Raw genomic sequence first — 114,198 nt, forward strand, 5'->3', positions numbered from 1 at the left:
GGAACTCGACGCGTACGGAGCGCGTAGCCAGCAGCGTGCCTCCGCGGCCTGGCAGGCGGGCCGGTTCGCCGCCGACGTGCGGGCGGTGATCGGCCCGGACGGCGAGCCGTTCGCCGCGGACGAGGCCGTCCGGGCGGGCACGACCGCCGAGGCGCTGGCACAGCTGCCGCCGGCCTTCGCCAAGCTCGGCGCGAACGGCCAGGACGACCTCGTACGGCGCCACCACCCCGAGGTCGGCGAGGTCCGGCATCTGCACACGGTCGGCACCTCGCCGACCCTGGTGGACGCGGCGGCAGTCACCCTGATCGGCACGGCCGAGGCGGGCCGGGCACACGGTCTGCGGCCGCGCGCCCGTGTCGTGTCCGTGGCCAGTGCCGCGGTGGACCCGGTGGTGATGCTGACGGGCGGCCAGACAGCGGTGGAACACGCCCTGGGGCGGGCCGGACTGCGGCCGGAGGACATCGCGGTCTTCGAGATCGCCGAGGCCTTCGCCGCGACCTGCCTGAAGTTCCAGCGCGACCTGAAGATCGACGACGCCAGGCTCAACCCCAACGGAGGCACTCTGGCCATGGGCCACGCCTTCGCCGCCACCGGCCCGATCCTCGCCGCCAACTGCCTCGGCGAACTGGAACGCCGCGGTGAACGCTTCGGGGTGATCGCCGTGAGCGGCGCCGCCGGGCTCGGCAGCGCGACCGTCCTGGAGCGGATCGCATGACGGACGCGGATCTCACGACGGACGCGGATCGCACGACAGAATCGGTTCTCATGACAGACCGGGAATCCCCCACCCCCTCACTGGCCGTCTCGCTCGGTTACTGGCAGGACCGCCCCCCGGCCGAGGCCCTGCTGACCGCACAGCTCGCGGACGAGCTGGGCTACGACCGCCTGTGGATCGGGGAGATGGCGACCTACGACGCCTTCGCCCTCGCCACCCGGATCGCCGACCGCGCGGGCCGCCTGCACCTGACGGTGGGCCCCCTCGCGGTCGCGGTGCGGGATCCGATGCTCATCGCCCGCGGTGTCGCCTCGGTGGCCGACCTGTCCGGCCGGGGCGTGGACGTCGCGCTCGGCACGTCCAGCCCGTTGGTCGTGGGCGAGTGGCACGGGCGCAGCCGCGAACGCTCGACCGTCCGGCTGCGGGAGACCGCCCAGGCGCTCAGGTCGCTCCTCGACGGCGAGAAGACGAGGTTCAACGGCGAGACGGTCACCACCAACGACTACCGGCTGCGACTCGCCCCGCCGGACTCCGCCATCGCGATCGCCGCCTTCGGCCGCAGCGCCGTCCGCACCGCCGCGCGGTACGCCCAACGCATGGTCCTCAACCTCATCACGCCCCGCTCGGCCGCCGCTCTCGTCGACCAGATGCGCGAGGACGCCACCGAGGCGGGACGCACCCCGCCCGCCGTGACCGCGTGGGTGATCGGCGCGGTGGACGCGGACCCCTCGGCCGTCGACCAGCTGCGCCGGGGCGTCGTGGGCTACCTCGCGGCACCGGGATACGCCGAGATGTTCACGGAGGCCGGCTTCGGAGACCTGGTCGCCTTCGCCCGCAGCCGCCCGCATCCCAAGGAGCTGCTCGCGGCGGTCCCCGAAGAGCTCGTGAGTGCGGTGGGACTGGTGGGCGACGAGGCGACCGTCCGCGACCGGCTCGCCGAGTACGCGGCGGCCGGTGTTGACGAGATCGCCGTGGTGCCCGCCAGTGTGGACGCCGATCGCGGAGGGCGGCGCACTCTCGCCCTGCTGAGAGAGATCGCGGGCCGGAAAGAAGCCGGCTGACCACCCCGGTCGCACCAACGAGGCGCAGCCCGTGGTGGCAGGGCAGCGACGCCGCTACGTCACTGCCCTCGCCGACATCGGCCGCCGCCCGTTCTGCGCGGCTCAGCCCGTCCGCCCGCCGGCCACGGCGCGGGTCGCCGGCACAGCCGTCTGATGCTCGGGCCTGGCGGGCCGGACGAACGCGAGGACGAACGCCGGGACGAGCATCGGCAGAATCCACACCCAGAAGTTCCAGCGCGGCCCGAGCTCTGCCGCGGCGAGCCGGCCACCGAGAGACGTCGCGACGATCGAGCCCACGCGTCCGACGGCGAACGCCAGCCCGACCATAGTGCTCCGCGCCTGCACCGGATAGCTGTTCACCACCAACCCGTTCATGATGAAGAGCATGCTGGAGAATCCGAGGACGAAGGAGACCACGTAGATCACCGCCGTTGTGTGGAGGGCGAAGCCCAGCAGGAGCAGCCCGGCCGAGCCGAGCAGGCTGTACCCGATGACAACGGGTTTGGCGCCCACGCGGTCCTGTAGCAGGCCGCCCATGATGCCGCCGATCACCAGGCCGCCATTGGTGACCGTGCTGAACACGAGCGCATTGCTGATCTGGAAGCCGCTGAGGACCAGGTACTGCGGAAGCCACGTGGTCAACAACCCGAACGTGATGCTGAAGACGAAGAACTGGGCGATCAGGATCGGGTCCCCACCCAGGACAGGTCCGTGACCGCGCCCCGGGGCGTCGCCTTCGTCCGTGACGACACCTCCGGCGGTGCCGCCTACAAGGTCTACCGGGCCCGGGCGGGTTCGTACCACTTCAACGCCGGATGACCTGAACACGCAGACAGCCGCACCGTGCCGAGTCGTCGCCCTCGGCACGGTGCGGCTTCGGTCGGCCAGGCCCTCGAATTCCCGTCGTCCGCCCGAAGGGCGGGCCCGGCGGCGTCTGGTGCGTGCGATCGCAAGGCGCCGGAGCCGCCCCCGATGGGAGAGGAGCCACGTGGGCGGTTCGGCAACGCGGCATGGGGGTGCCCCCGCTCGAGCGAAGACGAGAGTGAGGGAGTGCGTGCCAGGCGTCGCCGGGCAGGCGGGAATGTGACGACAGGGCCTAATGACCTCGTGCACGGTTGGCCGTGGCACGCAAGGTGTGCGGCGTTGCCGCCGAGGGTGGTGGTCTGCTGGTGTGAGAGCAGACCGGCGACCGCTCGGACGATGTCGCTCATGTGCTCGCGTCGCCCAAGGTGGCGGGTGAGAGCCCGCCAGTTTTTCAGGTGCGCGATGCCGTGCTCGACGCGAATGCGTCGTGAGGAGTGGGCCTTGCGCTGCTGCTCGTGTCGTTCCTCGTACCAGGCGGGAGCGTTCTTCTTGAACTTGCGATGGGGCGGCGTCACCACCCGTCCGCCGGTCTGCGCGCCGATGCCCTGGTAGCCGGCATCCGCGAGGATCTCCATGAACGGGCCGCCGTCCAGGAGCTGGACCAGGCTCAGCTGTCGCGCCTGGGTGATGTCGGCACAACTGCCCGGCCGGACCGGGCTGCAGAACAGCAGGCACCCTTCGGCGTCCGTGAGGACCATGGACTTCACCGCGTTCTGCTTGGTCTTGCCGGAGACGAATCTGTCCCGGTCCTTGCGGCCTGCGGTGGGGCGTCGCACGCGGATCTCCGTGCCGTCGATGATCCCGGTCCGACCACCGACGCCCAGGTACTCGACGACTTCGGCGAGGGTACGGAGCCGCACGTCCGGCGCGACGGTGCATCCCCGCTGCGCGAGCAGGGGCCGCACCTCGCCGATGGCGCGCGTGATGGTGGAGCGGTCCACGCCGAACCAGCAGGCCAGCACGTCATGAGTGATGCCATGGCGCAGACTCACCAGTGTGGCCAGCAGGCGGTCGACGAAGACGAACTTGCGCTTCGCCCCGGCTCCTACAGCCCGTCGCCGCGGCCGAGCCGCCAGGCGTGCCTGATGCCGTCCGGCAGATCACGATCGCTGGTTCGGCTTCGCTCACAGCCGTCAGGTAGCAAGCGTCAAGCGTCCTGGCCCGTGGCCAGTGCCCGGGCAGGGGTCAGCAGGGGTCTGCGCCATCAGTTCCAGGCGCAGCCGGTGGCGTCCTTCAGACCCCATCGCCGAGGTTCGAAGGGTAAGGCGAACTAGTAGACAATCCCGCGCCGACTCGGCCATGGCTGACATGCGCTCTTCCAGGCTTGTCCTGCATTGCGCAGACTCTCGGTTCAGGAGGTGCGGGGGGAGGCCGAGATGGCTGTTCGACGTGGACAGGGCTCCGCAGGTAGTCGCTGGCAGGGGACGGGAGCGAAGCCGATCGTGCTCGGCGGTGGCGGGCTGCTGATCGTGCTGATGGTGTTCTGGTCGCAGGTGTGGCCGTACGTCGTTGGGAGTGTGCTCCTGGGCGGTGTGGGAGCGGCGGGCTGGTGGCTGTGGCGTACCGACCGGAGGGTACGTGCTCGGGACCGCCACTGGCGGCAGGACGAGGCAGTGAAAGCCGGTCGGCGGACCCTGGCCGAGGTGGATGCGATGACGGGCACCGAGTTCGAGGAGCTGGTCGCCGACCTGTGCCGTAGGGACGGGTGTACGGAAGTCCGGCGGGTGGGCGGTTCGCATGACAACGGTGCCGACGTCGTCGGTCGTCTGCCGGACGGCCGGACGATGGTGATCCAGAAACCGGCGCAGTCCATTTCGGTCTGGCACGTGCCGACCAGCAGGCGCCGCGCCTGCCGGTCGGGAGACAGAGGCGTCACCCCGTGGTGGTGATGAGCTCGTCGAGTACCTGCTCCAACAGGCTGTTGTCGCCGAGGAAGCTCTTCACCGAGGCGTCCTCGTTGCGCTGGGGGTCCATGCCCGACCAGTTCAGGTCGTATCCCGCATCGGTGCTGAGTTGGGCCAGGAACGCCCGCTGGGCACGGCCGTTGCCCTCGCGGAACGGGTGGAGGACGTTCATGTCGCCGTATAGCTCGGCCAGTCGGATGACGAATTCCTGCCGGGGGAGATCCCGCAGATGACCGGAGGGGGCGAGACGGCCGAAGACCTCTCCGGCGTAGGACACCAGGTTTCTCGCCGGGCAGAACGGTGTGCGCTTGGCGATGTTCACGGTGCGTAACTCGCCTGCCCACGGATAGATGTCGCCGAAGATTGCGGCATGGAACGCCTGGAGATGGCCGAGGTCATACGCGCCGGGCAGGGGGCGTTCGGTGAGCATGAGGAGGCGCGCCCGGGTGATGTCGGCCTCCGCTGCGTCGAGCAGCTGATGGTCGGTGATGCCGAGCTTGTTGCGCAGTACGCCGCTGGGCATGGCGTACGGATCATTCACCCTGCCCGCCGCTCCGAAGTCTGTCCGTGGCGGGCGATCGCGCGGGCGACAAGGGTGTCCACGTCGAGGTCGCCCTTTACGTACGCCTCGGTGTCGCGGTCGGATGCCTCGGAGGCGTGGAGCCCCTCGGCCTCGATGGAGCCGGTGGCCGAGGCGACGGCCGCACGCCGTGCGGCTCGGCCGCTCAGTGCCTCGAAGGCCTCGACGGACAGGAGGACGCCCTGGGGCTTGCGGTGGGCGCCGATCAGGACCGGGTGGGCATCCGCGCCGGACTCCGACAGGTCAGTCAGGATCCGCGACAGTCGTGCGCGCGCGTCGCTGACGGTCACGACCTCGGGAATCTCCATGCTGTCACCGTACCCATATAGAGGCCTGATTCTGTACAGATTCTAGTACGGATTCCGGTGAGTGTTCCGCCTCGGTCGGCCCTGGAGGTATCCCCGACCCCGGCCCGGAGGCTGAGCCGCGGCTCAGCTAGTCCGTGTAGTGGTAACGAGCCTTGAGGATCTTGACCTGTTTGTCGTCGGCTCGGTAGACGAGGCGGTGTTCGTCGTCGATGCGTCGCGACCAGTAGCCGGACAGGTCTCCCTTGAGCGGTTCGGGTTTCCCGATGCCGTTGAACGGATCGCGCTGGATCTCGCCGATGAGGCGAACGATGCGGCGCACCATCTTGCGGTCGGTCTCGAGCCAGTGCTGGAAGTCGTCCCAGGCGGCTGGGTCGAAGTTGACGTCCCTCACTCCTCACCGGCCAGTTCTTGGAGCTCCTCCAGGGTCTTGGTGACCCCTGTCCGGCCCGCACGGTCGCGGGCGACGGCTTCCATGAGACGGCGGGCATTGGCCGGCGAACGCAGGAGGTAGACGGTCTCCTGCCAGGCGTCGTAGTCCTCTGCCGACATGAGGATGGCGTCGCCGTTCTTGGAGTGAATGCGTACCGGCGCGTGGTCGTCGTTGACCTTCTTGATCAGGGGGAAAAGTTCCTTGCGCGCCTCGCTGGCGGTGAGGGCCATAGCACCCGTCCTCTCTTGAAGTGGTACCTAACATCGTACCGGACTGGTACGGAAATACGTACCAGTTGCCCGGGTGGCTGTCGGCTGTGAAGGAGCCGGGGGAGTCGGTCGACGTCCGGTGGGCGACGAGTTCGGTGTGGCCGCGAGGGGGAGTAGGGCTCCTGCGGTACCTGCCCGCAGTCCTCCCGCGGGACGGTCCGGACCGTCGTCGGTCCGGACCGTCCCGCCCACAAGCGTCAGAGCCGTCAGGACGTGGGGGTGCTGTCCTGCGTCGTCTTGTTCCTGCCCGTCAGCCGTTCGCGGAGCACCGCGAACACCACCACGGCCGCGGCCACCGCCGTGGACAGCACCACCTGGTCGCGGCCGCCGCCGTCTGCCGTGTCGGTCAGCATGTAGCCCAGGACGAAGGTGATGAGGGCGATGGTCGCCCAGGTCAGGTAGGGGTAGAGCCACATCCGGACGATCAGCTTCTCCGGCGACTCCCGCTGGATGATCTTGCGCATCCGCAGCTGGGAGAAGCAGATCACCAGCCAGACGAACAGGGCGATCGCGCCGGAGGCGTTGAGCAGGAACTGGAAGACCGTGTCGGGCCAGAGGTAGTTGAAGGCGACGGCGACGAAGCCGAAGACGACCGAGGCGAGGATGGCCGCGCGGGGGACGCCGCGGTTCGTGGTCTGGCCGAAGGCGGCGGGGGCGTCGCTGCGGCGGCCGAGGGAGAAGGCCATGCGCGAGGCGGTGTAGAGGCCGGAGTTGAGACAGGAGAGCACCGAGGTCAGCACGATGGTGTTCATGATCTGCGCGGCGTGCGGGATGCCGATGGAGCTCAGGGCGGCGACGTACGAGCCGTCCTTGAGGATCGCGGGGTCGTCCCAGCGCAGCAGCGAGACCACGACCAGGATCGAGCCCAGGTAGAACACCGCGATGCGCCAGATGACGCTGTTGGTGGCCTTGGTGACGGCGGCCCGCGGGTCGGCGGTCTCGCCCGCCGCCAGGGTGACGATCTCGCTGCCCATGAAGGAGAAGACGACCATCAGGACGCCGGTGAGGATCGCGCCGGGCCCGTTCGGCAGGAAGCCGCCGTGCGCGGTGAGGTTGGAGAAGCCGCTCGCCGGATGGTCGGAGCCGGGCAGCAGCCCGAAGAGCGCGAGGCCGCCGATCACGATGAACGCGGCGATGGCGACGACCTTGATGCCGGCGAACCAGAACTCGAACTCGCCGTAGGAGCTGACCGAGGCAAGGTTGGTGGCGGTGAGGACGGTCATGACGATCAGGGCCCAGCCCCACTGGGGGACGGCCGGGATCCAGCCCGCGAGGATCTTGGCGCCGGCGGTCGCCTCGACGGCGAGCACCACGACCCAGAAGAACCAGTACAGCCAGCCGATGGTGAAGCCGGCCCAGCGGCCGAGCGCGCGGTCCGCGTAGGCGGAGAACGAACCGGAGGTGGGGTTGGCCGCGGCCATCTCGCCGAGCATGCGCATCACGAGGACGACGAGGACGCCGACGAGCGCGTACGAGACGAGGATGCCGGGGCCGGCGGCGGCGATGCCGGAGCCGGAGCCGACGAACAGGCCGGCGCCGATGACACCACCGATGGCGATCATCGACAGATGGCGGTTCTTGAGTCCGGCCTGCAGGCCGCCGGACTCGGTGGGATCGGTTTTGGGGAGGGTTGTGGTCATCTCGACATCCAGGAGGGAGAGCGGACAGGGAGGACGGACCTGGGGTGCCTGGAAATTAGTTCAGTACGATCGAAAAGAACAAGACTTGTTTAACTGTTCACCTTGCTCTATTTTTCAGGCACCCGTCAGCACCCGGTTAAGGTGGCGCCGTGGTGAATGCAGCGGGCAAGTTCGGCCCCTACAGCGGTTGGGACACCCGCGTCCTGGCCGGTCGGGGCCCCACGGGAGCGGAGCTCGTCCGGTCCCGGATCGCCCTGCGGGTGCGTCTGAGGTCCGTGTCGCCGGGAGACCGGCTGCCGGACGCGGGCGTCCTCGCCGAGGAGCTCGGGATCAGCGAGATCACCGTGCGCCGCGCGCTGGAGGCCATGTGCCAGGACGGCCTGCTCGACCGCCGCCGGGGCCGGGCCGGCGGGACCTTCGTCGCGGCGGACTGGGACACGGTCGTCGCCGTGATGCACGACGACGACGAGGCGGCCTCACTGGACGCCTTCCATCTGCTGCTCGAGTGCGGGCTCGTGGCGCACACCGCGGGCGAGGTCCCGGACGGCCGGCTGGAGGGGCTGCGCGCGCTGGTCGAGGAGATGGACCTGGCCGACGACCCGGCACGACTGCTCGAACTGGAGACCCGCTTCCACCTCGACCTCGCGGAGACGCTCGGCGGCGCCGGGATCCGCGAGTTCGCCGCCGACCTGCTCGGCCGGCAGTGCCTGCTGCGGCCCGCCCCGGACTCCGCGGTCGTACACGCCCGCAATCGCTGCCACGCCGACCTGCTCGACGAACTCACCCGTGGCGCCATGGACCCGGCGGTACGAGCGGTGAAGGCCCACCGGTACGCCGGCCCGAGCTGACCCGCTCTGAGAAGGAGATGTCGCCATGCCTGACCCCCGACCTGTCGGACCGTCGTCGACGTCGGGCCCCGCCGGCGGCACGCCCCAGCGGCTGCGTGGCGGCGTCCTCGGCATGGCGGACATCGCCGCCGCCACGATGGCCAACGTCGGCCCGGCCATGAGCTTCTTCTTCGGCTTCGCCTTCCTGGCCACCACCGCGGGCGTCGCGTCCCCGCTGACCATCGTGGCGGCGGGGGTGGCGGTCGCGCTGTTCGGCAACACGCTGGCCGAGTTCTCCCGGGCGCACCCCTCGGCGGGCAGCTTCACCACCTTCGTGGGCAAGACCTTCGGGCCGGTCAGCGCGGTGACGACGGCTCTGCTCGCCGGACTCGGCTACATCATCGCGATGGCCTCCGTCATCGCGATCTCCGGCGGGTTCATGCAGATCACCCTGCACCACTACACCGGCGTCGACCTGCCGTGGATCACCTGGACGCTACTGCTGACCGGCCTGTCGGTGGTGCTGATGCTGCGCGGGATCGTGGTGTCCACCAAGTGGGCCGGCTACTTCTTCGGCGTGGAGATGCTCGTACTGGTCGTGGTCTCGGTCGCGGCGATCGTCGAGCACCGGGGCAACCTCTCCGCGGCGCCGTTCCTGCCCTCCCACCTCACCCACGGCGTCAAGGGTCTCGCGGCGGGCTTCCCGCTGGCGGTGTACCTGTTCATCGGCTGGGAGAACTCGGCGGCACTGGCCGAGGAGACCGAGAACCCGCGGCGCAACGTCGGCCGCGCCGTCTTCTCCTCCGTCGCGATCATGACGGTGAGCTACATCCTCTTCTCCTATGCCACCGTGACCGGCTTCGGCTACGACGTCCAGCGGCTCGGCGACTCCCGGATCCCCTTCATCGACGTCGCCCAGCACACCCTCGGGGCGCTGGCGCTGCTCGCCTACGTCGGCGGCCTGACCTCCACCCTCGGCGTGCTGATCGCGGGCATCAACTCCCAGGCGAGGCTGGTGTTCAACGCCGGGCGCGAGGGCCTGCTCCCATCCTTCTTCGGGTACGTCCACCCCACCCGCCGTACGCCGAACAACGCGATCGTCACCTTCGCGGCCACCGCGCTGCTGATCATCGCGGGCTGGGGGCTGGGGCATCTGCTCGGGGACGGCGGTGAGATGAACCCGGTGGTCTTCTTCGCCGAGTCCTCGAGTCTGGGGGCCATCCTGATCCTGCTGGTCTACCTCGCGTCCAACATCGCGCTGCCGCTGTACTACCGCAGATACCGTCCGCAGGAGTTCCGGATCGTGCGGCACGTGGTGCTGCCCGCGGTCGGCGCCCTCGCCGTTCTGGTCCCCCTCTACTACCTCGCCAAGCCCGGTCAGCCCGCCCCGTACAGCTGGTTCCCGTACGCGGCACTGGCCACCCTCCTCGCCGCCGTCTGCTACGCGACCCTCCTGGTCAGACGCGACCCGGGCCTGGCCGAACGCGTCGGGTCGGTCGTCGCCGACGCGGAGTGAACACAGCGGCCCGGTGCGCCGCTCCGGGGTCTGCTCGTCGATCTGCCGTGCGCGGCCGTACCGGGCCGGACACCCCGACGACGGACCTCGCCCTTCACGAGAGGGCAGCCTCCTGATACTGCCCGAGGTAACGGAACCTGCCGTCGGCGACCTGGTAGACGAACATCGCGTCGTCGTTGAAGCCGTGGCTCTGCCGGTACTTGACGGTGCGGGTGATTCCGGTGTGCGCGACCTCGCGGAGTCTGCGGGCGATCGCGCCCCGTTCTCGCACCGCCGTGCCGTTGTTCGTGCAGACCTTGGCCAGGAACATCACGGCGTCGTAGGCCTCCGCCGCGTACCAGCCGGGGGCAGCGCCGAACCGGGCCCGGTAGGCGGCGGTGAAGGCGCGGGCGGAGGGGCGGACCGTGGGGTCGACGAAGGAGGTGACCAAGACCCATCCCGTCGCGGCGGCGCCGGCGGCGGCGAGGAACGCGGGACCGAAGGCCCGCTCCGTCGCCATACGGGTTCCGGTGAATCCGGCTGCCTTCAGGGCGACTGCCAGTCCGGCGGTCCGCGCCGCGTCGCCCGTGCACACGACCGAGTCCGCGCCCGCGGACAGCACCGCGGCGGCCAGCGACGCGTAGTCGATCTTTCCGGCGGCGACGCTGGTCAGCGTGGCGTCCCGGTTGGCCCGCCGCAGTGCGCGCTGGGTCTGGTCGCACAGGGTCCAGGCGACGTCGCCCTGCGCCCGGTCGTCCACCAGGAACGCCTTGCGTGCGTCGACGTGGTTGCTGAGGTAGCGGACGCAGGGCGCGGCGAGGAGGGACTCCGTGACATGCAGCGCCGCGTGGGAGCGGAACTGGTTGTAGCCGAACGACCTGCCCTCGAGATCGACGTCCACCGAGACGGACACCACCGGCATCGTCGCCTTGGTGTACGCGGCCTCGGCGCTGAGGAAACACGCGTCGGTGGTGGGCCCCAGCACCGCGAGGACGTCGACGTCCTTCGGCAGCCGCTCGGCCAGGCTTCTGGCCCGGGCCGGGTCGCCGCCGTCGTCGTACGGGAGCAGCTTCAGGCGGAAGGGGTGGCCGCTCTCGGCGTTGACCTGCTCGACTGCCAGCCGGGCGCCGTTGAGCTGGGCGTTGCCGCTCTCCTTCCGGGCCCCGGTCAGATCACCCTGGAACGCCACGACGAGTTCGGGACGCGGGCTCGTTTCCGACGGAGGCGTCGTCGCCGTCCCGGGGCGGGTGCTCCACCACCAGGCCCCGCCGCAACCGGCCGCCAGGACCCCGGCCGTGGAGCCGAGACGCAGGAAGCTGCGGCGGCGGACGCCGGGCACGGCAGGCGGGGCAGCCGTGACGGCCGTCAGCGTCGCGGCGTCCGGCGACACCGGGTTCGCCGGTGCGGACACCTGGGTCGACTCGATGGCGCCGAGGGTGAGCACAGCGGCGGACCGGTCGTTGATCAGCCGGGTGACCGGCTCGGGCAGCAGCCAGCCCGACTGCTCGGCCGGGTCTGCTTCCGGCCTCTCCGGTCCCTCCGCCCCCTCCCCTCTTTCCCCTCTCTCCGCTCGCTCCCCGAGCGTCTCGCGGAGTCTCGCGAGGCTCGGGCGGCCGGGCGGATCCTTGTGCAGGCAGGCTCTCAGCAGGGGCGTCAGGCCGTCCGGGATCGCCGCCGGATCTGGTTCCTCGTAGATTGTGCGCAGCAGCATGCCGGCCGCCCCACCGCCGCCGAACGGCCGTACCCCGGTCGCGGCGAACGCCAGCACGCACCCCAGCGAGAACACATCGCTGGGCGGGCCGATCTCCCCGCCCCGCGCCCGCGCCTGCTCGGGCGAGAGGAAGCCCGGCGAGCCGACGATCACGCCGCTGGAGGTGAGCGCCGTGGCGTCCGGCGCGCGGGCGATGCCGAAGTCGATGAGCCGCGGCCCGTCCGGGGCCAGCAGGACGTTCCCCGGCTTCACGTCGCGGTGCACGAGACCGGCCCCGTGCACCGCGTCGAGCGCCTCCGCGAGCCGCAGGCCCAGCACCCGCACGGAAGCGAGCGACAGCGGACCGAAGGTGTCCACCGTCTCGGCGAGCGAGGGCCCCGGCACGTACGAGGTCGCCAGCCACGGAGTCTCCGCGTCGGCGTCCGCGTCCAGCAGCGGCACCACCCAGCGGCTCTCCACCTGCCGGGCGGCCTCGATCTCCCGGCGGAAGCGGGCGCGGAAACCGCTCTCGTCGGCGTACGAGGACCGGACCGTCTTCACCGCGGCGATCGCTCCGCCCGGCGCACGGGCCAGGAAGACCACGCCCATGCCGCCGGCGCCCAGTCGCCGCAGCAGACGGTAGCGGCCGATCCGGGACGGGTCGCCGGTCCGCAGGGGTTCCATCAGACGGTGAGCGGCGCGGGGCCGCCGTACACGAAGTCGCCCTGCTCGACCCGCCAGAGGAAGCCACCGGTGCCGTCGATGACCATCAGGCCGGTGGCCTGGAAGGCGAACGGCTTGGTGATGCCCTCGTACTTCCCCGCCCGCACGGCCGTGAGCAGTTTCTCCCGGGTACGGTCCTTCGACGGCAGCGCCGCCAGGGCCTTCAGTAGCATCCCGGTCACGTCGTACGCCTCCGCCGCGTAACGAGGCGGCGCCTCCTTGAAGCGCTCGCGGTAGGCGGCGGCGAACTTCCGCGCCTCGGGCTTCTGGGTCGCGTCGATGACCGGAGCCACCATCGCCCAGCCCTCGGCCGCCTCCTGAGCCTCCGTCAGAAACGTCCCGTCCAGCAGGGCCGGGCCGGACACGCGCGCTCCCTGGAAGGCGCGCTTGCGCAACGTCTGGGCGATCAACGCCCCCCGGTCGGGCAGACCGGCGAAGAACACCGAGTCGGCGCCGGCGGAGAGCATCGCGTCCACCGCGCTGCCGAAGTCGCGGCGCATCGCGCTGACCACTTCCGGTACCAACGGCTGCTGCACGCCGTTGAGTGCGTTGCTGAGGGAACTGGCCAGTTCCGAACCGTAGTTGCCGGCCGGGCGGTCGAGGACGATGCCGACCTTGCGCGAACGCGCCGTCCCGCGCAGGTAGTTGCTGACATAGACGGGAAGCACCGAGTCGGGCAGCCGCCCGAGCAGGAATGAGCGGAACCCCTGGAGAACGAGGTTGATCCCGCCGGGGGACACGGCGACGACCGGCAGCAGCCCGGCGTCGTACTTCGCGAGCGCCGTCTGCGCCGTGGCGTCGGTGGTCGGGCCGACCACCGCGAGGACCGCCGGATCGTCCGCGAGTTCCGTGGCGAGCCGGGCCGAGGTCGCCGGATCGCCCGCGTCGTCGACGGCCCTCACCTTCACGGTGAACGGGGCGTCGCCGCGCGCGTTGAACTCCGCGACGGCCAGCCGCAGTCCGCGCTCCTGAGCCCTCCCCGTATCCCGCTGCGGGCCGCTGAGGTCACCGTGCATCGCGACGGTGTGCACCGGGCGCCGCGAGGACGCGGCGGCGGCAGGGCTGTCGTCTCCCGGGTCGTCGTCCCGCGCGACCGCCCACCAGGTCCCGCCCGCGCCCGCCGTCAGCGCCACGGCGCCACCGGCGAGCAGGAGGAATCGGCGCCGGCCGGCCGGGCGGGCGTCGCGCGGCTCCGGCGACTCGGACGTCTCGCGCGTGTCGGGTTCCGCCGGCCCGGAATCAGGCGGCGCGTCGGACGGCGCCAGCGTGTGCTCGATGTCCGGCAGCGCGAGCGCGGCGGACGACCGCTCGGCGATCAGCCGGGTGACCGGCTCGGGCAGCCACTCGGACGCCTCCGCGTCCTGCGCGGCGCCGTCGACCGCCAGCTCCCGCACCAGTTCCTCGGCACCCGGCCGCCGGTCCGGATCCTTCTCCAGACAGCGGGCCAGCACCTCCAGCAGCCCCGCCGGCACTCCGTCGAGGTCCGCCGGATCGTGCACGGCCCGATACAGCAGGGCGTCGACCGCTCCGCTGCCGAACGGCGCCCGGCCGGTCGCCGCGAACGCCAGGACACACCCGAGGGAGAACACGTCGCTCGCCGGCCCGATGCCGCCGTCTGCACCGCGCCCCTCGGCCTGCTCGGGCGACAGATAGCCGGGCGTACCGACCACCATCCCGGTCGCCGTGAGCGTCGTGTCCTCCGGCGCCCGGGCGATGCCGAAGTCGATGAGCCGCGGCCCGTCGTGGGCGATCAGCACGTTGCCCGGTTTCAGATCCCGGTGGACCAGCCCGGCCCGATGCACCTCGCTCAGCGCCTCGGCCAGCCGGGCGCCGAGCAGCCGCAGCCCGCGCTCCGTCAGGGGCCCGTACGCGGACACCGCCTCGCCCAGGGACGGGCCGGGTACGAACGCGGTGGCCAGCCACGGTGCCTCGGCGTCCGCGTCGGCGTCCACCAGCGGCACCGCCCAGGGGCTGTCGACCTGCCGGGCTACCTCGACCTCACGGCGGAACCGCTCCTTGAAGCCCGGCTCCTCGGCGTACTCGGCGAGCAGCACCTTCAGCGCCACCAGGGCGCCGCCCGGCGTGCGCGCCAGGTACACCACGCCCATGCCTCCGGCGCCGAGCCGCCCGAGCAGGCGATGGTCCGCGATACGCGCGGGATCGGACGAACGCAGCGGTTCCATCAGTTCTCCACTCCGAGCTCGGACTTCACGCTGCCGAGCATCGTGGTGAGGGCGAGCGACGCTTGCCGGGTCAGCTCGTCGTCCGAGTAACCCCTGGCGCCCTTCACCGACGTGGTCACGACCACCGTGCCGATCCTGGCGACCGTCCAGCGGTATGTCTGCTTGCTGTTTCCGGTGAGGTATTTGCCGATCTCGACGACCTCGTCGTCGGCGTAGTTGTTGCCGCCCTGGCCGTAGGGACTGCCGACCGACATGAGTTCGGAGATCCGCTCATCGGTACGGACCTGTTGTTCCCGGCAGCGCAACGGCTCCTCCAGCGTGGTGGACAGCTGGTCGTCGGCGTCGAGCACCGTGGCGTGCACGGTGACCGCCGCGGTCACCTTGATCTCGCCCTTGCCGCCGACGGCGGGAATCTCGCTGTAGCGGGACAGGGAGGCCAGGACACCCCGGGGGAGCGCCCGCCGTTCCCATCGGCACTGCTCGTCGAGCACGGCGACGGTGCCGGGCGTGCTCGCGGCCGGCTGCTGGGCCCGGAAGTCCGCGCCCCACGCCTCCGGCTTCAGCGCGACCGCCGCTGCCAGCGCCTCGGCCTGCCGCTTCGTCCTGGGCACCTGGGCGGGGTCGGCCTGGAACGGCGTGAGCGACGACGCGTCACCACCCGTGGAGGAGGAGGCCGACGGAGAGGAGGCCGACGGAGAGCCGGACGCGGTCGGAGCCGCGGACCGGGACGATGCCGAAGGGCCCGGCTCGGCCGCTTTGTCGTCGCCACCGGAGCCGCAGCCGCCCAGCAATACGGCTGCCCCGGCCACCGACGCAGCGACCCGCCACGGCCAAGTCGCCATGCGTCTACCAGCGTTGTCGTTCAACCTCGCCCCCTCCGCCTACCTGCCCCCGCTCGCGTGCGGTGATCGTACAGAGGTATGTGAGAAGCGGGCGGGCGGTTCGGTGAAACCTGGGACAGAGCAGGGGGAAAGGTGAACAAGGGGAAAGGCGAACAGGGTGCGGACGGATCAGCGCGCGTCGGCCCCGCCCTCGCCGGTGCTGCCCAACGACCGCTCCGCCACCCGTCCCAGATGCCGTGCGAACACCGCCTCCGCCTCCGGCGTGAGCGTCCGTAGGGCCACCAGCGCCGTGATGACGACATCGCACAGTTCGGCCTGGACGTCCTCCCAGGTGTGGGTGGTGCCCTTGCGGGGGTTCTGGCCGGTCGCGCCGATGACCGCCTGGGCCACCTCACCGACCTCCTCCGACAGCTTCAGCATGCGCAGCAGCAGACCCTCGCGGCCGTCGTGTGCACGGTTGGCCTCCAGCCAGGTCCACAGGGCGTCGACGGTGGGCCAGAGGTCGGCCGGGGTGGCGGGGATGGCCGGGGTGGCGGGTGTGGGCTGCTGGTTCTCGATGCTCATGCGTCGCAGCCTGTCAGCTCACCCCGGCAGCCGGTGGCTACTCCTCGAACAGGGCCTCCTGCTCGCCCTGCTCGCGCCGCCGCAGCCGTTGGCTGCGCAGGCCGATGATCATCGCCGTGGCCGCCGCCGTCGCGCCCAGGGCGGCCGGGACCATCCAGCCGCGGTCGACCAGATGGCCGAGGGCGTGGTCGAGGGAGAGGCGGCCGGGGCCCGCGACGGCGAGGCCCGCGGCGGCCAGGCCGAGGGAGGCCGCGTGCTCGTAGCCGCCGCTCGCCGCGAAGAATCCGTTGGGGGCGTGCACCGCGGACGCGCCCGCCATCGCGCCGACCGCAGCCGCGCCCGCCGCCGGGGTGGCCAGGCCCAGGGCGAGGAGCGTGCCGCCGCCCGCCTCCGCCAGGCCCGCCGCCGTCGCGCTCGCCTTGCCCGGCTCGTAGCCGACGGACTCCATGAACTGGCCGGTGCCTTCCAGGCCGTGGCCGCCGAACCAGCCGAACAGTTTCTGTGTGCCGTGGGCCGCCAGCACTCCGCCGGTGCCCAGCCGGAGCAGCAGCAGTCCCAGATCACGACGGTCGTAACAGGTCACGGTGACTCCCTGAGGCAAAGGCGCGGGCGACAAAGGCGTGGGCAGCGGTCGACAGCGGGCAACGAAAGAAAACAGTCCCCTCCGCGTTTCCACCGTCGCACCCTTCACACCCGTCCGGCCCGTCCTGGACGCCGTTCGAGTGGCGCCGTTCGAGTGGCGGCGGTCGGGTGGCGGCGGTCGGGTGGCGGTGTGAGTGTGGCTGGCATGACGATTCAGACCGCCAAACTCAGCGACCCGGCCGTCCGCGCCTTCGTCAGCGCCGTCAACGCCCATGACGAGGAGGCCTTCCGTAGCCTTCTCACTCCCGGCGCGACCATGTCGGACGACGGCTCCGACCGTGATCTCGTCCAGTGGATCGACCAGGAGATCTTCTCCTCGCACGGCCACATGGACGTCACGAAGGAGATGGCCGGCGGCCGGGCGCTGATCGCCGACTACCGCAACGACACCTGGGGCGAGATGCGCACCAGGTGGAGCTTCACGGTCGAGGACGACGGCCGGATCTCCCGCTTCGAGACCGGGCAGGCCTAGCCCCGCCGCCCGAGCCCCCCACCGGCCACCCCTCACCGGGAACGTGCCGCGTGTCTGGCGGTCGCCGGCGGTCGCCGGCGGTCTACCAGGGCGGAACCTTTGCGCGGGACTGAGTAAAAGCCCAGGTGGCGGGGGTTGAGTGGCGATTTCCAGTTTTACACAATTTCCTTGTACGGTCCCGCAGTGCACGCATTCTCGCGCTCGTCCCCGCGTCTGTCCCGGCGTTCTCTGCTGGCGTTCGCGGCCGCCGCGCCGCTGGGCGCACCGTCGGTCTCGCCGACGAGCCGTCCGCCGCTCGCCGACGGTGTCCAGGTCGACGGGGGCAGTCCCCTGCCGGAGAAGCTGACCGCTCGGGCCTGGCTGCTCGCCGACCACGACAGCGGTGAGGTGCTCGCCTCCTACCGCGCTCATCTGCGGCTCGCGCCCGCCTCCACGCTGAAGATGCTGTTCGCGGACACCCTGCTCGGCAGGTTCGAGCGCACCGAGCGGTACACGGTGACCGACGCGGACCTGGCCGGCGTCCCGTCCGGGTCCAGCCTCGTCGGCGTCGAGGCCGGGGTCACGTACACCGTCGAGGAGTTGTGGCAGGGCGTGTTCCTGCGCTCGGGGAACGACGCCGTGCAGGTGCTGGCGCGGATGAACGGCGGGGTCGCGAAGACGGTCGCCGAGATGCGGGCGAAAGCGGCCGACCTCCAGGCGCTGGACACCCATGTCGTCAGCCCTGACGGCTACGACCACGAGGGCCAGCTGTCCTCCGCGCACGATCTCGCCCTGTTCGCCCGGCACGGGCTGAAGAACGCCGACTTCCGCGCCTACTGCGGCACGCGGAGCGTCCGCTTCCCGGCCGGCGGCGGTAAGACGATTCCCATCGAGAACACCGACCGGCTGCTGTCGGGCACGAACGGGGTGACGCCGTATCCGGGGATGATCGGCGTCAAGAACGGTTACACAAGTAACGCCGGTAACACCTTCGCCGGCGCCGCGACCCGCGCCGGGCGCACCCTCGTCGTCACCGTGCTGCATCCCCGCAGCGGCCACAACGCCGTCTACGAGGAGACGGCTGCGCTGCTCGACTGGGGCTTCGCGCAAGGGAGTTCGGCACGTGCCGTGGGGACGCTGGCCGAGGCGCTGAGCGAGGGCGGGGCGCGGGTGTCGTCCTCCGGCGAGGTCCCGCATGCCGGGGCGCGGGCCTCCACGGCGGACGGCGGCGGATCGGGCGGGCCGGGTGGCTGGGGCGTGCTCGGCGGCGCCGGGGGAGTGGTGGCCCTGGCGGCGGGCGGGGCGTACGCGCTGCGCAGGCGCCGCACCCGTCGCGCCCGTGAGGCACCGTCTGTGGAGACTTCCGCGCAGACTTCCGAGAAGTGATGGTGCGGCAGCCGTCCCACGGCCCCGGTGCGTACCTCGCGGTCCCAGCGAGGTCCACCCCCACGCGGGGCCGTGGGACGGCTGCCCTTCCCCCCTCGGTATGGCTTACGGTCGCTCCTTGCGGAACTTTCGTGCCCCAAGTGTGAAGTTCTTGTGCAGGAGAGTTGAGCATATCTCCGTAACCGGCCGCAATGGGGCGGACATCCAAATTCCGCTTGTGAGTCGTCAGCCGCGGCCCACATACGGCATCGCCGTCGCCAGTACGGTCGCGAACTGCACGTTCGCCTCCAGTGGCAGCTCCGCCATGTGCCGCACGGTGCGGGCCACGTCGGAGACGTCCATCACCGGTTCCGGTGCGACCTCGCCGTTGGCCTGCAACGCGCCCGTCTGCATCCGCGCCGTCATGTCGGTCGCGGCGTTGCCGATGTCGATCTGGCCGACCGCGATGTCGTACGCCCGCCCGTCCAGGGAGAGGGACTTCGTCAGGCCGGTGAGGGCGTGCTTGGTGGCCGTGTAGGGCGCCGAGTGCGGGCGGGGCGTGTGCGCGGAGATGGAACCGTTGTTGATGATGCGTCCGCCTCGCGGCTCCTGCTCCTTCATCTGCCGGTAGGCGCCCTGCGCGCACAGGAACGCACCGTTGAGGTTGGTGTCGACGACGTGCCGCCAGGCGTCGTAGGGAAGGTCCTCGAAGGGCACGCCGCCCGGCCCGAACGTGCCCGCGTTGTTGAACAGCAGGTCCAGTCGCCCGAACCGCTCGCGCACGGCGGCGAAGAGGGCCGTCACCTCGTCGGGGCGTGAGACGTCCGTCCGTACGACGAGACTCGTGCCCTCGGGCGCCAGCGCGGCCGTCGCCTCCAGGGTCTCGGTGCGCCGACCCGCCAGCGCCACCGACCAGCCCGCGCGCAGCAGTTCCACGGCGACCGCGCGCCCGATGCCGGAACCGGCGCCCGTGACGACCGCGATCTTCCCCTCGAGAGCTGTTCGTCCAGCAGTTTCCATGGCGTTCATGGGGCCGCAGCGTACGACAGCCCGCACCCGCGCCCTCGGATCCGGCATGCGGAACTCATACGTCCGCCGCCGCCGCGCTCGCCTTCACGGTGAACCTGCCCGCCGCCGGCGTCGCAGCCGCCGCCGAACGCGACCCCGCGCAGCTCACCGCCCACCCCTTCACCCTCGGCGTCGCCTCCAACAGCCTTACGGGGCCGGCGGCCAGGCGTCGCCCCAGTCCGTGTCACGGGCCGCCCGGTACAGCTCGCCGTGTTTCTTCGTCACCGTCGTACGGCTCAGCTGCTCCTCGGTCTCGCACAGGTCGAGGAGCACCTGGCCCTTGCGGATCTGCGGCCGCCGGACCACCCGGGCGGGGGCGGGCGACACGGGGAAGCGGGCGGCCGCGACGTAGCTGAACTTCTCGTCCTCGTAGGGCAGCGAGCCGCCCTTGACCTGCCGATGCAGGGAGGAGCGGCTGACCCGCGCCGAGAAGTGGCACCAGTCCGTGCCCGGCACGATCGGGCAGGCCGCGCTGTGCGGGCAGGGCGCGGCGACGCGGAAACCGGCGGCGATCAGCCGGTCACGGGCCTCGATCATCCGGGCGTAGCCGTCCGGCGTGCCCGGCTCGACGATCACCACGGCCTGCGCGGCCGACGCGGCGGCGTCCACGAGGGCGGCACGGTCGGGCGCGGCCAGTTCGTTGAGGACGTAGGAGACGGTGACGAGGTCCGTGGGGTCCAGCGTGAGCGCCGAGCCGATGCGGGCGCGCTGCCAGCGGACGTCGCGCAGAGCCGGGTTCGCGGCGGCCACCTCGCGGCCGAGGGCCAGGGCGGGCTCGGCCCAGTCCAGGACGGTCACCGGGCGCTCGCCCTCCCAGGTCGCGTTCACCGCCCAGGTCGCCGCGCCCGTCCCGCCGCCGACGTCGACATGGCTGCCCGGCGTCCACTCCGGGGCCGCCCGCGCGAACGCCTCCAGCGCCGAGCACACCGCCTCGAAGGTCGCCGGCATCCGGTACGCGGCGTAGGCGGCCACGTCCGCGCGGTCGCGCAGGATGGGCGCGTCCGTAGGGGTGGCGCCCCGGTAGTTGGCGATGAGCCGCTCGACGGCCTGCGCGGCCTGCTTGGGCGGCAGCTCGTCGAGGAGGTCTCCGAGGGCGGTACGGAGGGTCTCGGCGGCGGATACGGAGACGTTCACCTGGCGATTATGAGGCACCAGGCGTCGGTGTCGCCCGCACCGGGGGCCGCGCCCCCAGGCCCCCTGCCGACTATCGCACCGCCATCGCCATTCGCGTCCCCACCAGTGCCCGCGGTCCGCTGTCCGGCGTCCTGCGTACCGGGTGGACCGTGTTCGCCAGCAGGACCACGAACGTGTCCGTCGCCGGGTCCAGGACCAGCGATGTGCCCGTGAAGCCCGTGTGGCCGGCCGCGCCCTCGCCGGCGAGTTCGCCCATGAACCACGGCTGGTCCACCGCGAAGCCCAGCCCCGGCGGGCTCAGCAGGAGTTCCACGAAGTCGGGGCCGAGGATGCGGGCGGGGCCGTACGAGCCGCCCGCCAGCAGGGTCCGGCAGAACACGGCCAGGTCGCGGCCGGTCGAGAACAGGCCCGCGTGACCGGCCACTCCGCCCAGCGCCCACGCGTTCTCGTCGTGCACCACGCCCCGCAGCATCCCCCGGTCCACCCTGGCCCACGGCCGCCGCTGGTCCTCGGTCGCCGCCGCGCCGGGGCAGGGGCCGAAGCCGGTCGACGTCATCCCCAGGGGGCGGGTGATCCCCTCGTGCACGAGGACGTCGAGCGGGCGGCCGGTCAGACGTTCCAGGAGCTGCTGGAGCAGCAGCATGTTCAGGTCGGAGTACAGGTACGCGCCCGGTTCGCCGATCGGCGCCTCCGCCCGCAGCCGTCGCAGCCGCTCCGTGTCGTCCGCGCAGTCGTACAGCGGCAGCTCGGGGCGCAGGCCGGAGGTGTGGGTGAGGAGCTGACGGACGGTGATGTCGTGGACGGCGGCCGCGTGGAAGTCGGGCAGATAGGCGCCGATCCGCGCGTCGATGCCGAGGGTGCCGCGCTCGATCTGCTGCACCGCGGCGACCGACGTGCACAGCTTGGTGAGGGAGGCCAGGTCGAACGGCGTGTCCACGGTCATCGGGACCTGAGCCCGCGGCGGGAGCTCCACGCCCGCGTCCGTCGCCGGGTCGTACGCCGAGTAACGCACGGCCCACCCCGCCGCCTCCTCGACGGCGATCACCGGTCCGCGCCCGGCGACCACCACGGCGCCCGCGGCCCAGGGCCGGTCGCCGGTGGTGAGGTCCACGACGTCGCGGACGAGGAGCCGCGTCTCCTCGGGGTCGAGCCCCGCCCGCTCCGGTGTGTCGACACGCAGTCTCGGTGCGCTCAGCTCCCCGCTCCTTCCGCCCCCGTGTTCGTCCAGGGACGGCACATAACCACGAAGCAGGCCAGGGCCACCACCGCCGCGGCCAACTGGACGACGGCCATCGGGACGGCCGTGTGCTCGCCGGCGATCCCGACGAGCGGCGAGGCGACCGCGCCGATGAGGAAGGACGACGTACCGAGCAGCGCGGAGGCGGAACCGGCGGAGTGCCGCACACGCAGCAGTGCGAGGGTCTGGGCGTTGGGCAGGGTCACACCCATCGCGGACATCAGCACGAACAGCGCGGCGGCCACCGGCGCCAGGCCGACCTCGCCGAACACGCCCGTCGTCATCAGCAGCAGCGCGGCGGCGGCCAGCGCGACCACCGTCAGCCCGGCGGCCAGCACCCGGTCCAGCCGGACCCGGCCCACCAGCACCTTGCCGTTGATCTGCCCGACCACCACCAGCCCGACCGAGTTCACGGCGAACAGCAGACCGAACGTCTGCGTGGAGGCGCCGTAGATCTCCTGGACCACGAACGGGGACGCCGAGATGTACGCGAACAGCGCGGCGAAGGCGAAGCCGCCCGTGAGCATGTAGCCGGTGAAGGGCAGGTCGGACAGGAGCCGGCGCATCGAGCGCAGGGCCTCGCCGACACCGCCCGCATGCCGGTCGGCGCTGTCCAGCGTCTCCGGGAGCCTCATCCACACCACCCCGGCCAGCAGCAGCCCCACCGCCGTCAGGAGCGCGAACACGCCCCGCCAGTCCGTCGCCCGCAGGATCTGCGCGCCGATCAGCGGCGCCACCACCGGGGCGACCCCGGAGATCAGCATCAGGGTGGAGAAGAACCGGGCCATCGCTACGCCGTCGTACAGGTCGCGTACGACGGCCCGCGCGATCACGATGCCCGCCGCGCCCGCGAGTCCCTGCAACAGCCGGAACGCGACCAGCACCTCGACGGTCGGCGCCACGGCGCACAGCGCGGTCGCCACCACGTAGACGGCGAGGCCGGCGAGCAGCGGGCGTCTGCGCCCCCACCGGTCGCTCATCGGACCGACCACGAGCTGCCCCAGCGCCATCCCGGCCAGGCACGCGGTCAGCGTGAGCTGCACGGTCGCCGCGGGCGCGTGCAGGGAACGGGTGACCTCCGGCAGGGCCGGAAGGTACATGTCCATCGACAGCGGGGGAGTGGCGGTCAGACCGCCCAGGACGAGCGTGACGAGCAGCCCGGCCCGACGCCGCGCACGCAGCGGTGCCTTGTCCGTGCCGGTGTTCTTCTCGGTGTTCCCGCGCGCGACGGCCGCTCGCGACGCCTCCGGTATCGCCCCACCCTCCGGCATACGGCCGCCCCTCCCTCTGCGATGTCTTCGCCACCTATGCTCTCAGCTCGAACGGACAGCTGGGACGGCACGAGGGCGGGCAGGGTATGACGACGGACACGGTGCGGTGGGGAATCCTGGCGACCGGTGGGATAGCCGGCGCCTTCACGGCGGACCTGATCGACCTGCCCGACGCGGAGGTCGTCGCGGTCGCCTCGCGCACCGAGCCTGCCGCGAAGGCGTTCGCCGAACGGTTCGGCATACCCCGCGCCTACGGCGACTGGTCCCTGCTCGCCGCCGACGAGGACATCGACGTCGTCTACGTCGCCACCCCGCACGCCGCCCACCGCACCGCCGCGGGCCTCTGCCTGGAGGCCGGGCGCAACGTGCTGTGCGAGAAGGCGTTCACGCTGAACGTCCGCGAGGCCGAGGAACTCGTCGCGCTGGCCCGCGACAACGATCGCTTCCTGATGGAAGCCATGTGGATGTACTGCAACCCGGTCATCCGCCGGCTCAAGGCCCTCGTCGACGACGGCGCGATCGGCGAAGTGCGCACCGTACAGGCCGACTTCGGCCTCGAAGGCCCCTTCCCGCCCTCGCACCGGCTGCGCGACCCCGCCCAGGGTGGCGGCGCCCTCCTCGACCTCGGCGTCTACCCGGTCTCCTTCGCCCACCTCCTGCTCGGCGAGCCGTCGGGCATCGCCGCCCAGGCCGTGCTGTCCGCCGAGGGCGTCGACCTGCAGACGGCACTGGCGCTGTCCTGGGACTCCGGCGCGCTCGCCGCCCTGCACTGCTCCGTTACCGGCGGCACGGGCACCACCGCCTCCGTCACCGGTTCCCGCGGCCGCATCGACATCCCGGCCGGCTTCTTCCACCCCGACCGCCTCGTCCTGCACCGCGCCGGCCGCGACCCCGAGGAGTTCACCGCCGACCCGGCCGACGGCCCCCGCACGACGTTCCGTCACGAGGCCCGCGAGGTCATGCGCGCCCTGGGGGCCGGCGAGACGGAGTCCCCCCTCGTCCCCCTCGACGGCAGCCTCGCCGTCATGCGCACCCTGGACGCCGTCCGGAAACGGATCGGCGTGCGCTACCCGGGAGAGAACGCCTAGGACCGACCGGCGGTACCGTCGGTTCATGGTCACCCAGTCCGGAAAGCCGGCCCCCGACACCACCCGCCGCAACGAGCGGTCCCGGCGTGCCATCTACGACGCGGCCCTCGCCCTCGTCGTGGAGGTCGGCTACCCGAAGACCACGATCGAGGGCATCGCCGCCCGCGCGGGCGTCGGCAAGCAGACCATCTACCGCTGGTGGGGGTCGAAGGCCGACGTCCTGCTGGAGGCGTTCCTCGACCTCAGCGAACAGGCGGCGCGGGACGCGGGCACCGCGGAGCACGAGCCGTACGTCATCCCCGACACCGGCGACCTCGCCGCGGACATCAAGGGCGTCCTGCGGGCCACCGTCGACCAGTTGACGGACCCCAGGTTCGAGGCGCCCTCCCGGGCCCTGGCCGCCGAGGGCGTGGTCAACGCGACTGTCGGCCGCGAGTTCACGGCCAGACTCATGGAGCCGTCCATCCAGTTGTACGTCGACCGGCTGCGCTCCGCGCAGGAGGCCGGGCAGATCCGCGCCGACCTCGACCCGCGCATCGCCCTGGAGTTCTTCATCTCCCCGCTCGCCCAGCGCTGGCTGCAGTACACCGGCCCGATCACGTACGAGTACACCGACACCCTCGTCGACTACGCCCTCCACGGCCTCGCACCCCGCTGACCTGAGGCACATCGGTAGCTCTGGACCCACCCGTCCCACCCCGTCCCACCTGCCCCGATTCACGACTTCGCACCCCCGATGCGCAGGATGGCGGGACCATGAGGCATGCTGTCCGCACCAGCGAGGCGAGGGGACAGATGAGCGCGGAGTTCGACGGCCGGACCGGTTTGTGGGGCAAACTCTCTCGTCGGCTGCGCGCAAGCGGCCCGACCGAGGCCGCCGACGAAGGCGGCCGTGAGACCCTGCTGCTCGCCGCCGCCGAAGCGGGACTCCCGCTCGCGCCCGCCGCCCACCCGGCCCCCGGCTACGGATGCTCCTGCGACCGGGTCGGCTGTCCGACCCCCGCCCGGCACCCGGTGTCCTTCGCCTGGCAGACGCAGTCCACCACCGACCGCGCCCAGATCGAGCGCTGGGCCCGCCACCAGCCGCAGGCCAACTTCATCACCGCCACCGGCATGACGCACGACGTCCTCGACGTGCCCCTGGAGGCGGGCGCGCAGGCCCTGGAGCGGCTGCTCGGCTCCGGCACGGAGGTCGGCCCGGTCGCCGAGAGCGACGACGGCCGCATGCTCTTCTTCACCCTCACCCGCGGCACCCCCGAGGACGAGGACGAGTGGTGGCCCTGCGAGTTGGACTGCCGGCCCGAGACCATGGACGAACACCCCGGCCTGCGCTGGCACTGCCGGGGCTCCTACGTCCTCGTACCGCCCGCCCGCCTCCCCGGCGACGACGCCCGCTCGGTCCACTGGCTGCGCGGCCCCGAGCACCCCCTGCCCGACCCCCTGACCCTCCTGGAAGCCCTGACGGACGCCTGCGCACGGCACGCGGGCCAGAACGATCCGACGGCGGCTTGGCCCACTCGCCTTTAGGGGCGTCTCACTCACCCTTCGCTGCGGTCAGTCCCTCCAACCGGCTGAGCACGGACACCTTCCCCTTCGCCGGGTCCAGAGCGACCCCGCTGGCGACGAACTCCATGGTCAGCGACTGCTTGACCTCGCCGGTCGTCAACGCCTGCACGTTCCTGTTCGAGGTGGGCACCGTCGCGCCCGCCGCGGCCGTCTGCTTCATGTAGTGGTGCGTGGTGAAGAACACCAACGCGCCGCCGTCCGCGGTGCGCACCGCCAGCGGCGCGTAGTCGCCCTCGGTCAGCTGCTGGTCGATGTACTGCGTGACGAGCCCCGGCTTGATGGCGTTCTTCGCGCGGGTGTCGCGCATCGCGTTCGTGTACGCGCCGTCCGCGAAGGAACCCTTGCCGCTCTGCAAATAGGCCGCGTAGTCCTTGCTCAGGTCCTCGGGCGGCAGCGCCAGCCCGGCGGTGTCCGCCGGCACGGCCTCCGCGACCCCGTCCGCGTCCGTCTCGAACTTCGGTACCGAGCCCGGCTCCACCAGCGTCAGATACGTCGCCTGCCAGGGCTCCGCCGTCTCGCCCCGGGTGAACACCATCAGCCAGCGCGCGGTGTCGCCCTTGTTGCCCTTCGCGTCGGCGATGAACCAGCGCGGCCAGCCCGCCTTCTCCACGATCGTGTACTTCACGTCCGACAACACCAGCGGCGTGTGCTGCGGGTTGCCGTCCGGGCTGTTGACGTGCCCCGCCCTCAGCCGCGCCGCGTCGATGATCCCGAGGGCGCCGGTGGTGTACTCCGCGTCCAGGGAACTGTCGTACGCCTTGTCCGCCTTGTTGTACGCGGTCGTGAACTGCTCGATCGCCTTGGCGGCCTCCGCCTTCGTGGCCGCGGGGAGCACCTCGCGTTCCCCGTGGACCACCACACAGCCGCTCGCGGTGAGTGAGACGGCCGTGAGCGACGCCGCTATGAGTGCGTACCGGTCACGCCTGCGGAGCCTTCGAGTCCCTCGAACCCCGCTTGTCAGGCTGCGTTCCCTGGTCATCAGGTGACTTCACCTTCCCCTTCCCGGAGGCGAACCCTACCGGGGCGAGGAACAGCGCGAGCGTCGGGATCAGGTACAGCAGCCACACCGTGACCTGGAGGACCGTCGGGTCGGGCTGGAAGTTGAACACGCCCTTCAGCAGCGTGCCGTACCAGCTGTCCGGCGGGATCGTGTCGCTGATGTCGAACGCCTTGTCCGTCAACCCCGGTACCCAGTCGGCCTCCTGGAGGTCGTGGAGCCCGTACGCCAGCACGCCCGCGGCCACGACGACGAGCATGCCGCCCGTCCAGGTGAAGAACTTCGCGAGGTTGATCCTGAGCGCCCCGCGGTAGAACAGCCAGCCCAGCAGCACGGCCGTCGCCAGGCCGAGCGCCGCGCCGATGAGGGGGCGCGGGGTGCCGTCGCCGGCCGCGTGCACGGACGTCCACACGAACAGGGCCGTCTCCAGGCCCTCCCGGCCGACCGCGAGGAACGCGGTGGCGACCAGCGCGCCGGTGCCCATTGCGAGGGCCGCGTCCAGCTTGCCGTGCAGCTCCGACTTCAGGTGCCTGGCGGTGCGCCGCATCCAGAACACCATCCACGTCACCAGCGCGACCGCGATGATCGACAGGGAGCCGCCGAGCGCCTCCTGCGCCTTGAACGTCAGCTCCTGCGAGCCGAATTCGAGGACGCTGCCGAAGGCCATCGCGATGGCGACCGCGATGGCGATGCCGGTCCACACGGGCTTCAGCGCGTCCCGGCGGTCGGTCTTCACCAGGTAGGCGATGAGGATGCAGACGACGAGGCTGGCCTCCAAGCCCTCGCGCAGTCCGATCAGGTAGTTGGAGAACACGGGCTACGCCTCCTTGGAGAACAGCGTCCGGCCCCACCAGTCGTCCTTGTCGCGGACGCCCGGCGGGACGGCGAAGACCGCCGAACCCACATGCTGGATGTACTCGTTGAGCGCGTCGGTGGCGAGGTTGCGCTGGACGCGGATGAACCCCTCGCGCACGTCACGCTGGTAGGCGAGGAAGAACAGGCCGGCCTCCAGGCGCCCCAGACCGTCGGTGCCGTCGGTGAAGGAGTAGCCGCGGCGCAGGATCGTCGTCCCGTGGTTGGAGTCCGGGTGCGCGAGCCGCACGTGCGCGTCCGGCTTCATCGCCTTCAGGAACGGCTCGTCGCGTTCCTTCGCCTTGCCGACGGGAGCGCCCTCGCCCTTGTCCCGGCCGAAGATGTCCTCCTGCTCCTGCAGCGAGGTGCGGTCCCAGGTCTCGATGTGCATGCGGATGCGCCGGGCGACGAGGTACGAGCCGCCGACCATCCACTGCGGGCCGTCCTTGTCGCCGACCCACACGAACTTCTTCAGCCGGTCCGTCTCCGTGCCCGCGATGTTGCGGGTGCCGTCCTTGAAGCCCATCAGGTTGCGCGGGGTCTGCGCGTCGGGCGTCGTGGACGACGTCTTGCCGAAGCCGAGCTGCGACCAGCGGATGACGACCTTGCCCATGCCGATGCGGGCCAGGTTGCGGATCGCGTGCACGGCGACCTGCGGGTCGTCCGCGCAGGCCTGCACGCACAGGTCGCCGTTGCTGCGGGCTGCGTCGAGCGCGTCCCCGGCGAACTGGGGCAGGTCGACGAGGGCGTCGGGACGCTCGTGAGCGAGGTCGAACTTCTTGAACAGCGACGGCCCGAAGCCCACCGTCAATGTCAGCCGGGACGGCTTGAGGCCCAGGGCCTCGCCGGTGTCGTCCGGGGGCGCCTCGGGGAGCCCGCCGAACGCGCCCTCCCCGACCGCCTTCCCGGCCGTCATCCGGCGGGCCGCCTCGGTCCACTCCTTCAGTAGCTGGACGAACTCGGCGCGGTCCGCGGTCGTCACGTCGAACGCGGCGAAGTGCAGCCGGTCCTGGACGGGCGTGGCGATGCCCGCCTGGTACGTGCCGTGGAAGTCGACGGCGGCGCCGGTGTCGGCGGCCGTGGGGTCGACGTCGTTGCCGGTGCGGGTCATCGCGACCGCGCCGCCGGCCGTGGCGGCGCCGAGCGCGAGCCCGGCCCCGCCCCAGCCGATCAGCGACCGCCGGGACGGACTGCTGCTCTGGTTCTCCGACATGTCCGTGGTCCCCCCGGTCACTTCGCCACGGCGGCGGCGAGCTTGGACAGCGGCTCGGCGAGCGCGTTCACCGCGTCCGAGAGCCCCTTGCGGTCGGCGGCGCCGACCTTGTCGTACGAGGTGAACTCGTACGACGTCGTGTTCGGCCGGTACTTGTCCAACAGTGTGTTCAGCGCGGCGAACTGCTTGTCCAGCTCGGTGACCAGGGCGGCGTCGTTGTCCTTGGCGACCGGCTTCAGCAGCTCGTACGCCTGCTGCGCACCCTCGACGTTGGCCTTGAAGTCGACCAGGTCGGTGTGCGAGTAGGTCTCCTCCTCGCCGGTGACCTTGCCGGTGGCGACCTCGTCGAGGAGTTCCTTGGCGCCGTTGGCCATGGAGGTCGGGGTGATCACGGCCTTGCCGACCCGCTGCTTCCAGTCCGTCAGGTCGGCGACGAGCCGGTCGGCGAGGGTCTTGTCCTCGGCGGTGAGCTTCTTGTCCTGCCAGAGGGACTTCTCCAGGCGGTGCCAGCCGGTCCACTTCTGGCCGGCTTCCAGGCCGTCCGCGCGGGTGTCGACCAGCGGGTCGATGTCACCGAAGGACTCCGCGACCGGCTCGGTGCGCTCCCAGCCGATGCGGGAGGGGGCGTAGGCCTTCTTCGCGGCCTCGATGTTCCCGGCCTTGATCGCCGCGACGAAGGTGGCGACCTTGGGCAGCGTCTCGTCGGCCTGGGTCTGCGCGTAGGAGCGGTAGGCGGCGACGGCCTTGTCCAGGCGGGGGTCGCGCTGGGCTGCGGAGCCGCCGGTGACCTTGAGGTCCTGGCGGATGCCGTCGCCCTTCATGCCGGGCTTGCAGGCGATCCGGTAGGCGCCGGCCTTCACCTCGGCGGTGACCCGCTGCTTGGTGCCGGGGCCGATGTTCTCGCGCTCGCTGACCACCCGGTCGTCGGGGAAGAGGATGTAGACCTCGGTGACCTTGGAACCCTTGTTCTCGATGGCGAGTTCGACGTGCCCGGCGGAGATCTCCTTCTTGGAGGTCTCGCACTTGGAGTCGGTGGCGGTCACGCTGATGACACGGTCGCCGTCTTTCGTGTCGCTCTTCGAGGTGCACCCGGTGACGGCGGTCAGTGCGGTCACGGCGGTGACGGCGGTGACAACGGACAGTCTGGCGGCTCGCATTCGGGCTCCCAGCGATGGCTGAATCTTCACGTGACACGACTCACAGGATTGGTGAGCCTCGCCTAACTTATCCAAGGCTTACCTGCGTAATACCCGCCCGTGCCGTGATTCACCTCTCATAGACGCCGCAAGGGAACGACTCGATCACGGTGGCTCAAAGTGGACCCCAAGAGAAGGTCAAAGGAGATTCAAAGATTCCGCTTGGGGTGACGAGTGCTTCAATTCCCCGGTGACTGATTACGACGTGCTCCGCGTCTTCTGTGCGCCGAACGGCGGCTATGGCAACGAACTGGCTGTGGTCCGCGAAGGCTCGGTGCTGCCGGACCGCGAGGACCGACAGGACCTCGCGGCCAAACTCGGCTTCAGCGAGACGGTGTTCGTCGATGACCCCGAGCGCGGGGTCATCGACATCTACACGCCCACCGTGCGCCTGCCCTTCGCCGGCTACCCGTGCGTGGGCGTGGCCTGGCTGCTCGACGTGCCCGAGCTCGTCACCCCGGCCGGCGTCGTCGGAACCCGCCTGGACGGGGAGTTCACCTGGATCGAGGCGCGCGCGGAGTGGGCCCCGCCGCGCACACTCCGTCAGTACGCCACCGCCGCCGAGGTCGAGGACCTGTCCGTACCGCCGCCGGGCGAGTGGGTATACGCCTGGGCCTGGGAGGACGAGCCCGCCGGTCGCATCCGCGCCCGCGGCTTCCCCGGCCGCGACGACGGCATCGACGAGGACGAGGCGACGGGCGCGGCGGCGCTCCTGCTCACCGAGCGCCTCGGCCGTGCCCTGAACATCACCCAGGGTGCGGGCTCGCAGATCCTGACGGCTCCACAGCCCTACGGATGGGTGGAGATCGGCGGCCGGGTGTTCCTGGAACGCTGAACCCTACGACCGATTACTGGCTTTTGTGGTGTTTTGGGCGGCCGTACGGGTGGTCTGGGCGTGTGCGGGCGGGGATCGGCGGGGGTGATCGGGGACCTTTGGGCGTGACCACTCAGTCCCGTGAGAGGAACGCCATGCGTATCCGTTCAGTTCTGGCCGCAACCGTCCTGGGCATCGCCCTCGCCGCCGCCGGTGCGACGACCGCCACCGCCGACGAGGACGCCGGCTACCGCCACTCCGGCGAGGGCCGCGGTTACCACCAGTCCGAGGAGGGCCGCGGGTACAAGGAGTCCGAGGAGGGCCGCGGGTACAAGGAGTCCGAGGAGGGCCGCGGGTACAAGGAGTCCGAGGAGGGCCGCGGGTACAAGGAGTCCGACGAGGGTTCCGGTCACCGGCACTACTTCGACGAGGACAAGGGCAGCTGCAGCCCGTACATCGGCGCGGTCAAGACGTCCTCGGCCGACATCTTCTGGGCCGGCAAGCACTGCCACATCATCTGACCCGGCACCGGGCCCCCTCGCCGCGGAGCGACGGGGCCCGGCCCGCCCGCCCGCGAAGCCCGCTCACGCCGAGAGCGGGAACTCCTCGCCCAGGGCCCTGAAGACCGCCGTGTTCAGCGCGAAGGCCCGCTTGCACTCGCTCACGATCCGCTGCTTCTCCAGGTCGTCCGCGCGCACCCCGTCCAGCAGCCTGCGGTAACCCCGCTTGAACGCCGCCGGGTTGCCGATCCGCTCGAAGACGTAGAAGCGGACACCGTCGCCCCTGCGCTCGAAGCCCCAGGCGCGCTCCGCCCTGTCGCGGATGATCTGCCCGCCGGAGAGGTCGCCCAGGTAGCGCGTGTAGTGGTGGGCGATGTAGCCGCCAGGCCACCGCTCGGCGCACTCCCGCACCCGCGCCGCGTACGCCTCGGTCGCCGACAGGGCCGAAAGGCCCGTCCGCCACCCGGTGCCCCGCAGATGCGCCAGGTCCCGCGCCAGCGAGCCGAGCCGGAACAGCTCCGGCCGGATGAAGGGCCCGGCCACCGGATCCGACGCCAGCCCCTCGGCCCCGGCCTCCAGCGCCTCGTACACGAACCACAGCTGTTCGGTGTAGCGCGTGTAGGCGTCGACGCCGAGCCTGCCGCCGAGGAGGTCGCTCATGAACGGCGAGGTCTCCGCCGCCACGTGCTGCTCGTGGGACGCCGCGCGGATGGCCGTCGAGAAGGAGTCCATAGCGCCTCCCGGCCGACGCTCGCCGACCCGCTGTCGGCGATTGCCGGAACTTGCCGACACTCTGTCGGTAAAAGTCTACAAGAGAAAGCCCGCCCCGGCAGGGCGGGCGCTCTCCGGCCGACGGTCACGGCAGGGTCAGAATCTCCGCCCCCGTCTCCGTCACCACCAGCGTGTGCTCGAACTGGGCCGTCCGCTTGCGGTCCTTGGTCACCACGGTCCAGCCGTCGTCCCACATGTCGTAGTCGTGGGTGCCGAGGGTCAGCATCGGCTCGATCGTGAAGGTCATCCCGGGCTGGATGACGGTCGTCGCGTGCGGGCTGTCGTAGTGCGGGATGATCAGCCCGGAGTGGAACGACGAGTTGATGCCGTGACCCGTGAAGTCACGGACCACGCCGTAGCCGAAGCGCTTGGCGTACGACTCGATGACCCGGCCGATGATGTTGATCTGCCGGCCGGGCCGGACCGCCTTGATCGCCCGCTCCAGGGACTCCCGGGTCCGCTCCACCAGCAGCCGCGACTCCTCGTCCACGTCCCCCACCAGGTACGTGGCGTTGTTGTCGCCGTGCACGCCGCCGATGTACGCGGTCACGTCCAGGTTGACGATGTCGCCGTCGCGCAGCACCGTCGAGTCCGGGATGCCGTGGCAGATGACCTCGTTGACGCTGGTGCACAGGGACTTGGGGAAGCCGCGATAGCCCAGGGTCGACGGGTAGGCGCCGTGGTCGCACATGTACTCGTGCGCGACCTTGTCGAGCTCGTCGGTGGTGACCCCCGGCGAGATCAGCTTCGCGGCCTCCGCCATCGCCTGCGCGGCGATCCGGCCGGCCCGGCGCATCGCCTCGATCGTCTCGGGCGTCTGCACCTCCGGCCCGGTGTACGGCGTCGGCGCGGGCTTGCCGACGTACTCGGGGCGACGGATGTTTCCCGGCACGGAACGGGTGGGGGACAGCACCCCTGGAACGAGCAGCGACTGGCCAGACATGGAGTTGAGTCTAACGAGCGGCCATGGGGGAACATGTCGGTGGCGAGAGGAGCCGTCATGCCCCTGTTCAAGAAGCGGACCGTCGGCAAGCCGGGTGAGTGGTACTACTGCCTGGAGCACAAGAAGGTCGAGGAGGGGCCGGACTGCCCGGGCAAGGACCGTTTCGGCCCGTACCCCACCCGCGCGGAGGCCGAACACGCGATGGAGACCGCCCGCGAGCGCAACCTCCAGTGGGAGAACGACCCCAAGTGGCACGACACCCCGACGGGCGGCGCCGCCACGGACGACGACTGATCACCCGTCCACGACCCACCCGTCCACGACCCACCCGTCGACGATCTACACGCCCACGACAGGCGCGGCCGCCGTCCGTTTCTCACGCAGCCGCGCCGCGTGCTCGTTCGTGCGGGCGTCGTACGTCATCAGCCCCGGCAGGCAGAGCGCGAGCAGGCCCACCGCGCCGGCGCACAGCACCCCGCCCGACCAGACGGACGTCCGCACCCCCAGCCAGGCCGCGAAGCCGCCGCTGCGCACCTGGCCGACGGTCGGGCCCACCGAGTAGGACAGCAACTCGATCCCGGCCAGCCGCCCGCGCAGCTCGTCCGGGATCGTCTGGTTCCACATGACCCCGCGGAAGATCCCGCTGACCATGTCGAAGCCGCCGGCCAAAGTCAGGAACAGCAGCACGAGCCATACGTCGCCCACGAGCCCCGCGCCCGCGATCGCCAGGCCCCACAGCGCGGCCGACAGCACGACCATCCGCCCGTGCCGGTGCACCCGCGAGGTCCAGCCGCTGGTGAGGCTCACCAGCAGCGCCCCCGCCGGAACCGACGCGTACATCAGCCCCAGAGACCACTCGGCGTCCAGCTCGTCCGCGAGGAACGGCAGGACGGCGAGCGGCATGGCGAGGAACATCGCGGCGAGGTCCACGGCGTACGTGCCGAGGAGCTCCTTGCGGCCCCACGCGTACCGGGCGCCCTCGGCGATGGCCCTGAGGGAGGGCTTGGCGGCTTCGTGCGCTGCCGGTGAGGCGGCGATGCCGACGACGAGGGCCACGGAGACGACGAAGGTGAGCAGGTCGGCGGCGTAGGCCCAGCCGAGGCCCGCGTACGCCACGACGACGCCGGCGAGAGCCGGTCCCGCGACCCCGCCCACGGTCCACCGCAGGGAGTTCAGCGAGGCCGCCGCCGGCAGGTGCTCATGGGCGACGATCCGCGGCCACAGGGAGTCCAGCGCGGGCCGCTGGACGGAGACCAGGGCGGAGGACAGTGCGGCGACGAGGTACAGCGGCCAGACGGCGGGCCCCGGCAGCAGCGCGTTCACCAGCAGCACCGCGCTGAGCAGCCCCTGCCCGACCTCCGTCCACACGATCAGCTTCCGCTTGTCCCACGCGTCCGCGAGTGCCCCGCCGTACAGCCCGAACACCAGGAGCGGCAGCAGCTCCACGGCCCCGATCGCCCGGACGGCCGTGGCCGACCCGGTCAGCTCCTTCAACTGCACCGGCAGCGCGACGAAGGTGAGGAAGCTCCCGAAGTTGGACACCGTCCCCGACACCCACAGCCGCCGGAAATCCCGCGAGGCCCGCCACGGCGCGAGATCGGGAAGCAGCGCGCGGAACCCGGAGGGAGGCGGAGCGGAAGCGGCGGGGGAGTCGTCGTCGGTCACGAAAGGCCATGGTCGAGGGCCGCCGAAGAGGGCGGCAACTCCTTTTCGACCCCACCGAAGGAACCAGCCACCCGGTGTCACGACCCCAGGTGGGGACGAACGTCACCAAGACGAACGTCACCAAGACGAACGTCACCAAGGGGGCGGCGGTGGCGCCGTCAGACGCTCGGCCAGGTGGGTGAGGCGGTCGGCGAGGCGGCGGCGCCTTCTCGTCGGCGGCAACGTTTGGCCGGCGGCCGCGCTCACCAGGTGCTGCACGGTGTCGAGGTCCAGCTCGGAGCCGTCCGGCACGGGCAGCGTCTCGTGGGCCAGGGTCGTCAGGTCCCCCTCGCCGGGGCCGAGCGCGAGGACCGTGACACCGGCCCGGCGGGCCTCCGACACGCGTTCGAGCAGCGGTGCGTCCCCCGCCGGCGACGCCACCAGCAGCGTCTCTCCCCGTCGGGCCGCCTCGATCCGGCCCAGGCCCACCGCGAGGTGCGCTGGATCCGAGGGGCGCGCGTCATGCCGTACGAGCGTCGGCGTGAGCTCCGGCGTACCGGACCAGGCGGCCTCGTCCACCAGGTGCGCCGCTAGATGCCAGGGCTCGTACTCCGCCGTCCCCACCAGCAGCAGCCCGCCCCCGTGCGACACCACCGACCCTCGCAGCACCGCCCCGAACCTCCGGGTGGCCCCCAGCCACTCGGTCCCGGCGAGCACCTCACGCAACAGCGCGACCCGTACGGCGTCCATGCGGCCGCATCCTGCCCCAATCGGCCACCGGGGGCGGACGGTTCGCCGCACCTTCACCCGGCATGGCGAAAGGGCACCCGACACGCCCACGTAAAGTCGGCCCATGACCTCTACCGACAGTGCACACAACACGCCCGCGGCCGCCCCGGCGAAGGCCCCCGCCAAGGACCCCTGGGACCTTCCCGACGTCTCCGGACTGGTCGTCGGCGTGCTCGGCGGGACCGGCCCGCAGGGCAAGGGCCTCGCCTACCGGCTCGCCAAGGCCGGCCAGAAGGTGATCATCGGCTCCCGTGCCGCCGACCGCGCCCAGGCCGCCGCCGACGAGCTCGGGCACGGCGTCGAGGGCGCCGACAACGCCGAGACCGCGCGCCGCAGCGACATCGTGATCGTCGCCGTGCCCTGGGACGGCCACGGCAAGACCCTGGAGTCCCTGCGCGAGGAGCTGGCCGGAAAGCTCGTCGTGGACTGCGTCAACCCGCTCGGCTTCGACAAGAAGGGCGCCTACGCGCTGAAGCCGGAGGAGGGCAGCGCCGCCGAGCAGGCCGCCGCCCTGCTGCCGGACTCCCGGGTCGCCGCCGCCTTCCACCACCTCTCGGCGGTCCTCCTCCAGGACCCGGAGATCGACGAGATCGACACCGACGTGATGGTGCTCGGCGAGGAGCGCGCCGACGTCGAGATCGTGCAGGCGCTGGCCGGCCGGATCCCCGGCATGCGCGGCGTGTTCGCCGGGCGGCTGCGCAACGCCCACCAGGTGGAGTCCCTGGTCGCCAACCTGATCTCGGTCAACCGCCGCTACAAGGCCCACGCGGGGCTGCGCGTCACCGACGTATGAGCGCATGGGGGACACTGGTCGCAGCAGCCTCGCAGTGTCCCCCGACAGGAGCCGACCGACATGCCCCGCCTCGCCCTCTACACCCTCGTCGTCTGCGTCCTCGCCGTGGCCGCGGCGGTCGTCTCCTTCGTCCAGAGCAGCTTCCTGGGCATCGTGTGGGTGCTGCTCGCCGGCCTGTCGTCCAACATGACCTGGTACTACGTGAAGCGGGACAAGGCGCGCAAGGCCGTCGGGGCCGACGTCACCGGCTGACCGCGCAGAAGTCGTCCGTGCCCTCCCAGAAGCGGTACAGCGACTGACCGCAGTACGAGTCCAGGTCGCTGATTCCCAGGCCGCGCAGCATCGCGTCGATCATGTCGAAGAACTCCCGGTTCACCGCCGGCACCCACAGCAGCACGAACACGAACAGCAGGCCGAACGGCGCGAACGGCTCCACCTGCCGCTTGACGTTGTACGACAGCCACGGCTCGATGATCCCGTAGCCGTCCAGACCCGGTACCGGCAGGAAGTTCAGGAGCGCGGCCGTCACCTGGAGCATCGCGAGGAAGGCGAGCGCGAACCGGAATTCGTCCGGCACACCGTCCATCGCGTCCAGCCAGAACGGTGCCGTGCACACCACCGCGAACAGCACGTTCGTCAGCGGACCGGCCGCCGAGATCAGACTGTGCCGCCACCGCCCCCGGATCCGCCCCCGCTCGATGAAGACCGCGCCGCCCGGCAGACCGATCCCACCCATGATCACGAACACCACCGGCAGCACGATGCTGAGCAGCGCGTGGGTGTACTTCAGCGGGTTGAGCGTCAGATATCCCTTCGCGCCGACCGAGATGTCCCCGCTGTGCAGGGCGGTACGCGCGTGTGCGTACTCGTGCAGGCACAGCGACACGATCCAGGCCGCCGTCACGAACAGGAACACCGCCACGCCCGGCTGCTCGGCGAACCCCGTCCAGGTCGCCCAGCCGGTCACCGCCGTCACAGCGACGATCCCGAGGAAGACGGGACTGATCCGCCGCTCGCTGCTGCGGCTGGTGGCGGTGGTCATGGGGCCCCCTGAACTCGTACGCACGTGTGGAACTGCCCGACCGTACCCGGCCGGGGCGCACAGGGAAAACGTCTCGCGGGCGGCAACCGGTTCCTAGGAGGGTGGACCGAGTCGCCACGCCACCCGGCCGAACCCCGTGACCGTCCCCGAACCCAGCGGAGAGAATGACCCCGTGCGCTATCGCATCCTCGGCACCACCCAGGCCCTTCGTCCGGACGGCACCTCCGTCGCCGTCGGCGGGGCGCGGCTGCGTGCTCTGCTCACTGTGCTGGCGCTGCGGGCCGGGCGCAGCGTTCCCGCCGGGCTGCTGACCGAGGAGGTGTGGGCCCAGGATCCGCCCGCCGACGCGGCGGGCGCACTCCAGGCGCTGGTCGGGCGGCTGCGCCGGACTCTCGGGGCGGGCGCGATCGACTCAGCCGAGGGCGGCTACCGGCTGGCCGCCGCCCCCGACGACGTCGACCTGCACCGGTTCGAGCGGCTGACCGTCGACGGCGCCCGCTCCCTCGCCGACGGCGACCCCGCCAAGGCGGCCGCCCTCCTCGACGACGCCCTCGCCCTGTGGCACGGCCCGGCCCTCGCCGACCTGCCCGACCGCGCCGCCGAGGCGGCCCGCTGGGAGGCCCGCCGCCTCGACGCGGTGCGGGCCCGGCACACCGCCGCGATCGCCCTCGGCCACGGCGAGCAGTCACTGCCCGAACTCACCGCCCTGTGCGACACCCACCCCCTGGACGAGCCCCTTCAGGCCCTGCGGCTGCGCGCGTTGCGCGAGGCGGGCCGCACCGCCCAGGCGCTGGCCGCCTACGACGACGTCCGCCGACTGCTCGCCGACCGCCTCGGCGCCGACCCGGGCCCCGAACTGCGCACCCTGCACGGAGAGTTGCTCAACCCGGACGAGCCGAGCCCGGTCGGCCCGGCGGAGCCCTCCCGGCCGGCGGAGCCCTCCCGGCCGGCGGGTCCCGTGACCCCCGAGGTGCCGGCCACGACCCCGGGCAACCTCCGTGCCCGGCTCACCTCCTTCGTCGGCCGGGAGGACGACATCGCGGCCATCCGCGGGGACCTCGCGAGCGCGCGCCTCGTCACGTTGCTCGGGCCCGGCGGGGCCGGCAAGACGCGGCTGTCGCAGGAGGCCGCCGAAGCCGTACGGGACGCGGAACGGCCCGGGGCGCGCGACGGCGTCTGGCTCGCGGAGCTCGCGCCCGTCGCCGACCCGGACGCCGTGCCGCAGGCCGTCCTCACCGCCGTGGGCGCCCGCGAGACCGTGCTGTACGGCGCCGGCGCCGAGGAGATGCGGGCCGTCGCGGAGCGCCACGACGACCCCATGGACCGCCTGGTCGAGCACTGCGCCCGACGGCGGATGCTGATCGTCCTCGACAACTGCGAGCACGTCGTCGAGGCCGCCGCCCGGCTCGTCGAGGAGCTGCTGGCGCGCTGCCCGCGGGTGACGGTGCTGGCCACCAGTCGCGAGCCGCTCGGCGTGCCGGGTGAGGTGCTGCGCCCGCTGGATCCGCTGCCGGAGCCGGTCGCGCTGCGGCTGCTCGCCGACCGGGGCGCGGCGGCCCGCCCCGGATTCCGCACCGAGGACGACCCCGAAGCCTGCGCCGAGATCTGCCGGCGCCTCGACGGGCTGCCCCTCGCCATCGAGCTCGCCGCCGCCCGGCTACGGATGTTGACGCCCCGTCAGATAGCCGACCGGCTAGACGACCGCTTCCGGCTGCTCACCTCCGGCAGCCGGACCGTCCTGCCCCGCCAGCAGACCCTGCGGGCCGTCGTCGACTGGTCCTGGGACCTGCTCGACGACGGTGAACGTGACGTCCTGGCCCGGCTGTCGGTCTTCGCCCGCGGCTGCGACCTCGCCGCCGTCGAGGCGGTGTGCGGCCCCGCCGCGCGCGACCCGCTCGACCTGCTCGCCTCCCTCGTCGACAAGTCGCTCGTCGTCGCCGCCCCCGCCCCCGGCGGCGACATGCGCTACCGGCTGCTGGAGACCGTCGCCGAGTACGCGGCCGAGCGGCTGGACGAGTCGGGCGGGCGGGCCGCCGCCGAACGTGCGCATCTGACGTACTACCGCGAACTCGCCCGCACCACCGAGCCGTTGCTGCGCGGACCCGGTCAGCGCGCCGCCGTCGACCGCCTCCAGCTGGAGTACGAGAACCTGCGCACCGCGCTGCGCCGCGCCGTCGACGCAACTGACGAGCAGGAGGCCCTCAGCCTCACCCTGTCCCTCACCTGGTACTGGCAGATGCGCGACCTGCGCATCGAGGCCCGCACCTGGTGCGGCGAGGTCATGGCCCTGGGCCCCGACCCGTTCGCCGAACCCCTGCGCCGGGCCGCCCCGGTGTGGAAGCCCTGCACGGACACTCCGCCCCCGCTGACCGGCGAGATCCTCATGGAGGCCCGGCGCGGTGTCCACCTGGCCCATCTCGCCTGCATGGACACCGAGATGGAGGCCTGGCAGGCCCCGGCCGCACAGGCCAAGCTGCGGCTGATCGCCGCCGCCTACGAGCCCGGCCTCCCGCAGACCTGCCGGGTGCCCGGCATGCTCTGGTTCTTCGCCGTGCTGATGACCAGCGACCTGGAACGCATCCACACCATCGTCGACGCCAACGTCGACACCTGCCGCCGCACGCCCGGCTACGAGTGGGAGCTCGCCTCCTGTCTGCAGATGCGCGCCAACATCCTCGCCAACCGCTCCGAGTCGGCCGACGACGCCTTCCGGGACGCCGACGAGGCGCTGGAGATCTTCCGGCGCCTGCGCGACGCCTGGGGCACCGCCGAGGCGCTCTCCGCCCGCGCCGAGGCCCATGAACGGCTGGGCGCCTACCACCGGGCCGCCGCCGACTACGAGGACGCCATGGAACACGCCGAACGGATCGGCGCCCGTGCCCAGTTGGCGGTCCTGCGCGCCCGGCTGGGCAGTGTGCTGCTGGAGGCGGGGGACGAGGAGCAGGGCGAGCGCCTGCTGCGCGAGGTGATCGACGGCCCCGAGCAGGTCGGCAGCGAGGCCATCCCCGCCGCCCGTCTCTTCTTCGCCGGCTGGCTCGCCGCCGCCGGCCGCCGCCCCGAGGCCCGCGAACAACTCCAGCGGCTGCGCGCGGGGTTCGACTTCGGGCACTTCGCCGTCTTCGACGCCTTCCTGCTGGGCGCGGAGGCCTGGCTGAACGCCGTCGACGGCCGGCCCGAACAGGCCCTGACCGACATCCGCACCGCCCTGCGGCGGGCCACGGAACCGCTGTCCGCGGCCATCGCCCCGCAGATGCGCTCCGTCTACCTCTGCGTCGCGGCGATCGCGCTCAGCAGCGTCGACGGCGGCAGCCGAGCCGCCGCCGGCGCCCGCTGTCTGGGCGCCGCCGACGCCCTGCTGCCGTCGCGCCACGTGCCCCCGCGCTGGGAGCGCGAGGCACGCGCCCTGGCCATGACCCGCACCCGCGCCGCCCTCGGCGACACGGCCTTCGAGGCCGCGTACGCCGAGGGCGGTGGCCTCTCCTACGAGGAGGCCACCGCCCTGGTGTGACGAGCCACAGCCGCCCCGACCGGTGAGGGCCTGCCCGGCGGATCAAGCTAGTTCTTGGTGCGGAACTTGTGGATGGCGACCGGCGCCATCAGCGCCGTCAGGCCCACCGACCAGGCCAGGGTCACCCACAGGCCGTGCGCGACCGGGCCGCCCACCATCATTCCGCGCGCGGCGTCCGCGAGCGCGGACAGCGGGTTGTAGTCGGTGAAGTTCTGCAGCCAGCCCGGCATGGACCGGGTCGGCGCGAAGATCGACGAGCCGAACTGCAGCGGCATCAGCACCAGGAAGCCCATCGCCTGCACGGACTGCGCGCTCTTCATCATCACGCCGAGGGTGATGAACACCCACATCAGCGCCGAGCCGAACACGGTGGCCAGCCCCACGGCGCCGAACAGCCCCGGCCAGCTGGTGATGTCGAAGCCCACCAGCACGCCCACGATCAGCAGGATCGCGCATGCGAGGAGCATCCGCATCAGCTCCACCACGATCTTGGCGACCAGCACCGAGCCGCGCCCGATCGGCAGGGACCGGAAGCGGTCCATGACCCCGGAGTTGAAGTCGGTGTTGAAGCCGGTGCCCACGCCCTGGGACATGTTCATCCCCATCATGGCCAGCAGCCCGGGGACGACGTACTGCACATACGCTTCCTGCCCGCCGCCCAGCGACTGGCCGATGGAGCCGCCGAAGACGTACACGAACAGCAGGGTGAAGATCACCGGGAACAGGACGGCGTCGAACATCGACTCCGGGTCCTGCCGGATCCACAGCAGGTTGCGCCGGATCAGCGCCCCCGTGTGCCGGGCATGGCTGCGCAACGAGATCCGCGTGTCGGCGGCCGTGCTGATGTCAAGGGTGGCGGCACTCATACCGCGACCTCCTCGCGGGTGTCGGTGGGCTGGGCGTCCTGCGGGGCACTGGCGCGGTGGCCGGTGAGGGACAGGAACACCTCGTCCAGGCTGGGCAGTTCGGTGGTGAGGGAGGAGAGGGTGATGCCGCGCGCGGTGACCGCGCCGATCACCGCGGTCAGCTGTTCGTCGCTCAGCACCGGAACCAGCAGTGACCCGCGCTCGGCGTCCACGACGGTGGTGGCGAGGCCGGTGATGCCGAGTTCGTCGAGCCAGCCGGCCAACGGCCGCAGCTGGAGCGGGTCGGCGGGCCGTATCCGCAGCGTCCGGCCGCCGACCCGGGCCTTCAGCTCCTCGATGCCACCGCCCGCGATGACCTTGCCCCGGTCGACGACGGTCAGCTCGGAGGCGAGTTGCTCGGCCTCCTCCATGTACTGGGTGGTCAGCAGGACGGTGACGCCCTCTCCGACCATCGCCTTGACCTCGTCCCACACCTCGTTGCGGGTGCGCGGGTCGAGGCCGGTGGTCGGCTCGTCGAGGAACAGCACCTGCGGTCGCCCGATCATCGAGGCGGCGAGGTCGAGCCGGCGCCGCATGCCGCCGGAGTACGTGCTCGCCGGCCGCCTGGCGGCCTCCGTCAGCGAGAACCGCTCCAGCAGTTCGTCGGCACGGGCCCTGGCCTCCTTGCGGGACAGGTCGAGCAGCCGACCGATCATGTAGAGGTTCTCCCAACCGGGGAGCTTCTCGTCCACCGAGGCGTACTGCCCGGTGAGCCCGATCACCCGGCGCAGTTGCCGGGGCTGGCGTACCACGTCGTAGCCGACGACGGTGGCGTGCCCGCTGTCGGGAGCGAGCAGCGTGGACAGGATCCGTACGAGGGTGGTCTTCCCGGCGCCGTTCGGCCCGAGCACCCCCATGACGGTCCCCTCCCGCACCTCGAGGTCGACGCCGTCCAGTGCCTTGGTCTCGCCGTAGTGCTTGACCAACCCCCGAACGGTCACAGCGCTTCCCGCGCCACTGGGGTTCTTGTCGATTCGCGTCATGCAGGAAACAGTGCCAAGCCCCACCGACAAACCGCCGACAGACCACCTACACCCCCGACAGACCACCGACACCACCGATGAATCCCGACGAACACAGCAACCAAAGGGGAGCAGCCCGCCGATGGGGGAAGATCGGCGGGCTGCCATGGTGCGGAGTTGGTTCTGGGAGCCGGCTCAGGAGTCGGCTCAGGAGTCGGCTCAGGAGCCGGCTCAGGAGTCGGCTCTAGTGGACGGAGTGCTCCTCCTGCGGGAACGTTCCGCCGACGACGTCCTCGGCGAACGCCTTCGCCGCGTCGCCCATGACCTGACGCAGGTTGGCGTACTGCTTCACGAACTTCGGGACCCGGCCGCCGGTCAGCCCCAGCATGTCGGTCCACACCAGCACCTGCGCGTCCGTCTCGGGACCGGCGCCGATGCCGACCGTCGGGATGTGCAGCACGCGCGTCACCTCGGCCGCCAGCTCCGCCGGAACCAGCTCGAGAACCACCGCGAACGCGCCCGCGTCCTGCACGGCCTTCGCGTCCCGCAGCAGCTGCTGGGCGGCCTCCTCGCCGCGCCCCTGCACGCGGTAGCCCATCGCGTTCACGGACTGCGGGGTCAGGCCGATGTGCGCCATGACCGGGATGCCGGACTCCACCAGAAGCTCGATCTGGCGGTGCGAGCGCTCGCCGCCCTCCAGCTTCACGGCGCCGATCCCGGCCTCCTTCACCAGCCGGGTCGCCGAGCGCAGCGCCTGCACCGGACCCTCCTGGTAGGAGCCGAAGGGCAGGTCGCCGACGATCAGCGCGCGCTGTGTGCCGCGCACGACCGCCGCCGACAGCATGGTCATCTCGTCGAGGGTGACAGGCACGGTCGTCTCGTACCCGAGGTGGCAGTTGCCCGCCGAGTCGCCCACCAGCATCACCGGGATGCCGGCCTCGTCGAAGACGGACGCGGTCATCGCGTCGTAGGCGGTGAGCATGGGCCACTTCTCGCCGCGCTCCTTGGCGAGGCCGATGTCGCGGACGGTGATACGGCGTGTGCCCTTGCCCCCGTACAGCGCCTTGCTGCCGTCGGAGGTGGTCTGCTGCGCAGTCTGGGCAGCCGAAAGCTGCGTCATTGCAACGGCTCCTAACGTCATCTCGAGGCGCCCTCACGGCGTCCCCGGACCACCTCCCATGGTGGCACCTCGTGCCAGGGAGGGCCAGAGCGCCCCCTGTGGGTAAGGCCTCAGTAAGAAACACGGTAAGAAAATCGATACGAGACGGTCTCGTATCGGAACTGTCCTAGGCTCGACGGCATGACTACTCCTGCCGTCCCCACCGCGCCGCGGATACCGGAAGCGGTGCACCGCCGTCGCTGGGCGATCCTCGGCGTGCTGATGCTGAGCCTGTTGATCGTGGTGCTCGACAACTCGATCCTGAACGTGGCGATCAAGACGATCTCGACACCCGCCCCGACCGGGCTCGGCGCCACCCAGAGCGAGCTGGAGTGGGCGATCAACGCCTACACGCTCGTCTTCGCGGGACTGCTGTTCTCCGCCGGCCTGCTCGGCGACCGCATCGGCCGCAAGAAGGTCCTGCTCGGCGGGCTCGCCGTCTTCGGCGTCGGCTCCGCGCTCGCCGCCGAGTCCGGCTCGCCGGCCCAGCTCATCGCCTTCCGCGCGCTGATGGCCCTCGGCGCCGCCTTCGTGATGCCCGCCACCCTCGCCGTTCTGATGAACGTCTTCGAGCGCGAGGAGCAGCCCAAGGCCATCGGCATCTGGGCCGGCGGGGTCGGTCTGGCCATCGCGATAGGGCCGATCACCGGCGGTCTCCTCCTGGACCACTTCTGGTGGGGCTCGGTCTTCCTCATCAACGTGCCGATCGTGCTCCTCGCGTTCGGCCTCATGCTGTGGCTGGTGCCCGACTCGCGCGACCCGAACCCCGGCCGGATCGACCCCGTGGGCGTGGTCCTGTCCGTGGTGGGCCTCGTCCTGCTCGTGTACGGCATCATCAAGGGCGGCGAACTCGCCGACTTCACCGATGCGACCGTGCTGTCGACCATAGGCGCGGGCCTCGCCGTCCTCGCCGCGTTCATCGTGTTCGAGCAGCGCAGCGACCATCCGTCGATCGACGTCAGCTACTTCAAGAACAAGGTCTTCTCGGCCGCGATGACCGTCATCATGCTGGTCTTCTTCGCGCTGATGGGCGTGACCTTCTTCTCCGTCTTCTACACCCAGAGCGTGCGCGGCTACTCGCCGCTGCAGTCGGGTCTGCTGCTGCTTCCGCTGGCCGCCGCCCAGCTGGTCTTCGCGCCGCGCGCCCGGCTGGTCGTGGACCGCATAGGGATCAGGGCCACGACCACGGCGGCGATGTTGGTCCTCACGGCGACCCTGGGCGCGTTCGCCACGCTGGACGCCGACACGCCGATCTGGCTGCTGGAGGTCGTCTTCTTCTGCATGGGCGCCGGAATGGCCCATGTGATGACCCCCACCAGTGTCGTCATCATGCAGTCCCTGCCCCGCGAGAAGGCCGGCTCCGCCTCCGCGCTCAGCAACACCTTCCGTCAGATCGGCGGCGCGCTCGGCATCGCCGTCCTCGGCTCGGTGCTCTCCACGTCGTACCGGGGCGGCATCCAGGACAGCCTCGGGTCGCTGCCGGCGGGGCTGCGCGAGACGGCGGGCGAGTCCATCGAGGCCACGCTGGGGGTCGCCGCCAAGCTCGGCGGACGTGGCCAGGGCCTGATCGCCCCCGCCAACGACGCGTTCCTGCACGCCATGCACATCACCGCGCTGTGCGGCGCGGGGGTGGCCTTCCTCGGCGCGGTCGTGGTGGCCCTGTTCCTGCCGGGCCGGGCGAAGCCGGCACAGGAGGAGACGGAGGAGGGGGAGTTGGTCCAGTCGAAGTCGTAGCCCGGGCGACAATTCCCCGGTACGACGAAGGGATCAGAGGAAGGAATCAGTGGACGTGAGCCTCGCCGAGAGCGGAACCGACAACGGAACCGCGGAGCAGCCGGTTCGGGGGCGGCCCCGGAGCGAGGCCGTGGAACGCGCCATCATCGAGGGGACGATGAGGCTGCTGGAGGAGGGCGTCCCGCTCGCCGAGATCTCCATCGAGCGCATCGCCCGCACCGCCGGCGTCGGCAAGGCCACCATCTACCGCCGCTGGAGCGGCAAGGAGGAGCTCTTCGTCGACGTCCTGCGCGCCGCCGAACCCGCGGACTCCGAGGTACTCCCGGGCACTTCCATGCGCGACGACCTGATCGTGCTGCTGGAGGGGCTGCGGCGGCGCGGCCTCGCCAACCGCTCCTCGGCGATCCTGCACAACGTGCACGCCCAGATGAAGAGCAGCCCCAAGATCTGGGCGGCGTACCACAACTCGGTCATAGCGCCCCGGCGCAGGATGGGCATCGACGTCCTGCGCCGGGGTCAGGAGAACGGCGAACTCCGCGCCGACCTGGACGTGGAACTGGTGAACGACCTCGTCGTCGGCCCCATGCTGGTCCGCGCGATCCTGCGCCCGGACGCCGAACTCCCCGACGACCTCCCGGAACGCATCGTCGACACACTGCTGGCGGGACTACGGCCCGTCAGTTCCCCGGCGGCGTAGGGCCGAGGGCGCCGCCGTCGGTCCGTCCGGCCCCATGTGCACGTTTCGTCACAGACCGGTCCGTGTGGCCCGGCGCCGGAACCCGTGGGAGCGGCCCGTTCGTCCTCGTGCCCGTACGGCCGTCACGGGACGGCGAGAACGAACCCGAACATCCCCTAGGGTCGTACCCGGGGGACGGACGGTGTGCACGGCGGGCAGTGAGGCGACGGTATGGCGCAGCAGGCGTACATGACGGAGACGGGTGACAACGGAGGCTCGGGACCCGAGCCTCGGGGATTCCGCATCCGGCGCCTGATCGGCACTCTGCTCGACCGGGCCTTCGGCGGCTGGCGCGGCGACCCGCGCATCTGGCGGCGGGGCCTGGTCCTCACCGGGTTCGCGCTGGCGTTCTCCCTGGTGATGCTGGTGCACTCGCGCATCCCCAACCGCTACGGCAACCTCGGCAGCCTCACCGAGACGTTCCTGCCCTGGATCGGCGTCTTCGTCCCCGTGCTGCTGGTGCTGGCGCTGGTGCGCAGGTCGGCGACGGCGCTGATCGCCGTCGTCCTGCCGGCCGTGGTCTGGCTGAACCTCTTCGGCGGGCTCCTCGGCGACAAGACCGGCGGCGGCGACCTCACCGTCGCCACCCACAACGTCAACGCCGACAACCCCGACCCCTCCGGCACCGCCCGTGACGTGGCCGCGTCCGAGGCGGACGTGCTGGCCCTGGAGGAGCTGACCGACTCGGCGGTGCCGGTGTACGAGAAGGCGCTGGCGGCGACGTACAGGTACCACTCGGTGCAGGGCACGGTCGGCCTGTGGAGCAAGTACCCGCTGAGCGGCGTGAAGCCCGTCGACATCAAGCTGGGCTGGACGCGTGCGATGCGGGCGACGGTCGCGACGCCGCAGGGACAGGTCGCCGTCTACGTCGCCCACCTTCCCTCCGTGCGGGTGAAGCTGCAGGCCGGGTTCACCGCCCGGCAGCGCGACAAGAGCGCGAACGCGCTGGGCGAGGCGATCGCCGACGAGCCCCTGCCCCGGGTGATCCTGCTCGGCGACCTCAACGGCACCATGAACGACCGCTCCCTCAACGCGGTGACCTCCCAGATGCGCTCCACGCAGGGCGCGGCCGGCAGCGGCTTCGGCTTCAGCTGGCCGGCGTCGTTCCCGATGGCGCGGATCGACCAGATCATGGTGAAGGGCGTGGACCCGGTCACGTCGTGGACCCTGCCCCGGACGGGCAGCGACCACCTCCCGGTGGCCGCACGGGTGAAGGTCACCACACCGTAACCAGCAGGTCATCCGCTGGAGTGCCGGGGGAATACCGGGCCGGGCAGACTTTGTTCCGTACGTGAACATACGAATCGTATGATGAACGTCAGTCCCCGCTCTCCCTGAAAGGCAAGTCCTCCATGCCCCTGGCCCTGCTCGCCCTGGCCGTGGGTGCCTTCGGCATCGGCACCACCGAGTTCGTGATGATGGGCCTGCTGCCCGAAGTCGCCGCCGACCTGCACGTCTCGATCCCGACGGCCGGCCACCTGGTCTCGGCGTACGCGCTCGGCGTCGTCATCGGCGCGCCGCTGCTCGCCGCCGTGACCGCCCGGATGCCCCGCCGGACCGTCCTGATCTCCCTGATGGCACTCTTCGTCGCGGGCAACGCCCTCTCCGCCCTCGCCCCCGGCTACGACTCGCTCCTGGCCGCCCGCTTCCTCAGCGGACTGCCGCACGGCGCGTTCTTCGGCGTCGGCGCGGTCGTCGCCACGAGCATGGTCGCGCCGGAACGCAAGGCCCGCTCGGTGTCGCTGATGTTCCTCGGCCTGACGGTCGCCAACATCGTGGGCGTGCCGGTGGCCACACTGATGGGCCAACACCTGGGCTGGCGCGCCACCTTCCTCGGCGTCAGCGTGATCGGCCTCGCCGCGATCGCCTCGCTCGCCCTCCTCATCCCGCGAACCCTGCCCGGGGCGACGCCCGCCACCGGCCTGCGCGGCGAACTCGCGGCGCTGCGGTCACTGCCGGTCTGGCTGGCACTGGGGACCACCGTCGCGGGCTTCGGCGCCCTCTTCTCCGCGTACAGCTACATCACCCCGATGCTCACCGACGCGGCCGGCTACGCCGACTCCAGCGTGACCCTGCTGCTGGCGCTGTTCGGCGTCGGCGCGACCATCGGGAACCTGCTGGGCGGCCGCCTCGCCGACCACGCGATGCGGCGCACCCTGTTCGCCGGCCTGACGTCCCTCGCGGTCGTCCTGGCACTCTTCCCGCTGCTGATGCGCGCACAGTGGAGCGGCGCCCTGGCCGTCGTCCTCCTCGGCGTCGCGGCCTTCGTCGCGGGCACCCCGCTCAACCTGATGGTCATGGAGAAGGCGTCCACAGCCCCCTCCTTGGCCTCCTCCGCCAACCAGGCCGCCTTCAACCTCGCCAACGCCGGCGGCGCCTGGATCGGCGGCCTGGCCCTGGCGGCCGGCCTCGGCGCGACATCCCCGGCGACGGCGGGCGCGGCGCTGGCAGTCCTGGGCCTGGGGGTGGCGGGCGTCGCGTACGTCGTCGACCGCCGCAGGTCTTTCGCCGGCGCCACCGGCCGGGAACGGGTCGTCGCGACCCATCTGCCGCGTGCGGCGGAGCCGGCGCACGCGGGGGAGACGGCGCACGCGGGGGACCGTCACTGACGTCGGGTGACCTGGGCTTGTCCTGTGCGGCAGAACGGCCGCTCGCGCTGATCCACATGCCGTCGCCACCATGCCTCGGAACCCACTCCTATCCGCTCACCACACTGCCCCTGGCGCCGGGGGCGCTCCTCGCCCTCTACACCGACGGCCTCATGGAGACCCCCGGCACGGACATCGCCCACGCCATCGCCGACCTCGCCCACCGCCTCGGCGAGTCGAGCGGGCGTCCCCTGCACCGGCTCGTGGACAACCTCATCCACCACACCCGCCACGCCACCCAACACAACGACGACATCGCCCTGCTCCTGCTCCAGCCCAACTGGGGTCTCTGAGTGGGGCTGTGACACCCTTTGGCAGTGCTTTTGGGTGATCAGGTAAGCGGTGTCGAGCTCAGCCCACTGCGGTACCAGTTCTCTGTGGTCCGCGGCGACTCATACGATGACAACTGGCTGGTCGTCGGTGGCGCTGTGACGACTCCGGAGGGCGTCTGGTCCTTCGCTGATCCCTGTCTGCTGACCGATGAAGCCCGCCAGGTATCCGCCTGGCTGCGTGCGGTGGCTGCGGGGACGGTTGCGGCGATCGGACCTGATGCCGACGGCGGGCTGTCGCCGGACACGTGGTTCGTCGAGCCGGTCCTGGCCTTCAGCCTCGTCGATCGAAGCGAGGACGGTGCGGTGATTCGCGTGCACCTGTCCATGGAGGCGGCACCCCCATGGCAGCAGGGTGAAAACGGAGCAGACATCTACCAGTACTTCGTGGAGGTGCAGGTAGCTGCACCTGCTCTGCTTCAGGCAGCTGAACAGTGGGATCTTGCTCTGGCTTCGTTCCCGACCCGCTGATCATCTTCGCGGGGCACGGGAACGGGAGTGCCAGACCCGTCGTGCCGTGTCTGAGCGGTCGCGGCACGACGGGGATCAGGTGCGGCCCTGACCCGAGCGGCCGCCGTGGGGGTGCGTCAGGACCGCGTCCGCACGAGCACCAGGGCGGTCACGGCCGCCACGTACAGGAGCAGGCCGGTGACTGCCCTCACGATGGGTCTCTGGCAGGCGGCTGCCGATGGCACGAACAACGGCAGCGGCGTACGAGCAGTACGCCTGTCGAATGCGGCAACGGTACGTCATGCGTCTGGCGACACCAGGCGTGGACGTCCTCGTAGCCGGGCTTGCGGGCCAGCGTGCACTCGGGGGACAGGGCCGGCGCGTCGGTCGTCGTCACGGGTGCTCGCTCGGCTGGGGCAGTCGGGCTCCCCGGCTGTCGGCGATGCGCAGAACATCGCCGAGTACCTGAGTGGTTGCGCTGAGGGCGCGCCGTAACGCGAACTCGCCGGCCTTGCGATCGTCGAGGACGGCTCTCGCGCCTGCGAGGACGTTCGCTCCGTCCCTGAGCTGGTCCGCCTCGATCTCGTCGGCGAGCCGGGACAGCGGGCCGCCGGTGCTGTCGGCGGACAGAAAGCACGGCTTGCCGGTATCGGTCTCCCACGGCAGCAGCCGTAGGCGCGTCGCAGGCGCTGGGAGGGGCTCTCGGTCGTAGTTCACGCGCGCACCCCTGGGGGGTGTGCGTCCATCGGTGTCACGGGCATCATGAAAGCTCCCTTCCAAGGGACTGGGACGGTGCGTCTGCTTGGCGGTAGGGCACCGTCCCAGCACGGGCCGGCCAACAGCGGCCGGTTACTGGCTCAAGCCAGTTTGACTACGGGGGGTGACCCGCGTCAAGTAAGTGGCTTAAGCCAGTTGATATGCTGCGGGTATGACAACGTCGGCCCGCTCCTCGAACCAACCGCCGAGCAGACGCATCGCGGAGGAACTACGAGCCGCCATCGAGGCCGGGCACCTCGCGCCGGGCGACAAGCTGCCCTCCGAACGCACCCTCGCCCAGCAGTAGGGAGCCGCGCGCAACACGGCCCGCGAGGCGATCCGGATCCTCTCGGAAGAAGGGCTGGTGACGGCCCGACAGGGAAGTGGGGTGTTCGTACGGGAGCGGCAGCGGTTGTTCCGCTTCGGCAGCGACCGCTACTCACGCAGCAACCGCGAAACCGGCTTGACCCCGTTTCGGCTCGAAGCCAGGCGCCAGGGCAAGGAGGCCCGGATCGACGTCGTGGGCATCACCCGTGAGAACCCGCCCCGAGGCATCGCCGAGCGCCTGGGTGTTCCTGCCGACGAGGAGAGCGTGTTGCACCGGGAAAACCACTACTTCGCCGACGACGAACCTGTGCAGATCGTTTCGACCTACCTCCGGTGGGACGAGGCCGAGGGCACGCCTCTGACGCAGCCCAGGACCGGCCAGGACGGGATCTATGGCCGACTCGAAGAACTCGGCCACGTCATGACGCGCGTACGGGACGAGATCACCGCGCGCATGCCGACGCCGGCTGAAGCCGCGGTTCTCGGTCTGCCCTCCGGAGTCCCCGTCATCGAGGTCCTGCACACGAGTCTGGACCAGGAGGGGGAGCCGTTCGAGGTCTCCCGGTACGTGCATCGCGCGGACCGGACCGGTCTGCTCTACGAACTGCCCGTCGAATGAACGCCGAGCCCACCAGGAGCCCCGCATGGAAAGCACCGTCATCCGCCGCTTCGAGGACGCCGATCTCCCCGGCGCGGCAGCGGCACTGACGGACGTGCATGCCACCGACGGATACCCCGTCGAGGGTGTGGCCCGCCCGGAGGAATGGCTTCGGTCGGACGACGTACTGGCCTCCTGGGTCGCGGCGGCGGGGCAGCGGATCGTCGGCCATGTCGCGGTGATGAGGCCGCGGGGCGAGGGTGCGGTGTCCCTGTGGGTTGAGCAGAGCAGGGACGACGAGCAGCGGATCGGGGTGCTCGCCCGTCTCTTCGTCGTCAGGGACGCACGTACGCACGCCGTGGGCGAGCAACTGGTCCGCACGGCCATGGGCTACGGGCTGAGCCATGACCTCCGCCTGGTCCTCGACGTGATGGTCAAGGACGCGGCAGCCATACGCCTTTACGAGCGCCTCGGCTGGCTGAGGACGGGGCGCATCGTGCATCACTACGGCAGAGGACAGTGCATCGATGCCGTCTGCTACGTGGCTCCGGCGGCAGGTCCGGTCCCGCCCGTGGGCGCATTTTGATGGGATCGGCGCATGGTGGGGACTTACCAAGTGCTGGCAGGGTGAAGGCACTTCGGATGAGCCGTCTATGGCGATCCGCAGCGGCACAGGGGGAAGGGGCAGCTGGTGGACTGGTTCTGGTGGGTTCTCATCGTCTTCTGGACGGGTGGCTTCGCATGGGCGACCGACAACGTCCGCACCGCGCTGCGCAATCGGCATGAGCGCAAGTTGCAGTTGCTGGAGGCGGAAAAACAGGAACGTCTGGCCATCGACGCAGCCAACAAGTCTCCGGAGCCGGTGTGCGGATGCACGCACCATCTCGCCAAGCACGACAAGCAGGGCCGGTGCCACGAACGCGTCGAGGTGCCGACGGCCTGGGACGAGAACAAGAAACCGCTCCGGTACGAGGCCGGCCAGTGCAACTGCCAGCAGTACGTGGGACCGCAGCCGCTGTCGCAGGTGTTCGCGGAGGACCTGACGGACCGCGCCTGACCAGGACTGCGAGACCGCTCTCGGGTGATGCTGGTGCGCCCACACAGAGGGTGCCGGCCGCCGGAGCCTGAACGTCCGGCGCGGCTGGGTGCCACCCTGCGTTGATTGGCTCTCGACCCGGGAACGACGTGGCCGGGAGACTGCGGGTCTGATGCCGTGCTGAAGGAGTTGTGATGCAGGTTGCCGTGGTCACGTTCGACGGGTTCAACGAGCTCGACAGCTTCATCGCCTCCGCGCTGATCAACCGGTGTCGCAAGGATGGCCTGGAAGCGTTCGTCACGACGCCGACGCCCGTGGTCACGTCGATGAACGGCGTCGAGGTGAGCGGACAGCGCCCGATGGAGTTCGTGACCGAAGCCGACGTCGTGCTGATCGGCAGCGGGGTGAAGACGCGGGACGTGGTCGCCGACGACCGGCTGATCTCCAGGCTGCCGCTCGACCCCTCACGTCAGCTGATCGGCTCGCAGTGCTCCGGCGCGCTGGTGCTCGCCCGACTGGGGCTGCTGCACTCCATGCCCGCCTGCACGGACATCAAGAGCCGGCCCTTGGTCGAGGCGTGCGACGTCACCGTGCTGGACCAGCCGTTCTACGCCGAGGGGAACATCGCCACGGCGGGCGGCTGCCTGGCATCCCAGTACCTCGCCACCTGGGTGATCACCCGGACGCTCGGCGAGGACGCCGCGCGCGACGTCCTCGACTACGTGGCTCCGGTCGGCGAGAACCAGGAGACCGTGGAGCGCGCCGTGCGTGCCGTCCAGAAGGGCGCGATCGCGCTGCGCTGACGCCTGGGGCCGGTGGGGCGCACGGTCGTCACACCGACTCGCGCCAGCCGTTCGTGATGGGCAGGCGGCGGTCCTTGCCGAAGCCCTTGGCCGAGATCTTCGTGCCCGGCGGGTACTGGCGCCGCTTGTACTCGGCCGTGTCGACCATGCGCAGGGTCTTCACGACCAGCTCACGGTCGTATCCCGCCGCGACGATCGCGTCCGCGCCCTGGTCCCGGTCGACGTACAACTCGAGGATGCCGTCCAGGACGGGGTAGTCCGGGAGGGAGTCCGTGTCGACCTGGCCGGGGCGCAGCTCGGCGCTCGGCGGCTTGGTGATCGAGTTCTCGGGGATGGGCGGCGTCTGCCCGCGCTCGGCGGCGGCACGGTTGCGCCACTCCGCCAGACGGAAGATCCAGGTCTTGTACACGTCCTTGATGGGGCCGTACGCGCCCACCGAGTCGCCGTACAGCGTCGAGTAGCCGACCGCCAGCTCCGACTTGTTGCCGGGGGCGAGGACGATGTGGCCCTCCTGGTTGGAGATGGCCATCAGGAGAGTGCCGCGGAGGCGGGACTGGAGGTTCTCCTCGGCGAGGCCCGTCAGCTCCGTCGCCCCCATGTACGCGTCGAACATCGGCTCGATCGGCACCGTGCGGAAGTTCAGGCCCGTGCGGCGCGCCAGCTCCGCCGCGTCGCCCTTGGAGTGTTCGGAGGAGTACTTCGACGGCATCGACACGCCGTACACGTGCTGCGCGCCCACCGCGTCGCACGCGATCGCCGCGACGAGCGCCGAGTCGATACCGCCCGACAGCCCGATGAGCACCGATGTGAAGCCGTTCTTCGCGACATACGCCCGCAGGCCCACGACCAGCGCCGAGTAGACCTCCTCGGCGTCGTCCAGCCGCTCCGCGTAGCCGCCGGAGAGCTCCGGCTCGTACGCCGGCAGCGGGTCCTGCGACAGGACGACCCGGTCGATGCGCAGCCCGTCGTCGACGACACCCGTGGGCGCGTCGGCCGAGGCCGCGGGCAGGTCGAGGTCCAGGACCACGCAGCCTTCCGAGAACTGCGGCGCCCGCGCGATCACCTCGCCGTCCTTGTCGACGACGATCGAGTCGCCGTCGAAGACCAGCTCGTCCTGCCCGCCCATCATCGCGAGGTAGGCGGTGGTGCAGCCGGCCTCCTGGGCCCGCTTGCGGACCAGCTCCAGCCGGGTGTCGTCCTTGTCGCGCTCGTAGGGCGAGGCGTTGATGGAGAGCAGCAGGCCTGCCTCCGCCGAGCGCGCCGCCGGCACCCGGCCCCCGTCCTGCCAGAGGTCCTCGCAGATGGCGAGGGCCACGTCGACGCCGTGGACGCGCAGCACCGGCATGGTGTCGCCCGGCACGAAGTAGCGGAACTCGTCGAAGACGCCGTAGTTGGGCAGGTGGTGCTTGGCGTAGGACAGGACCACCTCGCCGCGGTACAGCACCGCGCCCGCGTTGCGCGGGGAACCGGCCGGCCGGCCGAACTTCGACCGGCCGCTCTCGGACCGGTCGAGATAGCCGACGACCACCGGCAGCTCGCCGAAGCCCTCGTCGGCGAGGCGCGCGGCGAGCGTGCGCAGGGCCGTGCGGGAGGCCTCGACGAAGGAGGAGCGCAGGGCGAGGTCCTCGACGGGATACCCGGTCAGCGCCATCTCCGGGAACGCCACGAGATGCGCTCCCTGCTCGGCCGAGTGCCGGGTCCAGCGGAGGATCGTTTCGGTGTTGCCGACGAGGTCGCCGACGCGCGAGTCGATCTGGTTCAGAGCGAGACGAAGTTGAGGCACGGGGCCAGTGTAATCGTCAGAGCGACGCGATGGGGTGGCGTGAGATGTCGTCCACCTCACGCCACCCACCGGCACGCTCCGTCTCAGCGCTTCATGCCTTGCTTCAGCGCTTCACGCGTTGTTTCAGCGCTTGCGGTACGACTCCACGTAACCGCTTGCGGGCGTTCCCACGCCGGTGACGTCGTCGTAGCCCTTCACCGCGGACAGCGAGCTGTCCTTGCCGAGGCTGCGGACCGAGGTCAGCAGGCCGCCGGTCGCGTCGATGCTGTTGGCGAAGTCGACGCGCGCCACCGCGAGCCCGGACCCGGTCGGGTTGTCCGTGACGTCGTGGTAGACCCGGGAGCCGAACTTGGAGTAGATCGACGGGTTGGCGAAACCGATCGCCTTGCCGCCGTGCGCCTCCTGGGCCAGCGCCTGGACGGCCGCGATGACCGGCGCGGCCAGCGAGGTGCCGCCGATGCGGTACTCGCTGTACTGCTGCGACCCGTCCGGGAAGGTCTGGGTCTGGCCGACCCGGAAACCGGTGTTCGGGTCGGCGATCGCCGAGATGTCCGGGACGACACGGTTACCGGCCGCGTTGTTGGCCGTGGCCAGCGCGTTCGGGACGACGCCCTTCTGGTAGTACGGCTCGGCGACGGTCTTGCTGGTGCCGCCGCCCGCACCCGAGGTGAACGCGCCCGGGAAGTTCGTCCAGCTCTTGCCGTCGGCCGACAGCGAGGCCTTCTCGGTGCCCCAGCCGGTCTCCCACAGGTACTTGTCGCCCTTGCCGACGGCCAGCGAGGTACCGCCGACCGCCGTCACCCATGCCGAGTTGGCCGGGGTGTCGACCTGCTTCGTCCCGGTGTTGGCGACCTCGTCGCCGTTGTCGCCGGAGGAGAAGTAGAAACCGATTCCCTCGACCGCGCCGAACTGGAAGACCTGGTCGTAGGCGGCCGCCAGGTCCGGCGTCTGGTTGGCCTCGATGTCGCCCCAGGAGTTGGAGACGATGTCGGCCAGGTGGTTGTCGACGACCTTGCTGAGCGAGTCGAGCAGGTCGTCGTCGAGGCAGGACGCGCCGCCCACGTACGTGACGTTCGCGTCCGGCGCGACCGCGTGCACGGCCTCGACGTCGAGGGTCTCCTCGCCGTACCAGCCGGCCGCGCTGCACTCGTCGGCGCCGGTGTGCGTGTAGTTCGGCGGCAGGACCTGCTTCAGCTGACCGGTCTTCCAGGCCGCGTCCCCGTGCGCCTTCGCGTAGGTGGCCGCGTCGAAGGCGATGGTCGGCGAGGCGTACGCGTCGGTGATGGCGATGCGCACGCCCTTGCCGGTGTACTTCCCGGCGCCGTAGGCGGACCGCAGCTGCTTGCCGGTGTACCCCTGCACGGCGTACGGGATCTTCTTGCCGTACGCCGACGGCAGGGTGCTCGCGGTGTTGGAGCCGTAGTACGAGGAGAACGGCCCGGCGTTCTTGAACACCGCGTCGGGCGGCGGCAGTTGGTCCTTCGCACTGGCCTTGTGCGGAGCGTTGTCCAGGCCGGTGACGGTCAGGACGGCGCCGTCGAGGCTCGCGGGAGCCGAGGCCGCCTTCGCGGGCGCGCGGTAAGTCTTGCCGCCCTTGGCGTAGTTGTGCAGCTGGGTGCCGAACGCCTTCTCGGCGGCGGCCACTTCACCGCTGACGGAGACGTAGTGCTCGGTCGTGCCCGTCACCTTCAGGCCGGCCGAGGTCAGCCAGGACTTGACCGCGGCCACCTGCGCCGCGGTCGCGCCGTAGCGGGCCTGCGCCTGCCCGGCGGAGAGGTACTTGCCGTAGGCGGCGGAGCTCGGGTCGGAAACCGCCTTCGCGTACTGCGCGAGGCCGGCGGCGTCACGTCCCGCGAGGTAGACCCGGGCGGAGACCTGGGCGCTGTCCGCGGTCGAGCCCTTGTCCGCCTTCGCCGTGGCCCACGCGGGCTTGGTCCCGGCCAGCGTGTCACGGGTGGGGCTGTCCGCGGCGTGCGCCGCGGGTATGCCGAGCGCCAGCGCGCCGGCGATCATCGGCAGTGTCGCTGCCATGCTCGCTCCGGCGCGCAGCGCGGCGCGGTTGGATCTCATAGGACCCCCTGTATGTGGTTCGACGCGAGTAGATCACTCGCCTCGGCCACTCTGGCCCTGAACCGTTCATGCCAGGGGAATGCCAAACCCAAGAAGATCCCAAGTAATCGCTGTCGGCGGCGATTTGGGGTTTAGATCCTTTCGGCAGCGTTACGTCTGGTGGAAAATCCTCAGGTACCGGCCGCGGATCTCAGCCAGACTCCCGCCAGGACCGGCCGCCGGGACGCTCAGTCGGGCCTGTGGCCGTTCTGCCGTAGCCGGGTGTGCATCTCGTCGTGGGCGCGGGCGGAGTGCGGGTTGCCGGGGTCGTGCATACGGAGCAGGTAGGAGTAGAGGGCCGCGACGCACAAGTCCCGCTGCGCGTAGGGCGCGTCGTCGACCAGCCGAAGGTCGCGCGAGACCTCCCGGATGGTCCCGTCGGCCGTCGTGTACAGCGGATGCCAGACCAGAGTGATCGCCCGCCCGGCCTGCTCGCCCATCTCCTGCATTTTCCGCAACTGCGGTATCTCCTGGTCCTGTAGGACGCTGTCGGGATCGTGCGCCCGGAGGAAGATGTGCACGGGCCCGGTCGCCCGCTGCACGAACGCCACAGACAGAAGGTTCCAGAGCGGCCCGATGAGGGAGAAGTCCGGGTGCAGCCGGAGGCTGTTGATCACTCTGCCGAGGTTGGAGTGCTCCAGCGTCGTATGGCCTTTGGCGGTCGCGTAGTCGTTGACGTCGAGGCCGCCGGACCACAGCCCCATGGTGGGGGTGGGGATCCGCAGATGATCGCCGACCATGTCGACGACCGCGCGGTACCAGTCGTTCCCGGAGCGCCGGGACCGCCGCTGAGACCGTGTCAGATGCCGGTCGTCGAGCGACGTCTCCAGCTCCGCCTGCTGTCGGATGCCGCCCATGAGGAGCTGCCACACGGCTTCCAGGGTGTCCCGGTCGAAACCGGCCCGCCGCATCAGGGCCTGGAACTGCGGCCACTCCGGATGCTCGACGGGGTGCTCGGCGTAGCGGGCGGTGTCGCCCCGGGCCTGGTCGTCGCCCGCCCCGGCCCGCTGGACGGCGAGGGCCCGGGACACGGCCGCGTTGCCGGCCAGCCGCTGCAGGGCGAGCAACCCGGCGGCCGGCCCCGCGGTCTGGGGCATGACCCGCTGCTGTCGTTCCCGTGCGGTGCGCTCGGCGCTCCGTGAGTCCTGCGCGCGCAATCGTCCTCCCCTTCACGGCCGGCTCCGCCGCCCCCGGCGGTCGCCCCGAAAGCAGTACGCCCCACGCAGCCGACGAGACTCACGGCACACGGCACACGGCACACGGCACACGGCACACGGCGCACAGCGCACGGCACACCGCCTACCGCACACGGCTCAGCGCGCTCGGGCGCCCCGTTCCTTCAACATGTCGGCCATCAGCTTGATCTCCGACTGCTGTGCCTCGACCATGCCCTGGGCGAGCCGCTTCTCCACGCCGACGGTGCACTTGGCGACACACCCCTCGGCCATGTGGACACCGCCCTTGTGGTGGTCGGTCATCAGCTGGAGGAAGAAGACCTCGGCCTGCTTCCCGTTGAGCGTGCCGAGCTTCTTCATCTCGGCGTTGGTGGCCATGCCGGGCATGAGGGCGCCGTCCTCGCCGTCGCTCATCCCGCCCATGCCCATCCACGTCATGGGCGCGTCGGCCGACACCTTCGGCAGCCCCCAGAGATCGAGCCACCCGAGCAGCATGCCGCGCTGGTTGGCCTGCGTCTGCGCGATGTCGTAGGCGAGGCGTCGTACGTCCGCGTCGGTCGTCCGGTCACGCACGATGTACGACATCTCGACGGCCTGCTGGTGGTGCACGGCCATGTCCCGGGCGAATCCGGCGTCGGCGGAGTCGGCGGCGGGGGGTGTGGTGCCCGTCGAGCCGTCCTCGGCGACGGAGTAGGTGATGGCCCCGGCGGCGACGAGCACTCCGGCCACGGCGACCGCCACTCCCGCGTACCTCACTGCGACAGACCGCCCGTGCAGGCCGCGCCCGGCTCGGGCGTCTGCTCGCCCTGTACGAACTTCGCGAAGAACTTGTCCACGTTCGCGTCGCTCGCGCTCGTCACCGTGCGCTGGTGTCCCCACGCGGTGAGCATGATCGGGTCGGCCTGGGCGTCGTCCGGGCTCATGAGGGTGTACGGCGTCTTCTTGACCTTGGCGGCCAGCGCGTCGACGTCGGCCTTGCTCGCCTTGCTGTTGTACGTCACCCAGACCGCGCCGTGCTCCAGCGAGTGCACGGCGTTCATGTTGTTGAGCGCCTTGGTGTAGACGTCGCCGTTGCAGTTCATCCAGACCTGGTTGTGGTTGCCGCCCACGGGAGGCTCGGTCGGGTACTTCACCGTCTTGGCGACGTGGGTACGCCCGAGCGTCCCCTTCCACGTCTTGACCCCGTCCGAGCCGGTGACGAACTTCCCCGAGGCCTTGGCGTCGGCGGCGTTGGAGGAGTCGTCCCCGGACTGCGACTTCACGACGAACACACCACCGGTGATGAGCGCGGCGACGGCGACGACACTGCCGGTGATCGCGAGAATCCGGTTACGGCGCTCCCGGGCCTGTTCGGCCCGCCGCATCTCCTCTATACGTGCCTTGCGCGTCGCGCTGCTGGTCTTGTTTGCGGAACCCATGAGACCTGTCCTTCTGGGGGAAAGGGGCGGGACGGGAGGGGGGCACTGCTGCTTCTGCTTGAGCCGGGTCCGCTGATCGTAATGGGGAGGACGGCGGTTCTCGTAGGCAGGTCACAGCCAACCGAGGCGCCGGCGCGCTGGGGGAAGAGGTGGACGGAAGAATTTCCCGGATAATTTGAAGCGGAGATGCGCATTATCTACGCTTCCTCCCATGCGGCTGCTGCGATCCACCGACCTGGCACTGCGCGTCCTCATGAGGCTCGCGGTGGCGGACGAGAACCCGGAGGCCACCCCCACGACCCGCGAGGTCGCGGCCGCGATGGAGGTCCCCTACACCCACGCGGCCAAGGTCGTGGCCGAGCTCCAGCACCTGGGCCTCCTGGCGGCCCGCCGGGGCAGGGGCGGCGGTCTGGCCCTGACGGAGAAGGGCCGCACGGCGTCGGTGGGCGGCCTCGTCCGCACCTTCGAGGGCGACGGCGACGTCGTCGACTGCGAGGGCGCCACCCCCTGCCCCCTGAACGCGGCCTGCCGCCTGAGGGGCGCCCTCCGCCGTGCCCAGGAGGCGTTCTTCGCTTCCCTGGACCCGATCACGATCACGGACATCGTGCGGGAACCGACGGGCCCGCTGCTCCTGGGGATCTCCGGACGACCCGAGTGACCACCGGCCTCGCAACCCCATTGAAAACACCTGGGCGTGCCGGATTGGATGGCCCGATGGAACGCATCGAAGCAGAGCTGTTCACCGCCGGCGGCAACGACGCCGTAGTCCGCTTGCCCGGTCGGCGGTTCCCCGGAGTGCTGGTGCAGGGCGACTCCCTGCACATCCTCCGCACCGACGCGGCCGAGCTGGTGGAGGCATGCGACCGCGGCGATCTGGGCGACGCCCGCGACGCCGCCGGCCTTCTTCTGGCCGGTCTCGACGCCCTGCTGAAGCGCTACGCGACCGCGTTGGAGGAGCACGACATCCCGCGGCCCTACTGAGTTCGGCAGCCCGCTGTGCCTGCTCCCCGTTGATCATCAGGGGAGTGCCCCGCACCGGACGTGATCACTTCCCGCAGCCGGAGTACCCCTGCTTCCGGCTGACGGGACGCTGCGTGCGCACGACGTCGTCCGCCTTGCTGAACCCTTCCCAACCCTTTCGGACGTTGTCGAACGGTTCTCGGCGACAGGCCCTAGCCCGCCGTGTGTGGAGCCGTGCCCATGCCCGGGACCGATGCCTGCGCATCGTCGAACGAGAACGTGTCGTTCTCACCGAAGTCCGGGGCTTGGAAGGGGTTCGTCGTCGGAGGCGGCGATGCCGTGGCGGCACCGCGAGGCGCCCCCTCCGGAGCGGAGAACAACGAGGTCAGGTCGATGAGAGGTCTCCCAATCGTTACAGGGTGATGAAGGGACCCGGTCCGCCGTGACCGGGCGCCGCGGTTCTAGAGCTTGCTCATCTTGGCGTAGGGACTCAGGATCCGCTCCTGGGCCGAGCCGAAATCGACGAGCACCGCGATCCCATCCTCGATGCCGACCACTCGGCCGAGGCCGTACATGTCATGCGTGACCTGGTCCCCCACGGCGAACTGCTTGGGAACCGGCGCGGCCGGGGCCTTGAAGGGGCTGGTAGGCAAATAACGCTTCGGGGCAGCTGGCTTTGTCATTGCCCCCAGTATGCGCCAGCGCGCGTCCGATCGCTGCGGTCGTCCGCGACCACATCCACTGTTCGACACCGGGAGCCTTCACGGAAAGTGACAGAACTGTGACGGACGGGTGCTGGACAGGGTGAAGGTCACGGCTCGATGTCAGAGGGCCCGGGCATCATCTGGCGGATGCGCTACATACGTTGGACGTCCGACCGCATGTTCGTCTCGTACTGCCAGTACTACCTCCAGGGCGACGAGTTCCTCACCGAGTACGACGACGCCGACACCGTCGAGCGGATCTTCGAGGGCAACAGTCTGGCCGCCGGTGGGCCCGAGCACCTGACGATGTTCGCCGGCACGCACACCGGGTGGATCCGGCTGACCACCGAGCAGTGCCCGCAGGAGCCGCCGTTGGACGGCGCGGAGGGGGACGGTGGGGAGTGGGAGACCGTAGTGGACGTGAGTATCTGCAGCACCAGCGGGGTGCTGCGGTTGTTCAGGTGGGGTGGGGACGTCGTCGAGGACGCCGGGAACTTCGCCGTCGCCGGGGCCGGCTGGTACCGGGTCCGGGTCCAGGCGCGTGGACGGGACGCGGGCGCGACGAACGCGGGGGACGAAGTGGTCGAGGAGCACCGGGTGAGCGTGTGGCCCGCCCCGCCCCTGCCGGACGTCGTCCACCGCGCTGACGACGCCTTCGCCCGCGCGCACTACGACCCCGGGCGGCCGCCCGGGCTGCCCGTCCACCCGTGACGTCCGGCCCTCGGATTCGGTTTCGGGGTCCGCTTGTGTCAGGCCCGGGCCAGCCACAGGTCCGGGCCGAACACCTCGTAGTGGACGTCCGCGGGGGCGACCCCCTTCTCGATCAGCTGCGCCCGCACGGCCCGCATGAACGGCAGCGGGCCGCACAGGTACGCGCGCGTGCCCGGTGCGACCGGGACGTCCGTGAGGTCGGCCCGCCCGGTCCGGGCGTCCGCCGGGGCCTCGCGCTCGTACCAGAGGTGCACGGACGCGTCCGGCAGCTTCGCCGCGTACGTCTCGTGGTCCGCGCGCAGGGCGTGCTCCGCGGGGGAGCGGTCCGCGTGGACGACCGTGACCGGGGCGCTGTGGCCGGCGGCCGCCAGGTGGGCCAGCATCGCGACGATCGGGGTGACGCCGATGCCGGCCGAGGCGAGGAGGAGCGGGGCTCCCTGGACATCGTCCAGGACCAGGTCGCCGTACGGCTCGGAGAGCTCCAGGACGCTGCCCTCACGCACGCGCGCGTGCAGGTCGTTCGAGACCTCGCCCGCCGGGGTCGAGGCGCCGCCCGGCACGCGCTTGACGCTGATCCGGCGCAGGTCCGACCCCGGGGTGCCGGAGAGGCTGTACTGGCGTATCTGACGGGCGCCGTCGGGAAGCCGGGTGCGGACGGACACGTACTGGCCCGCGCGGAAGTCGCGTACGGGGGCGCCGTCGAGCGGCCGCAGACGGAAGGAGACGACGTCCGCGGTCTCTGTGACGCGTTCCACGACCTCCCACTCACGCCAGGTGCCCGCACCCCGGCCGGCGTCGCCGAGCCCGCTCTCCTCGTACAGCCGGCGCTCGATCGCGATCAGGGCGTTCGCCATCAGCCAGTAGACCTCGTCCCAGGCCGCCGCGACCTCGGCGGTGACCGCCTCGCCGAGGACATCGGCGATGGCGGCGAAGAGGTGCTCGTGGACGACCTTGTACTGCGCGGGCGCGATCCCCAGTGAGGCGTGTTTGTGGGCGATGCGCCCGAGCATGGCGTCCGGGCGGTGCTCCGGGTGGTCGACGAGGTGGGTGGCGAAGGCGGCTATCGAGCCCGCGAGGGCCTGGCGCTGGGTGCCCGCCGCCTGGTTGCCGCGGTTGAACAGGTCACGCAGGAGGCCGGGGTGCGCCGCGAACAGGCCGGCGTAGAAGCGCTCGGTGATCTCGCCGATGGCCGCGCCCACGGCGGGGAGGGTGGCGCGGACGGTGGCTGCGGACTGTTCGGACAGCATCGGGACTCCTCGGGATTCGGGGCAGCACAAGGGCCGCCGAGAGGCGGCGACACCACGGCGTGCGACTCGTCGCTCGGCTGTCCGGCACGCTAGTTAAAGTTGCATCTGAGATGCAAATTAAGCGGGCGGACGGAGACGGGGGAGGTCGGGCATTACGGATGTCGGTCCGAGCAGGCAAGATGGGCGGCAGAGCAGTACGCCTGCCGGACGTGCGGCAGTGCACCTGCCGGACGTGTGGGCAGTACATCTGCCGGACGTGCGGCGTTCAGGCCCGGGTCGCCGAGGCGATCATGGTCCGCAACGCGCACGAAATGGTGTTGTGGTGTGATGCTCAGGTGCCCGACCGCCTCTTTCGTGGGACGGGAGACAGGCGGCCTGACCAGCAAGGATGGGGAAGCGGAAGATGGACAAACAGCAGGAGTTCGTGCTCCGGACGTTGGAGGAGCGCGACATCCGGTTCGTACGGCTGTGGTTCACGGACGTGCTGGGCTTCCTCAAGTCCGTCGCCGTGGCCCCCGCCGAGCTCGAGCAGGCATTCGACGAAGGCATCGGCTTCGACGGCTCCGCGATCGAGGGCTTCGCCCGGGTCTACGAGTCCGACATGATCGCCAAGCCGGACCCGTCCACGTTCCAGGTCCTGCCCTGGCGCGCCGAGGCCCCCGGTACCGCCCGCATGTTCTGCGACATCCTCATGCCGGACGGCTCGCCGTCCTTCGCGGACCCGCGCTACGTGCTCAAGCGCGCCCTCGCCCGCGCCTCCGACCTGGGCTTCACCTTCTACACCCACCCGGAGATCGAGTTCTTCCTGCTGAAGGACAAGCCGACCGACGGCTCCCGCCCGACCCCGGCCGACAACTCCGGCTACTTCGACCACACCCCGCACAACGTCGGCATGGACTTCCGCCGCCAGGCGATCACCATGCTGGAGTCGATGGGCATCTCCGTCGAGTTCTCCCACCACGAGGGCGCCCCCGGCCAGCAGGAGATCGACCTGCGCTACGCCGACGCGCTCTCCACGGCCGACAACATCATGACGTTCCGCCTGGTCATGAAGCAGGTCGCGCTGGAGCAGGGAGTCCAGGCGACCTTCATGCCGAAGCCGTTCTCCGAGCACCCCGGCTCCGGCATGCACACACACCTCTCCCTCTTCGAGGGCGACCGCAACGCGTTCTACGAGTCCGGCGCGGAGTACCAGCTGTCGAAGGTCGGCCGGTCCTTCATCGCGGGTCTGCTGAAGCACGCCGCCGAGATCGCCGCCGTCACCAACCAGTGGGTCAACTCCTACAAGCGCATCTGGGGCGGCTCCGAGCGCACCGCCGGCGCCGGCGGCGAGGCCCCCTCGTACATCTGCTGGGGCCACAACAACCGCTCCGCGCTCGTCCGCGTCCCGATGTACAAGCCCGGCAAGACGGGCTCCGCCCGCATCGAGGTCCGCTCGCTGGACTCCGGCGCCAACCCGTACCTCGCGTACGCCATGCTGCTCGCGGCCGGCCTCAAGGGCGTCGAGGAGGGCTACGAGCTTCCGCCGGGCGCCGAGGACGACGTCTGGGCGCTGTCCGACGCCGAGCGGCGCGCGATGGGCATCGAGCCGCTGCCGCAGAACCTCGGCGAGGCGCTGAGCCTGATGGAACGCAGCGACCTCGTCGCCGAGACCCTCGGCGAACACGTCTTCGACTTCTTCCTGCGCAACAAGCGCGCGGAGTGGCACGAGTACCGCTCCGAGGTGACGGCGTTCGAGCTGCGGAAGAACCTGCCGGTGCTGTAGGCGCTGGACAGGATTGATTCCGCTGGAGCGGTACACAGGGCCGACGGTGAGGACACCGTCGGCCCTGTGGCGTCTTGGCGTCTGGGCGGCTTGAATCGGAAAGGAGGCCTGCCTCGACGGCACACGTCAGGGCGCCCAGATCCCCGTGATGTCCGTCGCGGAGGCCGCGTTGCCGGCGTGGGTGGTCAGGCCCTGGCTGTCCTCCAGGGTGCGCAGCAGGTCGTAGTGGTTGTACCTCGTCGACGAGGACGAACCCGGAGTCACCGGCTGGCCGTACAGGACCGTCGGTATGCGGTTGCCGGCCAGGCGGTTGTCCTCGTCGAAGGTGACGACGAGGAGACTGTTGTGGGTCCTGGCCCAGGTCGCGTAGGCGCCCAGGTTGTTCTTCAGCCAGGTGTCGCCGGTCGCCACCGGGCAGTCGTGCATGTCGCTGCACAGGTCGGGGATGACGAAGGACACCTGGGGGAGCGTCGAGTAGTCGGCCGGGAACTGCGCGAAGGTCTTCGCCGTCGACGTCGGGACGTTGCTGAAGCCGAACCACGGGTTGTGCTTGCGGGCGTAGTCGCCACTGCCGCACGTCGTCGAACCCTGGCTGGGCAGCGTCTCGTTGTAGCTGGCCCAGGTGCGGCCGGCCGCGAGCAGCTCCGAGGCGAGGTTCGGGGCCGAGGAGAAGCCGGGCGCGTAGCAGCTGTCGTCCGTGATGCCCTGGGTGGAGCCGGAGAACAGCGCGAAGTAGTTGGGCTGGCTCGGGTGGGTCTCGGCGTACGACTGGGAGAGGTTGGCCCCGCCGGTCTTGAGCGAGTTGATGTACGGGGCGCTGGAGGCGCCGATGACCTGGCCGTAGGCGTGGTTCTCGAAGACCACGACAACCACGTGGTCCGGGGTCGGCACGCCGGCCACCGCCCGCGCGGGCGGGGAGGAGCCGCCGAGACCGGACCACAGGCCCGCGGCGGCCGCCGTGAGGGCGACGACGGATGCCACGACCGCACGGCGGCTGCGACGGTACAGGGATCTGCCGGAACTGCTGGACACATCAGCCTCCGGTGGGGGTGAGGGGAGCAGGACGATGGGCGGTGGACTCAAGCCGGCTCCACTTAACACAGAACCTGAAACCGGCCCGGAGCGCCACAGTGGGGTGAGGGTTACGCTCAAGTGCGGACGACCTTGATCGAGGAGGCCTGGATGGCGCCGGGGCGCAGGAGCAGTACCTTCACACGGCTGCTGCGGCACGGTTTCACCGATCCGTCCGCCGCCGAGCGGCTCCTGGACGGGCCCGAGCTGTCCCCGGTACGCAGCGATCCGTTTCTGCTGGAGGCTCTCGGCGGCACCGCCGATCCCGATCTCGCCCTGCACGGTCTCGTCCGGCTGCTGGAGGCGCAGCCCGGGCACACCGCCCGGCGGGAGCTGCTCGACACGCTGATAGCGGCCAAGCCGCTGCGGGACCGGCTGCTGGGAGTGCTGGGGGCGTCCGCCGCTCTCGCCGATCACCTCGCCCGGCATCCGCGGGACTGGGAGGCGCTGGTCACGTACGAGCCACGGGATCTGCACCCCGGGGTGGAGGAGTTCGAGCGCGGGCTGTCCGAGGCCACGGATCCCGTGCTGCTGCGCGTCGCCTACCGGCGGTGTCTGCTGTCCATCGCGGCGCGTGACGTGTGCGGGACGACCGATCTCGCCGAGACGGCCGCGGAGCTCGCCGATCTCGCCACGGCCACGTTGCGGGCCGCTCTGGGGCTGGCTCGGGCCGCGGCGCCGGATGACGCGGCGTTGTGCCGGCTCGCTGTCATCGCCATGGGCAAGTGCGGTGGGCATGAACTGAATTACGTGTCCGACGTCGATGTCATCTTCGTGGGGGAAGCTGTCGGCGGGGCCGACGAGGGAAAGGCGTTGCGGGCCGCCACCAAGCTCGCCTCGCACATGATGCGGATCTGTTCCGAGACGACAGTGGAAGGGTCCATCTGGCCCGTCGACGCCAACCTGCGGCCCGAGGGGCGCAACGGGCCGCTCGTGCGGACACTCAGCAGTCACCTCGCGTACTACCAGCGGTGGGCCAAGACCTGGGAGTTCCAGGCCCTGCTGAAGGCGCGGCCGGTCGCGGGGGACCTGGCGCTGGGGGCGGAGTACGTCGCCGCCGTCGAGCCGCTGGTGTGGAAGGCCGCCGAGCGCGAGAACTTCGTCACCGACGTGCAGAAGATGCGGCGGCGGGTCATCGAGAACATCCCGGCCGCCGAGGTCGAGCGTGAACTGAAGCTCGGGCCCGGAGGGTTGAGGGACGTCGAGTTTGCCGTGCAGCTGCTGCAGCTGGTGCACGGGCGGGCCGATGTCTCGCTGCGGAGCGGGACCACGCTGGACGCTCTGCAGGCGTTGGCCGCGGGAGGCTATGTCGGGCGGGCCGATGCCGAGCAGCTCGACGTTGCCTATCGGTTTCTGCGGTCCATGGAGCATCGGATCCAGTTGTACCGGCTGCGGCGGACCCATCTGGTTCCGGAGAGCGAAGCCGAACTGCGGCGGCTCGGCCGGTCGCTCGGGCTGCGGACCGATCCCGTGGTGGAACTGGGGCGGGAGTGGAAGCGGCATGCGGCTGTGGTGCGGCGGCTGCACGAGAAGCTCTTCTACCGGCCGTTGCTCGATGCCGTCGCTCAACTCGCCCCCGGTGAGAGCCGGTTGAGTCCTGAGGCGGCTCGGGAACGGCTTGTCGCGCTCGGGTACGCCGATCCCGCTTCTGCGTTGCGTCATCTGGAGGCGTTGGCTTCCGGTGTGACGCGGAAGGCTGCCATTCAGCGGACTCTGCTGCCTGTGTTGTTGGGGTGGTTCGCGGACTCCGCCGATCCCGACGCCGGGCTGTTGAACTTCCGCAAGGTGTCGGACGCGTTGGGTAAGACGCCTTGGTATCTGCGGTTGTTGAGGGACGAAGGGGCTGCCGCGGAGAATCTCGCGCGTGTCCTTTCCGCCGGGCGGCTCGCCCCCGATCTGCTGATGCGGGCACCGGAAGCGGTGGCGCTGCTGGGGGACGGGGACGGTGGGGGGCTCGAACCTCGGGGGCGGGCTCAGCTGGAGCAGGAGATACTCTCCGCGGTCGGGCGGGCGGAGGGGGTGGTGCAGGCGGTCACCGCGGCGCGTGGGGTTCGGCGGCGTGAGCTGTTCCGTACGGCCGCCGCGGACATCGTCGGCTCGTACGGCACCGAGGCGCAGCCCGTCGAGGCCGACCAGGGAGCCCTTGTGGACCTGGTGGGCGGGGCCGTGTCGGACCTCACGGCTGCCACGCTGGCCGGGACGTTGCGGGCGGTCGTGCGCGAGGGGTGGGGGGACACGCTGCCCACGTGCTTCGCGGTGGTGGGGATGGGGCGGTTCGGAGGGCATGAGCTGGGATACGGCTCCGATGCGGATGTGCTGTTCGTGCATGAGCCTCGGGACGGTGTCGATGAGCGGGAGGCGGCGGACGCCGCGAACAAGGTCGTCTCCGAGATGCGTCGGTTGCTGCAGATTCCCAGTGCCGATCCGCCGCTTCTCGTGGACGCGGATCTGCGCCCGGAGGGTAAGTCGGGGCCGCTCGTGCGATCGTTGAAGTCCTATGAGGCCTACTACCGGCGGTGGTCGCTGGTCTGGGAGTCGCAGGCGTTGCTGCGGGCTGAACTTGTCGCCGGGGACGAGGAGTTGGGACGGCGGTTCATTGAGCTCGTTGATCCGTTGCGGTATCCGGCGGGTGGGCTGGGCGAGGATGCCGTTCGGGAGATCCGGCGGCTCAAGGCCCGTATGGAGACGGAGCGGATGCCTCGGGGGGTCGATCCCAAGCTGCACACCAAGCTCGGGCCGGGTGGGCTTTCCGACGTGGAGTGGACCGTGCAGTTGCTTCAGATGCGGCACGGCTGCACGGAGGCGGGGTTGCGGACCACTCGTACGCGGCAGGCGCTTGCTGCTGCTCGTGCTGCCGGGCTTGTTTCGGAGGAGGATGCGGGGACGCTGGACGAGGCGTGGGTGTTGGCTACTCGGGTGCGTAATGCGGTGATGCTGGTGCGGGGGCGGGCGGGGGACACGTTTCCGTCCGATCCTCGTGAACTGGTCGCCGTGGGGCGGTACTTGGGGTATGGGCCGGGGCGGGTGGGGGACATGCTGGACGACTATCGGCGTACCGCGCGGCGGGCTCGGGGTGTGGTGGACGAGCTGTTCTACGGGGGGTAGGGGGGCGGTCGGGGGTTGGTCGGGGGTTGGTCAGGGGCGCGTCAGGGGGGCGGGGGTCGGCTGTTTCTCACCCGGGGTGAGTGGGGACGGGTGGGTGGGTCGGGGCCGTGGCGGTGCGTCGAGCCCGTCGCGTGTTGGGCGTACTGCTGTCTGTTTTCTTGGTGCTGTCGGCAGTGACGAGCTAAGCGACGGGCTGCGACGCACCGCCACGGCCCGCTCCCGCCGTCTCGCGGGTGCGGGATCGTTCGCCTTCCGCCCGGCCGTTTGTGTCGGTGTCCCGTCGTTCCCGTCGTTCCGGCCGTTTGTGTTGGTGCTCTGCTATGGGTTTCGTTCGGGTTCTGGCGGGGGCGGTGAGAGGGAGGGGAGGGGCTCGGGGGTGTGGTGGTCGGCGGCTTCGTCCCGATGGGGGTGGGCGGGTGCTCCTGGGGGAATGCGGGGCAGGGCGTGTGGCAGGGCGCCGTACCAGAGGCGGGCGACCGCGAAGCCGAAGGCCAGGCAGAGGATGCCGCCCACCGCGTCCAGCCAGAAGTGGTTGGCCGTGGCGACGATGACCACCAGCGTCGCCACCGGGTAGAGCAGGCCCAGGACGCGGACCCAGGGGAGTCTGGCCAGGGCGAAGATCGTCAGGCCGCACCACAGGGACCAGCCGATGTGCATCGACGGCATCGCGGCGTACTGGTTCGACATGTTCTTCAGGTCGCCGGACGCCATCGAGCCCCACGTCTGGTGGACCATCACCGTGTCGATGAAGTCGCCGCCCGGCATCAGACGCGGCGGCGCCAGCGGGTACAGGTAGTAGCCGACCAGGGCGACCGCCGTGGTCGCGAACAGGACCAGGCGCGTTGCCGCGTAGCGGCCGGGGTGGCTGCGGTAGAGCCAGACCAGGACGGTCAGCGTGACGATGAAGTGCAGCGTCGCGTAGTAGTAGTTCATGCCCACGATGAGCCAGGTCACCGAGTTCACCGCGTGGTTGACCGACTCCTCCACGGCGATGCCGAGATTATGCTCCGCGCGCCAGATCCAGTCCGTGTTGCGCAGTGCCTCGGCGCGCTGTTCCGGGACGGCGTTGCGCACCAGTGAGTACGTCCAGTAACTGACGCCGATGAGGAGGATCTCGAACCAGAGGCGAGGGCGGCGAGGGGTGCGCAGCCGGTTGAGCCGACGCTGCCGGGGCCCGGCCGTGACAGGGTAGGGAATGGCCTGGTCACGGCCCTCCAACGGTGTCACAGTCGATTCACCCATGGACATGAAGTCTGCCAGAAAAGCCCTCTTGGCCCGATCATCCCCCGGTCGGGTTCGCCCCGCACGTTGTACAGCGGGCGGACTGCCGCGTCTACTACCGGCGCACGGGGGCAATCCCTGGTTTCTCCGCCCAGCGGATGATTCCGGGCCCTAGGGACGATTCCGGTCACCGGGCGCCGAAGCGGTCGAACCGCGTACCACCAGCTCCGGCATGAACACGAACTCGCTGTGCGGCGCGGGGGTCCCGCCGATCTCCTCCAGGAGGGTGCGGACGGCGGCCTGGCCCATCGCGGGGACCGGCTTGCGGACCGTGGTGAGGGGCGGGTCGGTGAAGGCGATCAGAGGGGAGTCGTCGAAGCCGACCACCGAGATGTCCCGTGGGACCGCGAGGCCGCGTTGCCGGGCCGCCCGTATCGCGCCCAGCGCCATCATGTCGCTCGCGCAGACGATCGCCGTGCAGCCCCGGTCGATCAGGGCCATGGTCGCCGCCTGGCCGCCCTCCAGGGTGTAGAGGGAATGCTGGACGAGATCGGTTTCGATTGTCTCCGCGCTCAGGTGCAGTTGGTCCTGCATGGCCCGTACGAAGCCCTCGATCTTGCGCTGGACCGGGACGAAGCGCTTGGGGCCCAGGGCCAGACCCACCCGGGTGTGGCCGAGCGAGACGAGGTGGGTGACCGCCAGGGTCATCGCCGCCCGGTCGTCGGGCGAGATGAAAGGGGCCTGCACCTTGGGGGAGAAACCGTCCACCAGCACGAAGGGGACGCCCTGTGCGCGCAACTGCTCGTAGCGCTGCATGTCGGCCGTGGTGTCCGCGTGCAGGCCGGAGACGTAGATGATGCCGGCGACGCCGCGGTCGACCAGCATCTCGGTCAGCTCGTCCTCAGTGGAGCCGCCCGGGGTCTGGGTGGCGAGGACCGGGGTGTAGCCCTGGCGGGTCAGCGCCTGGCCGATGACCTGGGCCAGGGCCGGGAATATCGGGTTCTCCAGCTCCGGCGTGATGAGGCCGACCAGGCCCGCGCTGCGCTGGCGCAGCCGGACCGGGCGCTCGTAGCCCAGGACGTCCAGAGCGGCGAGCACGGACTGGCGGGTGGTGGCGGCGACGCCAGGCTTGCCGTTGAGGACGCGGCTGACGGTCGCTTCGCTCACCCCCGCCTGCGCAGCGATGTCGGCAAGCCGTGTGGTCACAGGGGTGGACTGTACCCGTCGGGTGCTGCCTTGCACACCGACCGGGCGCCGTGGGCGACCTGGTGAACGGCCCGCGCCGGGCTGCTGCGTCATCGCGCTCCCTCATGAAAGTGATGGCAAGAGCTTGCAGAGTCTTGCACAGCGGCCGCATGCCCCGCTGTGAGGCCGCTCAACCGCGACAACTACGGTCTCATGGCGGTCGAGGGGAGGTCACGCACGGGTCACGTGCGGATAACTTCGGAGATCTCTTGCACTTTTTTTCTGCAAGGTCTTTCGTGCCGCTTACATCGCTGTTACGTTCACGTCGCCCGACGGCGGCAACGGCGCGGTCGGAGTCGGCAGGACGGCGGACGGGACCGCTTCCTGGAGCTATACGGGCTTTCACCCTCAAGGAGAAACTCATGCGGCGTGGCATAGCGGCCACCGCGCTGGTGGCGTCCTTCGCCCTCGCGGCGACGGCCTGCGGCGGGGACGACAGCGGCAGCGACAACTCGTCCGGGCCGGTCACCATCACCTGGTGGGACACCTCCAACGCCACCAATGAGGCGCCCACGTACCAGGCCCTGGTCAAGCAGTTCGAGGCCGCCAACAAGGACGTCAAGGTCAAGTACGTCAACGTGCCCTTCGACCAGGCCCAGAACAAGTTCGACACCGCCGCCGGCGCCTCCGGCGCGCCCGACGTGCTGCGCTCCGAGGTCGGCTGGACCCCCGCCTTCGCCAAGAAGGGCTACTTCCTGCCGCTGGACGGCACCGACGCCCTCAAGGACCAGGCCAAGTTCAAGCCGAACCTGATCGAGCAGGCCAAGTACGAGGGCAAGACGTACGGCGTGCCGATCGTCACCGACACGCTCGCGCTGGTCTACAACAAGGACCTCTTCGCGAAGGCCGGCCTCACCGCCGCCCCGAAGACCTGGGACGAGCTGAAGACCGCCGCCGCCACGATCAAGGCGAAGACGGGCGTCGACGGCTACTGGGGCTCCGCCACCGCCGGCTACTACGCCCAGCCCTTCCTCTACGGCGAGGGCACCAACACCGTCGACGCCGACGCCAAGAAGATCACCGTCAACTCGGCGGCGGCGAAGAAGGCGTACGGCACCTGGCTCGGCCTGTTCGACGGCAAGGGCCTGCACAAGGCCGACACCACCGCCGACGCCTACGCCCACATCCAGGACGCGTTCGTCAACGGCAAGGTCGCCGCGATCATCCAGGGCCCCTGGGAGATCACGAACTTCTACAAGGGCAGCGCGTTCAAGGACAAGGCCAACCTCGGCATCGCCACCGTCCCGGCCGGTTCCACCGGCAAGGCGGGCGCCCCGACCGGCGGCCACAACCTCTCGGTCTACGCCGGCTCCGACAAGGCCCACCAGGCCGCCGCGCTGAAGTTCATCAACTTCATGACCTCCGCGTCGTCCCAGGCGACCATCGCCCAGAAGAACTCCACGCTGCCCACGCGCGACGACGCCTACACCGCCGCCGTCAAGGCCGACCCGGGCATCGCCGGCTACGGCGCCGTCCTCGCCTCCGCCCAGCCGCGCCCCGCGCTGCCGGAGTACAGCTCCCTGTGGGGTCCGCTCGACACCGAACTGCCCAAGATCGCGGGCGGCAAGGAGAGCCTCGACAAGGGCCTGAGCAACGCTGAACTCGCCATCGCCAAGCTGGTGCCGGACTTCAGCAAGTGAGCCCCGCGTGGCCGTCGGATCTCCCGCTTGACGGTGGGGGGAGGGATCCGGCGGCCACCGGCCTGTGAGCCGTACACCCCCTCGAAGATCCAGCGTGAAGATCCAGAAGGTGTCGAACCATGACAGTCGCCATCGACCGCGCGACCGGCAAGCGCCGCGGTGACCGTGAGCCGAGGCCCGGGCCGGGCACCCGCCTGAAGCACGGCTACCACAAACACTGGTACGCGTACGCGATGATCGCGCCGGTGGCGATCGTCCTCGGCGTCCTCGTCCTGTACCCCCTGGTGTACGGCCTCTACCTGACGCTCACCGACGCCAACAGCCTCAACACCGCGCGCACCATCGGCGTCAACCACATCGACGCCACCTACAAGTTCATCGGCCTCGACAACTACGCCGACATCCTGTGGGGCCCGACGGCCTACGACCGCTTCTGGTCGCACTTCATCTGGACGATCGTGTGGACGGTGGCCTGCGTCACCCTGCACTACACCATCGGACTCGGCCTGGCGCTCCTGCTCAACCAGAAACTGCGCGGACGCACCCTGTACCGGCTGATCCTGGTGCTGCCGTGGGCCGTGCCCACGTTCGTCACCGTTTTCGGCTGGCGTTTCATGCTCGCCGACGGCGGCGTCATCAACACCGTGCTCGACGCCCTGCACCTGCCGTCACCGCAGTGGCTGGAGGACACCTTCTGGCAGCGGTTCGCCGCGATCATGGTCAACACCTGGTGCGGTGTGCCGTTCATGATGATCTCGCTGCTCGGCGGCCTGCAGGCCATCGACGCCTCCCTCTACGAGGCCGCCGAGATGGACGGCGCCGGCGCCTGGCAACGGTTCCGGTACGTCACCTTGCCGGGCCTGAGGTCCGTCAGCTCCACCGTCGTCCTGCTCGGCGTCATCTGGACGTTCAACCAGTTCGCCGTGATCTTCCTGCTGTTCGGCACCACCGCGCCGGACGCGCAGATCCTCGTCACCTGGGCGTACTACCTCGGCTTCGGACAGCAGCCGCGTGACTTCGCACAGTCCGCCGCCTACGGCATCCTGCTGCTGGCCATTCTGATCGTCTTCACCTCGTTCTACCGCCGCTGGCTGAACCGCAACGAGCAGCAGCTCGCGATCTGAGGCAGGAGTTCCCATGAGTACCACCACAGCCGAGACCTCCGCCCCCCTGAGCGAGCAGCGCTCCGCGAAGACCCCCCGCCCGGCCCGGCGCCGCGGCGAGAACAGCCTCGCCGGCTCCCTCGCCTCGCACGCCGTCCTGATCGGCGCGAGCCTGATCGCGCTCTTCCCGATCGGCTGGCTCGTCTATCTGTCCCTCGGCCCGGACAAGGACGACTACCTGCACCCGGGCGGCATCTGGGACAAGATGACGTTCGACAACTACACGTTCGTCCTCGAACACACCAAGTTCTTCGACTGGTTGAAGAGCTCCCTCATCGTCACGCTCGGCACCACGGCCATCGGCGTGCTCATCGCCGCCACCACCGGCTACGCCGTCTCCCGCATGCGTTTCCCCGGCTACAAGAAGTTCATGTGGGTCCTGCTGGTCACCCAGATGTTCCCGGTCGCCGTGCTGATGGTCCCGATGTACCAGATCCTGTCCGACCTGAAGCTCATCGACAACTACCTCGGCCTGATCCTCGTCTACTGCACGACGGTCATCCCGTACAGTGCCTGGCTGCTCAAGGGGTACTTCGACACCATCCCCTTCGAGATCGACGAGGCCGGACGCGTCGACGGGCTCACCCCCTTCGGCACCTTCTTCCGGCTGATCCTCCCGCTGGCCAAGCCCGGCCTCGCGGTAGCCGCCTTCTACAACTTCCTCACCGCGTTCAGCGAGGTCGCCTTCGCCTCGACGTTCATGCTCAGCGACGACAAGTACACGCTCGCCGTCGGGTTGCAGTCCTTCGTCAGCGAGCACGACGCCCAGCGCAACCTCATGGCCGCGACCGCCGTGCTGATCGCGATACCCGCCGCAGTGTTCTTCTACCTCGTGCAGAAGAACCTGGTGACCGGCCTCACAGCGGGCGGCACGAAGGGCTGACCGCCGGTCGAGCCGCGAGGGCCGTGGGTTGTCCGCGGCGCCGTCGTGGCCGGTCGCGCCCCGCGGCGGAGCCGCACAGCGATACAGTCCCGCGCCCCTGTGGGCGAGGGGCTTCGCCCCTTCGCCCACCCCCACACCCGAGACGGCCGCGGTGCCCTCCCCCAGAGGGGGGACCCCAGACCCCGCTGTCACCGCGGCCGTCTCGTCATCATCGTTACGCACATCCGACCCAAGGACGCCATGAGCCAGCAGCACTCCGCCATCGCCCCGGCCCTCCACCGCGCCGAAGCCAAGCGCAGCGACTGGTGGCGGGACGCGGTGATCTACCAGGTGTACCCGCGCAGCTTCGCCGACAGCGACGGCGACGGCATGGGCGATCTGGAAGGCGTACGCTCCCGCCTCCCGTACCTGCACGACCTCGGCGTCGACGCCGTGTGGCTCAGCCCCTTCTACGCCTCCCCGCAGGCCGACGCCGGCTACGACGTCGCCGACTACCGGGAGGTCGACCCCATGTTCGGCAACCTCCTGGACGCCGACGCCCTCATCCGCGACGCCCGCGACCTGGGCCTGAAGATCATCGTCGACCTGGTCCCCAACCACTCCTCCGACCAGCACGACTGGTTCAGGCGAGCGGTCGCGGAGGGCCCCGGCTCGCCGCTGCGCGACCGCTACCACTTCCGCCCGGGGAAGGGGAAGAACGGCGAACTCCCGCCCAACGACTGGGAGTCCATCTTCGGCGGCCCGGCCTGGACCCGGATCACCGAGCCGGACGGCACACCCGGCGAGTGGTACCTCCACCTCTTCGCCCCCGAGCAACCCGACTTCAATTGGGAACACCCGGCCGTCGGCGACGAGTTCCGCTCCATCCTGCGCTTCTGGCTCGACATGGGCGTCGACGGCTTCCGCATCGACGTCGCCCACGGCCTGGTCAAGGCGGCAGGCCTCCCGGACCTCGGCACCCACGAACAGCTCAAGCTGCTGGGCAACGATGTCATGCCGTTCTTCGACCAGGACGGCGTCCACGAGATCTACCGCCAGTGGCGGTTGATCCTCGACGAGTACTCCGGCGAGCGCATTTTTGTGGCGGAGGCCTGGACGCCGACGGTGGAACGCACGGCGAACTATGTCCGCCCCGACGAACTCCACCAGGCCTTCAACTTCCAGTACCTGAGCACCGACTGGGACGCCAAGGAACTGCGGACGGTCATCGACCGCACCCTGGAGGCGATGCGTCCGGTCGGCGCCCCGGCCACCTGGGTCCTGTCCAACCACGACGTCACCCGCCACGCCACCCGCTTCGCCAACCCGCCCGGCCTCGGCACCCAGATCCGCACGGCGGGCGACCGCGAGCTCGGCCTGCGCCGCGCCCGGGCGGCCACGCTGCTGATGCTGGCGCTCCCCGGCTCGGCGTACGTCTACCAGGGCGAGGAACTCGGCCTCCCGGACGTCGTCGACCTGCCCGACGAGGTCCGCCAGGACCCCGCCTACTTCCGCGGCGCCGGCCAGGACGGCTTCCGCGACGGCTGCCGCGTCCCGATCCCGTGGACCCGCGAGGGCACGTCGTACGGCTTCGGCGACGGCGGCAGCTGGCTGCCCCAGCCGGCCGGCTGGGGCGAGCTGAGCGTCCAGGCCCAGGACGGCGTGGCCGGTTCGACCCTGGAGTTGTACCGCTCGGCCCTGCGCCTGCGCCGCTCCGAGCCCGACCTGGGCGCGGGCGAGGCGGTGGAGTGGCTGAAGGCCCCGGAGGGCGTCCTGGCCTTCCGCCGAGGGGAGTTCGTGTGCGTCGCGAACACGACGGGGGAGTCGGTGCGCATCCCGGCGTACGGCCGTGTCCTGCTCGCCAGCGGCGAGGTGGCCCGGACGGACGACGAGGCGAAGGTGCCGGCCGACACGACGGTGTGGTGGACCACGGCCTGACGTCCTTCTCCCGGCCGGACACGACCCGGGCCCGCCGTTCCCCTCGCGCTCTCCTGGGAACGGCGGGCCTTCGTACTGCACCGCGGGCGGCCAGGAGCCACCATGGAGTGAGGGGGCCGCGGCCCGTTCGCCGGGCCGGTGGACCCTGGTGCGAGGGAGGACGTGGGCATGCCCGAGCTGCCGGACGTCGAGGGATTCCGGAGGGTGCTCCGGGACTGTGCGAAGGGCAGGACGATCCAGCACGTCGAGGTGCTGGACACGGGCGTGCTGCACGAGGTGAGCGTGCGGCGGCTGCGTGACGCGCTGGAGGGCCGGCGCTTCACCGAACCGGAGCGGCACGGGAAGTGGCTGCTCGCCCGCACCGGCGGCCCCACCCTCATGCTGCACTTCGGCATGACCGGGCAACTGCTCTGCGCCGACCCCGACGACCCGGCCGGGGCACACGACCGCGTCCTGTTCACCGTGGCCCGCGACCGGCAGCTGCGCTACCGCGACCAGCGCAAACTCCGGGGCCTGTGGCTGGCCGACGACGAGTCCGAGGTCGCACGGCTGCTGGGCGGCCTGGGCCCGGACGCGCTGACGGTGGACCGCGACGACTTCGACGCCGCGCTCACCGCGCACCGCGGCAGCGTCAAGACCGTCCTCACCGACCAGAGCGTGCTGGCCGGACTCGGCAATCTGCTGGCGGACGAGATCCTGTGGCGCGCGAGACTGCGCCCCACCAGCCGGGCGAGCGAGCTCGACGAGGCCGACCTCGGCCACCTGTACACCCACATGCGCCGCACCCTGCGCTCCGCGGTCACCGCCGGTCGCGTCCCGCCCCGGGACTCCTGGCTCACCGGCCACCGCGACGACCCGCACCCCGTCTGCCCGCGCTGTGGCGGCCCCCTGCGCCGGACCCGCACGGCGGGGCGCGGAACGGTCTGGTGCCCGCGGTGCCAGTAGCGCGCGCCCGGGACGTCACTCCCTGACTTTCTTGCAGATCTTTCACGCACACCGCTGCCCTTTTGGCCGCCGGACCCTTAACATCACGCCACCGCAAGGTTTCTGAAATATTTCAGCAAGAGCCTTCAATGGAGAAGGAACCCCACATGGCAAGCAGCAGATCGCTTTCGGGCGCCCTCGCCCTCGCCGCGGCCGCGGCCGCCGTCCTCGCCCCCGGCACCTCCACGGCGTACGCCACCCCGCCCGGCGTCAAAGACGTCACCGCCGTCCTCTTCGAGTGGAACTTCGCCTCGGTCGCCAAGGAGTGCACCAACACGCTCGGCCCGGCCGGCTACGGATACGTCCAGGTCTCCCCGCCCGCCGAGCACATACAGGGCTCGCAGTGGTGGACGTCGTACCAGCCTGTCAGCTACAAGATCGCGGGTCGGCTGGGCGACCGTACGGCGTTCCAGAACATGGTGAACACCTGCCATGCGGCCGGTGTGAAGGTCGTCGTCGACACGGTGATCAACCACATGTCGGCGGGCAGCGGCACCGGGACCGGGGGGTCTTCGTACACGAAGTACGACTACCCCGGGCTGTACTCCTCCTACGACTTCGACGACTGCACGAGCCAGGTCACCAACTACGCCGACCGCTGGAACGTCCAGCACTGCGAACTCGTCGGCCTCGCCGACCTGGACACCGGCGAGGAGTACGTCCGCAAGACCATCGCCGGGTACCTGAACGACCTGCTCACCCTCGGCGTCGACGGCTTCCGCATCGACGCGGCCAAGCACATCGACGCCGCCGACCTCGCCAACATCAAGTCGCGGCTGACGAACCCGAACGCGTACTGGAAACAGGAGGTCATCTACGGCAGCGGAGAGGCCGTCCAGCCCACCGAGTACACCGGGAGCGGGGACGTCCAGGAGTTCCGTTACGCCTACGACCTCAAGCGCGTCTTCAACAACGAGAACCTCGCCTACCTGAAGAACTACGGCGCGGGATGGGGCTACCTGAGCAGCTCCGTCGCCGGCGTGTTCGTGGACAACCACGACACCGAGCGCAACGGGTCGACCCTCAACTACAAGGACGGGGCGAACTACACGCTGGCCAACGTCTTCATGCTCGCGTACCCCTACGGCGCCCCGGACATCAACTCCGGATACGAGTGGTCGGACACGGACGCCGGTCCGCCCAACGGCGGTGCGGTCAGCGCCTGTTGGCAAAACGGGTGGAAGTGCCAGCACGCCTGGCCGGAGATCCTGCGCATGGTCGCCTTCCGCAACGCCACCCGGGGCGCGGCGATGAGCGACTGGTGGGACAACGGGGGCGACGCGATCGCCTTCGGCCGGGGTGCGAAGGGGTACGTCGCCATCAACCACGAGTCGAGCGGCCTGACGCGCACGTACCAGACCTCCCTGCCGGCGGGAACGTACTGCAACGTACAGAGCAACACGACCGTCACGGTGAACTCCGGCGGGCAGTTCAGCGCCACCCTCGGCGCCAACACGGCCCTCGCGATCTACGCGGGCAAGGCCACCTGCTGAGAAGGTCCCGGTGAAACTTCTTGCCGTGGATTGCAAGGCTCTTGCTGTAAACCTTTCGTCAGCGATACGGTCACGCGGGCGCCCGGCGACGAAGCCGTCCCGCGGCGTCGGGGTCGGACCCAAGAGAGCCGTCATCGCAAGGAGTTCCCGCCTGTGATACCGAGTTGGCCGGCGCCCCCGACGCGCCGCACCGCACCACCAGCCGGACGGGTCGCGGCCGTCACCGTGGCCGCGCTCGCCGCAGCCCTCGTGCAGCCCCTCGCGGCCCACGCGGACAGCCCGCCCCCGCCGCCCTCCGACGCGAAGCTGGCCTCGGCCCCCGCCCGGCACGACGACACACGCGAGCAGTTCTACTTCGTCATGCCGGACCGTTTCGCCAACGGGGACTCCTCCAACGACACCGGCGGCCTGACCGGATCCCGTCTCACCACCGGTTACGACCCCACTGACAAGGGCTTCTACCAGGGCGGCGACCTCAAGGGCCTGACCCGGCGCCTCGACTACATCAAGGGCCTCGGCACCACCGCCATCTGGATGGCCCCGATCTTCAAGAACCAGCCCGTGCAGGGGACGGGAAACAACGCCTCCGCCGGTTACCACGGTTACTGGATCACCGACTTCACCCAGGTCGACCCGCACTTCGGCACCAACAAGGACCTGGCAACCCTCATCTCCAAGGCGCACGCCAAGGGCATGAAGGTCTTCTTCGACGTCATCACCAACCACACCGCCGACGTCGTCGACTACGAGCAGAAGTCCTACGACTACCTCTCCAAGGGGGCGTTCCCGTATCTGACGAAGGACGGGGAGCCCTTCGACGACGCGGACTACGCGGGCGGCGCCGCCGGCGCGAACGGCGGCAGCAAGTTTCCCGCCGTCGACGCCGACTCCTTCCCGCGCACCCCGAAGGTCCCTGCCGCGAAGAGGAACGCCAAGGTCCCGTCCTGGCTCAACGACCCGACGATGTACCACAACCGCGGCGACTCGACCTACGCCGGTGAGTCGACGACGTACGGGGACTTCTCCGGGCTCGACGACCTGTGGACCGAGCGGCCCGAGGTCGTCAGCGGGATGGAGAAGATCTACCAGCGGTGGGTGCGGGACTTCCGGATCGACGGCTTCCGGATCGACACCGTGAAGCACGTGAACATGGAGTTCTGGACCCAGTGGGCGACGGCTCTAGACGCCTACGCGGCCAAGCAAGGCCGGGACGACTTCTTCATGTTCGGCGAGGTCTACTCCGCCGACACCTCGATCACGTCCCCGTACGTCACCCAGGGCCGCCTCGACGCCACGCTCGACTTCCCGTTCCAGGAGGCGGCGCGGAGTTACGCCTCCCAGGGCGCCAGCGCGCGCAAGCTGGCCTCGGTCTTCGCCGACGACTACAAGTACACGACCGACAAGGCCAACGCGTACGAGCAGGTCACCTTCCTCGGCAACCACGACATGGGCCGCATCGGGTACTTCCTGAAGCAGGACAATCCCAAGGCCACGGACGCGCAGCTCCTCGCCAAGGACAAGCTCGCAGCCGAGCTGATGTTCCTCAGCCGCGGCAACCCGGTCGTCTACTACGGCGACGAGCAGGGCTTCACCGGCTCCGGCGGCGACAAGGACGCCCGCCAGACGATGTTCGCGTCCAGGACGGCCGACTACCTCGACGACGACGAGATCGGCACCGACCGCACCCACGCGAGCGACGCCTACGACACCGGCGCCCCGCTCTACCGGCACATCAGCGCCCTCGCCAAGCTGCGCAAGGCGAACCCCGCCCTCGCCGACGGCGTCCAGACCGAGCGCTACGCGGCCGACGGCCCCGGCGTCTACGCCTTCTCCCGCAACGGCGTCGGCAAGGACGCCACCGAGTACGTCGTCGCCTTCAACAACGCGGCCACGGCGACGGAAGCGACCTTCGAGACCGGTACCGCGAACACGGCGTTCCGCGGGATCTACGGCACACGGGCAACAGTCACGGCCGGCGCCGACAAGAAAATCACGGTAACCGTTCCGGCGGACTCGGCCATCGTCCTCAAGGCCGCCCGCAAGCCGCCCGCCCCCACCACCGCGCCGACCCTCGCCCTCCACGCCCCCGCCGCCGGCGCCACCGGAACGGTCGAGCTGACCGCCGAGGTCGGGGGAGGCGGGCAGCTCAACCGGGTCGTCTTCGCCGCCCAGGTCGGCAACGGCAGGTGGCAGACCCTCGGCTCCGCCGACCACGCCCCCTACAAGGTCACCCAGACCGTCGACAAGCGCGTGCCGACCGGAACCGCCCTCCGCTACAAGGCAGTTGTCATCGACGCGGCCGGACGCACGGCGAGTGCCACCGCGAGCTCCGCCACCGGTACCCCGCCCGCCGAGGAGACCCCCACCGCCTCCTCCCGCGACTACGCGATCGTCCACTACAAGCGCACCGACGGCGACTACACCGACTGGGGCCTGTACGCCTGGGGCGACCTGGCCGACGGCGAGGCAACCACCTGGCCGGACAGCCATCCCTTCGTCGGCCGTGACGCGTACGGCGCCTTCGCCTACGTCAAGCTGAAGCCGGGTGCGTCAAGCGTCGGCTTCCTCGTCATCGACAAGCAGGGCGACAAGGACGTCTCCGCCGACCGCACGATCGACGTCACGAAGACCGGCGAGATCTGGATCGAGCAGGGCAAGGACACCGTACGCACCCAGAAGCCGGACGACCTTCCGGCTCAGGACGCCACGAAGGCCGTCCTGCACTACCACCGCGCCGACGGGAACTACGACGGCTGGGGTCTGCACGTCTGGACCGGCGCCACGCACCCCACCGAGTGGTCGAACCCGCTGAAGCCGGTGCGGACCGACGCCTACGGCGCCGTCTTCGAAGTGCCGCTCACCGCCGGTGCCACGAGCCTCAGCTACATCCTCCACAAGGGCGACGACAAGGACCTTCCCACCGACCGGTCGCTGGACCTCACCGCGAGCGGCCACGAGGTGTGGCTGCTGAACGGCCAGGAGAAGTACCTGCTCCCGCAGCCGGCCGGCTCCGCCGCGGCCCTGGACCCGACCACCTCCAAGGCGGTCTGGATCGACCGGAACACGGTCGCCTGGAACGGCTCCGACGCCGCCGCCTCCACCCAGCTGCTGTACAGCCGGGACGGCTCGATCGCCGCCGCGGACGGCACACTCACCGGGGCCGCCAAGTGGCTGCGGCTGACGAAGACCGCCCTCACCGACGCCCAGAAGGCCAAGTACCCGCACCTCAAGACCTACACCGCCTGGTCCGTCGACCCGCGCGACCGGAACCGGGTGCGCGAGGCCCTGAGCGGTCAGATCGTCGCCTCCCAACGGGCCGCGAACGGCGCGGTGCTGGCGGCGACGGGCGTGCAGATCGCGGGCGTGCTCGACGACCTCTACGCCGGCGCGACCCGGGCGCGCCTCGGCCCGACCTTCCACAACGACCGTCCCACGCTGGCCGTTTGGGCCCCCACGGCCCAGCAGGTGGCACTGGAGCTCGACGGCTCCACCATCGCCATGCGGCGCGACGACACCACCGGCGTCTGGTCCGTCACCGGCCCCGCGTCCTGGAAGAACAAGCCCTATCGGTACGTCGTGACCGTGTGGGCGCCCAGCGTCGGCAAGGTCGTCGTCAACAAGGTCACCGACCCCTACGCGGTGGCCCTCACCGCCGACTCCGGGCGCAGCCTGGTCGTCGACCTCGACGACAGATCCCTCGCGCCCAGCGGCTGGTCGAGCCTGGCCAAGCCCAAGGCCGTACCGCTGAGGGACGCCCAGATCCAGGAGCTGCACATCCGGGACTTCTCCGTCGCGGACACCAGCGTGCCGGCCAAGGACCAGGGCACCTATCTCGCCTTCGCCGACAAGAACAGCGACGGCTCGAAACACCTGCGGGAGCTCGCCGAGTCGGGCACGTCGTACGTCCACCTGCTGCCCGCCTTCGACATGGCCACCGTCCCCGAGAAGAAGGCCGACCGGGCGACCCCCGACTGCGACCTCGCCTCCTACCCGGCCGACTCCGACAAGCAGCAGGAGTGCGTGGCGAAGACCGCCGCGAAGGACGCCTACAACTGGGGCTACGACCCGTACCACTACACGGTCCCCGAGGGCTCGTATGCGACAGACCCGGACGGCACCGCCCGTACGGCCGAGTTCCGCCGGATGGTCAAGTCGCTGAACGAGGACGGCCTGCGGGTCGTCATGGACGTCGTCTACAACCACACCGCGGCGAGCGGCCAGGCGGCGACCAGCGTCCTGGACAAGGTCGTGCCCGGCTACTACCAGCGGCTGCTCGCCGACGGGTCCGTCGCCAACAGCACCTGCTGTGCCAACACGGCGACCGAGAACGCCATGATGGGCAAACTGGTCGTCGACTCGATCGTCACCTGGGCCAAGGAGTACAAGGTCGACGGGTTCCGCTTCGACCTCATGGGACACCACCCGAAGGCCAACATCCTCGCTGTGCGGCGGGCGCTCGACGCGCTGACCCTCGCCAAGGACGGCGTCGACGGGAAGAAGATCATCCTGTACGGCGAGGGCTGGAACTTCGGCGAGGTCGCCGACGACGCCCGGTTCGTGCAGGCAACGCAGAAGAACATGGCCGGAACCGGTATCGCGACCTTCTCCGACCGCGCCCGTGACGCCGTGCGCGGCGGCGGCCCCTTCGACGACGACCCGGGCGTCCAGGGCTTCGCGTCCGGTCTCTACACCGACCCCAACTCCTCGACCGCGAACGGCACTTCGGCGCAGCAGAAGGCGCGACTGCTGCACTACCAGGACCTCATCAAGGTCGGCCTGACCGGAAACCTCGCCGCCTACCGTTTCACCGACACCGACGGCCATGACGTCACCGGCGCCGAGGTCGACTACAACGGCGCCCCGGCCGGGTACGCGGACGCGCCCGGCGACGCCCTCGCCTATGTCGACGCGCACGACAACGAGTCCCTGTTCGACGCCCTCGCCTACAAACTGCCGGCCGGCACCGCCGCGTCCGACCGCTCCCGTATGCAGGTCCTCGCCCTGGCCGCCGCCGCCCTCTCCCAGGGGCCCGCGCTGTCCCAGGCGGGCACCGACCTGCTGCGCTCCAAGTCCCTGGACCGCAACTCCTTCGACAGCGGTGACTGGTTCAACGCGGTCCACTGGAACTGCGCCGCCGGCAACGGCTTCGGGCGCGGGCTGCCGCCGGCCGCCGACAACGCGGCCAAGTGGCCTTACGCCAAGCCCCTGTTGACCACCGTCGGCGTGGGCTGCCCGCAGATCACCGCGACCTCCGCCGCCTACCAGGACCTGCTGCGGATCCGCACCACAGAGCCGGCGTTCTCCCTCCGGACGGCCGCACAGGTGCAGTCGGCACTGTCCTTCCCGCTGTCCGGAAAGGACGAGACACCCGGCGTCATCACCATGGAACTCGGTGACCTGGTCGTCGTGTTCAACGCGACGCCGACCGCACAGAAGCAGACGGTCGGCACACTCGCCGGCACGGGATACCGGCTGCACCCCGTGCAGGCGTCCGGCACGGACACCACCGTCAAGACCTCGTCGTACGAGGTGACATCGGGCACCTTCGCCGTGCCGGCCCGGACCGTGGCGGTGTTCTCGCGCACGAAGCCCTAGAAGCACGCCCCGGGAGTACATCCAGGCCGTACGCCCTGTGGGTACGCCCTGGACAAGGGCATTACCTTGGTGGAGCAGGCCTTGAACCAGGCCTGCTCCATCGGCGAGTCCGAGAGTTGGCACATGGACGTCAGCGGCAGACGGACCGACGCGACCGTGCTCGTCGTGGACCCGACGGCGGCGGGACGGTTCGCCCTGGGCGCTGTGCTGCGCCGGGCAGGCCACCAGGTCGTCGCGGTCGGCACCGGCGCCGAGGCGCTCGTCGAGCTGGACGTACGGCTGCGCAAGGGCACTCTGCCGGACGTGGCCCTCGTCGACGTCGGCCTGCCCGACATGAGCGGCTTCGAGCTGTGCCGTCGGCTCAAGGGCCGACCGCACATGGCCGGTCTGCCCGTCGTGCACTTCTCGGCCGGCGAGGCGGCCCCGGGCGACCGCGCCGAGGGACTGGCGGCGGGCAGCGAGGCCCATCTGGCGATGCCTGCCGCGCCCGAGGAGATCGACGCGGTGGTCCGGGCCGCGGTGCGGGCCGCCCGGCTGCGGGCCGACGACCAGGCGGCCGCGCGGCGGCTGGCGTCGCTGTCCGAGACGATCGTCACCATCCAGGCGGCGCGGTCCCCGCAGGAACTCGCCGACGCCGCCGCCGAGGGCGCCGCGCGGCTCACCGGCACGCCCGCCGCCGCGTTCGTCCTCGGACCGGACGACGACCTGTACCGCGGGGCCTCCCGGAACCGCACCTCGCTCGCGCTGCCGGACACGGGCGCCCACCGGGCCGTGATCGCCCTGCTGCGCCGCCTCGCCCATGGGCAGGCGGGGGTGCGGATCACCACGGTGGCCGCGCCGCTGTGGCCCGCCGGGTTCTTCCGGCCGGGGGTGCAGCACGACGCCCGGCTGGTGCTGATCCCCACCCAGGACGGCCGGGCCGCGGTGTGCCTGGCCACGCCCACCCGCGAGGTCCGCCGGGTGGACCCCGAGCAGGAGTCCCTGCTGGCGCGGCTCGCGCAGGCCGCCGTCCTCGCCGCAGAGCCGCTGCTCATGTACCAGGTCGAGCGGCATGTCGCCCTCACCCTGCAGCACAGCTTCCTGCCCCAGCCGCACCGGCTGCCCGAGCTGCCGGGCGTCGACGTCGTCGTCCGCTATGTGCCCGCGTCCCGGGAGACCGAGATCGGCGGCGACTTCTACGCAGCCCTGTGTACCGACGACGGGGTACTGACCGCGGTCGGCGACGTCGTCGGGCACTCGCTGGAGGCGGCCACCGTGATGGTCGAGATCCGGCACGCGCTGCGGGCCTACTGCGTCGACGAGAGCGACCCGGCGGTGCTCGCCGAGCGCCTCGACCGGATGCTCCAGCGCTACCACCCCGAGGTCACAGCGACCGTGTGCCTGGTGCTGCTCGACCCCGGCACCGGACGGGCCCGCATCGCCAACGCCGGCCACATCCCGCCGCTGATCGTCCGGGACAACCGCAGCGCCGACTACGCCAAGGCGGCCGGCCCACTGCTCGGCCTGGGCGTGCCCCACCCCCCGCCCACCGAACTGTTCCTGGAGCCCACCGATCGGCTCCTCATGGTCACCGACGGTCTGATCGAGACCCGGGGCACCGATCTCGCGGTGTCCATGGAGCACCTCCGCGCGGCCGCCACCGGCGCCATGCCGGGCCTGGACGCCCTCTGCGACACCCTCCTCACCCACTTCGGACACGACCGGGACGACGACATCGCCATGCTGGCCCTGCGACTGACGGCTTAGGGCCTGTCCGGCGGATCATGCCGCAGACGCGACTTGATCCGCCGGACAGGCCCTAGGCTGAGCCCAGTTTTCGTCCTAGCAGGGGAGTGTTCATGCCGCAGATCACCGTCGACTACTCGGACACGATGGCGTCCGCCTTCGACCTGGCCGGATTCGCGCGGGCCCTGCACACCTCGGTGGTCGAGATCGCGGCCGCCAAGCCGGAGGCCTGCAAGACCCTGTTCCGTCCCGCCCCCTTCACCGCGTTCGGCTACGACAAGCCCGAGGAGCTGGGGCACGCGGTCGTCCACGTCACGCTCGGCCTTCTGGCCGGCCGCACCGACGAGACGAAGACGAAGCTGACCGAGACCGTGCTGGAACTGCTGCGCGAGCACGTGACGGGCGACGGTTTCGTGCTGCACGCCTCCGCCGAGGTCCGCGACCTCGACCCGTCCTACCGCAAGTACGAAAGCTGACTTATGAGGCGAGGGCGATGAGCCGGGTGACCAGGTCGCCGAAGGGGCCGTCGGTCGGCTCGCCGCCCAGCACGGGGCGCAGCAGCGCGCGCACCTCGTCGTCGTAGGCGGCGCTGACGGCGGTCAGCGCGGCGAAGTCGTGCACGAGCTGGATCTCCAGCTCCTCGCGCGGGATGCGCCGCCCGTCCAGCCAGATCAGCGCGGTTGACTCGGCGAGCGAGATCCACGAGCGGACGATCAGTTCGAGTCGCGGCGGCGGATCGGTGATGGCCAGATGCGACAGGATCTGCTCGTAGGCGATCTGGCGTACGGAGTCGATGAGGGCGTTCGTCGTCGAGGAGCCGACCGCCGGGCCGCCCCGCATCAGGGCGGAGAACCCGGGACCGTGGGCGTCGACGAAGTCGAAGAACCGGCGCATCACCCGCAGCAGCCGGGCGCCGAGCGGCCCTTCGTGCGGCTCGGCGAACCGACCCGCCAGATCCTCCGACGCCCGCTTCAACGCGGCCTCGTACAGGCTGAGTTTGCCGGGGAAGTAGTGGTAGACGAGGGGGCGCGAGATGCCCGCGGCCGCGGCTATCTCGTCGATGGAGACCTCGTCGGGCGAACGCTGGGCGAACAGTTCGAGGGCGACGCCGATCAGCTGCTGCCGACGCTCCTCGACTCCCATTCTGCGACGAACCCCGGTAGTCATGCGAACACCTTACCGATCGAATCCGGCCCCGAACGGACACGACCGGCCCAGGTGTTCACCCTGATCCGTCACTTTTCGCGCTCCGCGTCAGCGCAGGCCGCTGATCGACCGTCCGTCCGTCAGCCTGCCCTTCAGGCCTGCCTGGGCGCCCTGCTTCGCCGGGACCGTCAGGTGGTTGCCCTGCCCCGCCCCCCGCACCCCGCCGGTGGACCGGATGGACGCCGTGTCCTTGTCGCCGGCGGCGAGCAGGTACCAGTCGCCGCCCTTCGACTTCCACAGCACCCCGGCCAGCACATGCGGGTCGCGCGGCCCGCACGCCGGCACATCCCCGGCCTTCGCCACGGCCGCCCCGAACAGCCCGCCCGGCGTGTGGAACTGGGCCAGCACCCGGCTGCCGTCGCCCCGCCAGGTCTCGGCGCGGGTGCACACCCAGGCCGCCGAGCCGTTCGCGTCGGGCAGCTGCTGGCGGGTGTACGCCCACGCGTTGACCGTCCGTACACCCTGTCCGCGCGCGTCGGCCAGCGAGCAGGCGAACGGGGCCCAGGTCCGCAGCGCCTCCGTGTCGGTCGCCTCCTTCGGTGCGGTCGGGCGGCCGGCGGTGAGGCGGGCGGGGACGAGTTCGCCGAGGTCGCTGAGGAGGTGGGCGCCGGAGGCGTCCGTCAGCTGGAGCACGTTCCACGTCGTGCACGCGCCGGTCTGGGTGGCCGGACTGGCCAGCGGCGAGGTGATGCCGTCCGTCAGCGTCAGCTCCATCACCCCGGCCCCCGGCTTCGACAGGTCCCGCTCGCCGGCCTTCGTCACCCAGGGGGCCGTCAGATAGCGGACGTTGCCGTCGGCCCGGTCCAGCACCAGCGCGCTCGCCTCGGCGCCGGTCGCGCCGTCGACCCGCGCGAAGTCCAGGGCCGCCCCGGCCGTCCCGTCCTTCGGCTCGGCGTAGCGGGCGATGCGCAGACCGTCGTAGAGGATCACCACGCGCGCGTTGTCGGCGTCGCCCGCGTAGAGGAGCTGCGGCGGTCCGGCGGGGCCGCCGAAGGGGGTTTCCGGGGTGGCGGAGACGCGGACCTTCTCGCCGGGGCGGGCCCAGACCGCGAGGGCGCGGCGCAGCAACGCGGTGTCGCCGGTGAGCGGGCCGCGCGCGGGCCAGGCCGAGAAGTCGGTGCGCGCGGAGGTCTTCCAGGCGGCGGGGGAGACCTTCACCAGCCGCCCGGGGTCGAGTGCGGCCTCGGCGGCCGGGTTCTGCGCGTACACCGGCGCGGCCGCCCCGTCGGGTCCCCAGCCGCCGCCGGGCAGCGCGACCAGGGCGCCGCACACCGCGAGGGCCGCCGCGGCGGCGAGCGCCGCCCTGCTGTGCTGGCGGCGGCGCATCAGATCGGTGGGGCGGGCCTGCAGCGAGCAGGCGTCGAACTCGGGGGAGTCGAGCAGCGCGTACTGCGCGGCGGGGAGCCGGCCGGCCTCGCGCAGGGCCCCCTCCACGTCCTCGACGCCGGCCTCGGCCAGGACCTCGCGCACATCGCCGTCGGGGAGCTTCTCCAGGCCGCGCAGGACATAGGCGGCCCGGGCCGGCCCCGACAGGGCGGACAGGCGCTGGTCCAGGGCGAGTTCGTCGGCGCCGCCGGAGCGCGGAAAGAGCCGCAGACCCCACACCTGGGGGAGCAGCGGCGGGAGTTGCGCGCGCTTGGGCCACGCCCGCAGCGTCAGCGGCAGCCCCGCCTCCAGCGCCGTACGCACCACCTGGAGGCGGACGTAGGCGTATCCGGGGTCGCCGTCACGGCCGGTGGACTGGGCCGGGATGACGGGGGCGCAGGCGCGGCGCCGGGGCAGGGCGCGCTGGGTGAGGGCGTGGGCGGTCAGAACGCGGCGACCGCGGCCGAGGCCGGGCGGCAGCACCAGATAGGCGAGCCGGACCAGACGCGGGTAGTGCTCGACGAGCGCGGCCTCGGCCTGCTCGACGTCGACGCTCGGGTCGGTGGCGGAACCGGGTGCGGGGCGCGGGGCGACATCCTGTGACTGCACGTCCAGCAGAACGAGCGAAACGGTGGATGGTCACCGCCGCGTGGGTCAGCCCTCCACGAGTGCCTTCGCATAGTTCGCCATCGAGCGCTGGTAGCGCGGCAGATGGGGTGCCAGCGCGCCGAGGACCAGGGACAGGCCCTCGCGGTCGCGGCCCAGGCTCGACAGGCACAGCGCCAGACAGGCGCGTACGGCGTCGTCCAACTCATCGGACGGGCAGTCCAGTTCGGGGGTGAGGAGTTTGACGCCCTCCTCGGCCTGTCCGATGTTGCGCAGGGAGCTGGAGAGCTGGATCTTCGCCCGACGGCCCTTGTAACCGCTCACGTCGCTCAGGCCGCGGGCGATCGCCTCCCGGTACAGCGGGGCGGCCTTGTCCGAGTGGCCGGTGGAGTCCCAGGCACAGGCCTGCTCGAAGAGGCCCAGCGGGCTGTCCTCGGGGAGTTCGGCGACGAGCGTGTCGATCACGGCCCGGAACTCGGCGGCGCGTTCTTCCGGATAGTCGTCGAAGCTGGCCCAGGCGGCCGTCACGCGATCTTCCCAGTCTTGGTTCACCGGCCCATCTTGGCACAGGCGTGCCCGGTGGGACGCCGGTATTTTGAGCGGACCGTGCGCGGGAGCCGTATCCAGAGCGAGGCTCTTGCAGGGAGGAACAGATGAAGGTGACCCGACCGATGCTCGCGGCGGCGGCCGCCGCGGCGGCGCTGCTGCTGACGGGATGCGCTTCCGGCGGCAAGGAGGAGGCCGCCGTTCCGGAGACGGCGACCGGCAGCCTGGAGCACATCGCCTCCGAGGTGAAGTGCACCCCCGACATGCAGACCGACGCCGACGAGCTGCGCCAGGCGCTCTGCAAGAACGACGCCGGAAAGTTCATCCTGCTGACGTTCGCCACCGACCGAGGCCAGCGCGAGTGGATCAACGGAGCTAAGGACTACGGCGGTCACTACCTGGTCGGCCGCAAGTGGGTCGCCGTCGGCGAACAGACCAGCACCGTGACGACGCTGCGCAAGACGCTCGGCGGGGACATCGAGGAGGGCACGGACCACTCCGCGCACGCCTCGCACGAGGCCTCGGACGGCGCCACGCACTCCGGTCACTGAACGCGGTAACGCGGGCAGCACAAAGGCCGGCGGTGAGGAAATCCTCACCGCCGGCCTTTCAGTGTGTTACTTGCACTTCTTGCCGGTGTTGATGCAGTTGACCATCTTGTTCATCAGGTTCGTGGAGAAGAAGTTGATGAAGTCGTTGTGGTCGGTGATCGGCTTGTGCAGGTTCTCCGGGAAGCTGTCCACCGCGTACGGCTTCACCACGGTGCCGTTCTGGAGCTTCGGGGCCGGAACGTTGTAGACCAGCCGGACCTGAAGCTGCGGGATCGCCTTGAAACCGTTGGCGCAGGAGCCGTCGGCCTGGGCGAACGCCACGTGCGTGCGGTGGTTGGCGCTGTCGATGTTCTTGCCGTCCCAGCAGCTCTGGAAGTTGGTGGTGCGGACCACCTGGCTGCCCTGCGGGCAGATCGGGTACTTGTCGTGCAGCTGGACCTTGTTCTCGAAGCCGGTGCAGGACCAGTTCACGTTCGCGTTGGCGTTGCCGTTGACGAAGGCCTTGGCGTCACCGGTGATGATGCGCAGGGCCGTCGGCATCGCGACGACGTTGCCCTTCTTGTTGCCGACGAACTTCAGCTGAGCCTGGGCGGGCAGCAGGATCTTGCCGACGTTGCCTTCCTTGCCACCGCCGTCCTTGTTCTGGTCGAAGTCCTGCGTGCCGTCCTGGACACGGATGACCGGCCAGAAGTACGAGGACTTGTCGCCCTGGTTCTGGCAGCTGGTGCCGGCCCCGGCCAGTTCCTGGTCGCTCGCGAAGGCGTCGTTGTTCTGGTTGCCGACGTAGTCGTGCAGGTGGTGGGCGCCGTTGGCGACACCGGGGGCGACGATCACGTTGTCGGTGTTGTGGTTCTTGTTCTGGTTGGTGCCGCAGTTCGAGGTGAAGGTGCCCCTGGAACCGCTGTTGCCGTTCGCGGGCAGACCGTTCTGACCCACGCCCAGCTGCGCGTTGCCCTGGACCTTCGTGATGTCCACGAAGTCCGCGGCGACCGGGCCGTTGCCGCCCTGGCCGTTCTGCTGCTGGCCGCCGTTCTGCTGGCCGCCGTTGTTCTGGCCGCCGTTCTGCTGGCCGCCGTTCTGCTGGCCGTTGTTGTTCTGGCCGCCGTTGTTGTTCTGGCCGCCGTTCTGCTGCTGACCGCCGTTGTTCTGCTGGCCGCCGTTGGCCTGGCCGGCGTTGGTGTTGTTCGCCCCCTGCGTGGTGCAGGCCGCGAGCTGGCTCAGCTGGTTGTTGAACTGGCCGCCGACACGCTGGATGTCGATCCGGATCCGGTCGATCGTGGCGGCCCGCTTCTCCTTGAGGGGGCCGGTGATCGCGTTCTGCACGAACCCTGGGTCGTTCGCCTGTGCCTGGCGCGTGGAGGCGAGCCGGGCGTACGCCTCGGTGATCTGCTTGTCGAGGTTCGCGAGCTCGGTCGCGACGCCCTGCTTGGCACGGTCAGGAACGTTCGTCAGCTTCTGCCCCACATCGGGGCAGGAGATCGTGGCGACCTGTGCAGCCGCGGTGGCGGCATAGGTCGAGTTCTGGCCCGAGTTGTTCGAATCATCTGCCGAGGCGTAGAAGTTCGCCCAGATCAGCCCGCCCCCGCCGAGCGCTAGGGCCGCCGATGCTGCCATGGCCTTCGTGGCCATCGACGAACGGCGTTTACGTGTGTTGCGTCCCATCTGAACTCCTCTGACTTCCTTGCGGGGCAGCACCGAGGCGCCCGACAGGAGTGAAGCTGCCCCCTCACTTACGAACGTCGCCCCAGAGGTGTTCAGCCTTCTCAGAAATTGATGAGAGGTCCGTACGACAAACCGGCCCCAACGCCCCCACAGCGCACACCAGTTAAGGCGCTCACCGGTCGCGGTCCAGATAGGCCAGCACCGCCAGTACCCTGCGGTTGTCGTCGTCGGAGACCTCCAAACCCAGCTTCAGAAAAATATTGGCGGTGTGCTTGGCGACGGCCCGCTCGGTGACGACCAGTTTGGCGGCGATCGCCGCGTTCGACCGGCCCTGCGCCATCAGTTCCATGACCTCCCGTTCGCGTGGAGTGAGCCGGTCCACCGGCCCCTGGCCGTCGCCGGACCGCCGGGCCAGCAGCTGCTGGATCACCTGCGGGTCCATCGCGGTACCGCCCCCCGCGACCCGGCGTACGGCGTCCACGAACTGCTCCGCGTCGAACACCCGGTCCTTCAGCAGATAGCCGACCCCGCCGCTGCCGTCGGCGAGCAACTCGCGTGCGTACAGCTGTTCGACATGCTGGGAGAGGACCAGCACCGGCAGCCCCGGCTTCTCGCGGCGGGCCTGAAGGGCGCACTGCAGGCCCTCGTCGGTGTGCGTGGGCGGAAGCCGGACGTCGACGACGGCGACGTCCGGCTCCAGTTCGGCGAGGGCCCGCTCCAGTTCCGGCCCGCTCTCCACGGCGGCGGCGATCTCGAAGTCGTAGGCCTCCAGCAGCCGGACGAGACCGTCCCGCAGCAGGAAGAGGTCCTCGGCTAGGACAACACGCAAGGGATCTCCATGGTCACCATGGTGGGACCGCCGGCAGGGGAGCTGACGGCCAGGACGCCGTCGAATGTACCCAGTCGCCGCTCGATGCCGGGCAGGCCCGAACCGGACCCGATGACCGCGCCGCCCTTGCCGTTGTCGGTGACGGAGATCCGCAGATGGCCGTCCGTGTGGTGCAGGTCGATCCAGATCCGGTCGGCGCCGGAGTGCTTGACGGCGTTGGTGAGCACCTCGCTCACCGCGAAGTAGGCCGCCGACTCCACGGGCGCCTCGGCCCGGCCCGGGAGTTCCACGGTCACCTCCGTCGCGAGGGGCAGCCGCAGCGCCAACGCCCGTACGGCATCGCCCAGTCCACGTTCCGCCAGCACCGGCGGGTGGATGCCGCGCACCAGGTCGCGCAGTTCGGCGAGCGCCTCGGCGGACGACTGGCGGGCCTGCGCGAGCAGCTCCTTGGCTTTCCCCGGGTTCTTGTCGAGGAGCATCTCGACGGTGCCGAGGTCCATGCCCATCGCGACCAGCCGGGCCTGGGCGCCGTCGTGCAGGTCCCGCTCGATGCGCCGCAGCTCGGCGGCGGAGGTGTCCACGGCGTCCCGCCGCGTCTCGGTCAACACCCGCACACGTTCAGCCAGTTCGGCCTGACTGGGGGTGAGCATGGCCCGGGTGAGACGGAAGTGTCCCTGGAACGCGCTCACGGCGTACCGGTGCGCGAAGACGAGGATGACCGCGCCCAGAGCGGCGGCGGCGAACGCGGAGACCTGCCCGCTGACCGGCACGAAGGTGTACCAGTAAGGGCCGTCGGAGGCGCCCTGCACCCGCCACAGCCCGGCCGCCAGCGCGAACCCCTCCAGCGGATACAGGACCAGGACGGTGGGCGCGAGCGCGGTCAGGAACCCGGCCGTCATGTCCACCGGCAGCCACCGCAGGTCCCGCCAGGTCGCCGGGTCCCGCAACAGCGCGGTGGTGCGCGTCCACGGGTTGGCGGTGTCGGGCAGCGGCCGGTACGCCGACGCGATGCGCACCCCGCCCCACTGTTCGGCGAGTGAGCGCCGCCGGTCGGCGTAGGCCCGCACCCCCTTCACCACCCACGGCGTGGTGACGAGCCCGACCCCGATCGGTATCAGCGCCAGCGAGACAAGGGAGAGGGTGAAGCACAGGACGGCCGACGGCAGCGCCACGACGGCCAGCACGAGTCCCCGTGCGGCGGCGAGGGCCATGCCGCGAGCCCTCGAATCCCTGCCGTCGCTCTTCGTGTTGGTGTTCATGACGTCAGTCTGTCCGAGCCTCGGGCCGCCGGTCACTGGCCCGAAGCCCCCGGTCGGGAGGTGGTGCCAGATACACCTTCACGGCCCGCCGCACCCGCCCCCGCCGCCGGGGCGAACCTCGCTCACCTGCGTTGATCAGGCGCTGCCGCTCTCCTCCTGCGGCCGGATCCCCCGGACCGTCCCCAGCGCCTTCGCCTCCACCTCCGGGGCCAGGCCCAGCGGCGGCCGGTCCGGCCGCCGGGGCGCCGTGCCACCGATCGACGTCAGCCAGGTCCAGGTGTCGGCGACGGTCTCCTCGACCGGACGGCAGGCGAGCCCGGTGGCCACCGCCCGGGAGACGTCGGCGGCGTGCAGGGCGTCGTGCATGTCGGTGCCCGGCGGCACCCACACGGGCAGCTCGGTCCACGGCGCGATGCCCGCGTCGAGGACGATCTCCGGGGCGGTCCAGCGCAGTTCGGCCGATGACCCGGTGGCCTTGACGCAAGCCTCCAACAACTCGCCCATGGTGGCGTGCCCTTGACGGCTCATCAGGTTGTACGGTCCGCTCAGCTCCCGCTCGACCGCCCCGAGGATCCACTCGGCGAGATCGCGGACGTCGACGTACTGCAGGGGCAGGTCGTGCGGGCCGGGCGCGAGGACCGGGCCGCCGCGGGCGATCCGGGTCAGCCACCAGGGCAGCCGGCCGACGTTCTCGTGCGGGCCGAGGATCAGCCCGGCCCGCACGAGGACGGAGTCCTGCGCGCCGAAGGCGTCGACGACGGCCAGCTCGCCGCCGCGCTTGTCCCGGACGTAGTCCGTGTGCTCGGCGTCGGGCTCCGCGCCCTCGACGACGACCGCGTCCTCGGTGTAGCCGGCCGGCGGGGCCCATGTGTACACCGAGCAGCTCGACACGTACACATACCGGCGGGCGCGGCCCCGCAGCAGCCGCGCCGCCTCGTGCACCGCGCGGGGCGCCGCCGACCAGGTGTCGACGACGGCGTCCCAGGTTTGCGCTGCGTCGGCTTCCCCTTCGCCTTCCCCTTCGGTGCGGGAGGCGAGGGCGTCGAGGCCGTCGGGGGCAGTGCGGTCGCCGGTGAGCGACCGTGTTCCGGGGACGGGAGCGTGCTGTCCCCGGTTGAGGACCGTCACCTCCCAGCCGCGCCCGAGGGCCGCCTCGACGACGGCCCGTCCCGCGAACTCCGTACCACCCAGCACCAGAAGTCTCATGCCGGTGACTCTGCCCGGCCGGGACGCGGGACGGAACCTTCCTTAGCTGAGGGCAGAGAGGGTCAGCGGCCGGTCGGCGGCGTGTACTTGTAGCCGACCCGGCGCACCGTCTGGATCGACTGGCGGTGCTGCGCGCCCAGCTTGCGGCGCAGCCGGGCGACGTGGACGTCGACCGTGCGGCCGTCGCCGACATGGCCGTAGCCCCACACCGTGGTCACGAGCTGGTCGCGGGTGTGCACCCGGTTCGGGTGCGCCACCAGATGCGCAAGCAGCTCGAACTCCAGGTAGGTCAGGTCGAGTTGCCGCCCGTCCACCTCGGCGGTGCGCTGCACGGCGTCGATCCGCACGAGCGGGGCACCGGCGCCCTGCTGCGTTGCCGTCCCCGTCCCCGTTGCCGTCCCCGTCCCCGTTGCCGTCCCCGTCTCCGGTGACGGGACCGGGACCGGCTGGAACGGCTGCTGCTGGTCCGCCGGGATCAGCACCAGGTAGCCGACCATCGCGGGCCGCCCCGGCAGGCTGGGCAGGGTGTGCTGCGGCGCCGGCAGCCAGGTGGCGCCGGGCGGAAGGAGATCCGCGACCTGCACCACCTCGTCCGGATCGACGGCCCGCAGTCGGTGCCGGGAGGCGTTCTGGATGGGGGAGACAGGAGAGACGGGAGTGACGGGGGAGGGGAGAGCGGCAGAGGAGAGAGAACGAGTGGTCGCCATGAGAGGTCAGCTCTTTCGCGCGAGAAGTTCGTCGGGAGGGACGTACGTCGTCTCGCGTCGGCCGAAGGCCGGGGTGTACGGCTTTAGAGGGCCGACGCGTTCGTCGCGCGGCAACACACCCGGTCGAAGTCGTGGTGCTGACGGGAAGGCCAGAACGGCTCGAGGTCATGGCGACCCGTCGCGGTGTACTTCTGGAAGCTGGCCATGGCCCCATTGAAGCAGACACCCGCCCGTTACAGGAGCCTTCTCTCACAGCTTGGACGCTTCCTTGCCGTGACGTCGGCGTCAGTCGACGATGCGGGCCGTCGCCAGCAGGTTCCGGACGGCGTCGCGGACCACGTAGTCCGGGTGCAGGGCGTCACCGCACATGAGGTCGGAGATGATCCGCCGGGGCGCCTCGGCCGCCTGCCGCAGCGGGTCCACGGCGAAGCGGGGGAGGAGGCCCATCTCCGTCAGCGTCACCAAGGGGTGGGGTGTGCCGGAGTAGAACCTCGTCCACTCGGCGGCCTGCCGCGCCAAGGGGCCGACGGTGTCCTCGGTGCGGCCCGTGACACGCCAGACGGCCAGGGCGGCGAGGGGCGATCCGGCCGCGAGCTCTTGCTCAAGACAGGGCAGCAACGGGGCGGCGGCGGGGCCGAGTTCACGCGCGCAGTCGATCACCGGGCCCAGGAACCCGGCGCTCATCTCCTGCCGGACGAAGGACAGGGCGAGACCGGGGTCCCCGCTCACCCGGTGGTGGGCGACGGCGGCGGCCCCCGAGACCGAGGAGTGCTCGCGGTCGAGCACGCAGGCCCGCAGCGCCCGCTCGGCGGCGTCACCGGCGGCGGGCCCCAGCCGGCCCAGTACCGCGACCGCGGCCGCCGGGTATCCGGTGCCCGTGCGGGCGAGCAGCCGGGTGAGCTCCTCGACGCCGTCCACCGCCACCTCGGGGAACCGTGCGAGGACCTCCAGCAGATGGGGCGGAGCGTCGCCGAGGCGCCGGACCACGGCCCGGGCCACGGGCAGAGCCTCCGCCCCGAACTCCTCGGCCACCGCGATGGCGGCGCGGAAGGTCTCGTACGGGCGGGGCTCCTCCTCGACGAGCCGTACGGCCTCCTCGACGGCTGCCGGGGCCAGCGTCCGGGCGAGCGCGGTGACCGCCGCCGCCCGCAGCGCCGAACCGTCGGCGGCCAGGTACGGCAGCACGTGCTCCCGCACGCGCGCGTGCAGGTCCGGCGGCAGCGAGCAGGTCAGCTGCGCCAGCCGGAACAGCTCCCAGGCCTCGCCCTCCATGTCGCGCAGCGCCCAGGGCAGCACGTCGGCCTCGCGGTCCCGCCACTGGTCGGCGATCTCGAAGGCGAGCGGTACGCCCCCGGCGAGGGCTCGCAACGCGGCCTCGGGATCCTCCAGGAGCCGGTCGGTGAACAGCTTGTGCGGCGCCGGCCACCGGGCCCTGTCCGGCTCGTGCGGATCGGCCGCGTACGCCCGCGCGCAGTGGTCCACCAGCGCGCCCGGCAGGGGCAGTTCGGCGGTGCGCAACAGGTCCTCGGCCGCGGCGAGTGCCACCCTGGGCTCGGGGTCGGTCAGCAGCTCGTGGCGCCGGTCCTCGTCGCCGTCGTCGCCCAGCAGCGCGAGCGCCGTCACCACCTGCCCCCGCACCTGCGGGTCGCTCTCCTCGACGAGCCAGGTCCGCAGCAGCGGCAGCAGTGGCAGGGCGTGTTCCCGGCCGCACCCGGCGATCAGCAGCACCATGGCGCTTCGTATGTTCGCGTCGCGGTCGTGCGCGAAGGAGAGCAGGGGCGGCAGCGCCTCCGCCACGGTCTGCCGGACCGGTTCTGGCCCCTCGTGGTACTCGGCGGTTCTCGCGAGATCGCCGAGGAGTTCCAGCAGGTCGGTCCGGTGGCCGGGCAGCTCCACGGCGAGCCGGGCCAGCCGGGGCACGGCGCGGGCGGCGGCCGCGTAGAACTCCTCCTCACCGCGCCAGATCGAGGAGCCCAGCCAGTCCAACGCCTCCTCGCGTTCGGCCGCGTTCCCGGACTCCATCGCCCGCATCAGGCCGGGCACGTCCCTCGCCAGACCGCACGCCCGCGCCGATCTCCGCCCGTCCACCCCGTCACTCCCCATGGCAGCGCACGATACGCAGAAGGGGCGCCCACCGTGAGGGTGGGCGCCCCTGTCAGGGAAAACCGGGGATCAGACCTGGCCGGCCTTCTCCAGCGCCGAGCAGCAGGTGTCGACGATCAGACGCGTCACCAGGTACGGGTCGACGTTGGCGTTCGGACGGCGGTCCTCGATGTAGCCCTTGCCGTCCTTCTCGACCTGCCACGGGATACGGACCGAGGCACCACGGTTGGAGACACCGTAGGAGTACTCGTTCCACGGGGCGGTCTCGTGCAGACCCGTCAGACGGTCGTCGATGCCGGCGCCGTAGTTCTTGACGTGGTCGAGCGGCTTGGAGCCCTCGCCGAGCGACTCGCACGCGGTGATGATCGCGTCGTAGCCCTCGCGCATCGCCTTCGTGGAGAAGTTGGTGTGCGCGCCGGCGCCGTTCCAGTCGCCCTTGACCGGCTTGGGGTCGAGGGTGGCGGAGATGCCGAAGTCCTCGGCGGTGCGGTAGAGCAGCCAGCGGGCCACCCACAGGTGGTCGGAGACCTCCAGCGGGGAGACCGGGCCGACCTGGAACTCCCACTGGCCGGGCATGACCTCGGCGTTGATGCCGGAGATCGCGAGACCCGCGGCGAGGCAGTTGTCCAGGTGCGCCTCGACGGCCTCACGGCCGAAGATCTCGTCCGCGCCGACGCCGCAGTAGTAGCCGCCCTGCGGGGCCGGGAAGCCGCCCTTGGGGAAGCCGAGCGGGTAGCCGTCCTGGAAGAACGTGTACTCCTGCTCGATGCCGAAGATCGGCTCCTGGGAGCCGAACTTCTCGGCGACCTCGACCAGCGCGGCACGGGTGTTGGACTCGTGCGGCGTCATGTCGATGTTGAGGACCTCGCACAGGACGAGGACGTCGTCGCCGCCGCGGATCGGGTCGGGGCAGGTGAAGACCGGCTTGAGGACACGGTCCGAGGAGTGGCCCTCGGCCTGGTTCGTGGAGGACCCGTCGAAGCCCCAGATCGGCAGCGCGTCCAGACCGGCGGGCTCACCCGCGATGATCTTGGTCTTGGAGCGGAGCTTGGCGGTCGGCTGGGTGCCGTCGATCCAGATGTACTCAGCCTTGAAGGTCACGGGCCACTTCCTTCGGGGGTGTGTCTGACGCACTTGCGGGTGCTGCGGCGCTGCGGCACTGGGGCGCCGCCTGTTTGCCCGGCAGCTTGTCAACAGGCGATTTCCCGATCATTGCTCGAATGTGAACCCCGTGTTACCTGGATGGTTCTGTGGTGCGGCTCACCTCTCGGCCCCCCGGACGTGCAGGTCCTGCTGCTCGTGGCCGCGAACAGCAGGACCGGTGACACGTACGAGGCGACGGCCCGGCGGGCCCTCCGGTGCGGGGCCCTCCGGTACGGGTCGGCGCCTCAGCGGGATTGTTCGCTCCTGAGGCTCACCCCACCTTCTCGATCACGGCCCGGCGGATGAGGAACTTGCCGGGCTCACGGACCTGTTCGAAGGCCGCGTTGTTGAGCAGGACGCAGCTGCCGGAGACCGAGGTCACCTCGACGGTCGTGGACTTGTTGTTGTCCAGGTTGGTGACCTTCAGCTTGGTCCCCGCCGGGAACTGGTTACTCGACGCGGCCGGGGCACCGCCCTCTCCGGAGAGGGTGACCGTGGACCCGTTGCAGACCTGCCGGCCCGAGGCGGCGGCACCGCCGTTTCCCGCGTTACCGGTGTTTCCGGCAGTGCCGGTGTTTCCCGCGGGGGTGGAGGCCGCCTGCGAAGGCTGCGTCGCCTGGGAGTCCTGAGCCGACTCCCCAACGGTGCAACCGGACGCCTGCTGCTGGACCTTGATCTGTGCGATGACCGCCTCGCGGTTGGCGATCCGGGCCGTCGACTGGGCGTCGGGATCGGCCCGTTGCCCGTCGATGAACCTCTGGTTGTTGCCGAGGGCGGTGGCGAGCCCCTGGCAGACGTTGGAGTCCGCGGCGGCCAGGGGCTTGGCGTTCTGCGGTGTCTGAGCGGCGTTCGAGGTGCTCGCCATGGCGAAGGCGCCACCTCCCGCCACCGCCGCCGCGCTCACCAGCAGCGCGATCTTCTTCTTCGTACCGAGACTTCTCCTACGCGGCATGCGCGCCTCCTGAGAGGTTGGGGAGCGTACGCCGCTATGTACGAGATACCGAACGCGGTTACTCAGCGGTTACAGGAGTCAGCGGAAGTGACGTGCGTCACGTGCCGTGGTCACCCTTGGCCGCCCTGGCTGCCGATGCCGCCCTTGCCGCCCTTGCCGTCCTCGTATGCCACGACCGTGTCGTTGACGTGCCGGAGCAACCCCTCCGTCTGGGCGGTGAGTTCGGCCTCACCGCTCTCCACGCCGTCGCCCCACTGCCCGTTCGCGAAGACCACCGAGCGGACGGTCATCACCCGTCGGAAGACCCCCGCCGAGCCCGGCGGTACCGTCGGCAGACCGGCCTCCGGGGGCGGGTCGAGGGAGACGACCTGGTACGTCACCGGGTCCATCGAGGCCATCGCGAACACCCGCGAGGCGTCCTCGACCCGCGCGAAGCTGAGCACGGTGACCGTCACCTGCGAGCGCCGGTCGGCGTCCGTGAACAGGGCCGCCGTCAACCGGGAGCAGGGCTTGCCCTGTTCGATCAGCTGGGCCAGCTCGGGCGACATGCCCCGGGCGCAGTCGGTGGTGGTGGCCAGATCGACGCGCGTGAACCGGGAGCCGTCCTGTAGTCGGACGCCCGTCGAGGGGAACGCCTGCTCCGGCCGGATGATCGGGCGGGCGAGCAGGGAGGGGAGCGAGCTCGGTGCGTCGGAGGGAAGGGTGATGTCCACGGAAGGGGCGCCGGCCGCCGGGGGAGCGGAGGCGGCCCGGCTCACGTCGTTCCGGTCCCCGCCCCTGCCCCCGCCGCCGTCTTCGTCCGCGATCAGTGCGGCGCCGGCGGCGATGGCGGCGACGAGGACGACGCCGGTCCCCGCGACCGCCGTGCGCCGGGTCCGCCGACGCCTGCGTATCCGCTCCTGCTCGGCCGTGAACTGGGCGTACGGGTCCGGCGGCCCGTACGGGAATCCTTGATCACCGAAGGTCATGGCGGCGGAGAGTAACAGCGTGTACGGCCTCGACTCCCGCCGCCCGACAAACCGCTGACCAACCGACAAACCGCTGGCCAACCGACAAACCATTGGCTATCCGACGATCCGCTGGCCAACAGCCGAACCGTCGACTGACCGGCTAACGGACAGGGCGTCCCGAACGGCGTCGTCGGTGCGGGCCACCAGAGCGGTGCCGTCGTCGGCCGTGATGATCGGGCGCTGGATGAGCTTGGGGTGTGCGGCGAGCGCGCTGATCCAGCGTCCGCGTGCGCTCGCGTCCCGCGGCCAGTCCTTCAGGCCGAGTTCCTCGGCGGCGGCCTCCTGGGTGCGGGTGATGTCCCAGGGTTCCAGGCCGAGGCGGTCGAGTACGTTCCTGATCTCGTCCTCGCTCGGCACGTCCTCCAGGTAGCGGCGGACGGTGTAGTCGGCGCCCTCGGCGTCGAGGAGTGCGAGGGCGCTGCGGCACTTGGAACAGGCGGGGTTGATCCAGATTTCCATGCGTCACACGGTAGCGGTCCAGGTCGCCGAAAGCCCTTGTGATCAGGGGCGATTGTCAGTGGTGGGCAGTAGAATAGAAGCAGTGTTCGAGGGTTCGCCGGAGGTGCCGGCCGGACCCTGACCGCGACAGGAGGATGCCTGTGCCCGCTGCCGCACTGAAGCCGAAGCCGTTGCCGACCCAGTCCACCGCGAAGCGTCCCGTCCAGCTCGATCTGCCCTATGTGCCCGTCAAGAAGCGGCCGTTGCCGCCGGGGCGTCCGCGCGACTGGTACGTCATGCACAACCGCCGCCTCAAGGCGATGCGCCTCGCCATCGCCCTGCTCGACCTCGGGGTCTACATGCCCAACCAGGCCCGCAACGAGAAGATCCGCAGCACGGCGCAGCTGATCGGCGTTCACCCGCCGTCGGACACGACGTGCCACATGGTGCGAGCGCTGTTGCGTTACTCGCGGTGAGACGGGCGCCGGGCGCCGCCGCTCATGACGGCGCCCGGTCCCGGCACGGCCCAGTGAGCCAACCCGGACCTACCCCGCCACCTGCCCCGCCGACTGCGCCGCCAACTCCTTCTCCACCGGCGTCCGGAACCTCGGCGTCACCCGGGTCGCCCCCAGCCACGCCCCCAACCGCTCCGCCTCCGCTTCGATCGCCGCCTTCGCGTCGCCGCCCACGCCCTCCTCGTCCAGGATCTGCCACACGATCCGCCCGCCGGGGCGCTGGGCCCAAGCCCCCACCACCCGGCCGTTCCACCACACCGTCGGCCCGACGTTCCCGCTGTAGTCGAACAGGGCGGGGCGCAACTCCGGGGCGAGGTACCAGTCCCGGCCCTGCCAGCCCATCGCGGTCGGGTCGAGGGCGGGCAGCAGGGCCGCCCACGGTTCCCCGGCGCCGGTCACCGGCTCCTCGTCCCCCTCGACGACGTACCCCGTGCCCTCGTCCAGCGTCACCGCCCGTGCCCCGATCGCCGTCAGTGCCCGGCGGACGTCCGTGACCCGCCAGCCCGTCCACCACTTGAGGTCCGCCTCGGTGGCCGGGCCGCACGCCGTCAGCCACTGTCTCAGCAGCTCCGACTGGGCGTCCGCCACCGGGAGTTCGGGGTGTTCGGGGGCCACGGCCCAGCGGAACTGGCTCGACGTCCACGAGCCCAGGGGACGGCCCCTGACCACCTTGCCCTCGACGCCCAGCACCTTCAGCAGGCGCGTCACCACGGTGTGGACGCCCTCGTAGCTCTTCCCCGCCGCGTACACGAACTGCTCGCGCAGGCGCGGCTCCTCACGGGACAGCTCGGCCGCCGTCGCCTGGCCGAGCCGGGCCAGGGCGGCCAGCGCCGACTCCTCGACCTCCTTCAGCCAGGCCGCGTCCGGCGCACCGGCCTTCGCCATGTCCTTCACCAGGGTGGCCCGCTCCCGGGCCGCGACCGCGAGACCCGTCGAGGCGTGCACGACGGCCGTCAACTCCGTCGGGAACACGAAGACCGTGTGCCGCATCCCGTGCATGCGCACCAGGCTCCGGTCCACGTACAGCGCCCGGTCGGTGTCCGGCACGGTCGCCGACGCGTCGGCGAGGCGGGCGCCGACCGCCAGATACACCGTCGCCGGGTCCGAGCCGTGCAGGGCGACGAGCGCGTCGGCCACCGCCTCGGGCGTCGCGACCCGCGCCCCGGGGGCCAGCCGGTGCCGTAGAGCCAGTCTGGCCCGCCGCTCCGCCACCCCGATGTACCGCAGCCCGTCACCCATCCGGCCTCCACCCCTCGTCGCTGTCCGCTTCCGGCACGCGTCTTCCGGCACTCGTCCCTGTCCGCATCCTGCCCGACGCCACTGACAGTCGGGCCCGGCGCCGTCATCACCCGTTCGCCGTACCCGGAATGCGGGGGCCCCGCTCCCGGCCTTCACTGCGAACAGGAAGCCGCAGGCACTGTGCCGACCGGGAGGCAGGCGTGATGTGCAGGAGACACGGATGACCGCCCCCGACGAGCGTGCCCGGCGCGGCAGGGACGCCCGCAGACGCGTCTCCCGCTCCGCCCACGCCGCCTGGCTCCCGCCCGTCGACCGGCCCGACCCAGTCGCCGTGCTGGAGCGGCAGGGCCGGGACCGGCTGCCCGAGCTGCTGCCGGTCCGCTACGGGCGGATGGCCGACTCGCCCTTCGCCTTCCTGCGCGGCTCGGCCGCCGTCATGGCCGCCGATCTGGCGGCACAGCCGCACACCGGCCTGACCGTCCAGCTGTGCGGGGACGCGCACCTGCTCAACTTCGGGGTGTACGCCTCCCCGGAACGGGCCCTGCTCTTCGACCTCAACGACTTCGACGAGACGTTCCCCGGCCCCTTCGAGTGGGACGTCAAACGGCTCGCCGTCTCCGTCGCCGTGGCCGGCCGCGAGAACGGCCACCCCGAGACCAAGGTGCACCGCGCCGCCCTGGAGTCCGTGGCCGCCTACCGCACCGGCATACGGCGGCTCTCCCGGCTCGGCGAGCTCGCCGTCTGGTACGAACACATCGATGCCGACCAGCTGGTGCCCCTGCTGCGCTCCGCCCGACGGCGCAAACGGGTCGAGGTGAGCCTCACCCGGGCCCGCCGCCGCACCAGCCTGCAGGCCCTCGACAAGCTCACCGAGGTCGTCGACGGACACCGCCGCATCATCCAGGACCCGCCGCTGCTCGAACCCGCCGGCGCCTCCGACGGCGCCTCCCTGCGGAAGATCTTCAGCGACTACCGCTCCACCCTCGCCGAGGAGCGCCGCGCGCTGCTGGACCGCTACCACTTCGTCGACGCCGCCCGCAAGGTCGTCGGCGTCGGCAGCGTCGGCATGCGCTGCTTCATCGTGCTGCTCACCGGCCGCGACACCGACGATCCGCTGTTCCTGCAGATCAAGGAGGCCCGCGAGTCCGTCCTGGAGGAACACCTGCCGACCGGCCCCTACGTCCATCCCGGCCACCGGGTCGTCGCCGGGCAGCGGCTGCTGCAGGCCGCCGGCGACATCTTCCTCGGCTGGATGACCGGGCCGCAGGGGCGCGCCTTCTACTGGCGCCAACTGCGCGACATGAAGGGCTCCGCCGCCGTCGCCGGGATGTCCCCGGCCGACCTCCTGGTCTACGCCCGGCTGTGCGGCACCGCCCTGGCCCGCGCGCACGCCCGCTCCGGTGACCGTCTCGCCATCGCCGGCTACCTGGGCGGCTCCGACACCTTCGAACGCGCCGTCGCCGACTTCGCCCTCGCCTACGCCACCCAGACCGCCGCCGACCAGGCGACGCTGGCCGCGGCGATCGACGCGCGGGTGGTGACGGCCAGGCCAGGAGTATGAGGTCAACTCCGCAATGGGCGCGGGGAGTTCAGCAGGGACTTCACGAACTCCCGTCGGTCGTCGGCGTGGTCGTGGAACCAGAGCCCCAGACGGTGTCCCGCATCGGGGAGTTCGAACCTCGTGTACCGGGCGCGGGCGGCGAGCGCGTCCTGGACGGCCGCGGTCACCTCCGGCGGGATCACCGCGTCGGTGCCCGGCACGGCGAGCACCGCCCGGCCCTCGTACGCCCGCAGCACGTCGAGGGCGGGCGCCTCCCGCCAGCTGCCGGGCCGCCGGATGATCGCGCTGAACTCCCCGTCGCCCTCCCCGAACGGCACCTCCCACGCCTGCGCCGCGTACACCGCGGGCGAGCACAGTCCCAGGGCCGTCACCCGGGGGCCGTACTTGGCGGCGAGGTCGGCCACCGTCTGTCCGCTCATGCTGAACCCGACGAGCGCCAGTGGCGCGTGTGCCGGAACATGGGCGTCGATCACCGAGGACGCCTGCTCGAAGCGTCGACGCAGGCTCAACTCCCCGAGTGCGCCGGTGCTTTCGCCGTGCCCGGAGAAGTCGAAGGCGAGGACGCGGCAGCCCTGGGCCGTGAACTCCCGGAGCAGCGGCAGCAGTCGCTCCTTGCTGCCGTTGCCCGCGCCGTGCAGCACAACGGCGGTGGCGCCCCCCGGTCCACCGCCGTCGGCCTCACCGCCGTCGGCGTCGGCGTTTCCGTCGCCGCCGCCGCAGACGCCGCTGAGTCGTTCACCGTCGAACTCGTGCGTGAAAGAGGTCAGTTCGCTCATACGCCGAGGGTAGGCCGCGCCTATTCGCCGGCCTGGGTGGGCGCGCAGTCCATGTAGGAGCCGGACTCGTACGCCGCCTTGTCGCTGTCGCGGGCCCGGATGGCGTCGACGAGACGGGCGTGGTCCTGGAACTGCTCGGGGCGCAACGCGTCGCCGAAGTGGTCCAGGAGCGAGTCCCGGATCACCTCGCCGAGGTCCGCGTGCAACTCGGCCAGGACCGTGTTGTGGGACGCCGAGACGACGGCCAGGTGAAACGCCACGTCCGCGTTGACGAAGCCGACCCGGTCACCGGCCGACCAGGCCTGTTCCCGCTGGACCAGCAGCGCGTCGAGCCGCTCCAGGTCCTCCGGCGTACGGCGCGCGGAGGCCAGCCGCGCCGCACGGATCTCCAGGGCGCCGCGCACCTCGGCGACGTCATCGGTGTGGGCCTTCGCGAACCGCGTCCGCATCATCCCGGCGAGTTCGCTGGTCGCCCGCACATAGGAGCCGGAGCCATGGCGGATGTCCAGCAGGCCCGTGTGCGCCAGCGCCCTGATCGCCTCACGCACCGTGTTGCGGGCCACTCCGAGCTGCTCGACCAGCTCCGTCTCGGTGGGGATGCGCGAGCCCACCGGCCAGGCTCCGGAGGTGATCTGCTTCCGCAGCTGGGCGATCACCTTGTCCGACAGCGCTTCTCGACGAACGGGATCCAGATTCATCCCGTCAGTCTATGTCAGCACTCATCCTATGACCCTGTGTAAAAGTCGTCCTACAACTGGATGACGAAAACACTGGACATCGAGTCATGGGATGAGTCTACGATGACGTCCATGCCGAAGGATGAGCTCAAGAACCGCGTCTCGCGCACCGGCCAGGCAGCTTCCCTCAGCACTTCCCGGGGGACGCGCCAGCTGACGGTGGTGGCCCTCGTACTCGCGGCGCTGAACCTGCGCCCGGGGGTCACCAGCCTCGGGCCCGTCCTCGAAGAGGTCCGCGACACCCTCGCCATGAGCGGCACGGTCGCCGGACTGCTGACCTCCATTCCGGCCGTCTGTTTCGCGTTGATCGGCTCGACGGCCCCCGCGCTCGCCCGGCGGTACGGGGCGAGCGGCGCCATCGCGGCCGGCGCGGCGGTGCTGACGGTCGGCCTCGCACTGCGGCCGTTCGCCGCCGGCGCCGTCCTGTTCGTCGTCCTGACCGCCCTGTCGCTGGCGGGCATCGCCATCGCCAACGTCCTGCTCCCGGCCGTCGTCAAGCAGCGCTTCCCCGACCGGGTGGGCGCGATGACCGGGCTGTACTCCATGGCGTTGAACGTCGGCGCCTCCAGCGCCGCCGCCGTCACCGTTCCGCTGACCGAGGCGTTCGGCGGCGACTGGCGGTACGGCCTCGGGGCCTGGGCGGTCCCGGCCGCCATGGCCGTCCCTCCCTGGCTCGCGCTCGCCCGCCACCACGGGCCGGCACCGGACGCGGCGCGGCGGTCGGCGGATGCGGCGGCGGGTACGGCGGTCGTGGGTGCGGCGGCCGGCGGTGACGAGTCGCGGTCGCGCCCCGGGGGCCGGATCTCCCGTGACCCCACCGCCTGGGCGCTCACGGCCTACTTCGGGCTCCAGGCGAGCTCCGCCTACATCATCATCGGCTGGCTGCCCCAGATGTTCCGGGACGCCGGACTGTCCGCCGGGACCGCGGGCCTGCTGTTCTCCGGGACCTCGCTCCTCGGGGTGCCCCTGTCCTTCGCCCTGTCCGCTGTCGCCGGGAAACTGCGCGACCAGAGCGGGATCGCGGTGGCCATCGGTCTGTGCGGACTGGCCGGCTACGCGGGACTGTGGGCCGCGCCCGCCGACGCGCCCTGGCTGTGGGCGTTCCTGCTGGGCGTCGCCAACTGTTCCTTCCCGCTGGCCCTGACGATGATCAGCATGCGCGGCCGGGACAGCGCCACCGTGGTCAGGCTCTCCGGGTTCGTGCAGAGCTTCGGCTATCTGCTCTCGATGCCGGGACCCGTCGTCGTGGGCGTCCTCTACGACCGCAGCGACGGCTGGCGGGTGCCGCTGGTCTTCATCATGCTGCTGACCCTGGTCCAGATCGGCGCCGGCCTGCTCGCGGGCCGCAACCGCCAGATCGGCTGACCCGGAGCTCCCTCTCTCGTCTTCGCGTCGACTTCACCTTCGCTTCCCTTGTGCGGCGAAATTCACGCCATCCGGCCCTATTGAATTCCGCCATGCCCGGAATTCGCTTTCCTCGGAAATGTTCATGGGCCCCATTGACTGACCTCCTGCCCTTCGAGCCGTACGACGTCACCACCCCCGTCGGCAGCACCTACCGGGGCCTGCGCTTCACGCGGAAACTGTGCGGGGTGCCGATCATCCGCGCCGGCGAGAGCATGGAGGCCGAACTGCGCGCGGTGGTCCCCGGCATCAGGATCGGCAAGATCCTCATCCAGCGGGACAAGACGACCAAGCAGCCCCACCTGTACTACACGGCCCTCCCCGACGACATCGCCGACCGCCACGTCCTCCTGCTCGACAAGGAGCGCCTCAACGAGAACGCGTACATGGTCCCCGGCATCGGCGACTTCGGCGACCGCTACTTCGGCACGGACCCGTAGAGAAGAACCGGCAGAGAAGCAGCACGGCCGGCTCAGAGGCCGGGGGCTCCCCACACCGGGAACCAGCGGCTCAGGTCCTGCTCGATCCGCAGGTCGTTCGCGAGGGCGGCCTTCACCTGAAGCTCCAGCGGGTTGTCGCGCCGCCGCCCACCACCGGGCAGCGGCGCGAACGGGTAGAACGAACCCCGCTTGTAGAGATACACGAGCGCCAGCCGACGCCCGCTCCCGGTCCCCGGCTCTTCCGTTCCGTCCGTCCCGACCGTCCGTTCCTCGAAACCGGCAAGGGAGCACAGCAGTTGTGGGCCGAAGCCGTTGACCTCCATCGCGCTGTTCACCGCGTGCAGGTCGTTGACCAGGAGCGACAGCTCGTCGGGGGAGCGCTGTGAGACCAGCCAGGAGTAGCCGTAGTCGTCGCGCACCAGCCGCACCGGGGGGCCGGTGCGATCGGTGTCCGCGTCGAGGAGCGCCTGTACCTCGCGGTGCGTCTGCTCGAAGGCCGAGCCCTCGACGGTCGCGAAGCACACGGCACCCTGCCCGGTCGGGGTGAAACCGGCCGCCGCCTCCAGCGTCACCGCCGCGGACGGCAGCGCGAACAGCTGATCGAGGTCGGGCACGACCGGTTTCGTCCTGCCGAGCAGGATGTCCAGCAGCCCCATGCGCCTCAGCCCGCCTTCCCCGGAGTGGCCGCCTCGCCCAGCTCGGCGGAGATCCGCCCCAGCTGTTCGAGCCGCTGCTCCAGGCTCGGGTGGGTGGAGAAGTACCGCTCGATGCCGGGCTCCCGGCCCGTCGCCGGGGTGAAGTAGAAGGCGTTGAAGGCCTGGGCCGTCCGCAGGTCCTTCGTCGGGATCCGGGCGATGTCGCCGGAGACCTTCGTCAGCGCGGAGGCCAGTGCCGAGGGACGGCCGGTCAGCTGTGCCGCCGCCCGGTCCGCCGCGAGCTCCCGGTACCGGGACAGCGCCCGGATGAGCAGGAAGCTGAGCGCGTACACGGCCGCGGAGACACCCATCACGACGGCGAAGACGGCGGCGGTGTTCTGGTCCCTGCGCCCGCCGCCGAACAGCTGCGAGTAGAACGCGAACCGCACGATCAGCCCCGCGATCACACCGAGGAACGACGCGATCGTGATCACGGCCACGTCCTTGTGCGCCACGTGCGACAGCTCGTGCGCGAGCACGCCCTCCAGCTCGGCCGGCTCCAGCCGCCCCAGCAGGCCCGTCGTCACGCACACCACCGCGTGGTCGGGGTCGCGGCCGGTCGCGAACGCGTTCGGCATGCCCATCTCGGAGACGGCGACCACCGGCTTCGGCATGTCGGCGATCGCGCACAGCCGGTCGATCACGGCATGCAACTCGGGATACTCCTCGCGCTCCACGACCCGCCCGCGCATCGCGAACATCGCGATCCGGTCGGAGAACCAGAACTGTGCGACGAACATGGCCGCCACCAGGGCGACGACCAGCAGCCATGACTTCAGCAACACGATCAGCGCGGCGACGAACGCCACGTACAGCAACCCGAGCAGGAACATCGTGACCGTCATCCGCACGGTCAGCCGTCGATCGCTCCGGAAACGGCTCTGCATCTGCATCACCCCGCAGTCAGGCACTCGTCCCACTGCCCATTGTGCGCCCGCCCCGCCCATGGACAGATCGAGATCGGCCCTGCGGAGAGTAAAGGAACAAGGGGACAAGGGGGTCAGAAGTTGGAGATCACGCTGGTGATGACCTGCTCGATCGTCTCGGCCTTCTTGGCGTCGTAGTCCTTGCCGCCACTGGCGTCCGCGATGTCCTCGAGCGCGCTCCTGCCGTCCGCGTCGTCCGGGTCGGCGTCGCTCCCGTAGGCGATGGTGAAGACCCGGATCTGGTGCCGGCCGGGGTCGCCGATCCGTTTCAACAGCTCAGCCTGCGTGATGCTCCCGCTGTCCTCGTTGCGGCCGTCGGTGAGCAGCACGATCGCGTTGATCGCCTGGGGGTCGTAGTCGTGCCGCATGGCCTCGGTCGCGGCGTCCAGGGTGTCGTTCAGCCCGGTCGCGCCCTCCGCCACCAGGCTCTTGACGTTGTCGGCCAGCAGACCGGCCCGGGTGCCCCCGGCCAGCTTCTGGTCGTACGGACCGAGCGGCACGAGTTCCTTGTAGTCGTGTTCGCTCTGGAGGGTGGAGGCGTCGGAGAACTTCCACAGACCGACCCGGTCGGTGCCGACGAACTCGCCGAACAGCTTGGACTCGGCCTGCTTCAGCCGCTCCATCTTGGTGTCGCCGACGCCGGGGATCACGTCGTTCATCGACTCCGACGTGTCGATGACGATGCGCACGTTGGCGCGTCGGCGCAGGGCGGGCCAGATCTCCAGCAGATGGCCGAGGACGTCGCCCCTGGGCATCGGCATCCGGGTGAACTGCGCCTCGGGCAGGACTCCGGCGGCCTGCACGAGCTGCGTGGACCCCTTGGGGATCTTGCCCTCGTGGGTGCGGAAGCCGTAGGGGGCGAACTGCTTGCCGTAGACCTCGGGGCTCTGCAGGTATCGGAGGAAGTCGTCGGCCACCGCCTTCTTGGCGGAGCTCATCCCGTTCAGCTCGATGTACGGGTGGTCGGAGAACGGGACGCCGTCCTTCGGATAGAACGACACCAGCGGGGTGTCCGGCAGGGCGGTCTTCTTGCAGTCGGGGTCCGCGCTGAGCGCGCCGCACGGGTAGCCCGCGTTGTAGGCCACCACGCTGCTCTCCTCCAGCGTGACGGCGGAGATGTACGACATGGCCTTCTGGGGGCTGCTCCGGTCCGCCTCACGGAGGTTCGAGAGGAAGGTCAGGGTGGTGTCACCGTAGTGGACCGCGGCCTGCTCGATGCTCTTGACGAACGCGCGGTTGGCGGGATCGTCGATGTGCGGGATGCCCAGCTCACCGCTGGTGCCCGTCTTGGCGTAGAAGGCGGCGACGGTCGCGTTCAGCCCGGACGTGGAGTAGCGCGGGTTGGTCTTGCCGAGTTTGAAGGCGCCCCACTCGGGCTTCTTGTGATCCGCCCAGAAGCCGTTCGCGTTCTTCGCCCACTCGGCCAGCTGTTTCCAGGTGAACCGTCGCTCCGGCCAGTTCAGCGCCTCGGCCATCGGTTTCGGCATGGCGATGGTCAGCGGGCTCTGCACGATCGATTCTGCCTGCTCGGGGAACTGCCGCGCGTTCGCCCCCTTGGCCTCGGCCCTGGCCAGCGAGAGCCAGGTGCTGCCGGCCGGGGCCCACACGTCCGGCTTCGCCCCGTCGGACTCGCCCCAGCCCGCGACCAGGGCGCGCATCCCGTCGCCCGAGTTCTTGTCCTCGACCTTGATCGCCAGGCACTTCCCGCCCGCGGTCCGGGTGCCGTAGACCTCGGCCGCCAGACGCAGGGGCTCCGACTTGTCCACGGAGGCGGCGATGGTCAGGGGCGCGGCGTTCGCCTGCTCACAGGCCGCCAGGCTGGGGGAGACCGAGCCGGAGAGCGGCTTGGCGTCCTTGCCTTCGGTCTCCCCGCCCCCGCACGACTGCAGAACGACCCCGAGGGCGACCGCCGTCGCGGTGAGCGGCACCCAGACCGCCACCCGGCCCTTCCAGCCACGCTTCCCGCCCTTCTTCCCGGTGCCCTTCCCACGGCCCGTACGCAGCTGCGCCGCGAACGACCGACGCGGGGTGCGGCCGCCGGACCCCCCTGGCGACCCCGATCCCCCCGCAGGCCCCCCAGAGGTCACCCCCGAGCCCTGCGACGACTCAGCCGCCCCCAAAGCCCCTGCGGCCCCCAACGTCCCCAAGGCCCCCGCGGTCCCCACTGTCTCCGAAGCCCCTGCGGACCCCGACGCCCCCGCCGACCCCCATGTCCCCGCGGACCCCGACGTCTCCCAAGTCCCCGGCGTTTCCCAAGTCCCCGATGTTCCGGAAGTTCCCGGTGTCGGCGTGTCGGGGCCGGTGCCTTCGGGCTGGTGTTGCAGGAGCACGGCGACGGCGACCTCCGCCGCGTTGGCGGCCGCCCGCTGCTGGCCGCCTTCGGCCTCGGCCGCGCCCTTCTCGCCGTCCGCGCGGTCGCTGATCCCGCGCACGACAAGGGCTTCCGTACGGTGGCGCTGCGCCGCCTTGCAGAAGCCGAAGCCCTCCATCTCCAGGGCGGCCGCATCCTGGTAGGTGCTGTTGAGCCGGCGCCGGATGTCGCCGGACTTGGCGTCGAGCACGACGTCGCCGGAGGCGATCGGCTTGAAGTGGCACTTGATGCGGACGTCCGCGTACAGCGCCGTCTGCCACAGGGAGAGCGAGGTGTCCACGGCGTCGGGACGGGCGCCGCGCCCCTGGGCCGACACCTTGGCGCCGTGGATCTCGTACACCTTGGTGGCGACCACGACGTCCCCCGGCGGGATGTCGTCCTTGAGGCCGCCCGCGATCCCGACCAGGAGCGCGACGTCCGGCCGTAACACCTCCAGCAGACCGTGCGTGCCCAGCGCGGCGACCACGTTCGTCACACCCACCTGGGCCAGGTGCACGGTCCATGAGGCGTAGACGCCGTCGAGCTCGAAGGTCTGCACGACCGTGGCGTTGACTCTCCGCTGCCCCTTGCGCCGGGCGTGCTCGGACCGCAGACAGTCCAGCAACGGGGAGAACT

102 protein-coding genes and 2 pseudogenes (2 of these 104 running past the window's edge) are annotated in these 114,198 nt (G+C 70.8%); 46 read left to right on the forward strand and 58 right to left on the reverse strand.

Features of this window, described 5'->3' with window-relative positions:
- Nucleotides 1–715, forward strand: partial view of an acetyl-CoA C-acyltransferase gene (locus tag B5557_RS32025; RefSeq protein WP_079662708.1) — the 3' portion only. The gene continues 488 nt to the left of window position 1, outside the view; only the last 715 of its 1,203 coding nucleotides appear in the window; its start codon lies beyond the left edge, outside the window; the stop codon is at nt 713–715.
- A gap of 50 nt (nt 716–765) precedes the next feature.
- Complete coding sequence (locus tag B5557_RS32030) at nt 766–1,776, forward strand: LLM class F420-dependent oxidoreductase (RefSeq protein ID WP_079665123.1); 1,011 nt, start codon at nt 766–768, stop codon at nt 1,774–1,776.
- A 102-nt stretch (nt 1,777–1,878) separates the two neighbouring features.
- Here the strand turns inward: B5557_RS32030 and B5557_RS43970 are convergent, their stop codons facing one another.
- A complete protein-coding gene (locus B5557_RS43970) occupies nt 1,879–2,478 on the reverse strand; it encodes an MFS transporter (protein WP_269460228.1) in 600 nt (199 codons plus the stop codon).
- A gap of 74 nt (nt 2,479–2,552) precedes the next feature.
- On the reverse strand, nt 2,553–3,716 hold the full coding sequence (locus B5557_RS45445; RefSeq protein WP_331716847.1) for a transposase family protein: 1,164 nt from the start codon (nt 3,714–3,716) through the stop codon (nt 2,553–2,555).
- 366 nt (nt 3,717–4,082) lie between these two features.
- Here B5557_RS45445 and B5557_RS32045 point away from each other — a divergent pair, with 366 nt between their 5' ends.
- The gene (locus B5557_RS32045; protein WP_231976105.1) at nt 4,083–4,529 is read left to right on the forward strand and encodes a DUF2034 domain-containing protein; all 447 of its coding nucleotides are present in this window, start codon (nt 4,083–4,085) and stop codon (nt 4,527–4,529) included.
- Here the strand turns inward: B5557_RS32045 and B5557_RS32050 are convergent.
- The 5 genes from B5557_RS32050 to B5557_RS32070 form a co-directional block, all read right to left on the reverse strand.
- Complete coding sequence (locus B5557_RS32050) at nt 4,513–5,067, reverse strand: Fic/DOC family protein (RefSeq protein ID WP_231976106.1); 555 nt, start codon at nt 5,065–5,067, stop codon at nt 4,513–4,515. The two genes, B5557_RS32045 and B5557_RS32050, sit on opposite strands and share 17 nt — an antisense overlap.
- A gap of 14 nt (nt 5,068–5,081) precedes the next feature.
- Nucleotides 5,082–5,432, reverse strand: a complete 351-nt coding sequence (locus B5557_RS32055) for a type II toxin-antitoxin system Phd/YefM family antitoxin (protein ID WP_079662711.1) — start codon at nt 5,430–5,432, stop codon at nt 5,082–5,084.
- Between the two features lie 127 nt (nt 5,433–5,559).
- A complete protein-coding gene (locus B5557_RS32060; protein ID WP_079662712.1) occupies nt 5,560–5,823 on the reverse strand; it encodes a Txe/YoeB family addiction module toxin in 264 nt (87 codons plus the stop codon).
- Entirely contained in the window at nt 5,820–6,092 is a 273-nt protein-coding gene (locus B5557_RS32065) for a type II toxin-antitoxin system Phd/YefM family antitoxin (protein WP_079662713.1), read from the reverse strand. The genes B5557_RS32060 and B5557_RS32065 overlap by 4 nt, the downstream gene beginning before the upstream one ends.
- Nucleotides 6,093–6,337: 245 nt before the next feature.
- Nucleotides 6,338–7,771 (reverse strand): amino acid permease, encoded by a 1,434-nt coding sequence (locus tag B5557_RS32070; RefSeq protein ID WP_079662714.1) that lies wholly within the window; start codon nt 7,769–7,771, stop codon nt 6,338–6,340.
- Between the two features lie 149 nt (nt 7,772–7,920).
- On the opposite strand from B5557_RS32070, the gene B5557_RS32075 reads away from it, so the two are divergent.
- Nucleotides 7,921–8,619, forward strand: coding sequence for a FadR/GntR family transcriptional regulator (locus tag B5557_RS32075; protein WP_079662715.1), 699 nt, complete (start codon nt 7,921–7,923; stop codon nt 8,617–8,619).
- A 25-nt stretch (nt 8,620–8,644) separates the two neighbouring features.
- Nucleotides 8,645–10,114: an APC family permease gene (locus B5557_RS32080; protein WP_079662716.1), complete on the forward strand. Its 1,470-nt coding sequence runs from the start codon at nt 8,645–8,647 to the stop codon at nt 10,112–10,114.
- 94 nt (nt 10,115–10,208) lie between these two features.
- Here the strand turns inward: B5557_RS32080 and B5557_RS32085 are convergent, their stop codons facing one another.
- The 5 genes from B5557_RS32085 to B5557_RS32105 form a co-directional block, all read right to left on the reverse strand.
- A complete protein-coding gene (locus tag B5557_RS32085) occupies nt 10,209–12,467 on the reverse strand; it encodes a bifunctional serine/threonine-protein kinase/ABC transporter substrate-binding protein (protein WP_079662717.1) in 2,259 nt (752 codons plus the stop codon).
- Nucleotides 12,467–14,689, reverse strand: coding sequence for a bifunctional serine/threonine-protein kinase/ABC transporter substrate-binding protein (locus B5557_RS32090; RefSeq protein WP_079662718.1), 2,223 nt, complete (start codon nt 14,687–14,689; stop codon nt 12,467–12,469). The genes B5557_RS32085 and B5557_RS32090 overlap by 1 nt, the downstream gene beginning before the upstream one ends.
- Entirely contained in the window at nt 14,689–15,531 is an 843-nt protein-coding gene (locus B5557_RS32095) for a hypothetical protein (RefSeq protein ID WP_079662719.1), read from the reverse strand. The genes B5557_RS32090 and B5557_RS32095 overlap by 1 nt, the downstream gene beginning before the upstream one ends.
- A gap of 168 nt (nt 15,532–15,699) precedes the next feature.
- Nucleotides 15,700–16,095 carry a MazG-like family protein gene (locus tag B5557_RS32100; protein ID WP_079662720.1) on the reverse strand — a complete coding sequence of 132 codons (396 nt, stop codon included), beginning with the start codon at nt 16,093–16,095 and terminating at the stop codon, nt 15,700–15,702.
- Nucleotides 16,096–16,132: 37 nt separating this feature from the next.
- Nucleotides 16,133–16,678: a DoxX family membrane protein gene (locus tag B5557_RS32105; protein ID WP_079662721.1), complete on the reverse strand. Its 546-nt coding sequence runs from the start codon at nt 16,676–16,678 to the stop codon at nt 16,133–16,135.
- A gap of 204 nt (nt 16,679–16,882) precedes the next feature.
- Between B5557_RS32105 and B5557_RS32110 the strand changes: the two genes are divergently transcribed.
- Both B5557_RS32110 and B5557_RS32115 read left to right on the forward strand, forming a co-directional pair.
- Nucleotides 16,883–17,209: a hypothetical protein gene (locus B5557_RS32110; RefSeq protein WP_079662722.1), complete on the forward strand. Its 327-nt coding sequence runs from the start codon at nt 16,883–16,885 to the stop codon at nt 17,207–17,209.
- A gap of 183 nt (nt 17,210–17,392) precedes the next feature.
- The gene (locus tag B5557_RS32115) at nt 17,393–18,574 is read left to right on the forward strand and encodes a D-alanyl-D-alanine carboxypeptidase family protein (protein WP_079662723.1); all 1,182 of its coding nucleotides are present in this window, start codon (nt 17,393–17,395) and stop codon (nt 18,572–18,574) included.
- Between the two features lie 225 nt (nt 18,575–18,799).
- Here the strand turns inward: B5557_RS32115 and B5557_RS32120 are convergent, their stop codons facing one another.
- The 4 genes from B5557_RS32120 to B5557_RS32135 form a co-directional block, all read right to left on the reverse strand.
- On the reverse strand, nt 18,800–19,582 hold the full coding sequence (locus B5557_RS32120) for an SDR family oxidoreductase (protein WP_079662724.1): 783 nt from the start codon (nt 19,580–19,582) through the stop codon (nt 18,800–18,802).
- A 186-nt stretch (nt 19,583–19,768) separates the two neighbouring features.
- The gene (locus B5557_RS32125; RefSeq protein ID WP_079662725.1) at nt 19,769–20,755 is read right to left on the reverse strand and encodes a small ribosomal subunit Rsm22 family protein; all 987 of its coding nucleotides are present in this window, start codon (nt 20,753–20,755) and stop codon (nt 19,769–19,771) included.
- A 70-nt stretch (nt 20,756–20,825) separates the two neighbouring features.
- Nucleotides 20,826–21,992 (reverse strand): serine hydrolase domain-containing protein, encoded by a 1,167-nt coding sequence (locus tag B5557_RS32130; RefSeq protein ID WP_079662726.1) that lies wholly within the window; start codon nt 21,990–21,992, stop codon nt 20,826–20,828.
- A complete protein-coding gene (locus tag B5557_RS32135) occupies nt 21,947–23,263 on the reverse strand; it encodes a multidrug effflux MFS transporter (RefSeq protein WP_079662727.1) in 1,317 nt (438 codons plus the stop codon). Before B5557_RS32135 ends, B5557_RS32130 begins: the two co-directional genes overlap by 46 nt.
- A gap of 86 nt (nt 23,264–23,349) precedes the next feature.
- On the opposite strand from B5557_RS32135, the gene B5557_RS32140 reads away from it, so the two are divergent.
- The 3 genes from B5557_RS32140 to B5557_RS32150 all read left to right on the forward strand — a co-directional run bounded on the left by B5557_RS32140 (nt 23,350) and on the right by B5557_RS32150 (nt 25,878).
- Entirely contained in the window at nt 23,350–24,351 is a 1,002-nt protein-coding gene (locus B5557_RS32140) for a Gfo/Idh/MocA family protein (RefSeq protein ID WP_079662728.1), read from the forward strand.
- A 25-nt stretch (nt 24,352–24,376) separates the two neighbouring features.
- The gene (locus B5557_RS32145) at nt 24,377–25,009 is read left to right on the forward strand and encodes a TetR/AcrR family transcriptional regulator (RefSeq protein ID WP_079662729.1); all 633 of its coding nucleotides are present in this window, start codon (nt 24,377–24,379) and stop codon (nt 25,007–25,009) included.
- A gap of 137 nt (nt 25,010–25,146) precedes the next feature.
- Entirely contained in the window at nt 25,147–25,878 is a 732-nt protein-coding gene (locus B5557_RS32150) for a bifunctional DNA primase/polymerase (RefSeq protein ID WP_079662730.1), read from the forward strand.
- Nucleotides 25,879–25,885: 7 nt separating this feature from the next.
- Here the strand turns inward: B5557_RS32150 and B5557_RS32155 are convergent, their stop codons facing one another.
- Genes B5557_RS32155 through efeO form a run of 4 tightly spaced genes read right to left on the reverse strand, consistent with a single transcriptional unit; the run spans nt 25,886 to nt 30,136 of the window.
- The gene (locus tag B5557_RS32155) at nt 25,886–26,896 is read right to left on the reverse strand and encodes a hypothetical protein (RefSeq protein ID WP_079662731.1); all 1,011 of its coding nucleotides are present in this window, start codon (nt 26,894–26,896) and stop codon (nt 25,886–25,888) included.
- Nucleotides 26,835–27,728, reverse strand: coding sequence for an iron uptake transporter permease EfeU (efeU, locus tag B5557_RS32160; RefSeq protein WP_079662732.1), 894 nt, complete (start codon nt 27,726–27,728; stop codon nt 26,835–26,837). Before efeU ends, B5557_RS32155 begins: the two co-directional genes overlap by 62 nt.
- A 3-nt stretch (nt 27,729–27,731) precedes the next feature.
- Nucleotides 27,732–28,979, reverse strand: coding sequence for an iron uptake transporter deferrochelatase/peroxidase subunit (gene efeB / locus B5557_RS32165; protein WP_079662733.1), 1,248 nt, complete (start codon nt 28,977–28,979; stop codon nt 27,732–27,734).
- A 17-nt stretch (nt 28,980–28,996) separates the two neighbouring features.
- Nucleotides 28,997–30,136, reverse strand: coding sequence for an iron uptake system protein EfeO (gene efeO, locus B5557_RS32170; RefSeq protein ID WP_079662734.1), 1,140 nt, complete (start codon nt 30,134–30,136; stop codon nt 28,997–28,999).
- A 229-nt stretch (nt 30,137–30,365) separates the two neighbouring features.
- On the opposite strand from efeO, the gene B5557_RS32175 reads away from it, so the two are divergent.
- Together B5557_RS32175 and B5557_RS32180 are read left to right on the forward strand one after the other, a co-directional pair.
- Entirely contained in the window at nt 30,366–31,010 is a 645-nt protein-coding gene (locus B5557_RS32175) for a PhzF family phenazine biosynthesis protein (RefSeq protein ID WP_079662735.1), read from the forward strand.
- Nucleotides 31,011–31,144: 134 nt separating this feature from the next.
- A complete protein-coding gene (locus tag B5557_RS32180; RefSeq protein ID WP_079662736.1) occupies nt 31,145–31,510 on the forward strand; it encodes a hypothetical protein in 366 nt (121 codons plus the stop codon).
- 63 nt (nt 31,511–31,573) lie between these two features.
- On the opposite strand, the gene B5557_RS32185 is transcribed toward B5557_RS32180, so the two are convergent.
- Together B5557_RS32185 and map are read right to left on the reverse strand one after the other, a co-directional pair.
- Nucleotides 31,574–32,221 carry a biliverdin-producing heme oxygenase gene (locus tag B5557_RS32185; RefSeq protein ID WP_079662737.1) on the reverse strand — a complete coding sequence of 216 codons (648 nt, stop codon included), beginning with the start codon at nt 32,219–32,221 and terminating at the stop codon, nt 31,574–31,576.
- 124 nt (nt 32,222–32,345) lie between these two features.
- A complete protein-coding gene (gene map, locus B5557_RS32190) occupies nt 32,346–33,203 on the reverse strand; it encodes a type I methionyl aminopeptidase (protein WP_079662738.1) in 858 nt (285 codons plus the stop codon).
- 57 nt (nt 33,204–33,260) lie between these two features.
- Here map and B5557_RS32195 point away from each other — a divergent pair, with 57 nt between their 5' ends.
- Nucleotides 33,261–33,497, forward strand: coding sequence for a hypothetical protein (locus B5557_RS32195; protein ID WP_079662739.1), 237 nt, complete (start codon nt 33,261–33,263; stop codon nt 33,495–33,497).
- A gap of 45 nt (nt 33,498–33,542) precedes the next feature.
- Here the strand turns inward: B5557_RS32195 and B5557_RS32200 are convergent, their stop codons facing one another.
- The gene (locus B5557_RS32200; RefSeq protein WP_079662740.1) at nt 33,543–34,868 is read right to left on the reverse strand and encodes an MFS transporter; all 1,326 of its coding nucleotides are present in this window, start codon (nt 34,866–34,868) and stop codon (nt 33,543–33,545) included.
- 132 nt (nt 34,869–35,000) lie between these two features.
- Nucleotides 35,001–35,597, reverse strand: a complete 597-nt coding sequence (locus B5557_RS32205) for a hypothetical protein (RefSeq protein ID WP_079662741.1) — start codon at nt 35,595–35,597, stop codon at nt 35,001–35,003.
- 103 nt (nt 35,598–35,700) lie between these two features.
- Here B5557_RS32205 and npdG point away from each other — a divergent pair, with 103 nt between their 5' ends.
- Together npdG and B5557_RS32215 are read left to right on the forward strand one after the other, a co-directional pair.
- A complete protein-coding gene (gene npdG / locus B5557_RS32210) occupies nt 35,701–36,429 on the forward strand; it encodes an NADPH-dependent F420 reductase (RefSeq protein ID WP_079662742.1) in 729 nt (242 codons plus the stop codon).
- Nucleotides 36,430–36,489: 60 nt separating this feature from the next.
- On the forward strand, nt 36,490–36,681 hold the full coding sequence (locus B5557_RS32215; RefSeq protein WP_079662743.1) for a hypothetical protein: 192 nt from the start codon (nt 36,490–36,492) through the stop codon (nt 36,679–36,681).
- On the opposite strand, the gene B5557_RS32220 is transcribed toward B5557_RS32215, so the two are convergent.
- On the reverse strand, nt 36,671–37,471 hold the full coding sequence (locus tag B5557_RS32220; RefSeq protein ID WP_079662744.1) for a site-2 protease family protein: 801 nt from the start codon (nt 37,469–37,471) through the stop codon (nt 36,671–36,673). The genes B5557_RS32215 and B5557_RS32220 overlap by 11 nt on opposite strands.
- Before the next feature lie 172 nt (nt 37,472–37,643).
- Here B5557_RS32220 and B5557_RS32225 point away from each other — a divergent pair, with 172 nt between their 5' ends.
- Nucleotides 37,644–40,979 carry an AfsR/SARP family transcriptional regulator gene (locus B5557_RS32225; RefSeq protein ID WP_231976107.1) on the forward strand — a complete coding sequence of 1,112 codons (3,336 nt, stop codon included), beginning with the start codon at nt 37,644–37,646 and terminating at the stop codon, nt 40,977–40,979.
- A 47-nt stretch (nt 40,980–41,026) separates the two neighbouring features.
- Here the strand turns inward: B5557_RS32225 and B5557_RS32230 are convergent, their stop codons facing one another.
- The 3 genes from B5557_RS32230 to panB form a co-directional block, all read right to left on the reverse strand.
- On the reverse strand, nt 41,027–41,845 hold the full coding sequence (locus B5557_RS32230; protein ID WP_079662746.1) for an ABC transporter permease: 819 nt from the start codon (nt 41,843–41,845) through the stop codon (nt 41,027–41,029).
- Nucleotides 41,842–42,867, reverse strand: a complete 1,026-nt coding sequence (locus tag B5557_RS32235; protein ID WP_079662747.1) for an ATP-binding cassette domain-containing protein — start codon at nt 42,865–42,867, stop codon at nt 41,842–41,844. Before B5557_RS32235 ends, B5557_RS32230 begins: the two co-directional genes overlap by 4 nt.
- A gap of 223 nt (nt 42,868–43,090) precedes the next feature.
- Complete coding sequence (gene panB / locus B5557_RS32240) at nt 43,091–43,966, reverse strand: 3-methyl-2-oxobutanoate hydroxymethyltransferase (protein ID WP_079662748.1); 876 nt, start codon at nt 43,964–43,966, stop codon at nt 43,091–43,093.
- Between the two features lie 180 nt (nt 43,967–44,146).
- Between panB and B5557_RS32245 the strand changes: the two genes are divergently transcribed.
- The 6 genes from B5557_RS32245 to B5557_RS32270 all read left to right on the forward strand — a co-directional run bounded on the left by B5557_RS32245 (nt 44,147) and on the right by B5557_RS32270 (nt 49,923).
- On the forward strand, nt 44,147–45,739 hold the full coding sequence (locus tag B5557_RS32245; RefSeq protein WP_079662749.1) for an MFS transporter: 1,593 nt from the start codon (nt 44,147–44,149) through the stop codon (nt 45,737–45,739).
- 55 nt (nt 45,740–45,794) lie between these two features.
- Nucleotides 45,795–46,436: a TetR/AcrR family transcriptional regulator gene (locus B5557_RS32250; protein ID WP_099938230.1), complete on the forward strand. Its 642-nt coding sequence runs from the start codon at nt 45,795–45,797 to the stop codon at nt 46,434–46,436.
- Between the two features lie 210 nt (nt 46,437–46,646).
- Nucleotides 46,647–47,705, forward strand: a complete 1,059-nt coding sequence (locus B5557_RS32255) for an endonuclease/exonuclease/phosphatase family protein (RefSeq protein WP_079662750.1) — start codon at nt 46,647–46,649, stop codon at nt 47,703–47,705.
- Nucleotides 47,706–47,827: 122 nt separating this feature from the next.
- Complete coding sequence (locus B5557_RS32260; protein WP_079662751.1) at nt 47,828–49,084, forward strand: MFS transporter; 1,257 nt, start codon at nt 47,828–47,830, stop codon at nt 49,082–49,084.
- A 56-nt stretch (nt 49,085–49,140) separates the two neighbouring features.
- Nucleotides 49,141–49,416: a SpoIIE family protein phosphatase gene (locus B5557_RS32265; RefSeq protein ID WP_079662752.1), complete on the forward strand. Its 276-nt coding sequence runs from the start codon at nt 49,141–49,143 to the stop codon at nt 49,414–49,416.
- A gap of 24 nt (nt 49,417–49,440) precedes the next feature.
- The gene (locus tag B5557_RS32270) at nt 49,441–49,923 is read left to right on the forward strand and encodes a WapI family immunity protein (protein ID WP_079662753.1); all 483 of its coding nucleotides are present in this window, start codon (nt 49,441–49,443) and stop codon (nt 49,921–49,923) included.
- Between the two features lie 372 nt (nt 49,924–50,295).
- On the opposite strand, the gene B5557_RS32280 is transcribed toward B5557_RS32270, so the two are convergent.
- Entirely contained in the window at nt 50,296–50,619 is a 324-nt protein-coding gene (locus B5557_RS32280; RefSeq protein ID WP_079662755.1) for a hypothetical protein, read from the reverse strand.
- A gap of 211 nt (nt 50,620–50,830) precedes the next feature.
- On the opposite strand from B5557_RS32280, the pseudogene B5557_RS45450 reads away from it, so the two are divergent.
- The 5 genes and pseudogenes from B5557_RS45450 to B5557_RS32305 form a co-directional block, all read left to right on the forward strand.
- Nucleotides 50,831–51,043 (forward strand): annotated as a pseudogene (locus B5557_RS45450) (winged helix-turn-helix domain-containing protein); the annotation flags it as partial.
- A gap of 3 nt (nt 51,044–51,046) precedes the next feature.
- Nucleotides 51,047–51,604 (forward strand): GntR family transcriptional regulator, encoded by a 558-nt coding sequence (locus B5557_RS32290; protein ID WP_173877873.1) that lies wholly within the window; start codon nt 51,047–51,049, stop codon nt 51,602–51,604.
- A 25-nt stretch (nt 51,605–51,629) separates the two neighbouring features.
- A complete protein-coding gene (locus B5557_RS32295) occupies nt 51,630–52,169 on the forward strand; it encodes a GNAT family N-acetyltransferase (protein WP_079662757.1) in 540 nt (179 codons plus the stop codon).
- 105 nt (nt 52,170–52,274) lie between these two features.
- Nucleotides 52,275–52,640 (forward strand): hypothetical protein, encoded by a 366-nt coding sequence (locus B5557_RS32300; protein ID WP_079662758.1) that lies wholly within the window; start codon nt 52,275–52,277, stop codon nt 52,638–52,640.
- Nucleotides 52,641–52,813: 173 nt separating this feature from the next.
- Entirely contained in the window at nt 52,814–53,422 is a 609-nt protein-coding gene (locus tag B5557_RS32305) for a DJ-1/PfpI family protein (protein WP_079662759.1), read from the forward strand.
- A 28-nt stretch (nt 53,423–53,450) separates the two neighbouring features.
- Here B5557_RS32305 and B5557_RS32310 read toward each other — a convergent pair whose 3' ends face one another.
- The 5 genes from B5557_RS32310 to B5557_RS32330 all read right to left on the reverse strand — a co-directional run bounded on the left by B5557_RS32310 (nt 53,451) and on the right by B5557_RS32330 (nt 59,907).
- Nucleotides 53,451–55,205, reverse strand: a complete 1,755-nt coding sequence (locus tag B5557_RS32310) for an NAD+ synthase (RefSeq protein ID WP_079662760.1) — start codon at nt 55,203–55,205, stop codon at nt 53,451–53,453.
- A gap of 123 nt (nt 55,206–55,328) precedes the next feature.
- Complete coding sequence (locus B5557_RS32315) at nt 55,329–57,275, reverse strand: S53 family peptidase (RefSeq protein ID WP_079662761.1); 1,947 nt, start codon at nt 57,273–57,275, stop codon at nt 55,329–55,331.
- 227 nt (nt 57,276–57,502) lie between these two features.
- Nucleotides 57,503–58,411 (reverse strand): hypothetical protein, encoded by a 909-nt coding sequence (locus B5557_RS32320; RefSeq protein ID WP_079662762.1) that lies wholly within the window; start codon nt 58,409–58,411, stop codon nt 57,503–57,505.
- Nucleotides 58,412–58,627: 216 nt separating this feature from the next.
- Nucleotides 58,628–59,230 (reverse strand): DUF305 domain-containing protein, encoded by a 603-nt coding sequence (locus B5557_RS32325; protein ID WP_173877754.1) that lies wholly within the window; start codon nt 59,228–59,230, stop codon nt 58,628–58,630.
- 11 nt (nt 59,231–59,241) lie between these two features.
- On the reverse strand, nt 59,242–59,907 hold the full coding sequence (locus tag B5557_RS32330) for a DUF3105 domain-containing protein (protein ID WP_079662764.1): 666 nt from the start codon (nt 59,905–59,907) through the stop codon (nt 59,242–59,244).
- 211 nt (nt 59,908–60,118) lie between these two features.
- Between B5557_RS32330 and B5557_RS32335 the strand changes: the two genes are divergently transcribed.
- Together B5557_RS32335 and B5557_RS32340 are read left to right on the forward strand one after the other, a co-directional pair.
- Nucleotides 60,119–60,565: an RrF2 family transcriptional regulator gene (locus B5557_RS32335; protein ID WP_079662765.1), complete on the forward strand. Its 447-nt coding sequence runs from the start codon at nt 60,119–60,121 to the stop codon at nt 60,563–60,565.
- Between the two features lie 56 nt (nt 60,566–60,621).
- On the forward strand, nt 60,622–60,888 hold the full coding sequence (locus B5557_RS32340) for a DUF6959 family protein (RefSeq protein ID WP_079662766.1): 267 nt from the start codon (nt 60,622–60,624) through the stop codon (nt 60,886–60,888).
- 440 nt (nt 60,889–61,328) lie between these two features.
- Here B5557_RS32340 and B5557_RS32350 read toward each other — a convergent pair whose 3' ends face one another.
- Entirely contained in the window at nt 61,329–61,550 is a 222-nt protein-coding gene (locus B5557_RS32350) for a hypothetical protein (RefSeq protein ID WP_079662768.1), read from the reverse strand.
- A 168-nt stretch (nt 61,551–61,718) separates the two neighbouring features.
- Between B5557_RS32350 and B5557_RS32355 the strand changes: the two genes are divergently transcribed.
- Nucleotides 61,719–62,282, forward strand: a complete 564-nt coding sequence (locus tag B5557_RS32355) for a hypothetical protein (RefSeq protein WP_159424462.1) — start codon at nt 61,719–61,721, stop codon at nt 62,280–62,282.
- 38 nt (nt 62,283–62,320) lie between these two features.
- On the opposite strand, the gene B5557_RS32360 is transcribed toward B5557_RS32355, so the two are convergent.
- On the reverse strand, nt 62,321–63,529 hold the full coding sequence (locus B5557_RS32360; RefSeq protein ID WP_079662770.1) for a globin domain-containing protein: 1,209 nt from the start codon (nt 63,527–63,529) through the stop codon (nt 62,321–62,323).
- A 403-nt stretch (nt 63,530–63,932) separates the two neighbouring features.
- On the opposite strand from B5557_RS32360, the gene B5557_RS32365 reads away from it, so the two are divergent.
- A complete protein-coding gene (locus tag B5557_RS32365; protein WP_079662771.1) occupies nt 63,933–65,294 on the forward strand; it encodes a glutamine synthetase family protein in 1,362 nt (453 codons plus the stop codon).
- Between the two features lie 126 nt (nt 65,295–65,420).
- Here B5557_RS32365 and B5557_RS32370 read toward each other — a convergent pair whose 3' ends face one another.
- A complete protein-coding gene (locus B5557_RS32370) occupies nt 65,421–66,302 on the reverse strand; it encodes an alkaline phosphatase family protein (RefSeq protein ID WP_173877874.1) in 882 nt (293 codons plus the stop codon).
- A gap of 174 nt (nt 66,303–66,476) precedes the next feature.
- Between B5557_RS32370 and B5557_RS32375 the strand changes: the two genes are divergently transcribed.
- A complete protein-coding gene (locus B5557_RS32375) occupies nt 66,477–69,470 on the forward strand; it encodes a bifunctional [glutamine synthetase] adenylyltransferase/[glutamine synthetase]-adenylyl-L-tyrosine phosphorylase (RefSeq protein ID WP_079665127.1) in 2,994 nt (997 codons plus the stop codon).
- A gap of 318 nt (nt 69,471–69,788) precedes the next feature.
- Here B5557_RS32375 and B5557_RS32380 read toward each other — a convergent pair whose 3' ends face one another.
- Both B5557_RS32380 and B5557_RS32385 read right to left on the reverse strand, forming a co-directional pair.
- Nucleotides 69,789–70,712, reverse strand: a complete 924-nt coding sequence (locus B5557_RS32380; RefSeq protein WP_099938232.1) for a phosphatase PAP2 family protein — start codon at nt 70,710–70,712, stop codon at nt 69,789–69,791.
- Nucleotides 70,713–70,862: 150 nt separating this feature from the next.
- Nucleotides 70,863–71,897, reverse strand: coding sequence for a LacI family DNA-binding transcriptional regulator (locus B5557_RS32385; protein ID WP_079662773.1), 1,035 nt, complete (start codon nt 71,895–71,897; stop codon nt 70,863–70,865).
- Between the two features lie 401 nt (nt 71,898–72,298).
- Between B5557_RS32385 and B5557_RS32390 the strand changes: the two genes are divergently transcribed.
- From B5557_RS32390 to B5557_RS32430, 9 genes are all read left to right on the forward strand, one after another.
- Nucleotides 72,299–73,576 (forward strand): extracellular solute-binding protein, encoded by a 1,278-nt coding sequence (locus B5557_RS32390; protein WP_079662774.1) that lies wholly within the window; start codon nt 72,299–72,301, stop codon nt 73,574–73,576.
- A 119-nt stretch (nt 73,577–73,695) separates the two neighbouring features.
- The gene (locus B5557_RS32395; RefSeq protein WP_079662775.1) at nt 73,696–74,700 is read left to right on the forward strand and encodes a carbohydrate ABC transporter permease; all 1,005 of its coding nucleotides are present in this window, start codon (nt 73,696–73,698) and stop codon (nt 74,698–74,700) included.
- 13 nt (nt 74,701–74,713) lie between these two features.
- Complete coding sequence (locus tag B5557_RS32400; protein ID WP_079662776.1) at nt 74,714–75,622, forward strand: sugar ABC transporter permease; 909 nt, start codon at nt 74,714–74,716, stop codon at nt 75,620–75,622.
- A 240-nt stretch (nt 75,623–75,862) separates the two neighbouring features.
- A complete protein-coding gene (locus B5557_RS32405) occupies nt 75,863–77,539 on the forward strand; it encodes a glycoside hydrolase family 13 protein (RefSeq protein ID WP_079662777.1) in 1,677 nt (558 codons plus the stop codon).
- Nucleotides 77,540–77,707: 168 nt separating this feature from the next.
- Nucleotides 77,708–78,484 carry an Fpg/Nei family DNA glycosylase gene (locus B5557_RS32410; protein ID WP_079662778.1) on the forward strand — a complete coding sequence of 259 codons (777 nt, stop codon included), beginning with the start codon at nt 77,708–77,710 and terminating at the stop codon, nt 78,482–78,484.
- A gap of 146 nt (nt 78,485–78,630) precedes the next feature.
- Nucleotides 78,631–80,016, forward strand: a complete 1,386-nt coding sequence (locus B5557_RS32415) for an alpha-amylase (protein ID WP_079662779.1) — start codon at nt 78,631–78,633, stop codon at nt 80,014–80,016.
- Between the two features lie 153 nt (nt 80,017–80,169).
- Nucleotides 80,170–85,611, forward strand: coding sequence for a pullulanase-type alpha-1,6-glucosidase (pulA, locus tag B5557_RS32420; RefSeq protein ID WP_079662780.1), 5,442 nt, complete (start codon nt 80,170–80,172; stop codon nt 85,609–85,611).
- Nucleotides 85,612–85,734: 123 nt separating this feature from the next.
- Complete coding sequence (locus B5557_RS32425) at nt 85,735–87,357, forward strand: fused response regulator/phosphatase (protein WP_079665128.1); 1,623 nt, start codon at nt 85,735–85,737, stop codon at nt 87,355–87,357.
- A 92-nt stretch (nt 87,358–87,449) separates the two neighbouring features.
- Nucleotides 87,450–87,812, forward strand: a complete 363-nt coding sequence (locus B5557_RS32430; RefSeq protein ID WP_079665129.1) for a 5-carboxymethyl-2-hydroxymuconate Delta-isomerase — start codon at nt 87,450–87,452, stop codon at nt 87,810–87,812.
- 1 nt (nt 87,813) lies between these two features.
- On the opposite strand, the gene B5557_RS32435 is transcribed toward B5557_RS32430, so the two are convergent.
- The 3 genes from B5557_RS32435 to B5557_RS32445 all read right to left on the reverse strand — a co-directional run bounded on the left by B5557_RS32435 (nt 87,814) and on the right by B5557_RS32445 (nt 91,065).
- Nucleotides 87,814–88,503 carry a TetR/AcrR family transcriptional regulator gene (locus tag B5557_RS32435; protein ID WP_099937511.1) on the reverse strand — a complete coding sequence of 230 codons (690 nt, stop codon included), beginning with the start codon at nt 88,501–88,503 and terminating at the stop codon, nt 87,814–87,816.
- An 87-nt stretch (nt 88,504–88,590) separates the two neighbouring features.
- On the reverse strand, nt 88,591–90,516 hold the full coding sequence (locus B5557_RS32440; RefSeq protein ID WP_079662782.1) for a hypothetical protein: 1,926 nt from the start codon (nt 90,514–90,516) through the stop codon (nt 88,591–88,593).
- Nucleotides 90,517–90,561: 45 nt separating this feature from the next.
- Entirely contained in the window at nt 90,562–91,065 is a 504-nt protein-coding gene (locus B5557_RS32445; RefSeq protein WP_231976108.1) for a tetratricopeptide repeat protein, read from the reverse strand.
- A 101-nt stretch (nt 91,066–91,166) separates the two neighbouring features.
- Here B5557_RS32445 and B5557_RS32450 point away from each other — a divergent pair, with 101 nt between their 5' ends.
- On the forward strand, nt 91,167–91,610 hold the full coding sequence (locus B5557_RS32450; protein ID WP_079662784.1) for a hypothetical protein: 444 nt from the start codon (nt 91,167–91,169) through the stop codon (nt 91,608–91,610).
- Between the two features lie 66 nt (nt 91,611–91,676).
- On the opposite strand, the gene B5557_RS32455 is transcribed toward B5557_RS32450, so the two are convergent.
- From B5557_RS32455 to B5557_RS32500, 10 genes are all read right to left on the reverse strand, one after another.
- Nucleotides 91,677–93,272 carry a DUF1996 domain-containing protein gene (locus B5557_RS32455; RefSeq protein ID WP_079662785.1) on the reverse strand — a complete coding sequence of 532 codons (1,596 nt, stop codon included), beginning with the start codon at nt 93,270–93,272 and terminating at the stop codon, nt 91,677–91,679.
- A 172-nt stretch (nt 93,273–93,444) separates the two neighbouring features.
- Nucleotides 93,445–94,101 carry a LuxR C-terminal-related transcriptional regulator gene (locus B5557_RS32460; RefSeq protein WP_079662786.1) on the reverse strand — a complete coding sequence of 219 codons (657 nt, stop codon included), beginning with the start codon at nt 94,099–94,101 and terminating at the stop codon, nt 93,445–93,447.
- Nucleotides 94,086–95,360 (reverse strand): sensor histidine kinase, encoded by a 1,275-nt coding sequence (locus tag B5557_RS32465; RefSeq protein WP_079662787.1) that lies wholly within the window; start codon nt 95,358–95,360, stop codon nt 94,086–94,088. The genes B5557_RS32460 and B5557_RS32465 overlap by 16 nt, the downstream gene beginning before the upstream one ends.
- Nucleotides 95,361–95,495: 135 nt before the next feature.
- A complete protein-coding gene (locus B5557_RS32470) occupies nt 95,496–96,566 on the reverse strand; it encodes an NAD-dependent epimerase/dehydratase family protein (RefSeq protein ID WP_079662788.1) in 1,071 nt (356 codons plus the stop codon).
- Between the two features lie 62 nt (nt 96,567–96,628).
- Nucleotides 96,629–97,273, reverse strand: a complete 645-nt coding sequence (locus B5557_RS32475) for a winged helix-turn-helix domain-containing protein (RefSeq protein ID WP_079662789.1) — start codon at nt 97,271–97,273, stop codon at nt 96,629–96,631.
- A 285-nt stretch (nt 97,274–97,558) separates the two neighbouring features.
- Complete coding sequence (locus B5557_RS32480) at nt 97,559–99,376, reverse strand: HEAT repeat domain-containing protein (RefSeq protein WP_143688264.1); 1,818 nt, start codon at nt 99,374–99,376, stop codon at nt 97,559–97,561.
- A 69-nt stretch (nt 99,377–99,445) separates the two neighbouring features.
- On the reverse strand, nt 99,446–100,477 hold the full coding sequence (gene glnII, locus B5557_RS32485; protein WP_079662791.1) for a glutamine synthetase: 1,032 nt from the start codon (nt 100,475–100,477) through the stop codon (nt 99,446–99,448).
- Nucleotides 100,478–100,790: 313 nt separating this feature from the next.
- A complete protein-coding gene (locus B5557_RS32490) occupies nt 100,791–101,471 on the reverse strand; it encodes a hypothetical protein (protein ID WP_079662792.1) in 681 nt (226 codons plus the stop codon).
- 110 nt (nt 101,472–101,581) lie between these two features.
- Nucleotides 101,582–102,439 (reverse strand): hypothetical protein, encoded by an 858-nt coding sequence (locus B5557_RS32495; protein ID WP_231976109.1) that lies wholly within the window; start codon nt 102,437–102,439, stop codon nt 101,582–101,584.
- A 96-nt stretch (nt 102,440–102,535) separates the two neighbouring features.
- Nucleotides 102,536–102,940, reverse strand: a complete 405-nt coding sequence (locus B5557_RS32500) for an arsenate reductase family protein (RefSeq protein WP_079662793.1) — start codon at nt 102,938–102,940, stop codon at nt 102,536–102,538.
- A gap of 140 nt (nt 102,941–103,080) precedes the next feature.
- Here B5557_RS32500 and B5557_RS32505 point away from each other — a divergent pair, with 140 nt between their 5' ends.
- Nucleotides 103,081–103,395: a hypothetical protein gene (locus tag B5557_RS32505; protein ID WP_079662794.1), complete on the forward strand. Its 315-nt coding sequence runs from the start codon at nt 103,081–103,083 to the stop codon at nt 103,393–103,395.
- A 69-nt stretch (nt 103,396–103,464) separates the two neighbouring features.
- Here B5557_RS32505 and B5557_RS32510 read toward each other — a convergent pair whose 3' ends face one another.
- Nucleotides 103,465–104,673: a winged helix DNA-binding domain-containing protein gene (locus B5557_RS32510; protein ID WP_079662795.1), complete on the reverse strand. Its 1,209-nt coding sequence runs from the start codon at nt 104,671–104,673 to the stop codon at nt 103,465–103,467.
- A gap of 220 nt (nt 104,674–104,893) precedes the next feature.
- Between B5557_RS32510 and B5557_RS32515 the strand changes: the two genes are divergently transcribed.
- Entirely contained in the window at nt 104,894–106,234 is a 1,341-nt protein-coding gene (locus B5557_RS32515) for a DUF2252 domain-containing protein (RefSeq protein ID WP_079662796.1), read from the forward strand.
- Between the two features lie 2 nt (nt 106,235–106,236).
- Here B5557_RS32515 and B5557_RS32520 read toward each other — a convergent pair whose 3' ends face one another.
- Both B5557_RS32520 and B5557_RS32525 read right to left on the reverse strand, forming a co-directional pair.
- A complete protein-coding gene (locus B5557_RS32520) occupies nt 106,237–107,010 on the reverse strand; it encodes an alpha/beta hydrolase (protein ID WP_079662797.1) in 774 nt (257 codons plus the stop codon).
- Between the two features lie 20 nt (nt 107,011–107,030).
- On the reverse strand, nt 107,031–107,708 hold the full coding sequence (locus B5557_RS32525; RefSeq protein WP_079662798.1) for a FadR/GntR family transcriptional regulator: 678 nt from the start codon (nt 107,706–107,708) through the stop codon (nt 107,031–107,033).
- 111 nt (nt 107,709–107,819) lie between these two features.
- On the opposite strand from B5557_RS32525, the gene B5557_RS32530 reads away from it, so the two are divergent.
- On the forward strand, nt 107,820–109,112 hold the full coding sequence (locus B5557_RS32530) for a CynX/NimT family MFS transporter (protein WP_231976110.1): 1,293 nt from the start codon (nt 107,820–107,822) through the stop codon (nt 109,110–109,112).
- A 140-nt stretch (nt 109,113–109,252) separates the two neighbouring features.
- Nucleotides 109,253–109,591: pseudogene (locus B5557_RS32535) on the forward strand (uracil phosphoribosyltransferase); the annotation flags it as partial.
- 32 nt (nt 109,592–109,623) lie between these two features.
- Here the strand turns inward: B5557_RS32535 and pspAB are convergent.
- From pspAB to B5557_RS32550, 3 genes are all read right to left on the reverse strand, one after another.
- Entirely contained in the window at nt 109,624–110,247 is a 624-nt protein-coding gene (gene pspAB, locus B5557_RS32540) for a PspA-associated protein PspAB (protein WP_079662801.1), read from the reverse strand.
- Between the two features lie 5 nt (nt 110,248–110,252).
- The gene (gene htpX / locus B5557_RS32545) at nt 110,253–111,173 is read right to left on the reverse strand and encodes a zinc metalloprotease HtpX (RefSeq protein ID WP_079665131.1); all 921 of its coding nucleotides are present in this window, start codon (nt 111,171–111,173) and stop codon (nt 110,253–110,255) included.
- 113 nt (nt 111,174–111,286) lie between these two features.
- Nucleotides 111,287–114,198 carry the 3' portion of a phosphorylase family protein gene (locus B5557_RS32550; protein WP_159424463.1) on the reverse strand. The gene runs 19 nt beyond the window's last position, so only the last 2,912 of its 2,931 coding nucleotides appear in the window; the start codon falls outside the window, past its right edge; its stop codon occupies nt 111,287–111,289.

Origin of the sequence: Streptomyces sp. 3214.6, from assembly GCF_900129855.1 — a bacterium.
Lineage (GTDB): Bacteria > Actinomycetota > Actinomycetes > Streptomycetales > Streptomycetaceae > Streptomyces > Streptomyces soliscabiei.

Coding starts and splice junctions, on each gene's coding strand:
- B5557_RS32030 (WP_079665123.1), top strand. CDS start 766: ATGACAGACCGGGAATCCCCCACCCCCTCACTGGCCGTCTCGCTCGGT.
- B5557_RS32050 (WP_231976106.1), bottom strand. CDS start 5,067: ATGCCCAGCGGCGTACTGCGCAACAAGCTCGGCATCACCGACCATCAG.
- B5557_RS32055 (WP_079662711.1), bottom strand. CDS start 5,432: ATGGAGATTCCCGAGGTCGTGACCGTCAGCGACGCGCGCGCACGACTG.
- B5557_RS32065 (WP_079662713.1), bottom strand. CDS start 6,092: ATGGCCCTCACCGCCAGCGAGGCGCGCAAGGAACTTTTCCCCCTGATC.
- B5557_RS32070 (WP_079662714.1), bottom strand. CDS start 7,771: ATGACCACAACCCTCCCCAAAACCGATCCCACCGAGTCCGGCGGCCTG.
- B5557_RS32080 (WP_079662716.1), top strand. CDS start 8,645: ATGCCTGACCCCCGACCTGTCGGACCGTCGTCGACGTCGGGCCCCGCC.
- B5557_RS32085 (WP_079662717.1), bottom strand. CDS start 12,467: ATGGAACCCCTGCGGACCGGCGACCCGTCCCGGATCGGCCGCTACCGT.
- B5557_RS32090 (WP_079662718.1), bottom strand. CDS start 14,689: ATGGAACCGCTGCGTTCGTCCGATCCCGCGCGTATCGCGGACCATCGC.
- B5557_RS32095 (WP_079662719.1), bottom strand. CDS start 15,531: ATGGCGACTTGGCCGTGGCGGGTCGCTGCGTCGGTGGCCGGGGCAGCC.
- B5557_RS32100 (WP_079662720.1), bottom strand. CDS start 16,095: ATGAGCATCGAGAACCAGCAGCCCACACCCGCCACCCCGGCCATCCCC.
- B5557_RS32110 (WP_079662722.1), top strand. CDS start 16,883: ATGACGATTCAGACCGCCAAACTCAGCGACCCGGCCGTCCGCGCCTTC.
- B5557_RS32120 (WP_079662724.1), bottom strand. CDS start 19,582: ATGAACGCCATGGAAACTGCTGGACGAACAGCTCTCGAGGGGAAGATC.
- B5557_RS32135 (WP_079662727.1), bottom strand. CDS start 23,263: ATGCCGGAGGGTGGGGCGATACCGGAGGCGTCGCGAGCGGCCGTCGCG.
- B5557_RS32140 (WP_079662728.1), top strand. CDS start 23,350: ATGACGACGGACACGGTGCGGTGGGGAATCCTGGCGACCGGTGGGATA.
- B5557_RS32145 (WP_079662729.1), top strand. CDS start 24,377: ATGGTCACCCAGTCCGGAAAGCCGGCCCCCGACACCACCCGCCGCAAC.
- B5557_RS32150 (WP_079662730.1), top strand. CDS start 25,147: ATGAGCGCGGAGTTCGACGGCCGGACCGGTTTGTGGGGCAAACTCTCT.
- B5557_RS32155 (WP_079662731.1), bottom strand. CDS start 26,896: ATGACCAGGGAACGCAGCCTGACAAGCGGGGTTCGAGGGACTCGAAGG.
- efeB (WP_079662733.1), bottom strand. CDS start 28,979: ATGTCGGAGAACCAGAGCAGCAGTCCGTCCCGGCGGTCGCTGATCGGC.
- efeO (WP_079662734.1), bottom strand. CDS start 30,136: ATGCGAGCCGCCAGACTGTCCGTTGTCACCGCCGTCACCGCCGTGACC.
- B5557_RS32180 (WP_079662736.1), top strand. CDS start 31,145: ATGCGTATCCGTTCAGTTCTGGCCGCAACCGTCCTGGGCATCGCCCTC.
- B5557_RS32185 (WP_079662737.1), bottom strand. CDS start 32,221: ATGGACTCCTTCTCGACGGCCATCCGCGCGGCGTCCCACGAGCAGCAC.
- map (WP_079662738.1), bottom strand. CDS start 33,203: ATGTCTGGCCAGTCGCTGCTCGTTCCAGGGGTGCTGTCCCCCACCCGT.
- B5557_RS32195 (WP_079662739.1), top strand. CDS start 33,261: ATGCCCCTGTTCAAGAAGCGGACCGTCGGCAAGCCGGGTGAGTGGTAC.
- B5557_RS32205 (WP_079662741.1), bottom strand. CDS start 35,597: ATGGACGCCGTACGGGTCGCGCTGTTGCGTGAGGTGCTCGCCGGGACC.
- npdG (WP_079662742.1), top strand. CDS start 35,701: ATGACCTCTACCGACAGTGCACACAACACGCCCGCGGCCGCCCCGGCG.
- B5557_RS32215 (WP_079662743.1), top strand. CDS start 36,490: ATGCCCCGCCTCGCCCTCTACACCCTCGTCGTCTGCGTCCTCGCCGTG.
- B5557_RS32220 (WP_079662744.1), bottom strand. CDS start 37,471: ATGACCACCGCCACCAGCCGCAGCAGCGAGCGGCGGATCAGTCCCGTC.
- B5557_RS32230 (WP_079662746.1), bottom strand. CDS start 41,845: ATGAGTGCCGCCACCCTTGACATCAGCACGGCCGCCGACACGCGGATC.
- B5557_RS32235 (WP_079662747.1), bottom strand. CDS start 42,867: ATGACGCGAATCGACAAGAACCCCAGTGGCGCGGGAAGCGCTGTGACC.
- panB (WP_079662748.1), bottom strand. CDS start 43,966: ATGACGCAGCTTTCGGCTGCCCAGACTGCGCAGCAGACCACCTCCGAC.
- B5557_RS32245 (WP_079662749.1), top strand. CDS start 44,147: ATGACTACTCCTGCCGTCCCCACCGCGCCGCGGATACCGGAAGCGGTG.
- B5557_RS32255 (WP_079662750.1), top strand. CDS start 46,647: ATGGCGCAGCAGGCGTACATGACGGAGACGGGTGACAACGGAGGCTCG.
- B5557_RS32260 (WP_079662751.1), top strand. CDS start 47,828: ATGCCCCTGGCCCTGCTCGCCCTGGCCGTGGGTGCCTTCGGCATCGGC.
- B5557_RS32265 (WP_079662752.1), top strand. CDS start 49,141: ATGCCGTCGCCACCATGCCTCGGAACCCACTCCTATCCGCTCACCACA.
- B5557_RS32295 (WP_079662757.1), top strand. CDS start 51,630: ATGGAAAGCACCGTCATCCGCCGCTTCGAGGACGCCGATCTCCCCGGC.
- B5557_RS32305 (WP_079662759.1), top strand. CDS start 52,814: ATGCAGGTTGCCGTGGTCACGTTCGACGGGTTCAACGAGCTCGACAGC.
- B5557_RS32315 (WP_079662761.1), bottom strand. CDS start 57,275: ATGAGATCCAACCGCGCCGCGCTGCGCGCCGGAGCGAGCATGGCAGCG.
- B5557_RS32320 (WP_079662762.1), bottom strand. CDS start 58,411: ATGCCCCAGACCGCGGGGCCGGCCGCCGGGTTGCTCGCCCTGCAGCGG.
- B5557_RS32330 (WP_079662764.1), bottom strand. CDS start 59,907: ATGGGTTCCGCAAACAAGACCAGCAGCGCGACGCGCAAGGCACGTATA.
- B5557_RS32335 (WP_079662765.1), top strand. CDS start 60,119: ATGCGGCTGCTGCGATCCACCGACCTGGCACTGCGCGTCCTCATGAGG.
- B5557_RS32340 (WP_079662766.1), top strand. CDS start 60,622: ATGGAACGCATCGAAGCAGAGCTGTTCACCGCCGGCGGCAACGACGCC.
- B5557_RS32350 (WP_079662768.1), bottom strand. CDS start 61,550: ATGACAAAGCCAGCTGCCCCGAAGCGTTATTTGCCTACCAGCCCCTTC.
- B5557_RS32355 (WP_159424462.1), top strand. CDS start 61,719: ATGCGCTACATACGTTGGACGTCCGACCGCATGTTCGTCTCGTACTGC.
- B5557_RS32360 (WP_079662770.1), bottom strand. CDS start 63,529: ATGCTGTCCGAACAGTCCGCAGCCACCGTCCGCGCCACCCTCCCCGCC.
- B5557_RS32365 (WP_079662771.1), top strand. CDS start 63,933: ATGGACAAACAGCAGGAGTTCGTGCTCCGGACGTTGGAGGAGCGCGAC.
- B5557_RS32375 (WP_079665127.1), top strand. CDS start 66,477: ATGGCGCCGGGGCGCAGGAGCAGTACCTTCACACGGCTGCTGCGGCAC.
- B5557_RS32380 (WP_099938232.1), bottom strand. CDS start 70,712: ATGGGTGAATCGACTGTGACACCGTTGGAGGGCCGTGACCAGGCCATT.
- B5557_RS32390 (WP_079662774.1), top strand. CDS start 72,299: ATGCGGCGTGGCATAGCGGCCACCGCGCTGGTGGCGTCCTTCGCCCTC.
- B5557_RS32395 (WP_079662775.1), top strand. CDS start 73,696: ATGACAGTCGCCATCGACCGCGCGACCGGCAAGCGCCGCGGTGACCGT.
- B5557_RS32400 (WP_079662776.1), top strand. CDS start 74,714: ATGAGTACCACCACAGCCGAGACCTCCGCCCCCCTGAGCGAGCAGCGC.
- B5557_RS32405 (WP_079662777.1), top strand. CDS start 75,863: ATGAGCCAGCAGCACTCCGCCATCGCCCCGGCCCTCCACCGCGCCGAA.
- B5557_RS32410 (WP_079662778.1), top strand. CDS start 77,708: ATGCCCGAGCTGCCGGACGTCGAGGGATTCCGGAGGGTGCTCCGGGAC.
- B5557_RS32415 (WP_079662779.1), top strand. CDS start 78,631: ATGGCAAGCAGCAGATCGCTTTCGGGCGCCCTCGCCCTCGCCGCGGCC.
- B5557_RS32425 (WP_079665128.1), top strand. CDS start 85,735: ATGGACGTCAGCGGCAGACGGACCGACGCGACCGTGCTCGTCGTGGAC.
- B5557_RS32430 (WP_079665129.1), top strand. CDS start 87,450: ATGCCGCAGATCACCGTCGACTACTCGGACACGATGGCGTCCGCCTTC.
- B5557_RS32435 (WP_099937511.1), bottom strand. CDS start 88,503: ATGACTACCGGGGTTCGTCGCAGAATGGGAGTCGAGGAGCGTCGGCAG.
- B5557_RS32450 (WP_079662784.1), top strand. CDS start 91,167: ATGAAGGTGACCCGACCGATGCTCGCGGCGGCGGCCGCCGCGGCGGCG.
- B5557_RS32455 (WP_079662785.1), bottom strand. CDS start 93,272: ATGGGACGCAACACACGTAAACGCCGTTCGTCGATGGCCACGAAGGCC.
- B5557_RS32465 (WP_079662787.1), bottom strand. CDS start 95,360: ATGAACACCAACACGAAGAGCGACGGCAGGGATTCGAGGGCTCGCGGC.
- B5557_RS32470 (WP_079662788.1), bottom strand. CDS start 96,566: ATGAGACTTCTGGTGCTGGGTGGTACGGAGTTCGCGGGACGGGCCGTC.
- B5557_RS32475 (WP_079662789.1), bottom strand. CDS start 97,273: ATGGCGACCACTCGTTCTCTCTCCTCTGCCGCTCTCCCCTCCCCCGTC.
- B5557_RS32480 (WP_143688264.1), bottom strand. CDS start 99,376: ATGGGGAGTGACGGGGTGGACGGGCGGAGATCGGCGCGGGCGTGCGGT.
- B5557_RS32490 (WP_079662792.1), bottom strand. CDS start 101,471: ATGCCGCGTAGGAGAAGTCTCGGTACGAAGAAGAAGATCGCGCTGCTG.
- B5557_RS32495 (WP_231976109.1), bottom strand. CDS start 102,439: ATGACCTTCGGTGATCAAGGATTCCCGTACGGGCCGCCGGACCCGTAC.
- B5557_RS32500 (WP_079662793.1), bottom strand. CDS start 102,940: ATGGAAATCTGGATCAACCCCGCCTGTTCCAAGTGCCGCAGCGCCCTC.
- B5557_RS32510 (WP_079662795.1), bottom strand. CDS start 104,673: ATGGGTGACGGGCTGCGGTACATCGGGGTGGCGGAGCGGCGGGCCAGA.
- B5557_RS32515 (WP_079662796.1), top strand. CDS start 104,894: ATGACCGCCCCCGACGAGCGTGCCCGGCGCGGCAGGGACGCCCGCAGA.
- B5557_RS32520 (WP_079662797.1), bottom strand. CDS start 107,010: ATGAGCGAACTGACCTCTTTCACGCACGAGTTCGACGGTGAACGACTC.
- B5557_RS32525 (WP_079662798.1), bottom strand. CDS start 107,708: ATGAATCTGGATCCCGTTCGTCGAGAAGCGCTGTCGGACAAGGTGATC.
- B5557_RS32530 (WP_231976110.1), top strand. CDS start 107,820: ATGCCGAAGGATGAGCTCAAGAACCGCGTCTCGCGCACCGGCCAGGCA.
- pspAB (WP_079662801.1), bottom strand. CDS start 110,247: ATGGGGCTGCTGGACATCCTGCTCGGCAGGACGAAACCGGTCGTGCCC.
- htpX (WP_079665131.1), bottom strand. CDS start 111,173: ATGCAGAGCCGTTTCCGGAGCGATCGACGGCTGACCGTGCGGATGACG.